This window comes from Corallococcus exiguus (assembly GCF_009909105.1).
Lineage (GTDB): Bacteria > Myxococcota > Myxococcia > Myxococcales > Myxococcaceae > Corallococcus > Corallococcus exiguus.
Window position 1 is genome coordinate 915,688 of sequence record NZ_JAAAPK010000002.1, and the last position, 115,343, is coordinate 1,031,030.

Consider the following 115,343-nt stretch of genomic DNA (forward strand, 5'->3'; position numbering starts at 1 on the left):
GCCCGCGCCCAGCGGCCCGTAGATGTCCAGGATGCGGCGGCCCACCAGCGAACGGCGAGCCACCTGGATCACCGTCTCGTTGAGGCGCGCCCACTCCTCTTCGCGCAGCGGGTTCTCGGCATGTCCAAGGAAGTCAGGCATCGGTGTCTCCGTCACGAGCGGCGGCAGAGGAGGGGAGAGGAGAAGGCAGGAAACAAAAGGGTTCTAACGACCGCCACTGGAGCCACCGCTTCCACCGCCGCGGCGCAGGCTGCCGATGGTGAGCGGATGGCCGTTGGCCGAAGGCGGCGGCGCGGGGACGCCGTAGATGAGGCGTTGCGGCGGAAGGGACGTCAGGGGCTCGTTCGCCAGGCGGCCCACCGAGGGCGGCGCGCGCGTCACCAGGGGCGCGGGTTCGGCGGCGGGCACGGCGGGCTCCGCGGGGACACCCCCCACGGCGCCCTGGAAGTGGCCGGGGACGAAGGGCTTGGCGAAGTGCGCGTCCTGGCCCTTGTCGAGCATGCGGAGCATGTGGGTCGCCTCGGACACGTGCTCCTTCTCCTCCGCCGCCAAGTGGAGGAAGAAGGCCTTGACCTCTGGGAGGGAGGAGTCCTCGGCGAACGCCTCGTACTCGTTGATGGTCTCGAGTTCGCGTGCCAGGACGGCGCGGATGCGCGCGACGTCGGACCGCTCGGTGTCGGACTTTCCGGCCATTGGGGGCGGACCCTCGCAACCTGTGAGGTGAGCGTCAAGTGAAACAGCGGTCGAAGGGTTTCCTGCTGCATGCCGAAGAACGGGGGACATAGAGTTCGCCTCTTCGTGACCGCCCCCGCACCTGTCCCGCAGTCCCAGCCCGACTCTCCGGCCGCCCCTCTTCCGTCCAGCCCTGAACGCAGCGCGGGAGGCCGGGGCGCGACGCTGGTGGCCATTGGCATCCTGGCGTCGCGGTTGATGGGCCTGGTGCGCGAGCGGGTCTTCGCGCACTACCTGGGCAACGCGGAGGCCGCCGCCGTCTTCAAGGCCGCGCTGCGCATCCCCAACTTCCTCCAGAACCTCTTCGGCGAAGGCGTGCTGTCGGGCTCCTTCATCCCCGTCTACGCCCAGCTGCTGGGCAAGAAGGACGCGGACGAGGCCGACCGGGTCGCGGGCGCGGTGTTCGGCCTGCTGGCCATGGCCACCGCTGTGATGGTGGCGCTGGGCATGCTGGCCACGCCGCTGTTCGTGGACCTCATCGCGCCGGGGTTCGACGGCGGCGAGCGCGACCTGGCCGTGCGGCTGGTGCGCATCCTCTTCCCGGGCACGGGCTTCCTGGTGCTGAGCGCGTGGTGCCTGGGCATCCTCAACAGCCACCGGCGCTTCCTCCTGTCCTACCTGGCGCCCGTGGTGTGGAACGTCGTCATCATCGCCACACTGCTGGTGGTGGGCAGCCTGCACGGCACTTCCGGGGGCCGCGCCGCGGAAGAAGCCGTGACGGAGTGGCTGGCCTACGGCGTGGTGCTGGGCAGTTTCCTCCAGTTCGCGGTGCAGGTGCCCACGGTGATGCGCCTGCTGGGCCACTTCCGCCCGGTGGTGTCGCTGGCGAGCGCCTCCGTGCGCCAGGTGCTGAAGAACTTCGGCCCGGTGGTGCTGGGGCGCGGCGTGGTGCAGTTCAGCGCGTGGGTGGACACCGCCTTCGCGTCGCTCATCTCCAACCGCGCGCTGTCCTCGCTCCTCTACGCGCAGACCATCTACCTCATCCCGGTGAGCCTCTTCGGCATGGCGGTGTCCGCCGCGGAGCTGCCGGAGATGGCGCGCGCCACGGCGGAAGGGGATGCCCAGGCGCACTCGAAGCTGCGAAGCCGCATCGACGCGGGCTCGCGGCGCATCGCCTTCTGGGTGGTGCCCTCCGCCGTCGCGCTCTTCTTCCTCGGGGACCTGGTGAGCGGTGCGCTCCTTCAGACGGGCCGCTTCGGTGCCTCGGACTCGCGCTACCTCTGGTACCTGCTGATGGGCGCGGCCGTGGGCCTGGTGGCGTCCACCGTGGGCCGGCTCTACGCCTCCGCCTTCTACGCGCTGAAGGATCCGAAGACACCGCTGCGCTACGCCATCGTGCGCGTGGCCCTGGGGACCGTGAAGGCCTGGTTCCTGGCGCTGTGGCTGCCGGAGCGGCTGGGCCTGCCCCGGGAGCTGGGCGCGGCGTTCCTCACCCTGTCCAGCGGCATCGTCGCCTGGGTGGAGACCACGCTCCTGCGCCGCAAGCTGCGCTCCATCGTAGGGCCCGTGGGCCCGCCTTCGGGGCTGCTTCCCCGGCTGTACGTCGCGGCGGTGGTGGGCGGGCTCGTGGCCCTGGCCGTCAAGCAGGGCCTCACCAGCCTCCTGGGCCCCATGCCCGGGGTGGGGGCGGAGTGGGGCGGGACCCTCCTGGTGCCGCCCCGACTGCACCCGGTGCTGGGCCTGATGGCGACGGCTGTGCCCTTCGGCGTCGTCTACTTCGCGGTGTCCGCCGCGCTGGGCGTCCCAGAGGCGGGCGCCGTCTTCCGCAAGGTGGGTCGGAAGCTGGGTCTCGCCCGGTAGACGCGGTGCGGCGCCCGGTGGGACGGCTGCCCTCCAGGCAGTGTCTGGGGGCTCAAACGGAATGCAGGACAGGCCCCTTTGCGTTGGGATAGGAGGCCGATTGTGAAGGGGATGGCCGCATGCGGCTTCCTCCGGGCATGGCGCACGTGTAGAGTGCGCCGCCTTTTTCCAAAGGCCCCGACTTCAAGGAAGTCCCGGGCTGGAATCGTCAACGGAAGGTCTCGGCAGTGAGCGACGAGAAGAGCGGCGGAAATTCGGGCGGTCCTGGCGGTTTCGGTCCCAAGAAGCCGAAGGCCACGTTTGGCGACGTGATGCTGGGCATCCCTTCGGGGGGCCAGGGCAACGAGCGCGGCGGTGGCCGTGGTGGCCGCGATGAGAAGGGCGGGCCGGGCCGCGGTGATCGCGGTCCTCGCGACGCCCAGTCGCAGCCCCGTCCCCAGGGCGACGCGCCCCGCGGTGGCGGTGAGCGCGGCGGTGGCCGTGGCGGCGAGCGCCGGGGTGGCGGTGGAGGCGGCGAGCGCCGTCCGTCCGGCCCCATGGTGGTCGTGAAGCGGGCCTCGGGCTCCATCGAGACGCGCGCGCTGGAGGGTGAGAAGCCCGCCGAGGCGACCGCGACCGCGGAGCAGACGGGCGCTGACGCGCAGGCCTCCGCGGCCTCGACGCCGGCTCCGGCCCCGCGTCCGGTGACGCCGGCCCCCGCGCCGTCCAGCCCGCTGTACGAAGAGGTCGCTGAGACCGAGTCCTTCGCGGACATGTTCGAGGCGCAGGTCAAGGACGGTGGCGCTCCTGGCCGCCGTGGCGTGCGCATTGGCGAGAAGGTCGGTGGCACCATCTTCCAGCTGGGCGCGGACACCGCGTTCGTGTCGCTGGACGGCTCGGCGAAGTCCGAGGCGATGATCGAGCTGCGCGAGCTCAAGGACGACGAGGGCATCCTGCGCTTCGGCGTCGGTGACCGCCTGGAGGCGCACGTCGTGGAGATGGGTGCCCGGGGCATCCAGCTCAGCCGCGCGCTGGCCAAGGGCAACGCGTCCTTCGCGATGCTCGCGGAGGCCCGCGCCTCCGGCATGCCGGTGGAAGGCCTGGTCCTCAGCGTGAACAAGGGTGGCGTGGAAGTCGCCATCGGCGAGACGCGCGCCTTCTGCCCCATCAGCCAGCTGGACATCCGCTTCGTGGAGAAGCCGGATCAGTTCATCGGCGAGAAGCTCCAGTTCCGCGTGACGGAAGTTCGCGACCGCAACGTCGTGCTGTCGCGCCGTTCGCTGCTGGAGGACGAGCAGCGCCGGCTGGCGACGGAGACGCGCAAGACCCTGGCCGTGGGCAAGACGGTCAAGGGCAAGGTCTCCGGCGTGCGCGACTTCGGCGTGTTCGTGGACCTGGGCGGCGTGGAGGGCATGGTCCCCGTCTCCGAGCTCTCCTACACGCGCGTCGCGCACCCCAGCGACGTGGTGAAGCAGGGCGACGACGTGGAGGTGGAGATCCTCCGCATGGAGGAGGGCCAGCCCAACTCCCCCGACAAGTCCAAGCAGAAGGAGCGCATCACCCTGTCGCTGCGTTCGCGTCAGGAGGATCCGTTCAAGAAGGCGCTGGAGGAGATCAAGGAGGGCGACCGCATGCAGGGCAAGGTCGTCCGGCTCCAGCCCTTCGGCGCGTTCGTGGAGCTGCGCCCGGGCGTGGACGGCCTGGTGCACATCTCCGCGCTGAGCGACCGGCGCATCGCGCACCCGCGCGACGCGGTGAAGGAAGGCGAGGTCATCTGGGTCTCCGTCGAGAAGATCGACCCCAATGACAAGCGCATCGGCCTGCGCCGCATCTCCGAGGAGGAGGCCCAGCGTCCTCCCGAGGAGCGTCCCGCGAAGGAGGCCCAGGCGTCGGCTCCCAAGGAGCCCGCGGCGGCCCGTCCCAAGGTGGGCGCGGTCGTCGTCGGCAAGGTGGATCGGCTGGAGCCGTACGGTGTGTTCCTCGCGTTCCCGGGCGGCAAGGGCCTCATCCCGGCCAGCGAGACCGGCACGGATCGCGGCACGGACATGCGCAAGCACTTCTCCATCGGCCAGGAGCTGAAGGTGGCGATCATCGACATCGACGCCTCCGGGAAGATCCGCCTGTCCATCCCCGGCGCCATCCGCGCGGAGGAGCGCGCCGAGGTGGAGGCCTGGCAGAAGACGCAGCAGCCGCAGGGCGCTGGGAAGAAGGGCTTCGGCACCTTCGCGGATCTGCTCAGCAAGCTGGGCAAGTAGTGACGTCACGCCATCTCGGCGCTCACGCGAAACAATGCGATGGGGCGCCGAGATAGGTGTTGACGGTAGCGAGAGGCTTCGGTACTTACCCTCTCGTTCTCGCCGCGGGGTGGAGCAGCCTGGTAGCTCGTCGGGCTCATAACCCGAAGGTCGCAGGTTCAAATCCTGCCCCCGCAACTTGAAAAGCCCGGGGTCGAAATTAAAGTTTCGACCCCGGGTGTTCAAGGTGATAACAGCAGTACCGCGTCACGGTGACGCGGGGTGGAGCAGCCTGGTAGCTCGTCGGGCTCATAACCCGAAGGTCGCAGGTTCAAATCCTGCCCCCGCAACTCTGAGAGGGCCCCGGTGGAAACACCGGGGCCCTTTCGCTTTTCAGCGTCTGGCTTTGCCGCCCGCGGGCCTGGGCGGGCGCCACGCTTCGACCGGCAGGAGCGGGTGCTCCTCGAAGTGGCTGCGCGCCGTGCGGACGAAGGCGCCCACGTTCGCGGAGGTGCTGCGGCGGCCGGGGTAGATGACGCTCACCGGGACCAGTGGCGGCGCGAACGCTCCGAGGAGCAGCACCAGCCGCCCCGCGAGCACGGGGTCCGCCACCTGGTACGAGAGCGTGCGCGCGATGCCGAGGCCTTGCTCCGCCGCCGCGATGAGCGCGTCCGCGCTGTTGAGGATGAGGCGGGGCTGGATGCGCACCGGCTTCTCCCTTTCGCCGAACCGCCACTCGTTCGTCGCGTCGAGGCCCTCGAAGGCGATGATCTCATGGCGGTTCAGCTCGGCGGGCGAGCGGGGTACCCCGTGCTGCTTCACGTAGTGGGGGCTGGCCACCAGCACGCGGCGGACGGTGCCGACCTTGAGGGCAATGAGGCTGCTGTCCTTCAGCTCCCCCAGGCGGACGGCCGCATCGATGCCTTCGTCCACGAGGTGCTGGTTCCTGTCCGACAGGTGCATGCGGACGGACAGGGCCGGATGCGCCGCGAGCAGCTTCTGGACCACCGGTAGGACGTGAAGCCGTCCGAAGACGATGGGCGCGGAGAGGTGGAGTTCGCCTCGCGGCTCGGCGTTCTCGCCCCGGACGCGCCGGTCGGCCTCATCCAGGTCCTCCAGCAGCCGCTGGCAGCTCTCCAGATAGATCTGCCCACGTTCGGTGAGTCGGACGGAGCGCGTCGTGCGCGTGAGGAGCGCGAGCCCGAGCCGCTCCTCGAGCTGGGCGACAGCGCGGGTCGCCACCGACGGAGAGATGCGGAGGTGGCGGGATGCGCCCGTGAAGCTTCCCTGCCTGGCGACGGCGACGAACGTCCGGAGCGTGAAGAGCTGGTCCATGATTCTTGCGAAGTTGGCAATGAAGTCTTGCGGGTCCGGCTGATTATTTCACCACGTCCCATGGATATACGTGGTGCTTCGAGGGAGAAAGCCATGGGCCGTTTCGCAAGACTCGCCTTCACGCCCGCAGTGAGGGCGCTCCAGGAGCAGAACGGGAGCCGTGCGGCCTACGCACGTATCGAGAGGGCAGGGGACGCACCGGATGTGCTCACGCCCGACGAGGCGGAGTTCCTTGCCCAACGTGACAGCTTCTACATGGCCAGCATGGGCGCGAACGGTTGGCCGTACATCCAGCATCGGGGCGGTCCGCCGGGCTTCATCCGGGTGCTGGACCCGCACACGCTGGGCTTCGCGGACTACCGGGGGAACAAGCAGTACATCTCCGCGGGCAACGTCAGCGAGAACGACCGGGTCGCGCTCATCTTCGTGGACTACCCGAACCGTGCGCGCCTGAAGGTCCTGGCGCACGCGTCCGTCATCACCCGCGAAACGGACCCCGCGACGATGGAGCGCCTGGAAGTCCCCGGGCAAAGCGCGAAGGCCGAACGCGGCTTCGTGCTCCGCGTGGAGGGCTTCGACTGGAATTGTCCCCAGCACATCACGCCCCGGTTCACCGAGGCGGAGCTGGACGAAATGCTGCGTCCGGTGTCGACCGAGCTCCAGACGCTCCGCACGGAGAACCGCTCCCTTCGCGAGGAGCTTGCGCGCTTGAGACGGTCCCCGGTTTGACCCTGGACCTACGGTCGGGTAGGTTACGGTTCGGTAGGTTTGGTCGTGGAGGCGTGAGCCATGAACAGCCAGTCGCCAGCCGTCAGGAAGAACGCGGAGGCCCTGCGGGGTGCCAGCCGCCTCGCGGTGCAGGCCACCCGGGGCGTGATGGGGCTCGTCGAGGAGGTGCACTGCACCATCGCCAGCGGGCCGTCCGTCCTGGGCAGGCCGTTGGAGCGCCCGGCGCGGGCCGTGACGGGGTGGATCTACTCGACACTCCAGGAGGCCACGCGGCACGTGGGGGCGGGGCTCGACGCCGTGCTCGCGCGGCTCTCGCCGTGGCTGGGTGACAGTGCTCCGGGGCCTCAGCGGGAGGCGGTCGTCTCCGCGCTGAACGGTGTGCTGGGGGATGCGCTGGAGGCACAGGGCAACCCGCTCGCGATTCCGATGGCGTTCCGGGTCCACGGGCAGCCGTTGTGCCTGGAGCCCGAGGCCCTGCGCGCCGCCCTCCCGGAGGCAGGGAGCCGGCTGCTCGTGCTGGTCCATGGCTCCTCGATGAACGACCTTCAGTGGAGCCGGCGGGGGCATGACCATGGCGCGGCGCTGGCGCGCGACCTCGGCTACACGCCGGTCTACCTCCACTACAACAGCGGCCTGCACATCTCCCGGAACGGGCGTGCGCTCTCCGCGCTGCTGGAACAGCTCGTGGCCTGCTGGCCCGTGCCGCTCGAATCGCTGACGCTCATGGGGCACAGCATGGGCGGACTGGTGGCGCGGAGCGCGTGCCTCGCGGCGGAGGCCGAGGGCCAGGCCTGGCGGCCCTTGTTGCGCGGGCTCGTCTGCCTTGGGTCTCCCCATCACGGCTCACCGCTGGAGCGCGGTGGGAGCTGGGTGGACGTGCTGCTGGAGATCAGTTCGTACAGCGCGCCGTTCGCTCGCCTGGGACGGATCCGTGGTGCTGGCGTCACCGACCTGCGCTTCGGCAACGTGCTCGATGAGCATTGGGAAGGGCGGGAGCGCTTCGGGTGGGGTGGGGATGCCCGTCGCGGCGTCACGCTGCCGGAGGGCGTGGCCTGCTACGCGATCGCGGCGACCACCGCGAAGGCGTTGGCGGAGCGGCTGCCCGGTGACGGGCTGGTCCCGGTGGACAGCGCGCTCGGGCAGCATGCCCTGCCCGAGCTGACACTGCGATTCCCGGAAGCGAACCAGCGGATCATTCCGGGCGCGAACCACCTGGACCTGCTCGACCACCCGGAGGTCTACGCCACGCTTCGCACGTGGCTCGCTTCCTGAGTGGACCCAACCACCGCCTCACTGTCCCGGCTTCGGGACGTGCTGATCAATCAGGATGGTGTTGCCATCGGGGTCGGTGAGCATGAGGCTCGCGGGCCCGGTGGAGGACGCGTCGGCGGCGGTCGCGAGGGGCAGACCGCGGGCCTGGAGGCTCCGCTGGATCTCGCGGACGTCGTCGAAGTCAGCGAGTGTCTGGGCGTTGCGGTCCCAGCCGGGATTGAACGTCAGGATGTTCTTGTCGAACATGCCCTGGAACAGACCGATGGTGCTGGTCTCGTTCTGAAGGATGAGCCAGTTCTGGGCCGCGTTGCCGCCAATGACTTGGAAGCCGAGCTTCTCGTAGAACGCTCGAGAGATGGCGAGGTCCTTGACGGCGAGGCTGACGGAAAAGTTGCCGAGGCGCATGCGGGCGGTGCCTTTGGGTGGAACGGTGGGCGAGGGACGCGGAGGCGACGCCGCGCAGCCGCCCAGGGTGAGGACAAGCAGCGCGCCGCTGAGGATTCGAAGCATGGGGTCCTCCAGTGACCGATTTGAGTATTACAGCGGCTGGACGTGATCCGCGATGCGACCCGAGGCCAGTAGCTCACGCAGCTCGTCGGCCACGCGGTCGCCTTCGGTCAGCACCTGTTTCCACGCGCGGATCCGGTCGTCGGCCTTCATCTCCGTGAAGTCCGAACGGTCCGGGATGCGTCCACCGGGCAGCCGCGCCAGATGCGCGGGCGATGGCGTGATGATCAACGCGCGGCGGAAGTTGAGCGGACCCGCGCGCCGCCACTTGAGCGACTTGTCGAACCAGCCGGGCACCACGTACGGATAGAAGTGCGGATAGAGCACCAACCCGTCACCCGTGCCGTAGTCGACGTCCAGGTGGTAGTCGACGACGCCGCCGTCCCGGTACGTGCCGCGAGTCGCGCCGGGGATGTCGTGGACGCCCGCGAGCACCATCGGAATGGAGCCCGATGCGATGAGCGCCGGGCGCAGGTTGTCGCGCGTGAGGGGACGATGGACCGACGGCAGGTCCTTGAGTCCGGCGAAGGGGCTGGAGTCCCCGGCGGTGTGGAACACCACGCGCTCCATGTGGAGCCCGAGCGTCCGCCGGCTCACCGCGTTCGCCAGCGCGCCCAGCACGAAGCCCGCGAGCTGCATGCTGGACTGCTCCATCGCCAGCAATCCCTTGCACCGGGTCGTCACGACATGCAGGCGCGCCCACGGGTGCGTGAGGATCTCCTCCATGCCGTCCGGCCCCAGGAGGGAATCCAGGATCGTCGCGCTCCTCTCGCTGACCAGCGAGGGCGAAGGCTTGGGCGGATAGCGCTGCTCCAGGTACGCGTCCGCGAAGCGCCTCAGCGCGGCCACAGGTTCCTTCTGCGCAAGGCACGCCAGCCGCCAGCTCCCGATCGAACTGCCGATGAGGTGCAGCGGCCGGGTGCGCGGCTGCTGGAGGAGTTCGCCGAACAGCACGCGGTCGATTCCCTCCAGCCCCAGCCACTTCGGTCCACCGGAAGCGCCTGGAAGGATGTCCACGTCCTCCGCGCGCAGTCCGCGCTCCCGGAGGATGCGCAGGGCGTCGGGGCCCGCAAGCAAGGTCAGACTCTGGCTCATCGCGGGCGCGGACCCTATCAGCCCGGCGTGTGCGAGTGTTCAGCCCTCGTCGTCCGGACGCTCTGAATCCAGCGGATGGAGTGTCACCACCTGATGCCCATCCTCCGGCTCGGTGCGCGCCTTCTCCAGCTCCTCGGGTGTCTGGGGCGCCCGTTCAGAGAACTCGTCGTTCTCCAGGTGCCGCTGGCGTCGCTCACTGGTCTCGCCGTAGCCCTCCAGCTTCTTGCCCGCCATGGTCGTCCACTCCTGCGAAAGGTGAACCTCAAGGCTTGGGACGCTGCCCCGTGGGCGCAAGCGGTGGTCTGCCCGGGCGGCTGCCTGCTCCAGGAGCGGGGCTTCAGCGGGCGCTCACTCCTCCAGCGTTCCCACGGAAGGGGCCGCGCCGTCGCGCTCGCGCTGGGCCTCCAGGTAGGCGGAGAAGCCCGCCTTGGACTGGATGCGGAACACCGGGAGCCGGGGCAGCACGTCGTCCGCGAAGGCGTATTGCTCGCAGACGAGGCTCGCGCGCAGGGCGCCTTCCGGACCTCCAGTGAAGGGCTCGACCTCGTGCTGGAGGTTGCCCCGGAAGTGGACCAGCAGGCCCGGACGGGGCCGCACCTCGCCCTGGAGCTGGTTGTCTCGCAGCAGCCGCAGCGTGCCTCCCTGCGCGCCTTTTGGAACTCGCAGGTACAGGACGCTCACGTGTTCGGGTGTCGCGTCCGGAACGCCGCTCGGTTCCTGCAATGTCGCGTCGATGTGCCGTCCCACCGGTGTGCCCGCGTCCAGCAGCAGCAGGTTCAGATAGAACGCATTGGGGCGCGGACGTGTGTCGCGGCCACCGAACCAGCGCTGCGTCCACGGCAGGAGCCCGCGCGCGCTGTCGTCGTCGAGGATGCGGCGCAGGTAGACGGACAGGAACGGGAAGCGGGCCTCCAGCGTCGCTCGGCCCTCGCGCGTGAAGATGAACGCGAAGCCGCGGCTCGCGCGGAACGTGCCCATCAACGGACTGCGCGCGACGAAGCGGGAGCCGAGCAGGGCATCCCCCAGGGACTCCAGCTCGGCGCGGGGCAGGGCGTCGCGGTGGGTGACGTACTCGGGCACGGACCGGACGCTAGCGCCTTCCCGGTGCGCGCGAGAGGGGAACCGCCACCGCCCGCCTCCTTCCCGGCCGAGTCCTGAGCTACACGGACGCCTGCTTCGCGCTGAGCTTCGTCTTGCCCAGCATGTGCAACAGCGCCTTCTCCGAGCAGTGCATGCCTTCGCCCGAGTTCGCCGCCAGCTCGTCCACGGACCGGAAGTAGCGGTCCACCACCTGGCCTCGCTCGAACAGGACGAGCACGGACGGGTAGATGTACGACGCCTTCGCCACCGCGGGCGTATTGCCCAACTGCTCGGAGGCCTCGCGCACCGCGGCCACCATGCTCTTCTTGAGCACGGTCTTCTTCACCGGGCCGTCGTCGCCATCCTCCTTCGCGCGATCGCGGGCCCTCGCCAGCGCGCAGGCGCAGATGAGCGTGCCCGCCCAGGTGCGGAAGTCCTTCGCGCTGTAGCCCGGCCCCATCACCTGCTGGATGTATTCGTTGATGTGCCGGCGCCTCACGTCCACCACCGCGCCGTCGTCGAGCACGAACTTGAAGACGTCTCGCCCGGGCACCTTCAACAACTGCCGCAGGAGTGTCGCCACGCGCCGGTCCTTCAACTCGCGGTGCTGCCGCACTCCGGACTTGCCCGGGTAGTCGAACACCACCGTGTCGCCATGCACCTTCACGTGCCGCGCTCGCAGCGTGGCCAGGCCGAAGCTGCCGTGCTCCTCCGCGTAGCGCTCGCTGCCCGGACGGATGAAGCAGGTGCCCAGGATGCGCAGCATCCCCGCGAGCACCCGATCCCGGCCCAGGCCCCGCTTGCGCAAATCCTTGCTCACCTGGCGCCGCATCTTCGGCAGCGCCTGCGCGAAGCCCACGATGCGCTGGTACTTCGCGTCCCGTTGCTTCTGCGTGTGCGCCTCGCTGTAGCGGTACTGCCAGCGGCCCGCCCCGTCCCTGCCCACCGCTTGAAGGCGCGCGGAGGCCTTGGGCGAGATGGCCACGTCCGTCCAGGCGGGCGGCAGCCTCAGTGTGTCAATGCGCTCGCGCTCTGAGTGCGAGACAGCCCGGCCCCGCGCGTCCACGTAGCGGAAGCCTCGCTTCATGGACCCCAGCCGACGGTGGCCGTCCTGCCGCAGCCGCTCCAGCTGGGTCATTCCCTGGTGGCTCGTGGACGGGATGCGCTCGGATTCTGAGATGGTGGCATGGGAGGGCATCGCCTCCCTGTAGTGCGCAGCCCACGCCGGGGCGGCAATCCGGTTGCCCCCTGGCGGGAGGGGGAGCAGCCGGGCAGAAAAGCCCCAGGCGGCATTTTCGGATGGGGATGCAGTCGTTTAGAGTTCGTTGCGACTCCCACCTCTCAATTTATTCCCGAGGCATGACAACCTTCCTCGACGCCCTCCTGGCGTACCCGACCGCGATCTTCACCATCCTCCTGGGTGTGGTGCTGGCGTACTGGCTGTGCGTGATCATCGGCGCGGCCGGCATCGACATGCTGGATGGCGACTCGGCCCTGGAGGGCGGCGCCAAGGCGGTGAGCGGCGCGTTCGAGGGCGGCGCCAAGGCCACCTCCGGGATTCTCGAAGGTGGCGCGAAGGCACTCGGGGGCCATGACGTCGGCCACGCGGGGCACTCGCACCTGCACGACGCGGAGGCCGCCACCGGCCTGCTCGCGGCGCTGGGCTTCGGGGGCATCCCCGTCACCGTGTCGGTGAGCTTGGTGGTGTTCCTCTCCTGGTCGCTGTCGCTGCTCGGCGGACAGGCCACGCACGCGGCGCTCTCCATTCTGCCCTCGTGGCTCGTGAGCACGGGCCTGGGCCTGGTCTGCGCGGTGGTGGCCACGGTGGCGAGCGGGATCGCGGTGCGGCCGCTGCGCCCCATCTTCATCGCCAGGCGCGCCCCGGGCCGCGATGCGTTGATGGGCCGCGTGTGCACCATCTCCAGCGGCAGCGTGACGGCCAGGGATGGCCACGCCACGTTCGAGGATGGGGCCGCGGGCCTCATCCTCAATGTCTTCTGTGACAAGCCCAATGAGCTCAAGCGCGGCCAGCCGGCGTTGATCCTCGGCTACGACGCGGAGCGGGGTGTGTACGAGGTGGAGCCGGTGGACTGGCTCCTTCCCCAGGAAATGGAGCAGCTGCGTGATCCGCTGAAGGCAGCGGCCATCGCGCGAGCCCGCGCCCAGCGATGAACATTGGCGTCCACCGGGCTCCTCCGGACGGGCGCGACAATCGGCACCGGGTGGCTTTCGCGGGGGACCCCGAGTGCTTGGAACTAGGCCCGCCCAACGGACTTCTCAGGATAGGCCATGGATCCCATCACCACTGCGGCAATCATCGGCGTCGCAATCGTCATCTTCTTCGGCATCTTCGCGAGCGTGGCCAAGTTCTACCGCCAGGTGGATCAGGGCAAGGTGCTCATCGTCAACACGCTGAAGACGGAGCCCACGGTCACCTTCACCGGCTCCGTGGTTCTGCCCATCGTGCACCGCGCGGAGGTGATGGACATCTCGCTGAAGACGGTTGAAATCGACCGCCGCGGCAAGGAAGGCCTCATCTGCCAGGACAACATCCGCGCGGACATCAAGGTCACCTTCTTCGTGCGCGTGAACAAGACGCGTGAAGACGTGCTCAAGGTGGCCCAGTCCATCGGCTGCGCGCGCGCCTCTGATCAGGAGACGCTGGAGAACCTCTTCGAGGCCAAGTTCTCCGAGGCCCTCAAGACGGTGGGCAAGTCCTTCAACTTCGAGCAGCTCTACACCAAGCGCGACGAGATCAAGGACAAGGTCGTCGAGACCATTGGCCGCGACTTGAACGGCTACATGCTGGAGGACTGCGCCATCGACTTCCTCGAGCAGACCCCGGTGGAGATGCTCGACAAGGACAACATCCTGGACGCCCAGGGCATCCGGAAGATCACCCAGCTCACCACCGAGCAGAACGTCTTCACCAACGAGCTGCGCCAGTCCGAGCGCATGGCGGTGACCAAGCGCAACGTGGAAGCCGACGAGGCCATCTTCGCCCTCGAGCGTCAGCGCGAGGAGGCGGCCGCCAAGCAGCGCCGCGAGATCGACATCATCCAGGCGCGTGAGACGGCCGAGGCCGACCGCGTGAAGAGCGAGGAGTTCGCCAAGGCGCAGCTGGCCCGCATCAAGGCGGAAGAAGAGATCGCCATCAACGAGGAGAACAAGCAGCGCCAGGTGCAGGTGGCCCAGAAGAACCGCGAGCGCGTGGTGGGCGTGGAGACCGAGCGCGTGGAGAAGGACCGCGCCCTGGAGGCCATCAACCGCGAGCGTGAGACGGAGCTGCAGCGCATCGCGAAGGAGAAGGCGCTGGAGACGGAGAAGAAGGCCATCGCCGACGTCGTCCGCGCCCGCATCGCGGTGGAGAAGACCGTCGCCCAGGAAGAGGAGAACATCAAGGACCTGCGCGTGACGTCGGATGCCAAGCGCACCAAGGACGCCATCATCATCACCGCCCAGGCGCACGCGGAAGAGGCGTCCGTGAAGGACGTCACCGCCGCGGAGGCGAGCGCGAAGATCTCCGTGTTCCTCGCCAAGGAGAAGCTGACCCTGGCCGAGGCCGACCTGGAGGCCGCGGACAAGCAGGCCAAGGCGAAGATGCGGATGGCCGAGGGCATCCAGGCCGAGTCCGCCGCGGCGGGCCTGGCCAGCGTGCGCGTGCGTGAGGCGGACGCGGTCGCCACGGAGAAGCTGGGCATGGCGCAGGTGCGCGTGAAGGAGGCCGAGGCCTCCGTCATCGAGAAGCAGGGCCAGGCGCAGGCGTCCGCGGTGCGCGAGAAGCTGCTCGCCGAGGCCGCTGGCGCGGAGCAGAAGGGCCTGGCGAACGCCCGCGTGCAGGAGGCGGAAGCGAGCGCCATCCACAAGCGCGGCGAGGCCGAGGCGTTCGCCACGCGTGAGAAGCTGCTCGCCGAGGCCGCCGCCATCCAGGAGAAGCTGATGGCCGAGGCCCGGGGCCTGTCGGAGAAGGCCACCGCGATGAAGGCCCTGGACGGCGTGGGCCGCGAGCACGAGGAGTACCGCCTGCGCCTCAACAAGGAGCGCGACGTGGAGCTGGCCGCCATCAACGTGCGCAAGGACATCGCGCAGGCCCAGGCCAGCGTGCTCGGCCAGGCGTTCAGCAACGCGAAGTTCCAGATCGTCGGTGGCGACGGGAAGTTCTTCGAGAACTTCATCAAGGCCGTGTCCTTCGGCAGCTCGGTGGACGGCGCGCTGGACCACGGCGAGGCCCTGAAGAAGACGCTCGGTGGCTACCTCAACGGTGAGAAGGACCTGCCGGCGGACCTGAAGGAGATCCTCTCCAAGCCGGGCCTCAGCAACGACGCGCAGAACCTGGCCGTCGCGGCGCTGCTCAACCGCATGTCGGTGAGCCCCACGGAGTCCACCGCCGCTGGCATCAAGGCGCTGGTGCAGTCGGAAGCCGCGGCCCTCGCGCAGAAGCAGCAGGGCTGAAGCCTCCCGCCAATCGCAATCCCTTCTTCGGTGAACATCCATGGCAACTGACAGCACCAAGACCCCGGGCACCCAGGTGCCCGGGGGCGAGGCGACGCTGGAGGGCGGCAGCTACGAGGTCATCCGTGCGCGCCTCCTCTCCCAGGCGGACGCGCTGGCGACCCAGGCGAACGACCTCAACGGGCGGCGCAAGGCGCTGTTCGGTGGCACGGAACTCACCGTCATTGGCAACGAGCGGGTGCGCACGGAGAACAACTGCGTCCCCCGCGACATCGTCAGCGTCGGGAAGTACCTCCTCTTCGGCTACAACGTCTTCATCGGCCTGAAGAAGGAGACGAACGTCTCGGACGTCTTCTCGCTGCACCGCTTCGAGAAGACGGCCGAGGGCTTCGACCTCTCCGCCGTGCCTTCCACGGAGGCAGGCGGCTTCCTCGCGGACCCCCGGTTCGTGAAGGACTTCGGCGAGCTGTACAAGTACTACAAGGACGCGAAGCTGCTGCAGCTGCGGCGGCGGGACTCGCGCCTGCTCGCGGTGTTCCAGACGGGCCTGTCCGCGCGCGACCTCAAGGTCTTCCGCTTCAACGTGGACGTGGAGGGTCACGCCACCTACGTGGACAACCAGGGTGAGCGCGACCACGTCTACCCGCCGTCACACGACTTCGAGTGGACGGTGGCCACGCGCGAGCAGTACGTGCTGGGCCAGCACCCGCACGTGAATGTGTTGGATCAGGTCTTCGTGGAGACGGTGAAGGGCGACCTCACCGTGAAGGTGGAGGACAACACCACCACCGGCCTGGGCATCTACAGCGAGCCGGTGGACGACCCGGACCAGTCGCTGGACGACGCGGAGTTCGCCTGGACGCAGGTGGGCGGGCTCATCCTCCTGCGCATCCTGCCGTTCCGGGAGAAGGCGTACCGCTACCTCGTCTTCAACTCGCGCACCCAGCACGTGGTGCGCATCGACGCCATTGGCCAGTCCTGCGTGCGGCTGCCGGAGGACCAGGGCATCGTCTTCCCGGGCGGCTACTACCTCCAGACGGGCGACTACAAGGTCTTCGACGGCGCGTCGGACGGGATGGAGTTCCACCAGTCGGTGCGCTCGCCCAACGGTGAGGACGTGCTCTACGTCTTCCACCGCCGGGATGAAGGCGCGTACGTGCTCTTCCCGTACAACCTGGTGCGCAAGGAGGTGCAGACGCCGCTCTTGTCCAACGGCATGAGCCTCTTCGCGGACGGCGGGCTGGTGGTGTTCCGGGCCACGTCGCAGGAGCCCACGCGCGTGCACCCCATGCAGGTGTGGCAGACGCCGTTCGTCTCCGACGAGCACGCGGCGCAGCTGCCCCCCGCGCCGGGCTACCTGGGCAAGGTGGGCAACGCGGAGCTGGTGCGCGGCATCAGCGACGCCCTGACGCTGCCGCGCGTGGCGAAGACGGACAAGCCCACGCGCCGCACCTACGAGGACCTGGTCTCCGCGGCCACGCGCGCCCTGGACGCCTACTACTGGCTCTCCCACGCGGAAGTGGGGCTCCAGGCGCCCATCGAGCTGCTGCGCCGCACCTCCGAGCTCATCATCGATGAGTTCGAGAAGGTCCTCGCGATGCGCAAGCGCGCGGAGGAGTCGCTCGCGCAGGCGCTGCAGACGCAGGAGACGCTGCTGCTCAACGCGCAGCCGGAGGGGCTGACGGACGCCGAGGGCTTCATGCGCGCGCTGGCGGACCTGCGCCGGCACCGCGGACACCTGATTACGTTGAAGGACGTCCGCTACATGGACCTGGGGCGCGTGGACGCCCTGGAGCAGGCGGTGGTGGCCGCGTCCGACGCGGTGAGCACCGCGTGCGTGGACTTCCTCCAGAAGGGCGAAGCGCTCCAGCCCCTGGCCGCGCGGCTGGACGGGCTGCTGGAGCGGCTGGAGCCGCTGACGACGACGGCCGAGCTGGCCCCGCTGGCCGAGGACGTGGATCGCACCAGCCAGGGCCTGGAGGTCCTGGGTGAAGTGGTGGGCGGGCTCCAGGTGGGCGACCCGCTGGCCCGGGCCAAGATCCTCGAGGGCATCTCCGAGCTGTTCAGCCGCTTGAACCGCGTGCGCGCGGGGCTCCAGGCGAAGCGCAAGGAGCTGTCCGGCAAGGAGAAGCGCGCGGAGTTCGGCGCGCAGTTCAAGCTGCTGGGGCAGAGCATCGAGAACGCGCTGTCGCAGGCGGACTCGCCGGAGAAGTGCGACGAGGCGCTCTCCAAGCTCACCGTGCTGCTGGAGGAGCTGGAGGGCCGCTTCGGCGAGTTCGACGAGTTCCTGGGGCAGATCACCCAGAAGCGCGAGGAGCTGCTGGAGGCCTTCGGCGCGCGCAAGCAGGCGCTGGTGGACGAGCGTCAGCGCCGGGCCTCGGGCCTCTTCGGCGCGGCGGAGCGCATCCTCCAGGGCGTGCAGCGCCGGGCGAAGTCGTTCAAGGCGGACGACGAGCTCAACGCCTACTTCGCGTCCGACGCGATGATCCTCAAGCTGCGGCAGCTGGCGGAACAGCTGCTGGCGCTCCAGGACAGCGTGCGCGCGGACGAAGTGCTGTCGCGGGTGAAGTCCGCGAAGCAGGACGCCCTGCGCGCCCTGCGCGACAAGCAGGACCTGTTCGAGGGCGGCGAAGGCCTCATCAAGCTGGGGCCCTACCGCTTCCACGTCAACACGCAGCCGCTGGAGCTGACGCTCGTCCCTCGCGACGGCGCGCTGTACCTCCAGCTCACCGGCTCCGACTACACCCAGAAGCTGGAGGACCCGGAGCTGCTGAAGTACCGCGAGCTCTGGGATCAGCACCTGGTCTCCGAGACGCGCGACGTGTACCGCGCGGAGTACCTGGCCGCGGGCCTGCTGATGGACGCGGAGGAGGGGAAGGGCGGCCTCACGCTCACGGCGCTGTACGAGGCCGGAGCGCAGGGGCAGCTGATGGAGCGCGTGCGCGCGTACGCGGCGGACCGCTTCGACGAGGGCTACGAGCGCGGCGTGCACGACTCGGACGCGACGGCGCTCCTGGAGAAGCTGCTCGCGCTGCACCAGGGCGCGGGCCTGCTGCGCTTCGCCCCGGTGCCTCGCGCCTGGGCCGCGCTGTACTGGGCGTTCGACCCGGACGATGCGCTCCGGGGCGTGTTCCACCGGCGCGCGCGCAGCCTCGCGCGGCTGCGGCAGGCGTTCGACATCGGCTCGGACCTGGTGTCGCTGGGTGACGAGCTGGGCGAGCGCGTGCTCGCGTTCCTCCAGGGCCACGGCCTCGCGGCGTCGCCCGCGGAGGGCCGGCAGGCGGGCCGCTACCTCGTGGAGGAGCTGGCGGTGGACCGCCCGCGCTTCACCACCAGCCGCGAGGCCCTGGCGCTGAAGGATGCCTTCCTCGCGCACCTGGACCGCCACGGTTCGCGCACCGCGTTCGACGACGACCTGCGCGGCCTGGAGAAGAACCTGCCGGAGCGCCTGCGCATCGCTCGCGCCTGGGTGGACGCGTTCCTCGCGAAGCGCGAGGGCGGCCCGGGCGACGCGGCCCACGTCGCGCTGGAGACGGCGGTGGTGCTCCTCACCGAGCGCAAGCTGGACCGCGAGACGGCGGGCGCCATCACCGCCACGGAGGCCACGGGCCTTCTGGGCAGCCACTCGCGCGTGCAGGACCGCAAGCTGTCCCTGCGCCTGGACGAGTTCCTGTCCCGGCTGGGCGAGTTCCGCCAGGTGCGCGTGCCCGCGTACGTGGCCTACCGCGCATACCTGCGCGACCTGCTGGACCGCGAGCGGCGCAAGCTGCGGTTGGAGGAGCTGACGCCCAAGGTGCTCACGAGCTTCGTGCGCAACCGGCTCATCGACGAGGTGTACCTGCCGCTCATCGGCGCGAACCTGGCCAAGCAGCTGGGCGCGGCGGGCGAGGGCAAGCGCACGGACCGCATGGGCATGCTGTTGCTCATGTCTCCGCCGGGCTACGGCAAGACGACGCTGATGGAGTACGTGGCCAGCCGCCTGGGCCTCACCTTCGTGAAGGTGAACGGGCCGGCGCTGGGCCACTCCGTGAAGTCGTTGGATCCGTCGGAGGCGCCCAACGCCACCGCGCGGCAGGAGGTGGAGCGCATCAACCTGTCCTTCGAGATGGGCAACAACGTGATGCTCTACCTCGACGACATCCAGCACACGGACCCGGAGCTGCTCCAGAAGTTCATCTCCCTGTGCGACGGCCAGCGCCGCGTGGAGGGTGTCTGGAATGGCCAGACGCGCACGTATGACCTGCGCGGCAAGAAGTTCTGCGTGGTGATGGCGGGCAACCCGTACACGGAGACCGGCGAGCGCTTCCGCATCCCGGACATGCTCGCCAACCGCGCGGACACCTACAACCTGGGTGACATCCTGGACGGCAAGGAGGACCTGTTCGCGCTCAGCTACCTGGAGAACGCGCTCACCTCCAACCCGGTGCTCGCGCCGCTGGCCACGCGCGACCCGCAGGACGTGCACCGCCTCATCCGGATGGCCAAGGGCGAGGACGTCCCCTCCGGCGAGCTGAAGCACGGCTACGCGGCGGCGGAGCTGCAGGAGATTGTCGCCGTCTTCCAGCGGCTGTTCCGCGTGCAGCAGGTGCTGCTCAAGGTGAACCTCCAGTACATCGCGTCCGCCGCGCAGGACGAGCGCTTCCGCACGGAGCCTCCGTTCAAGTTGCAGGGCAGCTACCGCAACATGGGCAAGATGGCGGAGAAGGTCGTCTCCGCGATGACGGACGACGAGCTTGAGCGCCGCATCGACGACCACTACCAGGGCGAATCCCAGACGCTCACCACCGCGGCGGAGCAGAACCTGCTCAAGCTCCAGGAGATGCGCGGGCGCCTGACGCCGGAGAAGGCGAAGCGCTGGGAGGAGATCAAGCAGGGCTTCGCCCGCGTGAAGCGCATGGGGGGCAAGGAAGACGACCCCGTGGCGCGAGTCACCGGACAGCTGGGCGCCATCGAGGAACAGCTGGGCGCCGTGCGCGACGCCGTGGTGCAGGCCGCCGCGCAGGCGAACGTCCCCAGCGAGGACACGCCCGTGGCCCCGCACCTGGAGGCCCTGCGCGAAGCCGTGCTGGAGGTGGCCCGCGTCAGCCGCGAGGCCGCCCAGAAGCCGCCCGCCCCGGTGCAGGTGTCCCTCCCGGCCGCGCCCCAGCCGGTCCAGGCCCCGCAGGCTCCGGCCACGGACCTGGCCCCGTACCTCAAGCACCTGGCGCAGCTGCTCAAGGCCCTCACGGAGCGCGTGGCCACCCAGGCGGAGGATGCGCCCACGCTGCGCAACGCGCCCATGCCCCAGGCGCCCGCGCCGGACTTCGGCCCGTACATGGCGCAGCTCTCCAAGGCCATCACGGCCCTGGCGGACCGGCCCGTGTCGGTGTCCCTGCCTTCCCAGGCGGAGTCGCTCCAGCGCGCCGCGAACGGCCCGTCTCCGGCGGAGCTGAGCCGGCAGATTGAACTGGTGGAGGGCGCGCTGCTGCCGCTGGAGCGCGCCGCCCGCCGCAACGTGCAAGGCGAAGGCGAGGGCATCAAGGCGCTCCAGGTCTGGCAGGGGGTCACCGAGGCCCTGGAGCTGCTGCGCGGCATGCTGCGGCGCTAATCGGGTTTGCATGTCTGGCATTTGCCTTTAAAGGGGTTGGAGTGGTTCCAACCCCTGGAGGGCAATGCCATGCATCACTTCAAGTCTGTCGTTTCCCTGGGTGCGGTCTTCGCGGTCACGGCGTGTGGCGGAGGAGCGGAAGGGCAGGGCGAACTCTCCACCCAGGAGTCCGCCCTGGTAACGGGGGTCTCCCAGGGCTGCACCTTCACGGTGTCGTCCGCGCCGCGGCAGCCCGGTCCGTTCCCATACATCTTCGACATCACGCTCACACGTGAAGCGAGCGCCTCCTGCCCCTGGAGCGCGGGCAGCGTGGTGGTGGGGTTCTCCAACGGCACGCCGTCCACGGTGTCCCTGGCGGCCAACGATCTGGGCGTGGCCGTGAGCTACACGTACCGGACGGGCGGGCCCTCACCCCAGCAGCTGGGCATCAAGCACGTGGCGCCGGACACGCTGGCCATCAACCGGTCCACGGGGCTGTACTTCAGCGCGGTGGGGCGGTTCATCTACGCCGGAGACCTGTCCATTGAACCGGACGGCATGACGCTGACCGTCAGCGGCACCAAGAACGCCCCGATCGTCGGCGAGACGGGATCCGGTGATGACTACGTGGCCACCTTCCCGGACTTCTTCACCAGCGAGACGACACCGTCCATCGTCGCGTACTGATGGGTGACTTCGCACCCCAGGGTTTGGATGGCAGGCATTGAGGACGAAATGTTTTAAGTGTCTGACGTTTGATTTTATACGGGAGGCGCTGCAACCACCCCAACCCTGGAGTGCACTCCCATGCTGAACATCAAGTCTGTTGTTTCACTTTGCGCCGTCGCGGGCCTCACTGCGTGTGGTGCTGGCGTGGAGGGGGAGGACGGCCTCGCCACCCAGGAGTCCGCGCTGGTGACGGGGACCTCCCAGGGCTGCACGTTCACGGTGTCGTCCGCGGCGCGGACGGGAACCGTTCCTCCCATCTACGACGTCACCGTCACGCGCGCGGCGGATGCCACCTGTGCCTTCGGCGCGGACAGCGTGGTGGTGGGCTCCTCCACCGGCACCGCGCCCACGCTGTCGCTGGCCGCCAACGACCTGGGCGTGGCCGTGAGCTACACGTACAAGACCAGCGTCAGCGGCAGCTCGCCCCAGTCCCTGGGTCTCCGGCACGTGGCTCCGGACACGATGGCCATCGTCCGCTCCACGGGGCTGTCCATCTTCCTGGGCTCGGGCTCCATCTACTCGGGCAGCCTGTCCATCGCGTCCAACGGGACGACGCTCACCGTGTCCGGCACGAAGAGCGGCACCATCTCCGGCCAGACGGGCTCGGGGAACAACTACGTGGCCAGCTACGTGAACTTCTTCACCAGCACCACGTCCCCGTCCGTCTTCACGTTCTGATGCGCTGACGCAGTGACGGACGGGGCGGTGGGGCGCGTGCGCCTACTTCTGGGGCGCGAACTGCTCCGCCCCGTCCACGCTGCCGTCGTCCAGCACCTTCTCCACGGAGTCCACCAGCTGCTGGCCGCCCGTGGCGGTGACGCGCAGCTGGAAGCGGCCCTCGCCCACGCCTGAGTCGGTGACGAAGTAGTTGTAGCTCTCGCGCTTCAGCGCCTTCCAATCACCGTCGCGCTTCCACTCCAGCTTCTGGATGGGCAGCCGGTGGTTGCGCACCTGGATGGCCGTCCACCAGGGGTTGCTGCCGTCCTTGAAGTGGTACTTCACCGGACCCGCCACGTCGCAGGAGACCGGCGTCCAGGTGATGTTCACCCGGCCGTCCTTCGCCTCGGCCACCTTGTCGAAGGCCTCGCGGGACAGGTCCAGGTGGCCCTTATCGCAATCCGGGCACTGATCCACGATGCGCACGCGCACGTTGCCCTTGGGCCCCACGATGTCCACGCACTGGCCGCAGGCGGCGCTGTTGTCGTACTGCTCGCGGTTCATCGCGGCCACCATCAGGTCGCCGCCCGGGTCGTAGCTGCAGTTGCCGCCCCCGTTGGCGTCGTAGAAGGTCGCAATCCCTTTCTGCTCGGAGCCCAGGGCCACGCCTCCGCCCGAGGCAGAGTCGCCGCATGCTCCACAGGCAAGCGAGGTCAGGGCCAACACCAACGCATTTTGCAACGAAGCGGGTCGGTTCATACCGGGCACTATACACGCGTCGCTCCGCGTCAAGGGCAGACAGGACTCTGTGTCTTGGTTCTGTGAGACGGGCTTGTTAGCGTCCGGGCCTCCCCCCTCCCCAAAAAAGGAAAGGAATTCCCATGATGAACAAACTGACGTCCGTGGTGTGCCTTGGGTCCGCTCTTGCCCTCTCCGCGTGTGGCGGTCCGGAGCAGGAGGACGGCGCGGAGCTCGCGCAGCAGAGCGCGCGGTTGACGACGGCGACCTCGCAGGGCTGTGACTACGAAGCGACCACGGTGCAGATCACCACCTCGCCGCCGCAGTACAACGTCGTGCTCACCCGCACGGGTGGCGCCAGCTGCACCCTGACGACGGGCGCGTCGGTGGTGCTCGAGACCGTCCCGCTGAACGCGCCGGGCACCGTGTCCCTCTCCGGCTCCAGCCTGGGGCTCGCGGTGGGCTTCACGATGAAGAACGGCTGGAGCGGCTCGGCGGCCACCATCATGGCCGTGCGCGCCGTGGACCCCACGACGCTCTCCACCACGCGCAATGGGGACATCTACTGCGACTACATGACGGGCAGCATCCTGACCGGCAGCGCCGGCCTGAACAGCACCGGGACCAACCTGAGCGTCTCCGGCACCAAGGCATGCAAGATCAACGGCCGGTCGGGGACCTACTGGTACGGGACCTTCACCGACTTCTTCACCAGCACCACGGCGCCAGTCATCAGCACCATCTGAAGCACCCCTGAAAAAAGCCCTGCCCGCCACCGGTGCATCCCCGGTGGCGGGCAGAGCCCCCCTTGCTGCGCGTTCCCCGGTGTGTCGTGCTGGGTACTGCCCTCAGTGGCCGCTGGCCGACGCGGTCGTCAGCGCGCGGGCCTGGCCGATGAGACGAACGAACTCGGTGCGGTCGGCGTCACCGGCCACGGCGCCCTCCGCCAGCTTCTGCGTGGTGGCCAGGCTCCAGCCCTCGGCGGCGGGCGCGGCGCGGAGGATGTCCGCGGTGGCGGCCACGGCGACGGCGAAGCGGAAGTCACTGGACGCGGCCTCCATGGACGGCTTCAGGTTGGCGCGGGTGAGCGGGAAGGCCTGCTCCTTGGCCTCCGTGCCGTTGGGCGCCTTGGCGCGGATGCGCACGGTGGCCACGTCCTGCGCCTCGCCCGTGAGCTCCACTTCGTAGAGCGCCGTCACGGTGTGGCCCGCGCCAATCTCGCCCGCGTCCACCTTGTCGTCGCGGAAGTCCTTGTCCGCGATGTCGCGGTTCTCGTAGCCCATCAGGCGGTAGCGGCTGACGGCCTTCGGGTTGAACTCGACCTGGAACTTCACGTCCTTCGCGATGACCTCCAGCGTGCCGGTCAGCTGCGTCTCGAAGACCTTGCGCGCCTCCTTCATGCTGTCCACGTAGAAGCTGTTGCCGTTGCCCTTGTCGGCCAGTTGCTCCATCAGCGAGTCGTGGTAGTTGCCCATGCCGAAGCCCACCGTGGTGAGCGTGACGCCCTCGGCCACGTACTTCTCGATGCTGGCCAGCATGGCCTTGGGGGTGAGGTTGGGCCCGATGTTGGCGTCGCCGTCCGTGAGCACCACCACGCGGGACACCACGCCACCCGCGGCCTTCTTCACCGCGTGCTTGTAGGCCGTCTCCATGCCGGAGCCCATGGCCGTGCCGCCGCCCGCGACCAGCGTGTCCAGCGCCGCGTGGATCTTCTTCACGTCCGTGGCGGGCGTGGGGGCCAGCACGTCCCGCGTGGAGCCCGCGTAGGTGACGAGCGCCACGGTGTCGTTCTCATTGAGGTTCTTCACCGCGACCTTGATGGACTCGATGGCCAGCGGCAGCTTGTCCGACGACGCCATGGATCCGCTGGTGTCCACCAGGAACACCAGGTGCGCGGGCTTGCGCTGCGAGCGGGAGACGACCTTGCCCTGCACGCCCACGCGCAGGAACTGGCGGCGCGCGTTGAAGGGCGAGGGCGCGCCCTCCAGGTGCACCGTGAAGGCGCCTTCTTCCGGCGGCGTGTAGCGGTACTTGAAGTAGTTGACGAACTCCTCCACGCGCACCGCGTGGGTGGGCGGCAGCTGGCCCTGCTGCAGGTAGCGCCGGGCCATGGAGTAGGAGGCCGTGTCCACGTCCGCCGCGAAGGTGGACAGGTTGTCCTTCGCCGTCTCCGTGAAGGCGTTGGCCTTGTAGGTCTCGAAGACGTTGCCGCCCTCGGCGACGCCCTTGTCGCCATCCACCGCCTGCATCTTGCCCTTCTCCATGGGCTGCTGGACCGGCGGCGGGGCAACCATCAGGGCACCGGCCGGCGCGCCCATGGCCACGGCGGCGGCCTTGGCGTCCTTCGCCGGCGCCGCGCGCCGCATGGCCGGCTCCGCCGCGGCCAGGGCATCGGAAGACTCACGCTCCTCGGCCATCATCGGCGCGGGCGCGGCGGCGACGTCACCGCGCTTCTTGGCGGCCGGGGTGGAGGGGGGCGGGGACGGGGGTGCGACAAGGGCCGTGGACTCGTCCTTGGGGGCGCTCCGGGTGGTCGCCGTGGCCTGGGGCTTGAGCTCGTTGCGCGCCGACACGCCCTGCGCCGGCTCCATGGAGGAGCACGCGCTCACGAGGCTGGCGCAGAGGAGGGCACCACTGACGAAGGACACGCGGCGCTTCGAGAAGAAAGGGGACATGGGCGGCTCCGGGACGACGGGAGGAAGTCAGCGTGCCCCTGGAAACGGCCGACCTCCGGAATGGGTTTATCCGGTGAATTTTTCCCGGACCCAGGCGTGGGCCGCGCTTGCGTGGGGGGACCCCTTTTGCGACGGTCCCCGGCCATGGAGACGACACGACCGTTCCGGATTCTGGGCATCCAGCAGATCGCCATCGGGGGGCTGGACAAGGGCGCCCTGCGCAAGCTGTGGGTGGACACGCTGGGCCTGACGGCCCACGGCACCTACCGCAGCGAGAAGGAGAACGTGGACGAGGACATCGTCGTGGCGGGCGCGGGCCCCTTCAAGGTGGAGGTGGACTTGATGCAGCCCGTCAATCCCGACGGCCGTCCCAAGGTGCACGACCCGGCGCTCAACCACGTGGGTCTGTGGGTGGACGACCTGGCGGTGGCCGTCAAGTGGCTGGAAGGGCAGGGCATGCGCTTCACGCCCGGCGGCATCCGCAAGGGCGCGGCGGGCTTCGACGTGTGCTTCATCCACCCGAAGGCCAGCGATCAGTTCCCGCTGAGCGGAGAGGGCGTGCTGATTGAGCTGGTGCAGGCCCCGCCGGAGATCATCCGCGCCTTCGAACAGGCCGCAGCCAGCGCGGTGCACTGAGCAGCCACTGTCCGGCGCGCGCGAAGGCCTTCTTCACCGCGCGCTCCACCGGATCCCACGCGACGCACAACACGTACGTGCACGCGATGAGCAGCGCGAGCAGGCCGGAGAACTTCAGCCACCCGCTGGAGTCGCCCCACAGCTTCTGGAACGAGAAGACGCCGAAGACGCGGTAGTACAGCAGCATCTCGTGGAAGAAGTACGCGGACAGCGACGCGGTGCCGAAGACCTCCAGGAAGCGGCGGGCGCGCGAAGGCTTTGCGTCCGGCGCCATCCGTCCCTCCACCCACAGCAACACGAGCAGCACCGCGCAGACCCACATGAGGCGGGTGGCGGAGTTGGACGGGTTGGTGACGAAGAAGCGGTGCGGCGGGTAGATGTCATTGAGCACGCGCGGCATCAGCGTCCCCAGAAGGCCCAGCGCGATGAGGAAGCCCAGGGCCCGCGCCAGGCCCTTGCGGCCCCAGGCCCCCGCGATGCAGCCCGCGAAGGCGCCCAGCCACGCGAAGCCCACCCACGGCACCAGCGGGAAGGGGGCCCAGTTGGACTTGCGCAGGAACGACGCCCAGGGCTCGCCCGCGGAGTCGCTGAAGGGCGCCAGCGCGAACGCCACCATCGCCAGGACGAAGGCGGTGCCCGCGAGCACGCGCGGGCGCGGGGCGAGCAGTGCGGCCATGGGCAGGGTGAGCAGCAGGCACAGTCCCACGCAGTGGAGGATGTCCAGGCGAAGCAGCCACACGGGCTCGGAGCGGATGGGGAACCACACCCAGTTGACGAGCGCGGCGACGGCGAACACCTCCGTGATGCGGCGCAGGTTGCGGCGCACGCGCTCGTTCAGCACGCCCGAGGCGGCGCTGCGCACCATGAGCAGCGCCAGCGCGAACCCGGCGGAGAAGATGAACGCGGGGGCCACCAGCCCGTCCACCTTGAGCAGCCGTCCGGTCCACACGCTCTTGCGCAGCTCGGGGGTGAGCAGCACGAGCGCATGGGTCTGGATCATCACGAGGACGGAGAGGCCGCGCAGCCAGTCGATGGCGCGCACGCGCTCGCGGGAGACGGGGGCGGCGGAGGGCAGGGTACTCACGGGGGGCGCTACCCTACGTCGGTCCCGCGAGCGGTTGCACGCGCCCGCGGGACCGGAAACTCGTTGGACTACCAGCTGACGGCGTCGAGGTAGACCGTGCCCTTCCACGTGCCCGTCGTCTGGAACTCCACGCCCAGCTGGTACAGCGGGGTGGTGGAGCCAGAGGGCAGCTTCACGGTGATGGCGTTCCACGCGCCGGCCTTGAGGCTGGTGACGGCGATCCAGTTGCCCGTCCAGCGCCAGTTCGCGGAGGCGCCTTCCAGGGTGTAGGGCTGGACGCCGGTGATCTTGCTGCCGGTGGGCAGCCACAGCTGGAACGTCACCGTCTTGCCGGACGGCACGGCCGCGTTGGCCACGGCCACGGTGCCCTTTCCGGACGTGCCGTTGAAGGGCACGGCCAGCGAACGGGTGCCCGCATAGGCCTTGGCCGTGGTGGTGCTCACGGCGGACAGCGCGGCGCCGCTGGCGCTCCAGCCCTGCGCGTTGGACTCGAAGCCGTACTTCGATGGGTCGGCCGGGGTGCCCGCGTCGGAGGAACCGGTGCCTCCATCCGTGCCGGCATCCGGACGCGTGCCGCCGTCCACGCCGCCGTCGGTGCCACCATCGGGACGCGTGCCGCCGTCGGGGGTGCCCGCATCGACCGGCGGGGTGCCGGCGTCCACGGTGCCTCCATCGGCGGATCCGCCGCCGCCCGGGGGCGGAAGCGTGGTGCCGGCCGCGGGCAGGCCCAGTCCGCCCGCGTTAAGGAACGTGCCCGCGCGCTGCTTCAGGTACGGCTGGCCGTCGGTGCCCTGGTCGTTCTGGTAGGAACTCTGGCCGCCCGCGCCCGCGCCGTACATCAGGGCGACGACGCCCACGTTGGCGAACTTGCGCCGATGCGCGTCACCGCTCGTGCCGAAGAAGTACTCGGTGCGGTTGTCCTTGTAGCCCTGGCGTGCCCCGCCGCTGTTGTTGATGTTGAGGTGGTTGGAGTTGCCCAGCGGGATCTGCCACAGCATCCAGCGCTTGCCGGAGGTCTGGTTCCAGAGGCGCAGCCACTCCGCGTAGCGGTTGTACGAGCGCGACGTGAGCGACGCCGCATCGCTCATGTCCCACGTGTGATCCGCGCCCTGCGTGAGCCGGTAGAAGTCCGCGTCGCGGTCCAGCGGGTCGCCCACGAGCACGTCGTAGGTGGCGCCGGTGACGTTGGTGCCCAGGCCCAGCGGCTTGAGGAAGTTGATGACCTTGTCCACCTCCGGCTGGAGCGGATCCGTGAGCGAGTTGAACGCGATGTCCTTGCCGCTGGCCCACGCGGAGATGTGCAGGCCCAGCACGACGTTGTTCGCGCCCACGGCCTTGCGCAGCTGGAGGAACGCCAGGCTCCACCCGGCAACGGTGTTGGGCAGGCCCGCGAGCTCCGGCATCCCCGAGGAGGCGATGGCCGCGGGAGCGTTGGGGTTGGAGGCCGTCTGGAACTGGAGGAAGCCGACCGCGTCCGGCTCCACGTGGAGGATGACGGGGCTGCCGAATGCCTTTGCGCGCTGGAGGAGCAGCTTCACGTCCTCGAAGTAGCTGCGCATGGTGGAGGCGTTCTTCAGCTTCGCGAGGGTCTCCTGCTCGCCGCCGCCCGGCTCACCGAAGAGCTGGTAGTAGGTGACGACGGGGACGTAGCCCTGTGCCTTCGACTCCGTGAAGAAGCTGGCCGCCCAGCTGCCGTCACGGGAGCCGTAGCCCCAGTTGTCCGCCCAGCCCTTGGTGAAGTAGCGGTAGCGCGCGTCCCACGGAACGTTGCTGTCGCGCATCCAGTTCTGGCCGGCCTCCTCGAAGAGGCCCACCATCAAGCGATTCTGGAAGGCCGGGGGCACGGGGCCCTGCACACCCGTGGCGGCCTGGGCGGACAGCGCCCCGAGACACGTCAGCGTCAGCAGCGCCGCGAAGGCGCGTCGAATGGTGTTGGTCATGGAGGCGCTAGTACGCCCAGGCGCCCCCAGTCCTTCCGGTGCCGGCCCGCATCACCCCCTGGACGGCCGCTCACCCTCCACGCCACCGGGCGGGCGCCCTTCGACATCGGACATGGACTCCGGAGGAGGGAGAGTCCCCCTGCACGTGCGCCTGCGGTGCTAGCGGGCCCATGTAGGATGTCACGCGTCCTTGCTCCAACCTTTCAGATTGGCCCTTGCACTTGTGCTCGCGTGGGGAGCCGCGGCGCATGCCGAGTCATCACCTGCGGGCCGCGTCAGACGGGAACGGCCCGTCACCGTCGCGATTACCGCGGTGTGGAAACAGGAGATGCGCTCATCCAGCGCGCCTTCGCCGCCCTTTCAAAATGTCTCGAGGAAGGTCTTCATCTCGCGCAGCACCTCGTCATGGTTGGTGAGCCAGACGTAGTGCCGCGCGTGCTCGAGCTTGATGCCCTTCCAGTTCGGCATGCTCATCACGCTCAGCATTTCGGCGTCCCGCTGGAGCGCCCTGGCGCTCAGGGTCCTCAACTTCTCCTGCACGGGAAGGTCCATTTGGGAGAAGCCTGGGAGGTCCTCCGCCCGCCCGGACCGAGGCTGATCCACGTAGAGGAAGAGCACGGCCGCCGTCACGGCCGCGAAGTCCACCTTCGAGAAACCCTTCATCACCCGCTCCTCCGCGTGCGGCCACTTGCGGTCGCGCAGGTAGTGCCCGGTCTTCGGATCGAACTCGTTCGCCTCGTCGATCTCGTGCGCGGGGAATGCTCCTCCGACGTCACGCGCGACCGCGGCGGCGAGCGCGGCGCGTGAGGCCACGTCCTCGGGAGCAGGCTCGCTCGGAGGAGGCATGGGCAGGACCGAAAGGAGCTCCGCCAGCAGGTCGCCGTTGGTCCTCACGTCCAGGTAGACCACCTTCTCCACGCGCTCCGGGTGATGGGTTGCCACCCAGGTGAGCTCTGGCCCGGCGGCGGAGTGGCCCACGAATGACGCCTTCGCGATTCCCAGCCCCTCCAGCACCCGGACGACGTCCTCGCCCAGGGTGGCGGTGTCGTAGCCCTGCTCGGGCCAGCTCGACGAGCCAAACCCCCGGCGGGTGACGGCGTAGACGTGATGGGCCGCGGTGAACTCCGGCGCGAAGGTGTCGAACACGTGGCCCGTGTTGCCCAGGCCCGACAGGAAGACGAGCGCGGGTCCCTGGCCTCCGAAGTCGAGCAGCTCGAGCTCGACCCCCTCGGCCACCTTCACCCGCTTCACCTGATGCAACGCGCTGGAGTCGGCAGAAGCCGGGACCGGGGCGGACTTCGTCGTCACACAGGCGAACAGCGGCAAGCAGAGGAGGAGGAGGAGTTTTCGCATGGACTGACTCAACTACAGGGAATGCGGAGACCACCAGGGAAGCCCATGGGTAACAGCTCGCCGCGCCCCATCTGGACGGGGCGTGGATGAGCCCCCGCCCGGCTTCGATGGGCGCGTCGGAGTGCCGTCGTTGGTTCTCGCCCCTCTTCGTGCTGCACGTCGGTGCGCGGGTCGCGGAAGCCCTGGCGCACGCTCACGAGGCGAAGGACGCGAACGGCAACTCCTTGAACATCGTTCACCGGGCCATCGACCTGGACCACGTCTTCGTCGATTGGAAGGGCAAGGTGCGGGTCTCTGACTTCGGCCTCGCGCTGTCCTCCCTGCGACCGTGACGGAAGCGGGGCAGGTCCTGGTGGATCTGGGACTCCTGAGCCGCCGTCCTTCGTCGGTTCGTGTGGACGACATCACCACGAGATAGCGGAAGGCTGGGCCGTCATGTGCCCCCCAACGTGGATTGAGGGGCACATCCAGTTTGGCTGCTATGCGACCGAGCTTCGGGGCACGGTGTCCTCGATGCGCCGCAGGCATGCGGTTACGTGCCGCGCCATGGCCTCGACGTTCGGCGGTTCGATCATCGTCTGGTGGTTGCCGGGCACGGGCAGCACCTCCAGTCCGTGCCGCACGAGCATCTGCCACGGCTGCTCCGGATGCAGCGGGTGGGGCGGCACGTGCACCTGGGCCTTCAGGTACGTGGCCGCACCCTCGTAGGGCACGGGCGCGTAGCTGAAGAGGGCGCGCATGTGGGCCTTCCACACGTCCAGGAAGATCTCCAGGTCGCGCAGCGAATACGAGTCCGGCACGGTCGCGCCTTCGCGGGCCTGACGCAGCACCTCCTTCATCTGCTCGTGTGGAGGCATCGCGCGCAGACGCTGGGCGAGCGTCGGTGTGTCATCGCCGAACATGGCCGCGAGCAGCGCGGCGTCGTCCTCGAACTGCGTCGGCATCTGACCCGGGCCCGGCGTGTCGAGGAAGACGAGCAGCTCCGGAGGAACGCCCAGCTTCAGCATTCGCTGGGCCATCTCGTAGACGATGGTGCCGCCCATGGAGAGGCCCACGAGGTAGTAGGGCCCCTGGGGCTGCCACTGGAGCATCAAGTTCAGGTGATGTGACGCGAGCGCCTCGATGCTCGTGAGGGGCGGGCACTCGCCATTCACGCCGGGGGCCTGGAAGCCGTAGACGGTGCGGTCAGGGCCGAGCGCCCGCACGAGGTCCTGGTAGCAGAACACCGTGCCTCCCACCGGATGCATGCACCACAAGGGCGGAAGGTCCGAGCGTCCCTGCTGGAGCTGCACGATGCCTTCCGGAGTCGTGGGGCCTGCTTCGGCCACTGGTGCATCTGGCGTGAGCTTCGCCTGGATCCACTGGGCCATCGCCGCGACCGTCGGACTCTGGAAGAGGACCTGGAGCGGGACCTTGAACGGGAAGTGTTCCGACAGCTTGGACACGAGCTGCGCCGCGAGCAGCGAGTGGCCGCCCAGGTCGAAGAAGCTCGCGGTGACGCTGATGACCGTGCGCCCCAGGACCTCCGCCCAGATGTCCGCGATCTGTTGTTCCAGCGGCGTGCGAGGCATCACGCCGGCCTCCTCCGTGTTCGTGGTGTCGGAAGGACGGGGCAGGGCGCGGCGGTCCACCTTGCCGTTCGCGTTGAGCGGCAGTGCGTCCATCAGCACGAACGCGGAAGGAACCATGTGGCTGGGGAGCGAAGCCTGGACGTGAGCTCGCAGGTCGCTGGCCGTCACCGTGTCGCGGGACGTGGCGTAGGCGACCAGCCGCTTGTCGCCGGGCGAGTCCTCGCGCACGAGCACCAACACTTCGCGCACGGATGGGTGCTGGCGCAGCACGGCTTCGATTTCCCCGGGCTCGATGCGGAAGCCGCGCACCTTGACCTGGTGGTCACGGCGTCCCACGAAGTCGAACGCACCGTCGTGGCGCTGACGGACGAGGTCGCCAGTGCGGTAGAGCCGGGCTCCTGGAGTAGAGGCGAAGGGGTGGGGCACGAAGGCAGTGGCCGTGAGGTCGGGCCGCTCCCAGTAGCCCCAGGCGAGGCCGTCACCGCCGACGAACAGCTCACCGACGATGCCCGGCGCCACCGGGTGCAGGTGCGCGTCCAGCACGTAGGCCGTGCTGTTGGAGAGGGGCTTGCCAATGGGCACCGTGCCCGTGACGGACTCCGTGACGAGATGCCACGTGCTGAACGTGGTGTTCTCCGTGGGGCCGTAGACGTGCACCAGCCTGCGAGGCCCACCGTGCTCGCGCAGCCGGTTCACGCAGGCTGGGTCCGAAGCCTCGCCACCGAAGAGGAGCGTGGACAGGCCGTTGAAGGCCGTGGGCTCCATCCGGGCGACGTGGTTGAAGAGGGCCGTGGTGAGGAACAGAGCGGTGATGCGCTCGTCCCGCAGGCCCCGGGCCAGCGTCGCGGGATCGATGATGTCTTCCTTCGAGAACAGGACGAGCGTCGCGCCGTTGAGCAGTGCGCCCCACACCTCGAAGGTCGAGGCGTCGAAAGACACCGTCGCGGCCTGGGCCACGCGGTCGTCCGGACCGAAGGGGATGTAGTCCGGATCCATCACCAGCCGCATCACGGCCTGATGCGGAACGCAGACGCCCTTGGGCCGGCCCGTGGAACCGGATGTGTAGATGACGTACGCGGGCTCCAGGGGATGGAAGCGCGCCGCGTCGTAGGGCGAGCCGGACTGCGCGGGGGCCTCCAACGCATCGATGCGGATGGGTCCCACGCTGTCTGAAGTGAACCGAATCGAGGATGTCGTGCCCGTGATGATCCGATGCACCTTCGCATCGGAGATCATGAGGGCCAGTCGATCCACCGGGTAGTCCGGATCCAACGGCACGTAGGCGCCACCCGCCTTGAGCACGGCGACCAGCGCCACAATGAGGTCGATGGAGCGTGACAGGCACACGCCCACGCGGGGCGCATCCGGTCCGATGCCTTGCTCCTTGAGTGTCCACGCAAGCTGATTGGCGCGGGTGTCCAGCTCCGCGTAGGTGAGCGCCTGGGCTCCATGGCGCACGGCGATGGCCTCCGGGCGGGTGGCCACCTGGGCTTCGAAGGCCTGCACCAGGGAGCTGTCCCTCGGATAGGGCCGACTCGTGTCGTTCCACGCCGTGAGGACCTGCTGGCGCTCCGCCGGGGAGAGCCACGGCAGGTCATCGATGGCGGCATCGGGTTGGTGCAGCGCGCCTTCAAGGATGCGACGGAAGTGGTCCGCCATCCGTTCGAGGGTGCGGGGCTCGAACAGCGAGGTCGCGTACTCGAACGTGCCGCTGAGGCCTTCCGGAGTTTCGGTCAGGGCCAGGGTGAGGTCGAACTTGGAGGTCGGGGTCTGGAACTCCAGCGCCTGGACCTGGAGGCCCGGGAGCTGGGGCGGTGTCCCGGGCGCGTTCTGCAAGGTGAACATCACCTGCACCAGCGGCCCGTGGCTCAGGGCGCGTTCGACGTGCAGTTCCTCGACGAGCTTTTCAAACGGCAGTTCCTGATGCGCGTACGCGCCCAGCGCCCGGTCCCGCACCTGCCGCAGCACTTCACGGAACGACGCACCGTCGCGCAGGTGGGCCCGCAGCGGCAGCGTGTTGACGAAGAAGCCGATGAGGCCTTCCACCTCCTCGCGGGTGCGGTTGGCGATGGGCGTGCCGACGATGAAATCCCTCTGCCCGCTGTAGCGCGACAGCAGCAACTGGAAGCCCGCCATCAACGTCATGAACAGCGTGGCCCCTTCCTGGCGGCCCAGGCCCGTCAGTGCGTTGAGCACGGTGCGCGGGAGGGTGAACTCGTGGGTGGAGCCCGCGAACTGCTGCACCGCCGGACGGGGATGGTCGGTGGGCAGCTCCAGGACGTGCGGCGCGTCCGCCAACTGCTGCTTCCAGAAGTCGAGCTGCCGCTGGAGCACGTCACCCTGGAGCCACTGACGCTGCCACGCCGCGTAGTCCGCGTACTGCACGGACAGGGCCGCCAGGTCCGAGGCCCGGCCCGCGTGATGCGCCTGATATCCGGCGGACAGCTCGCGGTAGAGCACGCCCATCGACCAGCCGTCGGATACGATGTGATGCAGGTTGAGCAGCAGCACATGGTGTTCAGCGTCCTCGCGTATCAGGAGGGCGCGGAACAGCGGGCCCTCCGCGAGGTCGAAGGGTGTCTCCGCGTCCTCTCGCAGCAGGGCTTCCGCCTCGGCGCTGGAAGAGGCTTCGACCCGGCGAAGGGACATGGGCATCCGGGGCAGGATTCGCTGCACGGGGACACCTTCACCCGGGAACACCGTGCGCAGGGATTCGTGCCGGTCCACCAGCGCCTGGAGCGCATGCTCCATCGCGTTCACGTTCAGCGTGCCTTCCAGCCTCAGCACCAGGGGCATGTTGTATGCGGCCCGGTCCGAGTGGAACTGGTTGAGGAACCAGAGCCGCTCCTGCGCGAACGACAGGGGCGGCGGTCCCTCGCGCTGCCAGGTCCGGAGCGCGGGGCCGGACTGGGCCGGGTCCTGCGTGCGGCCTTCCAAAGCGCGCGCCATGCCTTCGATGGTCGGGAACTCGAAGAGGGTCCGCACGGGGACGGGGATGCCCAGCGCCTGTGAGGTCCGGGAGACGATCTGCGTGGCCAGCAGCGAGTGCCCACCCAGGTCGAAGAAGTTCGCATCGACGGGGACGTGAGCGCGCTGGAGCACCGCGCACCAGATGGCGCTCAACGTCTGTTCCAGGGCTGTCAGGGCCCGTGTGCCTTCCGTTGCCGGCGCCTCGCTGTCTGGCTCTGGCAGCGCACGGCGGTCCACCTTCCCATTGGGCGTCATGGGCAGCGCGTCCAGCAGCACGAACGCGGAGGGGACCATGTGGCTGGGGAGCGAAGCCTGCACATGCGCGCGCAGGTCGCTGGCCGTCACCGCGTCGCGGAAGGTGATGTAGGCGACCAGCCGCTTGTCACCGGGCGAGTCCTCGCGCACGAGCACCAGCGCTTCGCGCACGGCAGGGTGCTGGCGCAGGACGGCTTCGATCTCACCGGGCTCGATGCGGAAGCCGCGCACCTTGACCTGATGGTCGCGGCGTCCCACGAAGTTGAAGGCGCCGTCGTGGCGCTGACGGACGAGGTCGCCGGTGCGGTAGAGCCGGGCACCGGGGACGGAGGCGAAGGGGTGGGGGATGAAAGCGGTGGCGGTGAGGTCGGACCGCTCCCAGTAGCCCCACGCGAGGCCGTCACCGCCGACGAACAGCTCGCCGACGATGCCCGGCGCCACCGGGTGCAAGTGCGCGTCCAGCACGTAGGCCGTGCTGTTGGAGACCGGGCGGCCGATGGGCACCGTCACCGCATCGGGTTCGACGTGTGTCGGAGAGAACCACGTGCTGTACGCGGAGTTCTCCGTGGGGCCGTAGGCGTGAACGATGTGCTCCGGCGCGCTGTCGGAGAGGATGGCGCGGATGCAGGCCGGGTCCGCGGCCTCGCCACCGAAGAGGAGCCACCGAAGGCCCTTCAGCAGCGACGGGTCGGTGCGCGCGACGTGGTGGAGCAGCGCAGTGGTCAGGAACAGGACCGTGATGCCTTCTTCGTGGACCCGCCTTGCGAGCACGGTGGGCTCGATGACCTCTTCCTTCGACAGGAGGACCAGCGTCGCGCCGTTGAGCAGTGCGCTCCATAGCTCGAACGTCGAGGCATCGAAGGCGACCGTGGACGTCTGGGCCACGCGATCCTCGGGACGCAGCTGGATGAAGTCCGGATCGAGGACCAGACGGGCAACGCCCCGGTGCGGAATGCATACGCCCTTGGGCCGGCCCGTGGAGCCGGACGTGTAGATGATGTGCGCCAGGTCATCCCCCGTGCACGCATCCGGCGGCGCATGGCGTTCCAGCCCCGCCGGGAGCGCATCCAGCCGCAGGACCGTCCACGGCCCTTCGGGGACCTGACCCTCGAGCGCTGATTCGGTGACGACCGCGACGAGCCGCGCATCCGTGGCCATGAAGGCCAGTCGGTCCGCCGGGTAGTCCGGGTCCAGTGGCACGTAGGCGCCACCCGCCTTGAGGATGGCGACCAGTGACACGACGAGGTCGATGGAGCGCGGCAGGCATACGCCCACACGCGGTGCATCCCGTCCGACGCCTTGTGCCTTGAGCGTCCACGCGATCTGATTGGCGCGAGCGTCCAGCTCCGCGTAGGTGAGCGCAGCCGAACCGTGACGCACGGCGATGGCATCCGGGCGCGCGGCCACCTGCGCGTGGAATGCACGCACGAGCGAGGTGTCGCGCGGGTAGGGCCGCGCGGTGTCGTTCCAGGTGGCAAGGACCTGCTGCCGCTCGGCTTCGGACAGCCAGGGCAGGGCATGGATGGCCGTATCGAGCTGATGCAGCACCCCTTCGAGCAGGCGGTGGAAGTGCCCCGCCATCCGCTCGATGGTGCGGGGCTCGAACAGTGCGCTCGCGTATTCGAGGACGCCCGAGAGCCCGTCGCCGGTCTCCTCCAGCATCAGGCTGAGGTCGAACTTGGACGTCTGAAGCGACAACTCCAACGACTGGACCTGGAGGCCCGGGAGCTGGGGCAACGTGCCAGGGGCGTTCTGCAGGGCGAACATCACCTGCACCAGCGGCCCGTGGCTCAAGGATCGTTCGACGTGCAGCTCCTCGACGAGCTTTTCGAACGGCAGCTCCTGATGCGCATACGCCCCCAGGGCCCGAGCCCGCACCTGACCCAGCACTTCACGGAACGACGCACCGTCGCGCAGGTGGGCCCGCAGCGGCAGCGTGTTGACGAAGAAGCCGATGAGGCCTTCCAGCTCCTCCCGCGTGCGGTTGGCGATGGGGGTGCCGACGATGAAGTCCCGCTGTCCGCTGTATCGCGACAGCAGCACCTGGAAGCCCGCCAGCAGCGTCATGTACAGCGTGGCCCCTTCCTCGCGGGCCATGGCCTCCAGCGACTGACGAAGCTCGGAGGGCAGCGTGAAACGGAATGAGGCGCCGTCGAAGCGCTGCACCGCGGGGCGCGGACGGTCCACGGGCAGCTCCAGGACATGCGGCGCGTCCGCGAGCTGCTGCTTCCAGAAATCGAGCTGTCCCTGGAGCACGTCACCCTGGAGCCACTGGCGCTGCCATGCCGCGTAGTCCGCGTACTGCACGGGCAGCGGTGACCGCCGTGGCGGCTGGCCCTGGAGACGTGAGCGGTACTCGTCGGACAGCTCGCGGTAGAGCACGCCCAACGACCAGCCATCGGACACGATGTGATGCAGGTTGAGCACCAGCACCGAGCACGTGCCTTCGAGCTGGAGCAGGAGCACCCGGAACAAGGGACCCCGCGCGAGGTCGAAGGACCCGTCCGCTTCCTGCCGCAGGCGAGCCTGGACCCGCGAGTCCTCCGGTCCCGGCGCGTCGAGCCGCTGGACCTCCAGCGTCAGGACCGGCGCCTCGGCGATGTGTTGCGTGGGGCGGTCGCCTTCCGGGAACGTGGTGCGAAGGGACTCGTGTCTCAGCACGAGCGCTTCCAGGCTGGTGCGCAGCACGTCGACGTCCAATGGGCCGTCCAGGCGCAGGGCCATGGGCATGTTGTAGACGCCGGGCACGTCGTGCAGTTGGCCCAGGAACCAAAGCCGCTCCTGCGCGAAGGACAGCGGAAGCGGTTCGGATCCGCGAGGCGCCACGGGGATGCGCGAGTCCTCCCGGTGTCCTTGCGCGAGCAGGCCTTCTACGATCCGGACGAACGCCTCCAGACGCGGGGATTCAAAGAGCGCGCGCACGGAGAGCGGCACGCCCAGCGCCTCCCGCACACGGGACACCACCTGCGTGGCCAGCAGCGAGTGCCCGCCCAGGTCGAAGAAGTGCGAGTTCGCTCCCACTTCGCGCCCGCCCAGCACGGCGGCCCAGATGCTGGCGATCCGTGCTTCGAGCGGGGTCCGGGGCGCGATGAAGCCCTCGGTCACGGAAGCTCCGGGGACAGGCAGCGCGCGCCGGTCGATCTTCCCGTTGGGCGTGAGGGGCAACGACTCCATCACCACGAACGCGCCAGGCACCATGTGGCCCGGGAGCCGTGCCTGGAGGAACTCACGGAACACCGCGTCCGTGACGTCCGTGGCCGCGACGTAGGCCACCAGCCTGCGGTCGCCCGGCGTGTCCTCGCGCAGCAGCACAAGTGTCTCTCGCGCTGCGGGGTGCTGCCGCAGGGCCGCTTCCACTTCGCCCAATTCGATGCGGAAGCCGCGCAGCTTCACTTGATGGTCGCGGCGGCCCACGTACTCCAGGACGCCATCCACCCGCTGACGGACCAGGTCTCCGGTGCGGTAGAGCCGGGCGCCGGGCGTGTCACTGAACGGATGGGGGATGAACTTCTCCGCGGTGAGGTCGGGCCGCGCCCAGTACCCGAGCGCCAGTCCGTCGCCGCCCACGAACAACTCGCCCACGACACCGGGAGGAACCAGCTGGAGCCGGGCGTCGAGCACATACGCAGTGCTGTTGGCGAGCGGCCCACCGATGGGCACGGATTCGACGCCCGCGTGCGGCACCCGGTGCCACGTGCTGAAGGACGTGTTCTCCGTGGGGCCGTACCCGTTGAGCAACGCCGTGGGTCCGCCGTGTGAGAGCACCGCGTTGACGCTGGCGACGTCCGCCGCCTCGCCGCCGAAGATCATCCAGGACAGGTGGCTGAAGGCGTCGGGCCGCGAGCGGGCCACGTGGTTGAACAACGCCGTGGCCAGCACCATGTGCGTGACGCGTTCCTCCTGGAGCCTGCGCGCCAGGACGTCCGGGTCGATGATCTCGTCCCGGGCAAACAGGACCAGCGTGGCACCGTTGAGCAGCGCACCCCAGACTTCCAGCGTGGACAGGTCGAACGCGATGGTCGTGGACTGCGCTATCCGGTCGCCGGGCCCCAGCTGCACGTAGTCCGGATTGAGCACCAGCCGCACCACGCCCTGATGCGGGATGCACACGCCCTTGGGCCGGCCCGTGGATCCGGACGTGTAGATGATGTGCGCCAGATCCACCGGCATCACGAACTCGGCCGCCGGTGTTTCCACGGCATCCCACGGCACATCCATGCACACGGGCGTCCACGAACCCGAGGGCAACCCGGACGCCAGCGCCTCGTGCGTGACGATGGCGACCAGCCGCGCATCAGTGGACATGAAAGCGAGCCGCTCGGAAGGATGCTCCGGATCCAGCGGGACGTAGGCGCCGCCCGCCTTGAGGATGGCCACGAGCGACACGATGAGGTCGAGGGATCGAGGCAGGCACACGCCCACCTGCGGTGTACGCCGTCCCACCCCGAGCGTCCGCAGTCGCCGGGCCAACTGCTCCGCGCGCGCATCCAGCTCCGCGTACGTGAGCGTCACGGCCCCATGGCTCACGGCGACGGCGTCGGGCCGCCGCGCGACCTGGAGTGCGAAGGCGTCCACGATGGTCAGCTCCGAAGGGTAGGGACGCGCCGACGCGTTCCAGTCCTGGAGCGCCCGCCGCTGCTCCATATCCGACATGAAGACGGCGTCCCCGGTCCCACGGTCCGGCGCTTCGACGAAGCAACGCAGCACCTGAAGGTAGTGCTCCGTCAGGCGCTCGATGGTGGCCGCATCGAACAGCGCCGTGGCGTACTCGAGCGTGCCCACGAGCCCGTCGCCGGATTCCTCCAGGGCAAGGAACAGGTCGAACTTGGACGTGCGCGTGTCCAGCGTCAGCGGGGTGACGGTGACGTCCGGAAATTCGAGCCGCGACGTGGGCGCGTTCTGGAGCGCGAACAGCACCTGGATGAGGGGCGTCCGGCTCGCCTCGCGTTCGACCTGGAGCGCTTCGACCAGCTTTTCGAAGGGCAGCTGTTGATGGGCATACGCCCCCAGCGCGCGGTCACGCACCTGCGCGAGGACCTGGAGGAACGAAGGCTCACCCTCGAAGCGGGCACGGATGGGCAGCGTATTGACGAAGAAGCCGATGAGCCCCTCCAGCTCCTTCCGCGTGCGGTTCGCGATGGGCGTGCCCACCACGAAGTCCCGCTGCCCGCTGTAGCGCGACAGCAGCACCTGGAACCCGGTGAGCAGGGCCATGAACAACGTGGCTCCCTCACGGCGGGCCAGTGCCTCCAGTTCCCGGTGCAGCCGGGCCGGCACCGTGAAGCGATGGATGTCGCCCGCGAACCCCTGCACCGCGGGACGCGGCCGGTCGGTGGGCAGCTCCAGCACATGGGGCACGTCCGCGAGCTGCCGCTCCCAGAAGCCCAGCTCCCGCTGGAGCACATCGCCCTGGAGCCATTGGCGCTGCCACGCCGCGTAGTCGGGATACTGGAGGGACAGGGGCTCCAGGTCCCGAGCGCGGTACGCCGCGGACAGCTCCTGATACAGCACACCGAAGGACCAGCCGTCGGAGACGATGTGGTGCAGGTTGAGCACCAGCACATGCCGCCGCTCCGCTTCACGGATGAGCAGCGCGCGGAACAGCGGTCCCTGGGCCAGGTCGAAAGGCCGCTCCGCTTCACGCTGCATGCACGCGAGCGTCTCTTCCTCCGAACCGGTCTGCGCTCGCTCCAGCGTCACGGGCAGGTGCGCGGCGACGTGCTGGAGGGCGGCGCCTTCGCCAGGGAAGGTGGTGCGCAGGGCTTCATGCCGGTCCACCACGAATTGAAGCGCTTGCTCCAACGCAGCCGTGTCCAGCGGCCCGTCCAGCCGGAACGCGAACGGCAGCGAATACAGCGCGGAGCCCGGCATCCACTGGTCCAGGAACCACAGCCGCTGCTGCGCGAACGACAGCTGTTCCCGCGCGGCATCCGTGCGCGGAGGGATGGGGGCCTCGGTGTGCTCCACCGTCGGCGCGGCTTCCTCCAGCGCGGCGGCGAAGTCTCGCAGGATGGGGTTCGCGAACAGCAAACGCAGCGGCACGGGACGCTGGAGCACATCGCACAGCCGGCCGATGGCCTGCGTGGCCAGGAGGGATTGGCCACCCAGTTCGAAGAAGTCCGCCGTGGCGCCGACCGCGTCCATGCGCAGCACGTCCGCCCAGACCCGAGCAACGGTCTGTTCCAGCGCGGTCTCCGGCGCGACGAAGTCCTCCTCGGCTCCAGGGCAGTCGCGCGGATCCGGCAGTGCCTTGCGCTCCACCTTGCCGTTGGCGGTGAGAGGCATCGCGTCCAGGACGACGATGGCCGAAGGCAGCATGTGCGCGGGCAGATGGTCCTTCAGGTGCGCCCGCAGCATCGGCGCCGTCAGGGGCTCCGATGCCGTCACGTACGCCACGAGCCGCCGGTCGCCCGGCACGTCCTCGCGCACCATCACCACGGCCTCCTGCACGGAGGCCTGCAGGCGCAGCGCCGCTTCGATTTCTCCCGGCTCGATTCGGAAGCCGCGCACCTTGACCTGGTGGTCCACGCGTCCCACGAAGTCCACGGCGCCGTCCTCGAGCCGCCGCGCGAGATCCCCCGAGCGATACATGCGCGCGCCTGGTTCGGTGCTGAAGGGATCCGGCAGGAACCGTTCGGCGGTGAGCTCCGGACGCTCCCAATAGCCCCACGCGACGCCGCTGCCTCCCGTGTACAGCTCACCCACGGCGCCCGTGGGCAGCTCACGGCCCTCCGGGTCCAGCACGTACATCCGTGTGCCGGAGATGGCATGGCCAATGGGCGCGGGCTCGGAGCCGAGCGGCGCGCACAGGAGCTGGCAGCTCGTGAACGTCGTGTTCTCCGTGGGGCCGTAGCAGTTGAAGATGCGCGTGCGCGGCAGGGCCTCCAGCGCCCGGCGCGCATGGGGCAGCGACATCACCTCACCCCCCGTGTAGAGCTGACGCAGCGTCTCCGTGCCCGGCAGGCCCCGGTCCACCAGCGTGTTGAACAGGCCGGTGGTGAGGAACGCCGTCGTCACGCGCTCTTCGCGCAGGAAGTCTCCCAGCTCGTCCAGCGCGGAGGCTCCACGCGAGAACACCGCCACACGGCCGCCGTTGAGCAGCGGACCCCAGAGCTCGAACGTGGACGCGTCGAAGGCCACCGGTGCCAGTTGCAACAGCACTTCATCCGCGCCCAGGTGGACGTAGTCCGCATCCAGCACCAGCCGCAGCACGCCCCGGTGGGGCACGCACACGCCCTTGGGACGGCCCGTGGATCCGGACGTGAAGACGACATAGGCCAGGTCGTCCTCCACGACGTCGCGCGCGACGGGCCCGTCGCTGAAGGCCGCCACCGCATCCGCGTCCGTGTCCAGTCGGAGCGTGTGCCAGTCCCCCGACGGCAGGTGCGACTCCAGCCCGGAATGCGTGACGATGATCCGCACGCGCGAGTCCGTGGCCATGAAGGCCAGCCGCTCCGAGGGGTACTCCGGATCCAGTGGGACGTACGCTCCGCCCGCCTTGAGGATGCCGACCAGCGTGACGATGAGGTCCACTGAGCGCGGCAGGCATACGCCCACCTGTGGCCGTTCGCGGCCCACGCCCCGTGCCTTCAACCATCCCGCGAGCCGGTTTGCTCGCGCATCCAGCTCCGCGTACGTGAGCTGCTGTCCGTCACAGCGGACGGCGATGGCCTGGGGACGGAGCACGGCCTGGGCCTCGAAGGCCCCAGCGATGTTCCGTGGAGCCAGACCCCGGGGGGAGACGGGGGCGTCGACGGTGTCGGTCATGTCGACGCGCCACCCCCGACAAAGGGGGTGGTGAACTCAGGACCGCCCGGGGGAACGCAGGCGGGTCAAACAGGGGCGGCGCGTGTCTCGGATTAAGAGACCCTGAGGCAGTGCACGCAAAAAATTGGCGACACGTGACACCCTGACGCGGTGCTCTCACTCGTGTCTGCCATTTATTCCGTGATCGCTGTCATTTCACGGAGGGCAGATCAATCCGGGTTCAATTGCATCCACATCCTGGAGCGCGAGCAGACACGTGAGCGCGTCCGGATCCACGGAGTCCATCAGGTACGTGCGGCGCCACAGCAGCGCGGCGAAGCGCTTGGGCAGTTGTGAGTCCGGAGCGACGAGCGCGCGGCGCACGCCGTTGCTGCCCACCGCGGCCTGTGCCTGCGCGGCCTCCAGCTTCGCGACCTCGTCGGGGCAGCCTTCCGGGCAGTTGTAGAGGAACACCGCGTGGCCGTGCTCCAGGTTGTGGATCCACGAACAGCGCGGCTGCTCCGTGTCGAAGCTGCGGCACGACAGCCACGTAGGGCAGTGCAGGCCGGAGTTGGGCGGGTTCTCACCGTTGCCACACGCGGTGCTGCTGCACGAACTTACGTGACTGGCCGACGACGGGTCCGACAGCGGGAACGAATACTGCTCGCAGGCTTCGCCACCGGGGTTGGGCGGATCATCGTTCGTTGAACCGCAGGCGAGGCACAGCGAGAAGAGGAGGGCGGAGAGGGCGCGAGGCATTCACGCCGTCATATCGCAACGGCCCTGAGCGCCTCACCCCGGCGCCACGCCACGCCGCTCCACGTCCCGGTCGCTCAGCCCCCGGAAGCCCAATGCATCCATCAGGCGCAGGAAGTCCGCGGGTGGCATGCTGCCGCCCGTGGCCCGCGAATGGCCGTGCGCGAACGAGCTTCCCATCGGCGGAAGGTCCAGGTCCCGCAGCAGCCCGAGCAGGTCCACCGGCGCGCGGCTTCGCAGCACGAAGTTCACGCGGCCGGGCAGGTAGCCCGTGTTGGCGGCGACGACGATGTGGTCCGGCAACAGATGTACCCAGCGCATGGCCACCAGCGGGTGCACCTGCGCCTCGGAGCTGAACAACAGGAGCGCCAGGTTGCCCGCGAAGCGCGGCGGCGTCTTCGCGCACCGGGCCACCTCGCGTTGCACCTCCAGGCGACAGTCGCGCAGCGCGTCCACGCCGGGCACGCGTCCCTCCGCGATGTCCGTCGCGTTGCCCGCGCGCAAGAGCACCTGCATCGCCAGTGGCGCCGCGAGCCGGCTGGAACGACGGGCAGCGTTGAGCAGCGCCACCGCCTCTGTGATGGACGAACGCTTCGCCCGCCGCAGCGCGTCCTTGAGGAACGGCATCGGCGCGTCCACGCCCAGGTCCGCCACCGTCCCCAGCACCGCCAGCCACTCCAGCGGACCGGGCACGACGAACGACGACGTGAGCACGTACGTGAGCAGGCTCGTGTTCGCAACGGGCGCATGGCCGTAGGCGGTGAGCACCTTCGCGCCGGGTGGGAATGCCTCCGACGCGTGATGATCCACCACCATCGTGGGCACCCCGGGCAAGAGCGGCTCCGCGCGGCTGCCCATGTCCAGCACCACCAACGCCTCCGTGGAGGAGGCTCCCAGTCGCTCCAGGAAGCTTGGGTGGTGGATGTCCTCTCCCTTGCCCGGCAGGCGCGCTGTCGGCCGAGCCCCCAGGGATTGAAGCGCGCGGAGCATCAGCACTCCGGAGGTGAGCCCGTCCACGTCCGTGTGCGGAACCACGAGCACATGCTTGTCCCGGCACGCTTCCAGGAACTCGCGCGCCTGGTCCATCGCCGCCTCTGGCGCCGGCCAGTGCGCATCTTTCGTGTGTCCCAGAAGCATGAATCAAAGCTGTCACTGCCTGTAGCGGCACGGCAGGGCGCGCCCGTCGTGGCTGGTTGCCCTCCGGACGGCCCCCCCGGGTCCAGTCATGCGGCGCGAGCGTGGTGACCTTTGCCCGCAATGTCGCAGCGTCAACCCAAGGGACAGGGCGCGCGGGCTCCGTGACTTCGCGGGTGCGAGGGCAGGGCACTTCCCATAGTGTCCGCGCCCATGACCCGCACTCCCCAGTCCTTGATGCGCGCGGCCCTGGCCGCCCTGTCGATCGCGGCGCCCGCCGCCAGCGCGCAGACGACGCCCGCTCCGGCCGCGAAGGCCACGCCCGCTCCGGCCGCGAAGGCCACGCCCGCGGAGGCGAAGCAGTTCGCCGAGAAGCTCAACGCGGACCTGAAGCAGCTCTGGACCCGTCAGGCCACCGCCGAGTGGATCAAGAGCACGTACATCACCGACGACACGGAGCGGAACGCCGCCTCCGTCAACGAAGAGGTGATGGCCTACGTCAACAACGCCATCAAGGACTCGCGCCGCTTCGACGGGCTGAAGCTGGACGCGGACACCGCGCGCATGCTGCACCTGCTGCGCGTGTCCCAGACGCTGCCCGCCCCAGCCAACGCCGCGCAGCGCTCGGAGCTGGCCTCCACCGCCGCGAAGCTGGAGGGCCTCTACGGCAAGGGCAAGTACTGCGGCAAGGACGGCAAGGGGAAGTGCCGCGACCTGGAGGAGCTGTCCGACGTCATGGCGGAGAGCCGCAACGCGGACGCGCTCCTGGACGCGTGGACCGGCTGGCACGCCATCAGCCGCCCCATGCGCCCGCTCTACACGCAGCTGGTGAACCTCTCCAACTCGGGCGCGAAGGACATCGGCTTCAACGATCTGGGCACGCTGTGGCGGTCGTCCTACGACATGACCCCGGCGGAGTTCGAGAAGGAGGCGCAGCGGCTCTGGGGCCAGGTCAAGCCCATGTACGACGAGCTGCACTGCTACGTGCGCGGCCGGCTCGCGAAGCAGTACGGCGAGGCCTCGGTGCCCGCCGGCAAGCCCATCCCCGCGCACCTGTTGGGCAACATGTGGGCGCAGGAGTGGAACAACATCTACCCGCTGGTGGAGCCGTTCCCCGGTCAGGCCAGCCTGGACGTGGACAGCGCCCTGGTGAAGCAGGGCTACGACGCGGAGAAGATGGTCAAGCTGGGTGAGAAGTTCTTCACCTCGCTGGGCCTCAAGCCGCTGCCGCAGACCTTCTGGGAGCGCTCGCAGTTCACCAAGCCGAAGGACCGCGACGTCGTCTGCCACGCGTCCGCCTGGGACGTGACGTACGACAACGACCTGCGCATCAAGATGTGCATCAAGCCCACCGAGGAGGACCTGGTCACCATCCACCACGAGCTGGGCCACGACTACTACTACACGTACTACTACAAGCTCCCCGTCCTCTTTCAGGCCGGCGCCAACGACGGCTTCCACGAGGCCATTGGCGACGCGCTCACGCTCTCCATCACTCCGGCCTACCTCCAGCAGGCGGGCCTGCTCAACGCGGTGGAGAAGAACGACAAGAACGTCATCAACCTCCAGCTGAAGGACGCGCTGGAGAAGGTGGCCTTCCTGCCCTTCGGCCTGCTGGTGGATCAGTGGCGGTGGGACGTGTTCAGCGGGAAGGTGAAGCCGGCGGACTACAACAAGAGCTGGTGGGCGATGCGCACGAAGTACCAGGGCATCGCCGCGCCGGTGGCCCGCACGGAGCAGGACTTCGACGCCGGCGCCAAGTACCACGTGCCCGCCAACGTGCCGTACACGCGCTACTTCCTCGCGCGGATCCTCCAGTTCCAGTTCCACAAGGCGCTGTGCGAAGCGGCCGGCATCACGGGCCCCCTCAACGAGTGCTCCATCTACGGCAACAAGGCCGCGGGCGCTCGCCTGCAGGCCATGCTGGAGCTGGGCGCGAGCAAGCCGTGGCCGGATGCGTTGTCCGCCATGACGGGCACCCGACAGATGGATGCCACTCCGATGCTGGAGTACTTCGCCCCGCTGCGTCGCTGGCTCCAGGAGCAGAACAAGGGCCAGAAGTGCGGGTGGTGACGTTTGCCTGGTGATGTTTCCAGGGAGTGGACTTCGCCTGGGACGGGCGCTTAGGCTAGCGCCCGTCTTGTAGGGTCGAACTCTGTAGGACCGGACGGCGACTCTTCCTGTCCGCGATGAAAGAAGAACAGCAAATGGCGACTGGTACCGTGAAGTGGTTCAACGACGCGAAGGGCTTCGGCTTCATCACGCAGGACGGCGGGGGCGAGGACGTGTTCTGCCACCACACCGCCATCAACATGGACGGCTTCCGCACCCTGGCCGAGGGCCAGAAGGTGGAGTTCGAAGTCACCAAGGGCCCCAAGGGCCTGCAGGCGCAGAACGTCCGCGCCGCCGCCTGAGCCTGACCGTTTCCTGATTCACCCAAGAAGGTCCGACTCTCACCGGGTCGGGCCTTCTGTATTTTCCGGAGCCCGCATGTCCGCCTCCACGTTCCGCCTGCGCATCCTCCCCCTCGTCGCCGCCCTCGGGTGCGCCACGTCCTCCACCTCCACGGCCCCCACGCCGCCGGCCACCACCACCGCGTCGGCGCCCGTGTCGAAGGCGTCGCTGGCCGCGCTCAAGCAGGAGCTGGTGAAGCAGCACGGTGAAGCGCAGCGCGCCCGCATCGAGCGGGGCGTGGATCAGGTGGCCGCGCTGTGGCGCCCGGAGGACGGGGACCTGGCGGCCTTCGCGCGCGAGCAGTTCCTGCCCACGGGCCCCCAGCTGGACGCGACGTTCACGCGCTTTGAAGGACTGTTCGAACAGTTCGACGGCCACATGAATGAGCTGGGCCGCGAGCTCCAGTGGTTCACGGACCTGGACCTGGGGCCGCTGTTGCCGGTGGAGCCGCTGCTCGCGGCGTATGACCCTTCCTCCAACGTCACGTCGGACCTGTTCCAGGCGAAGCCGGGCTTCGTCGTGCTGCTCAACTTCCCGCTCACCACGCTGACCGAGCGCGTGAAGGAGGGCCCGTCGTGGACGCGGCGCCAGTGGGCGGAGGCGAAGCTCGCGTCGCGCTTCAACCGGCGCGTGCCCGCGGCGGTGGAGCAGAAGGTGTCGCAGGCCATCGCGGACGCGAACCTCTACATCGCCGAGTACAACGTCTGGATGCACCACCTGGTGGACGCGAAGGGCCAGCGCCTCTTCCCCCAGGGGCTTCGTCTCATCAGCCACTGGAACCTGCGCGACGAGCTGAAGGCGGACTACACGGACCCAAAGGGCCTGGCGAAGCAGCGGATGATCGTCCAGGTGATGGAGCGCATCGTCACGCAGACCATCCCCGCCGCCGTCATCGACAACCCGCGCGTGGACTGGGATCCGTTCACCAACAAGGTCTCGGCGGCTCCGTCGGAGTCGGTGGAGGAGAACGCGCCCCAGCGCGCAGTGAAGGCGGACGCCGCGCCGGAACCGGACACGCGCTACGCGCGGCTGCTCGCCACGTTCAATGCATCGCGGAAGGTGGATCCGTACTCGCCGGTGGCCCCCACTCGCATCGCCCGCGCCTTTGAACTGGACCGGGGCCTGCCGGAGGAGCGCGTGCGCGCGCTGCTCACCCAGTTGCTGGAGTCACCGCTGGTGCCGCGCGTGGCGAAGCTGATTGAGACGCGCCTGGGCCGCCCGCTGGAGCCGCAGGACCTGTGGTACCCGGGCTTCCGTCCGGGCTCGAAGGTGCCGGAGGCGCAGCTGGACGCGCTGACGCGCAAGCGCTACCCCACGGCGGACGCCTTCGCGCGCGACATCCCGCGCATCCTCCAGGGCCTGGGCTTCACGCGGGAGAAGGCGGATGTGCTCGCGTCATACATCCGCGTGGACGCGTCCCGAGGCGCGGGCCATGCCCAGCAGGCGCTGCGCCGGGGCGACTTCCCCCGACTGCGCACGCGCGTGGAGAAGGGGGGCATGGACTACAAGGGCTACAACATCGCGGTGCACGAGCTGGGGCACAACGTGGAGCAGGTCTTCAGCCTGTACCAGGTGGACCACACGCTCCTGTCCGGCGTCCCCAACAACGCCTTCACGGAGGCGCTGGCCTTCGTCTTCCAGGCGCGCGACCTGGAGTTGCTGGGTCTGGGCCAGCCGGACGCGGCCAGCGAGCGCGAGCGGGTGCTCAACGACTTCTGGCAGGCGTGGGAGATCGCCGGCGTGGCGTTGGTGGACATGGCCACGTGGCACTGGATGTACGAACACCCGGACGCCACGCCCGCCCAGCTGCGCGACGCGGTGGCCGGCCTGTCGCGCGACGTGTGGAACCGCTACTACGCGCCGGTGCTGGGTCGGAAGGACAGCCCGGTGCTGGGCATCTACAGCCACATGATCAGCTACCCGCTGTACCTGCCGGACTACCCGCTCGGGCACCTCATCGCATTCCAGATTGAGGAGCACCTGAAGCAGCACGGCCCGCTGGGCGCGGAGTTCGAGCGCATGGCCACCTTCGGCTCCGTCACCCCGGACGAATGGATGCGCCACGCCACCGGCGCCCCCGTCAGCGCGGACGCTTTGTTGCGCGCCACTGATGCCGCACTGTGATAGTTCGGCCATTCCCCATTTCTCTCATCTGGAGGATTGACCGTGAATTTCATCTCTCGTGCGCTGGTGTTGGGCTCCCTGTCGGCGATGGTGGGCTGTGTAACGACGAAGGGCGGCACGAAGACGCCGGACACGAACGAGCCGAAGCCTTCGACGGTGTCGCTGGTGGACTACTGCGACGACACGCAGAAGGGCATCTCCAAGGAAGCGGACACGCTGGCCAGCCCCTACGGGATTGATCAGCACCTGGACAAGAACTTCCCGGACCGCAAGGTGTCGTGGCTGATGACCGACAGCGCGTACCAGAAGTTCGTGGTGCAGACGGGCGCGAAGAACTTTGGCCGCTGCAACGACGTGGGCTGCTACCTGTTCGCGGCGCCGTCGGCGTCCATCCACGGCGCGGTGGAGAAGGCGAAGACCGCGGACGGCAAGCATGACCCGGCGGTGCTGGGCCAGGCGCTGGGCCTGCCGGCGAAGAACTTCGAAGGCCCGCTGCGGATGATGACGCTGGACCTGGCGGCGCAGAAGGTCTGCACGCGCCTGCCGGTGGACGCGGATCCGGGCGTGTGGAAGTGCCAGACGCCGGAGGACACCGACTGCTTCAAATTCGGCGGCTACACGTCCGGCGGCGCGCCGGAGGTGATGGTCATCAACGCGCCGGTGGCCGACACGCAGGTGGCGGAGATTCCGTGAGCGACGAGGAGGTGCTCCTCCAGAGCCCCCTCCTGTACCGCATGCTGCGCGGGCGGGACGGGGCGCTGTCCATCGAGGTCGTGGTGGGCGGCATCATGCAGTTCGAGGTGCGCGTGCACCTGAACGCGGAGGAGACGGAGTCCTTCCAGAAGGAGGGACGCGCCTTCGCGGACCGCCTGGCCCAGGCCATCATGGCGAACCCGCCCTTTGGCGGCCGGTCCGTGAAAGTGCCCGTGCAGTGACGCCTTCGCGGGGACCCGCCGCGTGCGGGTCCCCGTCGCAAGGCCACTACGGCGTGGCGGCGGTGTTGCCGGGGATTTCAATCAGCTCCACCTCGAAGGTGAGCACGGCGTTGGGCGGGATGCGCGAGCCCGTGGGCGGGCGCTCTCCGTACGCGGTGCTCGCGGGGCAGGTGAGCTTCGCCTTGCCGCCGACCTTCATCTTCTGCACGCCCTGGGTCCAGCAGGGGATGACGCCGTTGAGCGGGAACTCCACCGGCAGGCCGCGCTTGAAGGAGCTGTCGAACTCGGAGCCGTCCACCAGCGTGCCCTGGTAGTGCACCTTCACGGTGTCGGTGGCGCGGGGCGACTTGCCGGTGCCGGCCTTGAGCTCGCGGTAGATGACACCGGAGGGCAGCCGGGTGGCGCCGGGCTCCTTGGACGCGCGATCCAACGTGGCGACGTTGACCTGGGCCATGCGCGCCTTGGCGAGCGTCTGGAGCTTCGGCGCGTACTCCTTCGGATCCACCGCGGGCGGAGTGCCGGCGACCGCGTCCTGGATGCCGCGCTGGAGCAGCTCCAGCTCCTCGGGGGTGAGGGCGAGCGCCGTCACGCTCTGGCCCAGCGAGAGGCCGAGCGAATAGATGGTCTTCTGATCATCCGTCTTGAGCTCCAGGGGCGCCTGGGCAGGGGCGGCCTTCGCGGCGGCCTCGGGCGCGGCGGCCGGCTTGGAGCTCTTCGTTGGGGCCTGGGCCAGGGCGAGGCCCGGAGCACCGAGCATCAGGACCAGGGCTGCCTTCCACTGCATGCGCATGCTTCCGCCTTTCGGGAGAATGGTGGGGACCATAGCGCCGCTCATGCGCCGCGGGTCGGTCATCCTCGCGCACAGGCCAACGCGAAGAATCCAGCGAGCGGAAAACCACGGTGCACGCAGGCCTGCCTGGCGCTCGGGAAGGCCGCCGTTTTCTTGCGCGCATGACGTCTGACCGTACTGTTCCTTCAGGTCGCTGCACCCCCGCAGCAGCCTGTTGCACCAGCTGGAGGTCATGAGCCAATGAGCGAGAAGCGGAAGGCCAATCGGGCGCCCCTGGACATCTACCTCAACAAGTACATGGGCGGCGTGCCGTACATGACCCGGGCCGCGGACATCAGCCAGGAAGGCGTCAGCCTCTCGCGCCTCATCGAGCCCCAGCACGACGCGCGCCGCGTGGGCCTCCAGTTCCAGCTCCCCGGCTCCGAGGAGATCATCTACGCCGAGGGTGAAGTCGTACGCGAATGGAAGGAACTGGGCCGCAAGGAGCAGTCCGGCGTGCGCTTCACGCTGCTCACCGAGCGGCACCGCAAGATGATCGACGCCTACGTCGACCGTCACACCGAAGGCAACTGACACAAGGCGTTACCCTCCGCGTGCGTCACCGCGATTGCGCGGTGCCACCGGCGGTTCGCGGTACCCCACGCCAGGTTCATCAGGCGGATCCGACTGTCTCCGGGTCGCCTTGACTTCGCGCGAAGCGCCCCCCTTGAATGACCGGAGAGGTTCCCTGTGCGCTCGCCGACTTTTCGCGGCGGCGACAGCGGGAGGAGTGCTCCGTGAGGCGTTCGCTGTGGGGATTGTTGCTGGTCGTGCCGCTGACGGCGCTGGGCCAGGGCAAGGACGCGAAGGTCGCCGCACCCGCCGCTGAATCCGCGCGCGGCGTGGGCACTCCGGGCATCAACTGGGAGGGCCAGGTCTTGCGCGCCACGGGCGCCGGAGCCCCGGACCTCAAGGCCGCCAACCCCGGGCAGGCGCGCCTGGGGGCCGAGCGCGCCGCGAAGCAGGACGCGTTCCGCAACCTGCTGGAGCAGGCCCGGAGCATCCAGGTGAGCGCGGGCCGCACCGTGGGCGACGAGCTGGCGCGCGACGAAGTGAAGGGCCGCGTCGAGGGTGCCATCCGCGGCTACAAGGTCGTGGCCACGCGCTACTTCTCCGACAGTGGCGTGGAGATGGACGTGGAGGTGCCGCTCGCGGTGCTCAGCGCGGCGCTGACGCCCGCTCGGGATCCGGCCATCGTGCTCAACGCCGACGGCGCGGCGAAGTACACGGGGCTCGTGGTGGACGCGCGAGGGCTGGGCGCGAAGCCGGTGCTCGCGCCCCGGTTGGTGGACGCGACGGGCAAGGCGCTCTACGGCGCGACGGTGCTCACGGAAGAGGCGCGCGGCACCGCGGGCGTCGCGGCCTGGTTCAACAGCCTGGACGCGGCCCGGAAGGCCTCGCGCGTGGGCGACAAGCCCCTGGTGGTGAAGGCCGCGCAGCTCCAGGGCTCTGATCTGGTCCTGAGCGCCGACGGCATCCGCGCGCTCACCGATGCGAACACCCACTTCCTGGCCGAGGGCCGGGTCGTCATCGTCACGCAGTGATGTCCGTGAACTCCTTCCGGATGACGGCCGTGCTCGCGATGCTGATGGGCGGCTGCGCGGCGAAGCAGGAGCAACCCGCGACGGTGGCCCGCGCGGAGCAGTTGATGGCGTCCAACGCCGTCAAGCGCGGCGACCTGGTGCTCCGGTGCGAGCCCTCGGACGCGCAGATCCTGATGGATGGCGTGGAGCAGGGGACGTGCAGCGACTTCGCCGGGGTGTCCCGGAGCCTGCGGTTGGGGGACTCGGGCTTCCACCAGGTGGAGGTGAAGAAGCGCGGGTTCTATCCCTACACGACCTACTACCAGCCCAGCGGAGCGCGGGTGACGTTGAAGGTGAAGCTCCGGCCCCTGGCGCCCGAAAGCGGCGGCGTTTCGCCCTGAGGAGGCCGTGCCAGGGCTGGCACCCTGCACCGCGAGGTGGCAGGCGACGCCCCGGGTGCGCTCACGGACCGCAATCAAGGGCCCAAGACGCCGTAGGATGGGCGGGGACAGGAGGCGGTCATCGGACGTCGCAAGAGAGGCAGTGAGCGCGCGGTGAAGGGGGCCCCCCAGCCCATCGCGACCCCGGAGGTGTCCCCGGTGCTGCATGTCGTGCACCCGGAGCCCGTGCCCCCGCCCGGCGACCCCTCGGCGCTGGATGAGGCAGAGGCCCGCCGGGTCGACTTCATCTGGTCCGGCGTGATGGTGGGCTCGCTGGCGCTGGTGTTCGCGCTCCTGTCCGTGTTCGGCGGGGTGGCGGTGCCGGTACTGCTGGCGCTGACGGGCGCGTACGCGTTCAACCCGCTGGTGACGCTCCTGGAGAAGCGCGGCGTGGACCGCACCTGGGGCACGTCCATCCTCTTCTTCGCGGGCACGCTCCTGATGGTGGGCGCGGGCCTGTACCTGGTGCCGGTGTTCCGCGACGAGGCGGCGAAGCTGCCCGGCTTCTTCCAGCGCGCCAGCACCCAGGTGGTGCCGCAGGTGGAGTCGCTCCTGGGCGTGTCGCTGCCGGACCTGGTGAGCCAGCGCACCGCGGAGCTGGGGGAGAAGGCCTCCGAGCTGCTCCAGAGCGCGGGCCCCACGGCGGCGCGGCTGGTGGCGAGCTTCGCCGGCAACACCGCGCGCTTCGCGGCCACGCTGCTGGGCCTGTCGGTGGTGCCGGTGCTGGCGTTCTTCTTCCTCCAGGACTACCCGCGCCTCATGGGTCGCATCCAGGACCTGTTGCCGCGCCGCTCCGTGGCGCTGGCGACCCAGCGCTTCCGCGAGGTGGACGAGGTGCTGTCCGCCTTCGTGCAGGGCCAGCTCACCGTGGGCGCCATCCTGTCGGTGCTCTACGCGGTGGGGCTGTCCGTGGCGCGCATCGACCTGGCCATCGCCATTGGCCTCATCGCCGGCTTCGGCAACATGGTGCCCTACCTGGGCACGGGCATCGGCGTGGTGCTGGCCGTGCTGGGCGTCCTCCTGTCGTGGCAGGGGCCGTGGCAGCTGGCGGTGGTGGCGGCAACCTTCATCATCGGACAGCTGGCCGAGGGCTTCGTCATCACCCCGCGCGTGGTGGGGGAGAAGGTGGGCCTGGCCCCCGTGGCCGTCATCATCGCCGTGCTCGCGTTCGGTGAGCTGTTCGGCTTCGTGGGCATCCTCCTGGCCGTCCCGGCGAGCGCCATCCTCAAGGTCGTCCTGAGCGTCGTCCTCCAGCGCTACCGCCGCACGCAGCTCTACAAGGGGAGCGTGCAGGCGCCGTGACGAAGCTGGAGAAGCTGCACCAGGAGATCATCGCGTGCCGGGCCTGCCCCCGGCTGGTGGAGTGGCGCGAGGAGGTGGCCCGGGTGAAACGGCGCGCCTACCGCGACTGGGACTACTGGGGGAAGCCCGTCCCCGGCTTCGGCGACCCGAAGGCCCGGCTGATCATCGTGGGTCTGGCGCCCGCCGCGCACGGCGCCAACCGCACGGGGCGGATGTTCACCGGAGACCGTTCCGGCGACTTCCTCTACGCGGGCCTGCAGCGCTCGGGCTTCGCGAACCAGGGACACAGCGAGCACCGGGACGACGGCCTGAAGCTGACGGACGCCTTCATCGTCGCCGCCGGCCGGTGCGCGCCGCCGGACAACAAGCCGCTGCCGGAGGAGCTGGCCCGCTGCGCGCCGTTCCTGGACCGGGAGATGGCGCTGTTGCCTGGACGGGTGCTGCTCGCCCTGGGGGCCATCGGGTGGAACGCCGCGCTGGCGTCGGCCGCCCGCACGGGCAGTCCGCTCCCCACGCCCCGTCCCGCCTTCGGCCACGGCGCCGAGTACCGGCTGCCGGACGGCCGGTGGCTCGTGGGCAGCTACCACGTCAGCCAGCAGAACACGCAGACGGGGAGGCTCACCCCCGCCATGTTCGACGCGGTGATGAAACGCGTCCGCGCGTTGTTGGAGACGTGAACGCGGGGAAGATCAGGGCCCGCGCTCATGTTCCTTGACAGGTGTGGGAGCCCGCTGTTATTCCCCGCGCCCATCCGCACGACGGGTCGTTAGCTCAGCGGTAGAGCACTACCTTGACACGGTAGGGGTCAGTGGTTCGATCCCACTACGACCCATCATCAGTAAGAGTTCCATCTCGCGGGCGGCCGGCTTTCTCAAAAGCCTGCCGCCCGCGGTTTTTTCCAGCGCAGAGGTTTATCCGCCATGTCCGAATCCATCACGGTGACGCTCCCCGACGGCAGCCAGAAGCAGACCGCCCGGGGCACGACCATCGCGGACTTCGTGAAGGGCAGCATCGGCGTGGGGCTCGCGAAGGCGGCCCTGTTCGCCCGGGTCAACGGTCAGGACATGGACCTGGCCCGGACGCTCGACGAGGACGCGAAGCTGCAGATCTTCACGTCCAAGAGCCCGGAAGGCCTGGACCTCATCCGTCACGACGCCGCGCACGTGGTGGCCAGCGCCGTGCAGAAGCTGTTCCCCGGCACGCAGGTGACCATCGGTCCGTCGACGGAGGAGGGCTTCTACTACGACTTCTTCCGCGAGAAGCCCTTCACGCCGGAGGAACTGGAGAAGATTGAAGCGGCCGCCAACGCGGAGCTCAAGCAGGACGCGCCCTTCGTCCGCACCGAGATCTCCATGGAGGACGCCATCAAGCTCTTCGAGGAGAAGGGCGAGAAGTTCAAGGTGGAGATCGTCAAGGACATCGCCGCCAAGGGCGCCAAGACGCTCACGCTCTACACCCACGGCGACTGGGTGGACTTCTGCCTGGGGCCCCACGCGCCCAGCACCGGGAAGATCGGCGTCATCAAGATCCTCTCTTCCAGCGGCGCGTACTGGCGCGGCGACCACCGCAACCCCATGCTCCAGCGCGTGTACGGCACCGCCTTCTTCGACAAGAAGGCGCTGGAGGCCTACGTCACGCGCATTGAAGAGGCTCGCAAGCGCGACCACCGCAAGCTGGGCAAGGAGTTGGATCTCTTCCACTTCCACCCGTACTCGCCGGGCGCGGCCTTCTGGACGCCCAAGGGTACCGCGCTCTACCAGACGCTGTCGGACTGGATGCGCTCGCTCACGGCCGGTGACGGCTACTTGGAGATCAAGACGCCCCTGATGTTCAACAAGGGCCTCTGGGAGACGAGCGGCCACTGGGGCAAGTACAAGGAGAACATGTTCCTGGTGCTCGACAGCGAGTCCGGCGAGCACGACTTCTCCCTCAAGCCGATGAACTGCCCGTCGCACCACCTGTTCTACGGCTTCAAGAAGCACAGCTACCGCGACCTGCCCCTGCGCCTGCACACCCAGGACGTGCTCCACCGCAACGAGGCCGCGGGCTCCCTGGGCGGCCTCACCCGCGTCCGCCAGTTCGCGCAAGACGACGCGCACATCTACTGCATGGAGAGCCAGATCACCGACGAGGTGCGGCGCTTCGTGCAGCTGTTGGACCGCGTCTACAAGGCGGTGGGCCTCACCTACGCGGTGAAGCTGTCCACGCGCCCCGAGCAGCGCCTGGGTGACGAATCCCTTTGGGATCGCGCGGAAGGCGGCCTCAAGGCGGCTCTGGAGTCGCTGGGCCTGGAGTACGAGCTGGCCCCCGGTGACGGCGCCTTCTACGGCCCGAAGATCGACTTCGCCGTGTCCGACAGCATTGGCCGCAAGTGGCAGCTGGGCACCATGCAGCTGGACTACCTGGCCCCGGAGCGCTTCGACCTCACCTACGTGGGCGAGGACAACGCCCCGCACCGCCCGGTGGTCCTCCACCGCGCCATCTTCGGCTCCTTCGAGCGCTTCACCGCCATCCTCATCGAGCACTTCGCCGGCGCCTTCCCGGCGTGGCTGGCCCCGGTGCAGGCCATCCTCGTCACCGTGGCGGACCGTCAGATGGACTACGCTCGCAAGGTGCGCGACGACCTGCGCGCCAAGGGCTTCCGCGTGGAGCTGGACGAGCGCGGCATCACGCTCAACGCGAAGATCCGCGAAGCCCAGCTGCAGAAGATCCCCTTCACCCTGGTGGTGGGCGACAACGAGGTGGAGGCCGGCGCCGTGGCCCCCCGTCGCTACGGCGGCGAGGACCTGAAGACCATGAAGTACGCCGACTTCGAGGCGCTCCTCATCAAGGAAGCCACGCTGCCCTGAACGGCAGTGCAGGGGACTTGACTCGCCGTCTGGGCTGGACTACTTGCGCGACTTCCGGGGATTGAGGCACGCCCTCATCCCCCGAGTCGTCGGAGGGTCCTCCCTAGGGAGGCAGGCCGGCGGACGTCAAGCCGGCGGTGGTGGCAGTGGTTTCTGCGTGGGCTGTAGGAAACGCTACCCCCATCGCATCAAAAGAGTGATAGAGGCTTTCGCCCAAAGCGTCCGGGAACCGTGTGTCCCGGACCGCCGTCAGTCACGAAGATTGCCGGCCGACAGGAAGCAGAAGGAAGGTTTGGGATCATGCCCAAGTTGAAGACCCGCAGCGCCGCGAAGAAGCGCTTCCACGTGAAGAAGAGCGGCCAGGTGAAGTTCGGCAAGGCGTTCAGCAAGCACCTGTTCACCTTCTCCAAGACGGCCAAGCAGAAGCGCGGCAACCGTGGCACGGGCCACCTGCGCGACATGGACGCCAAGAAGGTCATCAAGGAGCTGTTCCCCTACGGCGCCTGAGTCGTCCTCGGGTTTGAACCAACCGTGAGTCCTGGCGGAGCGGCGTGAAGCCAGCGCCCCGGGCTCCCTTCCAGAAGTCAGGAGTGTGTCATGCGCGTCAAAAAGGGTTTCAAGGCTCGTCGTCGTCGTAATCGCATTCTCAAGCTTGCGAAGGGCTTCCGCGGCCGTCGCAAGAACTGCTACCGCCGTGCGAACCAGGCCGTCGAGCGCGCCCTGGACTACGCCACCCGCGACCGCGCGGTGCGCAAGCGCAACTTCCGCTCGCTGTGGATCGTCCGCATCAACGCGGCCGCCCGCACCGTGGGCCTGTCCTACTCGAAGCTGATCGCCGGCCTGGCGAAGGCGAAGATCTCCCTGGACCGCAAGGTCCTGTCGGATCTGGCCATCGCGGACCCCGCGGGCTTTGCCGCCATCGCCAACATCGCGAAGGCAGCCTGAGACACGGCCGGCGGTGACGCCGGCTTCCGAAGCTGAAACGGGCTGCCTCCACCAGGGGGCGGCCCTTTTTTTTGCCCGGCGCCAGAGGCGACCGGGGCGTGAATGGAAGGCGGGAAGAGGACCATGCGAGACCGGTTGCAGGCGTTGGCGGACGCGGCGCGCCAGGAGATCTCCGGTGTGTCGGAGCCCTCGCAGGTGGAGGCGTTGCGCATCCGCTACCTGGGCAAGAAGGGCGAGCTGTCCGCGGTACTGGGCGGCATGGGCAAGCTGCCCCCGGACGAGCGGCGCGCGTTGGGTGAGATCGCCAACACCGTCAAGGCGGAGCTGGAGCAGTTGCTGGCGGACGCCACGAAGCGCGCGGAAGACGCCGCGCTGGAGGCCCAGCTGAAGGGCCCCAAGCTGGACGTGACGCTGCCCGGGCGCGCGGTGCTGCCCGGCGGGCGGCATCCGGTGTCGCGCACGATGGAGGACATCGTCCGGACGTTCGCGCGGCTCGGGTTCGAGGTGGCCGTGGGCCCGGAGATCGAGCTCGACTACTTCAACTTCGAGGCGCTGAACCTGCCCAAGGATCACCCCGCGCGGGACATGCAGGACACGTTCTACGTGGACGAGCCCAGCCTGGGCCACGCGAAGAAGGCGGACAGCCCGTCGCTGCTGCGCACGCACACGTCGCCGGTGCAGGTGCGGCACATGCTGGCGCGCAAGCCGCCCATCCGCGCGGTGATGCCGGGCCGTGTGTACCGGCGGGATTCGGACATCACGCACACGCCCATGTTCCACCAGGTGGAAGGCCTGCTCGTGGACAAGGACGTGAGCTTCGCGGAGCTGAAGGGCACGCTGGACGCGTTCGTGAAGGCGTTCTTCGGCTCGGAGACGCGCACGCGCTTCCGCCCGTCGTTCTTCCCCTTCACGGAGCCCTCCGCGGAGGTGGACGTCACCTGTGCGTCGTGCGGTGGCAAGGGCTGCCGCGTGTGCAAGCAGACCGGCTGGCTGGAGGTGCTGGGCAGCGGCATGGTGCACCCGAACGTCTTCACCGCCGCGGGTTACGACCCGAAGGAGGTGACGGGCTACGCGTTCGGCATGGGCGTGGAGCGACTGGCCATGCTGCGCTACGGCATCGACGACCTGCGGATGATGTTCGAAAACGACGCGCGCTTCCTCGCGCAGTTCTGATTCCGGCCCACCAGGAAAGAGGACAACCCTGTGAAGATTTCAGTGAAGTGGCTGGGTGATTACGTCGCGCTGCCGCCGTCCGTGGACGAGCTAGCGCGCAAGCTGACCGCGGCGGGCCTGGAGATTGAGGGCGTGGAGCGCCCCGGCGAAGGCCTGCGCGGCGTGGTGGTGGCGCAGATCCGCGAGTCGGTGCAGCACCCCAACGCGGACAAGCTGTCCGTCACGCAGGTGGACATCGGCGGCTCCGCGCTGTTCCAGGTGGTGTGCGGCGCGAAGAACTTCAAGGTCGGCGACAAGGTGCCGCTGGCCACGGTGGGCGCGAAGCTGCCCAACGGCATGGAGATCAAGCAGGCCGCGCTCCGGGGCGTGGACAGCTTCGGCATGCTCTGCTCCTCGAAGGAGCTGGGCATCACGGAGGATTCGTCCGGCCTGCTCATCCTCCCCGCGGACACGAAGCTGGGCATCCCCATCGCGGAGGCCCTGGGGCTGGATGACTCCGTGCTGGAGGTGAACGTCACCCCGAACCGGCCGGACGCGCTCAGCCACCTGGGCATCGCGCGCGAGGTGGGCGTGGTGACGGGCGCGCAGCTGAAGTTGCCGCAGCCGAAGCCTGCCGAGTCCGGCAAGCCCGTGGCGGAGCTGGTGAAGGTGCGCATCGACGCGAAGGAGCGCTGCTCGCGCTACGCGGCGCGGGTGGTGGAGGGCGTCACCATCCAGCCGTCGCCGCAGTGGATGCAGGACCGGCTGAAGGCGTGCGGCGTGCGCGCCATCAACAACGTGGTGGACGTCACCAACTTCGTGCTCCTGGAGTACGGCCAGCCGCTGCACGCGTTCGACCTGGAGAAGGTGGCGGGCCAGGAGATCGTCGTCCGCACCGCGAAGCCGGGGGAGAAGCTGCGCACGCTGGATGACAAGGAGCGCACGCTGGACGCGGACGACCTGGTCATCGCGGACCGCGACCGGGCGCAGGCGCTGGCGGGCGTGATGGGCGGCGGCGACAGCGAGGTGACGCAGGGCACGAAGCGCATCGTCATCGAGTCCGCGCACTTCCACGGCTCCGGCGTGCGCCGGTCCGCGAAGCGCTACGCGCTGCACACGGAGGCGTCGCACCGCTTCGAGCGCGGGGCGGACCTGGACGCGGTGCTGCCGGCGCTGGACCGGGCCGCGCAGCTCATCGCGGAGCTGTCCGGTGGCACGGTGGTGCCGGGGAGGGTGGACGTGCAGCCCGAGCCCCTGGCGCCGCGCCGGGCGACGCTGCGCTACGCGCGGGTGGAGAAGGTGCTGGGCGTGGCGGTGCCGGAGGCGGAGGTCCGGCGCATCCTGACGGCGCTGGGCTTCAAGTCCGTGGAGGAGTCGCAGGGGCAGACGACGTACGAGGTGCCCCGGGCGCGCGTGGACGTGGAGCGCGAGGAGGACCTGATGGAGGAGGTCGCCCGCGTGTACGGCTACGACAACATCCCGGCGCGCCTGCCGCGAGGGCTGGAGACGCTGGCGCCGGAGCCGCTGTCCATGGAGGCCGAGCGTCGGCTGCGCCACGCGCTGGGCGGCGTGGGGCTGTCCGAGGTGGTGAACTACTCGTTCGTGGCGCCGAAGTCGCTGGAGGTGCTGGGTGGGAAGGAAGCGCCCATCGCGCTGATGAACCCGCTGAGCGTCGAGCAGTCGGTGATGCGCACGAGCCTGCTGCCGGGCCTGCTGGAGAACCTGTCACGCAGCGTGCGCCATCAGGTGGAGTCGGTGGGCCTCTACGAGACGGGCCGGGCGTACTTCCGGGACGCGCAGGGCGGGCAGGGCATGCGCCCGGCGGCTCGCGAGGTGCCGCGCGTGGCGGGCCTGGTGTGGGGCCTGCGCGGCGGTGGCCGGAGCTGGACGCAGAAGGACTCGCGCGTGGACTTCTACGACGCGAAGGGCGCGGTGGAGGCGCTGCTGCACGCGCTGCACGTGGAGGGCGCGGCGTTCACTCCGGCGGAGGCGCCTGCGTACCACCCGCGGAGCTGCGCGCAGGTGTCGTTGAGCGACGGGACGGTGCTGGGCCTGGTGGGCGAGGTGCACCCGCGCGTGACGAAGGCGCTGGGGCTGCCGGAGGGTGTGTTCGTGTTCGAGCTGGACACGGATCCGCTGTACGCGGCGGCGCGGCTGGTGCCGCAGGCGGCGGCGTTGCCGAAGTACCCGGCGGTGCTGCGCGACCTGGCGGTGGTGGTGCCGCTGGAGCTGCGCAACGAGGAGGTGCGCCGGGTGATCCTGGAGGTGGGGGCGCCGCTGGTGGAGGACGCGCTGGTGTTCGACGTCTACACGGGCAAGCCCATCCCCGAGGGGAAGAAGAACCTGGCGTACGCCTTGAGGTACCGCTCGCCCGAGCGGACGCTGACCGACGCGGAGGTCACGGCGGCCCACCAGCGCATCATCACGGAGGTGAACCAGCGGCTGGGGGCGGCACTGCGCGCCTGAATTCCTGAATGAAGTCAGGACGTTGACACGGTTCGGGGAAGGCTGACACCATGCCCCGCGTTCACCGGCCAATCACGGGTGCCAGAGGACTCGCATGACGAAAGCGGACATCATCGAGGGGGTCTACGAGAAGGTCGGCTTCTCCAAGAAGGAGTCGGCGGAGATCGTCGAGCTCGTCTTCGACACCGTGAAGGAGACGTTGGAGCGCGGGGACAAGATCAAGATCTCCGGGTTCGGAAACTTCCAGGTGCGCCAGAAGAAGGCGCGCGTGGGCCGCAACCCGCAGACGGGCAAGGAGATCGAGATCAGCGCCCGCCGGGTGCTGACCTTCCGGCCGAGCCAGGTGTTGAAGAGTGCCCTGAACGGCGAGGCACCCCCGGAGAACCACGCGGAGATCGACGCGCAGGAAGAGGCGGCGGCGGACGCGGCGGAGGCCCGGGGCGAGGACTTCGACGAGGGAATGGAAGAGGGCGACGAGTAGGTTTTTTTCACCGGCGCCCCTCACCTCCTGCTTGACCTGAAACGAGGGCAGGGGCATAAGGGCGCACCGTTTCACGACGGCCGTTTTCGGGGCGTAGCGCAGCCTGGTAGCGCACTTGCTTGGGGTGCAAGTGGTCGCAGGTTCAAATCCTGTCGCCCCGACCAAATAGAGGCCCTGGAGTCCCCGGTGCAAGCCGGTGACTCCAGGGCCTTTGTTTTTCTCGCTATCGCCCAGGCGCGAGTACTGCCTAGTGGCGATTCTCCGCGACCCTACGGCAGCCGGATGAGCGTGTGCTGGCCAGGCCAGGGAAGGGCTTCGAACGGCGGCGCTTGGACTCCATGGAGCGGATCGAGGACGTAGCCGACGTAGCTCATGAAGAAGGGATCCGGTTCGTACACCGGCGCAGCGGCGAGCGCGGCCTTCAGCCCGGTGTCCCTCACTTTGGCGAAAGCCCCTCCTCCTGCCTTCGTGAAGCCGAGCCCTGACTTGCCCGGATCCATGACCCTGTAAGCGCCGAGGAAACGTTTCTCGCTGCCGCCAAAATAAAGCAGAAGAGTATCTCCAATCGCGACCTTCCAGGCCGACTCCGCTCTGGCTGAAGTGCCGTCCGGCATCTTGGTGGATAGTAGGCCGTGCACGGCAGGAAGCGGTGGCTGTCGGCAAGGAACTGGGTGAACTCCGAACCCGCCTTCGTGTTCGTCGCCTTATAAGCCCAGGTCACCATCGCTGCTCCTCCAAGAGGCAAGTCCACGTAGGCTTGTAGCTCTGCCAGTGGGCAGGGCGTGAGGTCATGTTGCTCACGGTCAACTTGGGGGCGACCTCCATCGCCGAATAGGTCTGGCCCCCGGGGCAGGTTGCTCCGCCCTCGCCTCCATCCCCTTTGCTCCTACAGATCCTTCTACCTCTCATGGGGAGTCACCTTGAAAGGCGGAACCTCGTCGGTCAGTGTGCTCAGGAGTTGCGGTGGTTGTTGCCCCTGGGGCTAAAGGATTTCACGCCATCCATGCGGGGCTGATTGCGGCATGACTTCTTGAATCATTGGGGCGACTAATCATGTCGCAGCCCTCCGTCCGGCCGAGTGTCCGTAGCGAGCAACTCGGTCGCATCAACTTGAAGAGTCGCGTTGCACGCTGCCTTAGCGTGGCTTGCAAGAGCTTCGTAGTTGCCCAGTCTGACTTCGCTCGAATGGGAAGTGTGCTCTGCATCTTCGATGCAGGGGTCGATAGGGGGGATGAAGTTTGGCCGGCACCAGTAGGTCGAGTCTAGCTGGGCTCATTCTGCGCACCACCGTCACTGGCTGTCGGACGCTCCCACTTAGCTCCGCGAATGACCGCAGCCGTGCTGCGAACGCTTGGCGCAGGCGTTTTTTGGGGTACATCGCCGCACATTGGATGTGTGAGCGCGCATTGACCAGCAAACGTGCGCAAGTAAGACTCGAGTAGCAGTCGCTGGGGGGAACATGCGAATCGAACAGTTCTTGAACTCAATCAAGACGAGTTCGCCAGGCTGGGAGCCTGGAGATAATCTCGCCACGCTCCAATTGACCGACTCGCAGCTCGGTCAGCTCAACGCCTGGGTCGTCGAGCGCGCTCACAAGGTCAAGAGGCTTCGTGACGAGTTCAGGGTGGCCTGGGGCGCAGCAATGCTCCTGGCCGGAGCCCGCGCGATTCAGCGGCTCTTTCGCGAAAATCCAGACGCCCGGATCGAGTACGCGAACGTTGGCGTCAAGCTCGGTATCGACCGACTAGATTTGCACATGAATGCCGACGCTTGGTCTGCCATCGAGGCTGGATCTCGTCAGGTATGGGGCGTGCGACTGATGCGCTCCCGCGCAGCGGCACGGCGTGTTCTTGAGACCATGTTGCTGCACTCTGGCGCGTTCTGGCCTCTGCTTGAAGTGCTTGCGGAAGAAGTCGAGCGCTCGTGGAGTTGGGAATCTCTGGTGCACGCGGATCAGCAGTCGATCGCCGCCTGGATGGGAAACCACGCCAAGCTCCTGCAGGTGCGTGAAGGCCTGCGTTCGGCCTTTCGCGACGAAGACACGCGTCTCGAACTCGCGGATCATCTGCAGCGCTTTGCGGAGGTGAAGGCATTCCTCGCCCAGTGCACTGCGATCCCGCTTGCCAGCGGTGCGCTCACCGAGGTGCTTGGCGCTCCAAGCGATGAGGCGGCCAGCGTTCTCGCAGCCCGTCTGGCTCCGTCCGCGACCACAGAGCAGGCCCAGTGGCACTGGGACACCAGAAATGGACTAGATCGCCTTCTACTGCGCCTGCCTAAACTGATCACTGTACCTGCTGCCGGACCTAAGCAGCAGCGCCTCTTACTCGGCTTCGCGAACGGAACCATCAAGGTCGCCTATTCGCGCCACGGTGAACGGTATGAGCGTGAGGCTGGCACTTCGTCGCTCCCATTGCCGCGAGCTACTGAGTTTCCGGCAGCGCTCCTTGCCTCCGACGAGCATGGCGAGTTCGAAGTCCCATACATGGAGATCGATGCGCCGGCCGATTTAGTAGCACTCTTCGATGCCGATACTGGGGAGCAACTCTCCTGTGCGTCGGCTGGCACAACGGTTGTCCTGGTCTGCGCGCCACGATGCCGACTTAATGCGCCGGATGGCTTTAAGCGTCGGTCGACCGCCGATCTGGACGCATGGTCGTGCAAGGTTCCATCGCATGCTCAGATATTAACGCTGAACTGTCCTGACGGGTCCGTGGAGGAGTGGTCACTAGACCCCAAAGGAATCCAGCTTCGCATCGTCTTCGAGCCATCCCACATTCCTGGCTTGGCGTTCGGTCGCGCAGCCGCCTACTTGCGCTTCCCTCGCTTCTTTGTCGATGGCGATATTCGCACGTTCAGCTACCGCCTTGTTGGCCCTGCTGGCGAACAGTCCGGCACTCTCCGTAATCGGATTGTTAGGCCCGTGCAGAAATTGGCCATGATCCCCGGCCGCTACAGGCTCGAGGTGTTTGCGGACGGAAGGAGTGGCTTTGCTCACTTTGTAATCGTTCCAGAAGGCACCGCGATCACGTCAAGGTCCGACAATGTAGGCACGCACATTGCGGTATCTGGCGGCGACCTGGTGCTGCTCACGCATACAACCGAGCAGGCGCGTGCGTTGACTCTAAATGATTCGGTTCACGGCAAGATCTCAATCAATGTCTTCTGTCGACGCGCCGGATTGCACGGTGCATACTCCGTCGGTGCCTACCCACTACACGTGGAAGTCCGAAAGGCATCTGATTCCGAGGCGACCGACGAGCGTGCGTTTGAGTTGCTTCTTGGTAGTGGCGGTCTACAGATCGAAGGCCCGCCAGGAGCCGAAGTCCGGATCGTTGCAGGCGAAGCCACTTTCATACGCTATCTCGACTCAACAGGTCATCGCTTCATCCGCTTCTCCGAGTTGCCGCGTCGCGTATTTCAAGTCGGCGACGGAGGGCTCCGTCTTCGTGTTCACGTGGGTAGTTGGCACTCCGATGCGCTTCACTTCTCACGGCGCACGGCTCGCCGCCTGAACGTCATACCGGAGCTGCGAGGGGGCATTTGGTACGCGCATACCAAGCTTCCAGATCCTCCTCCTGTGTATTTCGAATTCGTGAGCGCTTGGGCGCCCTGGATCCCCCCGCAGCGCATTGAGGCGACGGTTGTCGCTCGCGACGAAGGGGGCTTTCAATACGAAGTGCTCGTCCCGGCCTCCGGACACCCGTACCAAGTTACCGCTTTCTCTGGCGCAGAGCGGATCTCCGGCATGGGACTATTCAATTCTCACGCGGGCCGCTCACCGGCACCGCCTAAACTCGATCCGCTTGAGCGCTTGCTCTGGGAGGGGACCGAGCACAAGCGAGAGCTTTGGCGAGACGCGATCGAACGCCGCCTCGCCACGCACCATGAACAGTGGGTTTTCGACACGTTCAAGACGCTCCGCCGCTTTGGTTCGCGCTGGTTCAGGATTGCCGAGCATCTATTGGATGCAATGACGCATCTTCGCCTCGGTGCTCTCGTGGTGCCCACCGAGGAGTCCGACGACGTCGAGGCCGTCTTCCGTGATCTCGATTGGCCATTAGCTCGTGTCCGCTATGCCGACTTTCAGCGCGTCGCGCCATCTGATCCTGTGGTCGCATTAAAGAGGATCGCTGAGTGGAACGCCGGACTGCTTGTGCCCGCGTTCCTAAGGTGGGACCCGAGGGAGCGTTACATGGACGTCGCGCGGCTTCTCGCTCCACTCCACGAGGCTCCGAGGTTGCTCAGCAATGCAGAGATCAATGTGGTGTGCAGTCCAGATGCAGAGGGAGTGAGGAACGTCATCAATGGTGCTGCAAGCGGTCGATTTTTCGGCTTAGTAGAAATTCGGCGGAAATATACTGAGCTGTCAGCCGATTCCGATCTTCGCGGCCTCACTGTACGTGACGACAATGCCGAAGGCGTTCACGCCCGGCTTCGCGCAATCTGGCAGCAGGTGCTCCCGCCTGATGCCCGCGAAATCGAGAACGCGGTCGTTAATGTGACTGAGCGCGTCCACCGCTGGCGCGCAGGTGGACCTGCACTCCCAAGGCTCTGGGACGATGTTCGGGTGCTACAGCGCAGTGCTCCAACTCTTTTCGACTATTGGCTTAACCGCTGGGCCGCGGAGGGAACCGAAAAGTGATCAAACACTACCAGTTTGATGCATACCAAGCATATCACGCACTGCAGGGGCGTTACGCTGATTTCTTGCTTGACGTGTTTGGGGTGCGACCCGGGCCTCTCGCGAACGTCCTTCGCTCGCATTGGAGCAGCGATAGTGGCTTTTCGCTGTTTGCGCCGCTGCTGATTCAGGCCGCATTCCCATTCCGCCCCGGGAAAACGCTTTCCGAGCTTCAAGCCCCCTCACCTAATCAGCGCACACGTGAGCGGCCGCTGCACCCGAAGACGGTCTCTCTGTTGAAGAAGGCCGGCCTCGATTACCCCCTGTTCGAGCACCAGGTCGACACCATTCGTGCTGCTTCCCATGGTGAAACCGTGGTCCTCTCGGCGGGCACGGGCAGCGGCAAGACCGAGGCGTTCGTTATCCCACTCATCGATCGCCTCTTCTGGGATCATGAGGAGGGCCGCGACGATCTCAGTCAGCCGGGCGTGCGCGCTGTGGTCGTCTACCCGCTCAACGCGCTTGTGAACAACCAGGTCGACCGCTTATTGGCAATGCTCGGCGGACAAGATGAAATTCACTTCGCTTACTACACCAGCCGGTTGAAGGACACATGGCGTTCGGCGAAGAACTCGTACGAGCGCCGCGGCAAGCCAGTACCTCCGAAATGCCAGCTCATCGACCGTAGGACGCTGCGTGGAATTGATGGTGGCGATGGTCGGCCGAAGGGGCCGCCGCACGTTCTCGTCACCAACTTCAGCATGCTCGAGTACATGCTGATTCGTCCGAACGACAGGACGATCTTCGAGCCCGATAACCTTTTCTACGGCAAAAATCCTCGCCTCAAGATGATAGTGCTCGACGAGGCGCACGTGTACGCCGGCGCGCAGGCCGCCGAGATCCACATGCTGCTGCGCCGCGCTGCGCAGCGCTTCGGCACCACGCTAGAGATGGTGCAGGGATTCGCGACCTCCGCAACGCTCGCGCAAGGAGAGAATGAAGGACGCGCCGTGCTCGATGAGTATGCGTCCCGCATGTTCGCGAAGAAGAGCGGCGTGAAATCAGTCGAGGGACACCGATATCTGCCGGACGAGGCCCGTCCGCCGCGGCATGTGCCGGAACTTCGAGATCCCGTGACCTTGGGTGACGAACAGCAGTTAATCGCCGCGGATCTTCGCACACTCGAATACGACGGTTCGGGAAATCCATCCACATTGCTTCGCGATACCGCCCTTGCCAACACCGCGTGGAAGGCATGCGAATCGCTTGGATTGGTAACCGAGGCAGAGCGGGCTCAGTTGTCAGTTGCCAGTGTCGACTGCCCAGCGCTCCTCTTGCATCACGTGTTCGCTACGCACCCGAAACTCACAGAGCTGCGCGAGTGGCTCTTCAAAAACAAGGAGCTACCTGACATCGATCAGGTAGCCACCAAGGTGTATGGGCCTGCTGAACCGAGTGAGCAGCGGCGGCGCGCGACCGATGCACTCCTGCGCCTTGGATCGCTCGCACGCCTTGATGCCAAGAGACATCCATTCATCCCGATCCGGATGCATGCGCTTATGCGCGCGCCGACCGGAGTCTGGGTTGATCCTCGCCCACCCGAAGCAGGCGTAGTCGAGGGGTGGCCGTGGGGGCCGGTAACCTCAATCGCACCTTCCGGTGATCCTGCCGAATTCCCGCGCGCGCAGCTCGGTGTCTGCGCTGAGTGTGGTGCACCTTATCTTGTCGCCTATCGCGTCGGCGGGGCCAAGGAGTTGCGAGTCGTGAAGGTGGACAAGGCCGCCCGCGTCGCAGTCCGTCCGAAGGAAGGCAAGGAGGAGGTGCTGTGTGTCGGCGAGAGGCGCATCCCCGTCGAATTGGTGGACCTCGATGTGGCCGACCGTCACGGGCGTTCGCCAATGAAGACGTGCCTGCAGTGCAATACGCCGTCGCCCCGACTTCGCCCGCTGCTGCTCAGTCCACGCGCCGCTCTCGGCGCTGTCGTCGATATGCTTTATCCCCACCTTGGCGAGATGCCACCAAGCAGTGGGGAACAGGAGTTCCGCCCGGGCGGCGGGCGTCGCTTGCTCTCGTTTTCTGATAGCCGCCAGGAAGCGGCCCGCATCGCCGCAGTCGTCGAGAGTACGCACGACACCGGCGTCAACCGCCAGCTCATCGTCAGGACGCTCCATGGCGAAGGCGGTAGGGCGACGGTGAAGGAGCTGGCGCGTGCACTCGGTCAGAGTGAGTCGCTCCGCGAGCGCGCAGACTCACGCGATCTCAAGCAGCCCGAGTCGCTCGAATACCTTGGCCTGCTCTCGATCTATGAGGAGCTTGCGCGGCCACCAAGCCGCGCCAACACGCTTGAGACGCTCGGTATCGTTGAGGTCGTGTACCCCAGCCTGCCTCCGTGCCCGAACGAGGCTCTGCCTTACTTTGGCAGTGATAAAGTATGGAAGGACTTCGTCGCCCAGTTGCTCGACTTTGCGCGTAGCCGTGGCGTGGTTGTTAAACCAAGCCCCGATGAGCCGGAAGCAGAGGAGAAGCTCGGACACTTCCTCCCGAACACGCTCGGCAACAAGCTTGTTTGGAGCACTGCGGAGGAACTGCCCGACGAGGACGAATCCGAAGCTGATGAAGAGGAGTCTGGTCGCGACATCCCTATGTACCCGCGCCGCAAGCCCGAGGCCGGCCGAATGTACGAGTACACAGATCGGGTTCGCGAACGCCTCAAGATGCCCGATTCAAAGGGTATCGATTCCTTGCTCACATTCGCGTGGGACGCGCTGAATCAGCACGCTGTGCAGGGATGCAGGTGGCTCCGACTGAGGCAGGGCAAAATCCAGATCGACCTGTCGCGCCTTGAGCTCCAACTTCATGCGCAACCACCTCTCATCGACGTCGACTCCGGCCGTGTCTACTTCCGCTCTGTAGGCGGTGTGGTCCCGGTCCCCAAATGCCCGCGCACGCTGGTGCCAGTGAACGACAAGTTGCGAGCACTTTGGGCTGCCCGTCATTCAGTACGCCGCATTCTTGAGGATCCGCTCCTCGGTTTGCATAGCGTTGAGCACACTGCGCAGATCGGAGTCGACTCGCTTGAAGGAGAAGAAAACGCCTTTCGGCGCGGTGAGCGAAACTTGCTCGCATCATCGACCACTCTGGAGATGGGCGTCGATATTGGAGGCCTCACATTTGTGATGCTGACCAACGTGCCGCCGAGCCCTGCGAACTACTGGCAGCGAGCCGGTCGAGCCGGTCGCCGGGCAGATGGCTCATCGATGGTGCTTACGCTCGCCCTCAATCGGCCGCATGATCAACTGGTGTTTACCAGCCCACGGCGTTTCCTCCATTCAGAAATGACACCGCCGCAGGTCCGTCTCGATGCGCCGCCACTTCTGCTGAGGCATGTGAACGCATCTCTGCTGGCGGCGTTCTTCGAGGAAGCCGTCGAACGTGACGGCGTCGGCAGCCCAATGCGCGCATTCGGAACGGTCGAAGAGTTCCTGTTCCGCGCTGCCATTGGCGACGGTGGCATGGACAAACAACTCGCAGGCAAGCTTGAGTTGCATAATGAGGATCCGATTTCGCTTGCGTTCGGGCGCTGGCTCGACCAGCTCGATGAAAATTCAAGCGTGGCAATGCAGATCCGTGACCTGACGAAGGGCACGACACTGGCAACGTACACGCTCTCCGAGCTTGCTGCCTCCTGCTCCAAGTCGCTCGAGCGCGCTGTCGCGACTGTTAGTGGGGACTACGATGTGATTAAGGAGCAGTGCGAGCGTGAGCAGCAGAAAGGTGAGTCCGCTCGTGATTCAACACTTCTCGGTGCTCTCGCCCATCAAGAGCGCGTCCTTCTGAAGGAAACGCTGATTGCATGTCTCGCTCGAAACGGTTTTTTGCCGCGCTTCGGTTTCCCTCTTGATGTCGTGCATCTCGACACGAAGTGGAAGTTCAAGAAGAAGATCAGTGGCGATCAGCGCGACGATGAGGATGAGCCGAGGCGACATGAAGAACCGCTAGAACTGCGTATGGAGCGCGCTCTTGACATCGCACTAAGTGAGTATGCGCCTGGATCCGAAATTATTGCCGACAAGAAACTGCACCGCGTTGCGGGAGTGGTTCGAAACTGGCTGGCCGGCGACGAGAGCAGTGTCGTTCAGCATTTCTACATTGAGTGCGAAAAGTGCGGGCATTTCGAAGACCGCAACGCTCCGCCTAGAGAGTGCGAGATCTGTCGTCATCTCACTGTGTTCCAGGAGGAGTTGGATTCAGACACGGATGCGACCGGACGCCGCCGCCGAAAGAAGAAGGCCGCCGAGGAGGAGACTCCGCTTGAGGCAGGGGATTTTCCTCCGAGCCGCGTGCGCCGTTACATGCGGCCGAGTGGTTTCGCGGTCAAAGTCGGTCGCAGGCCGCGACGAGTAGGCTCCGAGATTGATCGGATGCCTTCTCCGCGCATAACTGTTCTCGCATCCAACTCCATAGGCCTCGTGGATATCCTTCCGTCTGGCATCATCGGTGGATTCACCTCCAACTCGACGGTCTTCGTGCGCTCCGAGGGCAGATCCGAGAGGCCAGGCGGGCCCGGATTCGGCTTCGCCATTTGCCAGCGCTGCGGATTCGCCGAACCGGAGGAGTCGTTCGATGGTCAGCTTCCCGAAGCGTTCGTGAAGCACGGTAAGCTCCGAGGGTACACGCACTGTGACGGCCAGAGCACATGGCGGCATGCCGTTCTTGGCACATCGATGCCCGTCGATGCTTTCCGACTACGGCTTACAAAGGAGTTTCGTCCTGCCGTCCAACCTGCTGAGGCGGAAGCGTTCTTCCACACGTTTGCTGCCTACCTGCAAATCATTGTTGCACGGAGACTCCAAGTCGATCCACGCACTCTGCACGCAGCCGTCGCGACGTGGCAGGACGCCAACCCAAGCGGTGGGCGCAATTGGGTCTCAGAGAGAGAGGCGGTCGTTTACGAGCCCAGCGGCTCTGGAATGTTGCGGCATCTCATGGATGATCCAGTTGCGCTTCTTAGTGATTTGGTCGAAATGCTCGACAAGAATGACGAAGCGAAAATCATTCGTTTCGACACACAGTTTCTCGCCGCGCGAGGCATGCTGCGCGTCGATCTTCTCCGAACTCACTTCCTGGATCCCGCGCGCAGGATGTTGCTTAGTGCAGCCAACCCGCTCGAAAAACACAAGGCTGCGGTGTTGCGTGGACGCGGGCCGATGCTCGCTGCAATTGAGCTAGTCGAGGACACCAGCTCGGAACTCGGGCTTCAAGCCGCTGAAGTCGCGGGTGATGCGCTTGAGGCAGGCGGTCTCCTGAGAGCCATTCAGCGACGCGTGCTTTGCTCGGAAAAGCATGCACCGCAGCTGCTGCTCAACAGCCTGCCCGATGCCAGCGGTAAGGACGACGACACTGCGGTAGTCGCCGTGCACTTGAGGCGCCTTATTGAGGGCGGAGTGCACTTACGCGTCGCTGCCGTTGCGGACCGAGGGGCATTACGCGAAGACGTGTGGCAGGTCCTCTCTAACTGTCCTACAGGTGCTGCGGCGATCGGCGGTATACAGACTGCCGGCGGCGATGGTCCTCGCTTCGGATCCGCATGGCTCGATGGCTGCACTCCCGTTGAGGCGAAACCTGAGGCCGCCAAGGAGGCATGGTCCAAGTTCGCCGAGCGCTGGGGGCGGGGCCAACCGGTAACGGTAGAGGATCTTACGCCGAAGTCGCCCAACGCCCGTCCGCTCGTCGAGATCGCAAAGGGTGTGATTAACCCTGACGTTGTCTTCGCGTGGAGGTTGCTCCGGTCGCAACTCGGTGATCTGAACCAGTTAGGGAAGGTGACGAGGCTCGCGTATAGCGATCGGCACCTTGGCAAGAGTGCGATCGCAATGTGGATGCTCGGCGAGGTGATCCAACGCCTTGCCTATGCTCCGAAGGCTGCGGGCAAAATTTGGACGCGCGAGGCAGAGGGCTACGATGGTCAGGCGAAGAACGTCGACGAGCTGTTCAGGTTGAAAAAGGCCCCCGCTAATCTCGGGCCGAAGCAATCCAAGATGCTGGCGGAGTGGTGCTCCGGCGAGGCAGGCAAGAAGGGGCTCGGCCTGCAGTTTGAGCGTCGCTTTGAGCTCGAACACCCGCGCAAGCTGGTGATCGAGTTCGCGCCGGGCGGCAAGCTCAGATCTCTCAAGGTGCTCTTCGACAGCGGCCTCGATTGGGCAGAGTGTAAATCGGTAGTTGGCCCATGGACGCAGGGGCCATTCCAGAGCCGCACGACGCATATGAGCATCTATGTGGATCTGCCGGTCGGCGACGATCTCACTGCGCTCGGAGTCTAAGAGCCAATTGGGGGAGGGGCGAGTGGCACCAGATGATGGTGCCGAGCGCGAAGTGCAGCATCGCGACGTCGGTGTCCTCTCGCTTCTCCAAGTGTCGTAGCTCGGCGTAACAGGTCCTCCGGAGTTCGGCGAACCCGGTCGGGGTGAGTTCGGCCAAACCGGTCCGCACCGGTTCGGCCAAACCGGTCCACTCGGGTGTCCGCCGACAGGCCACGCTGGCTTCCCTTGGAAAGGGAAGTGGCGTGAGTAACCGGAGAGTGGAGATGGACCGGCTGCAGGAATTGGTGCGGTTGCACCGCCTGGGCACGCCCGCGCGGCAAGTGGCCCGGGTGCTGCGCATGGGCGTGGACGTGGAGCGCGGCTACCGGCGCGTGCTGGAGGCGGCGGGGCTGCTGCAGGGCGACGCGCAGGTGCTGCCCGAGCTCGAGGTGCTCAAGGCCGCGGTGCTGGCGGCGCGGCCCGCGGCCCCGCCAGCGCCCCAGCAGACATCCAGCATGGAGGCGCACCGCGCCCAGGTGGAGGCGTGGGTGGCGAAGGGACTGCAGCCGCAGGCCATCTTCACCCGGCTGCGGATGGAGGCAGGGGAGCCGGTAGGCAGCCTCTCGGCGGTCAAACGCCTGGTGGGCAGCGTGCGTCGGGCACAGGGCGTGAGTGAAGAGGACGTCGCCATCCCGGTGGAGACGGCACCGGGCGAGGTGGCGCAGGTGGACTTCGGCGAGGTGGGCCGGCTGTACGACGCGGACGCGGGGGCGCTGCGGCGCACCTGGGTGTTCGTCATGGTGCTCGGCTACAGCCGCCACCTCTTCGCCACGCGGGTGTTCGACCAGCGCGTGGAGACGTGGCTGCGCTGTCACGAGGCCGCCTTCGAGTACTTCGGTGGCGTGCCTCATTGCCTGGTGCCCGACAACCTCAAAGCGGCGGTAGTGCGCGCGGCCTTCGGGGTGGACGGGGAGAGGGCCCTGCAGCGCAGCTACCGCGCGCTGGCGCGCCACTACGGCTTCATCGTCGACCCGGCTCCACCCCGTGCCCCAGAGAAGAAGGGCAAGGTGGAGGCGGGCGTGCGCTACGTGAAGGGCAACTTCTTCGCCGGGAGGGCCGGAGAGGACGCGCGCGAGTGCGAGGCCGCCCTGCAGCGCTGGCTGCGGGACGTGGCGTCGGTGCGCGTGCACGGCACGACGGGGCGTCAGCCGCGCCTCCTCTTCCAGGAGGCCTCGGCGCTGCGTGCGCTGCCGGCAGCCGCGTGGGCGCCCGAGGTGTGGCACGAGGCCTGCGTGCACCGCGATGCCCACGTCATGTACGGCCGACGGTTGTACTCGGTGCCTTGGCGTCTCATCGGCCAGCGCGTCTGGCTATGCGTCACGGCCCACGACGTGCGCGTGTACGCCCAGGACGAGCGCGTGGCTACCCACCCCCTACGCGGCGAGGGCCACCGCAGTACCGTGGAAACGCACCTGCCCGAGGCGCGCGCGGCCCTGCGCCACCGCAGCCGCAGCCACTGGGAGACACGGGCGGCCCGGCTGGGCCCTCACACCGAGGCGTACGTGCGCGCCGTCTTCGACGCGGATGACGTCCTCAGCCAGCTGCGCTGCGTGCAGGCCATGGTGGTGCACCTGGAAGGCTTCCCGCGCGAGCGAGCCGAGGCCGCATGCCGCCGGGCGCTGCACTTCGGCAACCTGCGCTACCAGGGCCTCAAGGACATCCTGCGCCGCGGTCTGGACTTGCAGCCGTTGCCCCAGGACGGGCACCTGGCCATCGCCACGCCCGCCGCCACTGCTACGCCGCCGGCTCCCCGCTACGCGCGCGACGTGCGCACGCTGCTGCGTTAGCGCCCCCCTGCCTGTCCCCGCCGTCCCACCCCGCTCAAGGAGTATCCCCCCCCGCATGAGTACCTATGACGAACTCGTCCCCGTGCTGAAGAAGCTGCGCCTGTCCGGGCTGCTGCAGTCCCTCGAGGTGCGCTGCCGCGAGGCGGCCGACGCCAACTTGTCGCTGACGGAATTCCTCTACCGACTGCTGGCCGACGAGGTGGAGCGGCGCGACGGCAAGCAGTTGGACGTGCGCATGCGCCGTGCCGCCTTCGAACGGCCCAGCACATTGGAGGACTTCGACTTCTCCTTCAACACCTCCGTCCCGCGCACCAAGGTGCTGGAACTGGGCACCTGCACCTCTGTCGAGCGGCACGAGAACGTGCTGGTAGTGGGGCCGGCGGGCGTCGGCAAGAGTCACCTCGCCCAGGCGCTGGGCCAGCGAGCCTGTCGCGCCGGCCACGCCGTCCTCTACGTGAGCGCCCACGACATGCTCACGCAGTTGCGCGCCTCACGCGCCGACAACAACTACGAGCGACGCCTCCTGCGCTTCACCGCGCCAGCCCTGCTCATCGTCGACGACCTCGGACTGCGGCCCCTCACGGGTGAGGAGGGCATCGACTTGTACGAGATTGTCCGCCGTCGCTACGAACGCGCGGCCACTTGCATCACCTCCAATCGCGCCCTGGAGGAGTGGCCGCCGCTGTTTGGTGACGCACTGCTGGCCAGAGCCGCCATGGACCGGCTGCTGCACCACTCCCACGTCCTCACCATCGAGGGTGACAGCTACCGCAACCCGCCACTCGCCAAGCGCACCCGCGCACCGCGCGCGGCCCAGGTCGAGACTCCCGCACGCTGACACCTGGCGGAGCCCCTGCCGGACCGGTTTGGCCGAACCCGCGCGGTCCACGCCGTCACGCTTCCCGGGCTCCTCACGTCCGGACCTCATTGGCCGGACCGAATAGCGACCTGATTAGCCGAGCCTTGAGAGTGTTGTACCAGGCGACGAAACGCGCTACCCGCGCGTGCGCATCCTGCGTCGACGCGAAGGCTCGCTGGGGGAAGCAGGGGCGGTATTTCAGCGTCCGGAAAAGGGCTTCGGAGAAAGCGTTATCGTCCGAGACGCGGGGCCGGCTGAAGGACGGGGCCACGCCCAGCCATTGCAGCGTGGCCAGCATCGTGGCGCCCTTCATGGGGCCGCCGTTGTCCGAGTGCTGCACCAGGCCCTCGGGGCAGCCTGCCTCGCGCCAGCTGTCGCGGATGAGGGCTGCGGCATGCGTGGAGGACTCCTCCTCAGGGACGTGCCAGCCCATGATGCGGCGGCTGAAGACGTCCACCACGAGGTACAGGTAGAGGAAGCAGCCCTTCACCGGGCCCTTCACCATCTGCGACTTGAATGCATCTGTGTACGGCACTGCGTCCTGCCTGCTCTCGCCCCCATGGCGTGGTCAGCCCGGCCGCTCAGCCGAGGCGACAACTTCCCTGACACCGGGGGATGACGCGGTGGTCCTTGCACGCTCTGTTCCGGTCCTGCTTTGGCCACAGAGGAGCCAAAGCCCCCCCACTGCCGCCCGTTCAACTCATAGCGCCTCATGTCGACGGGCATCCCCGCAGGAGCAACAGCTGGCGGCCCTACTTCCATCGGATAGGGCCTAGCCGGACCTAGGCTTGATCTGATGGAATCACTGTTCTCTGAGCCGGGCGTGCATGACGCGCGTCTCCGCTAAGGGGGGGACGTGGATCTGGACCGTGCGACCGATTGAAAGCGAAGTGTCCGCAGCGCGTGCTCTGGCCAGAAAACACCTCGCAGGCTTCGACCAGAGTAGCCCGGTCTCCTACGAAACGCTTTGTCATCGGCTTAGCTCCTGTCGGCCACTGCGGGAGTTGATGCAGTCGCCTGACCTTATACGTGCGCTTCAGTCACTAGCTCTGGAGAACGGGGCCCGCACGGACAGCCAAGTACGCAATGCGACGGCCCTCCTCCGGCGGGTCATCGCGAAGGTATCCGCGCATCCCGAGGTGCGCAGGGCTCAACCTGAAAAGGCCAATGCAGCTATCCTCACGGTTGCAGCTGCAACGCAGAAAGTAGTCCCTGCGCCACCAAAGACCGAAACACCCGCAGTGCGGCCTTCAGTGGCGCTGGTCGTTTCATCCCCTAGCGGAGGCGCAGCTCCCGCAGTGCCCATTCCTGTTCCACAGCCTGTGGAGGTGCGTCCGGCCGCTGCGATCGCCGTGTCGCACTCCACACCGGTGGCGGCAATCGCCTCTGCGGTCCCAAGACACCAGCAGCAGCGGTTGGAGGCGCTCAGGGCTGCAGCCCGTCCAGGCTGGGACCGTGTGGCCCAGGCCTGGGACGTTCTGTGCAGGCAACAGGCGTCCTGGATGAATTTACCCTTCTCCGTGGCGCTTCAGGAGGAACGCAATGCCTCCGCCAAATCGCTCTTGGTGACGCTCCAGAGGCTCGTGGAATCAGATCTTGAGCCCGAAGTCCTTCGGGCCCGCGAGGCGAACGTTGCGCGTATCATTCGCGTGCTTGACTTGAAAGTGTCGGATGCCATCCCGGGAGACCTCGTCGAGGCGTTTAATTCCCGATCAGATCTAAATGAGATTACCTCAGTGGCACAGACGCTGGAACGTATCGAGCGAGCGGGACTTCCGAGCTGGGTCTGGCCGCGGTCTCTCCAGACTCCCACGCATAATTCTCGTGCTCGGGTGCTTATTGCCCTGGTTTCTGAGCCAGATGTCTGCAGTGAGATGTTGCAGTGCGTGGCTTGGCTGGAGACTCGGGACGAAGAGATCAGGCGTCATGTCCGCGGAGTTCCTGAGCCCAAGGACGCCACGGGCCCGTGGCTGGAACGTCTTCAGGCGGCTGTGGAAATGCGCCTGCGTACTGCGGAGGTCGAGGCACGATGGCTTCCTCGGCTTGAGGCACTTCGGAATCGCCTGAGCGAGGAAGTGCTCAAGGAGCTGCGCGCTAACATCGGTATGTCCCAGGCATGGGTCCGGATTGAGCTGGCAGAGGCACATTCTCAGCGGGCGGACGCGCTCAAGTCCCGGTTGCACGCGAAGGCTGCGGAGGATTTGATGTCTGCCTTGGCCACGATACCGGTCGAGGCAGAGGTAATCCTTTCGGATATAGAACGTGCAGTCAGAAGCCCTTTGGCAGATTTGATCCCAGACTTGGCGAGTCTGGAGAAGGTTCGTAAGCTTCATTCATACCCTTCGCTCAGCATCGAGGAGAAGACGCCTTCCCCCGCACTCCGGGTCAAGGTGAGGGACCTGCGCCATCCGCTCTCTCGTAAGGTGGGACTGACCGCGACCACCTATGCCGCTGATCTGGTATGGCAACCTCCCGTGCTTGGTGAACCGTATGGCCGGGTGAGCCTGCCCGTGCGGGTGGTTCTCGAAAGCCCTGCCCCAGCGCAACTTGAGGTCGGGTTGCAGGTAGAGCTGACGGGTGACCTCCGTGACACGCCGACTGCTTGGCTGGAAGCGGTCTCCCGGCAGGAGTTTCGCATCCCCCAGGGCGCGGAAACGCATGATCTGGAAGTAGTGATTCCCATCTTGCGATCACGGGTCGAGCAGCTTTCCTCTGCGCGCCGAAGTGTTTCTGTGAAACTCCATATGAGCTCGCCTGATCTGATTTGGCCCTTTGGTCATGATGGCAAGGAGCTCAATTGGCAGGAACTGCAGCTTAATCAGGTGCCTTTTGAGTCTCCGTTTCACGACAACATTCCTGTCGAAGTGATGGAGTCGCGCCCATTGGGCGTGGAGGGCTGCTTTCAGGATCTACAGCGGGAAGTCCAAGGCGGGAACCGTTCCTTCTATATCTGTGGTCCGAGGCGATATGGGAAGACGACCCTGCTCAAGGGGTTGCTGGAGCGGGCGCAGACCTTTCAGGATGTTGTGGTGCTCCCCCTTGTTGTTGCCACGGAATATCCGGACATCGCCTCCATCTGGAAAGCGGTGGCGGAGCAAATCTCCGTGCGCTTCAACAGGCCTGTGAAGATGGAGTTGGAGGACGGTATCCTGCCTACGGCAGAGGCCTTCCATCAGGTGCGTGAAGAGGCGGCTCGGAAAGGAGAGGGAAAACTGCCAATCCGAGCCATCTACATCGTCATTGACGAAGCGCAGGCACTCTTCTCCCTGGCCGCCGTGCGAAGCGGCCACTCGTACCTACTTGGGGAGCGGCTAAAGGCTCGGCTGGAGCACTCCTGGGGCATAGCAGGGGAGGGACGAGCAGCTATCAAGCTCGGACTGGTCGGCCAACTTCATATGCGTAAGTTGATGGGCGCCAACCTGCTTGCTTCCATCCCCGCTGCTTTCGAAGCCTCGTCGCTCAAAGAGGAGGATTTGCTCCCCCTGCTTCGTTCATTCGCTGCGGGAGGATTGCAAAGTTCGTCAGAAGCCCGGGCGCGCCTTGCCGCGCTCGCTGGTAACCTTTTTATTCTCAATAGGTTGCTTCAGGCGGTGCAAAGTATTTGTTTTGGGGAAAAGCGCACTTGGTTTGTCGAGCAGGATGTTGACAGGGCTGCTGAGCAGATCGTTAGGAACTATCAGGAGGGTGCCGCGGATGTGTGGACTTACGTTCGCGACGTGCTTAACGAAAGTGACAACCTTAATGATTGGAGGCCCAGCGAAACTTATCCCGTAGCACTGGCTTGGGCAAAGGCCCTCTCCACGGGAGACGAATCAGTGCGGGATCGCGCGCTTTCCACGCTGCGGCAGTGGGCGGGCGACATTGAAATCTCACCGGACCGGGTGGATGAGTGCGTCCAAATCCTACGCGATGCACAGGTGCTCCGTGAGGATGGAACTGTCCAGCTTCCCATGCTTGAGCGCTTCCTGCAGTTGCGTGCTGCCCGGCCCCAACCGCTCAGCGAGCCTCGAGAGCGCGAGGCCCTTAGCCGGCTGGGCCTTCCGAGAATTGAGCGCCCCAGCGAGGTGCCTACTGAGGCCGCGAAGATCTTCGAAGGAAGCCAAGCTCGGGTCTATCCCGCGACAGAAGGTGGCCGCGAGGTCGCGGTCCGTTGCGTGAAGCTCGACAACGAGAAGGCCCATCAGCGCTTTCAGAGTGAAGTGAGACTGCTCCAGCGAATCTCGAGTCTCTCTCAGCAGGAGAACCACCAAGTGCTCCGAGCGCTCCCGCACATGATGCGGGTGGGTATTGACGCGCAGGACTCCCATTTAGGAGTCGTTGTCTATGAGTGGATTCGTGGTGAGTCGCTCATGCCGGGCTCTCTCTCGGAGCTGGCCGCGCTCAAGACCGGTTCGTGCCTCGTGGCCGTCCTTCGAACACTTGAAAAGCTGCAGGTGGTTCACCGGGACATCAAGCCTGAGAACGTCCTTGTTCGGGTGGATGACCGAAAGCCAGTGCTCATCGATTTCGGATTGGCGCGAGCGGTGGCGGAATTGCAGCGTGGGGGGCCCACATTCGTGGGTTCACCGGATTTCGTACCGCCGGAAGTCGTCGCGGGGCAGAACTGGACGTCGCGTGCTGATCTCTATTCGCTTGGTAAGACGCTTAAGGTGTGCTTGGCGCCATCCGCCACGGCATCACGCCTGCGGGAGTTCGTGGAGGGAATGACTGCACAGCGTCCCGAAACGCGGCCCTCGCTCGAACAAGCCGCTCAGTTCTTCCTGGCTGAGGAGGGAAGGGCTCAAGAAGATGCTCGACGGAGCGTGATGCTGAGGGAGGTTCAGTCTCTCGGTGCGAGTCTTTTAGGGAAGTACCAGCGCTTGCTGGAGCGTGCGCAGGGGGACATCTGGGCGTGCCGGCATGGACTCATTGGCCGAGCTGAGTCCAAGCTCGCCTGTATTGCGGAATTTCTAGAGAACATCTTTGAGGCCTATGTGTCGGAGCAACACCCGCTGCTGCGTAATCAATTCTCTGGAGAGACAGTCACGCTGAATGTCGTTGGTAAATATCCCCATCGGGCGCAGCTTCCGGACGCTGTGCGCCCCTTTGTGTGTGTGCAGGCGCAGGCCGTCGGTGTCCTGCGCAATGCTAGTGCGCACGGGGCCCGATTCGATGAGATTCTCAGAAACGCTTATCGCTGTCTGAACAGGCCGAGTAGCTTCGGCATGAGGGGAGGTGACCCGGCCTTGCTGCGTATGGCGGTAGAGCATGTAGTCGGACTCTTGGAGCGGGCATTGGGCGTTCGAGGGCTGCAGGAGTTGCTGCGATTCTGGCTGGCGCCAGCCCCTGCGAGCGCCTGAACGCGAACAGGACCGTGCGCTGCGCTCGTCGGTTTACGACTGGGTCATCAAGCCCAGGACTCAAGTTCGAGGCGGCCTGGAACGACGGGGCGCAGTGCCCTTTGGCATGCTTCCGGAGCGTGGCGACTGCATTGGGCCTCGTTACGCGAATATCCATTTCAAGCCCTTGAACGCGGTCCGATCGCGTCGGGCCTCGGGATGCCGGTTCCTTCGTTCCGCTGGAGCGGATGGGGGCTCAAGAGCGCGGCGCGCTGTTCGCCGGAGCGGGAACGAAGTCCATTCCCGCAGGAATCATGAACCTCCCCCCCCGTATACTGGAGCTTCCGGGACAGCGGTGAGTCCTCGTTAAGGTCATGTTGCGGAGAGTGCGTGTTTGGCGCGAGCATGCGGTCCGCTGCTCGCCCCCAGGCGGGCGGTCCTCACCCTCAAGGAGTGTTCAGCACATGCGAATCCCCCGGACTTCCGGCCGTAGGACGCTGCTTGGAACGCTGCTGTGTACCCTCTCCCTCGTGGCCTGTGGTCCGGCCCCCGAGGCCGAGCCCACCGACAGCGCTCCCGTGGGCACGGAGAAGCAGCCCGTCGTCTACGGGACCGACAACCGCACGGACGTGTACGCGCACGCGAACGCCACGCTGCGCGCCCGCGCTCAGCAGTCCACCGTCGCGCTGATGAACCCTTCGGACTTCAACGCGACCAACCCCAACAACGTCACCTTCAACGGGTCCACGCTGCGCTCCGCGTACAACCTCTGCACCTCCGAGCGCTTCCTGGACGACCTGACCCCGGCCTTCTGCTCCGGCACGCTCATCGACGATGACCTGGTGCTCACGGCGGGCCACTGCATCACCAGCGCGTCGGCCTGCACCAGCACGCGCTTCGTCTTCAACTTCTACCGCACCGCCGCCGGCGCCATGCAGACGGTGACGACCGCGGACATCTTCTCCTGCCAGGCGATTGTCGCGCGCCAGCAGGCCACGGTGGGCGGTCGCAACCTGGACTTCGCCATCGTCCGGCTGGACCGGGCGGCCACCCCGCGCTTCACGCCCGCCCCCATTCGCGCGGGCAACGCCGCGCTGCCCGTGGGCACCAACGTGACGGTCATCGGCTCGGGCAGCGGCATCCCCTTCAAGATCGACTCGGGCGGCTCGGTGCGTGACGCGCGCGCGGGCACGCTGGACTACTTCGTGGGCACCACGGACACGTTCGGCGGCAACTCGGGCTCGGGCGTGTACGAGAACAACGGCTACACGGTGGCCGGCATCCTGGTGCGCGGCGAGACCGACTACAAGGCCAACGGGAGCTGCAGCGTCGTCAACACCTGCACGGAGACGGGCTGCCGCGGCGAGGACATCACCTACGTTCGGCCGGCCATCGACGAGTACTGCGGCGTGGCGACCAGCACGCGCCTGTGTGCGGGCTACCCGCCGCCCGCGACGCCGGTGACGTTCACCTTCACCGCCACCAACACCAACAGCGCCAACCAGAACACCGTCAACCACAACGTCACCCTGGCCGCCGGGCAGACCCTCAAGTTCGGCACCTGCACGGTGCCGGGCGCCACCGGCACGGGTGACACGTACCTGCGCCTGTACAACGGAACCTCCCTGGTGGTCTCGAACGACGACGCCTGCGGCACGCTGTCCTACGCCAGCTTCAAGGCTACGACGGCGGGCACCTACCAGATCCGCGCCGGCTGCTACTCCAGCGGGAGCTGCAGCGGCACGGTGGCGTACACCGTCCAGTAGTCCCTGAAGGACCCAAGCGGGCGGTGGCGTCCGTCACCGCCCGCACCGGTCTCCTTCACTCCGGCAGCACGAGGGCGATCCTCGCCCCGCCAGCCATCCTGGCGGGGGCCGGAGCGTGACGAGCGCTCAGCAGCAGTTGGATGGCTTCTGGGCGATGACGGCGATCAGCACGGCGATGTTGAGCACGAGCTGCGCCAGCACGACGGCCAGGTACGCGCCACCGGTCGTGAACAGGCCGACGACCATCAGGATGAGCGACGCGCAGTTGAGGGCGATGGTGAACCAGCTGCCCGTCAGCGCCGCCCCGAAGATCTTGCCGAGGGTCCCTCCGAGGTAGAGCGCCTTGATGATCCGGATGACGGTGGAGCCATCGATGGCTCCCTGCTGCGCCGCGGCCCCCAGCGTCCGGAGCAGCGACGTGCTCTCCGTGATGAGCGGCCTGGCGGCCTTGACCACCTGGGTCGCCGAGTAGCCCAGCCCTACCACCGCCAGCAGCAGGCACACGCAGGTCGAGGCCACGGAGATGACCCAGCCGATGCACTCGGTGTCGACCGTCAGCTCCATCCGGTCGCACTCCACCGGGCCCTGCGCGGTGTGGTGATAGAAGACGTAGTGCTTGCCCTCGACCTTTCCGGCGATGCTTCCCACCGGCAGGCCCCCGGGCCCGTTGCCGCGTGACAACCCCAGGTGGAGGTTGTTGCGGAAGAGTGAGCGCAGCCGGTCCTTCATCGCGCCCGGCACGGAGGCCAGCACCTGCTCGTAGGAAGCGATGAGTGCGTCCACCTGCTCGCCCGAGAGCGGGCTCTGCGCGGGGAGGGCCACCTCCTCCGTGGCCCACCGGACGGAGGGCTGGAGGCCCGCGGAGGGGCGAGGCACCGCCACCAGCGTGGTCGTGGACGGCGCCCCGGGCGGCGGCGTGGAGTCGGAGGGCGGCGTGGCGACGAGCGAGGGCGTCGCCGTGTTGAGCAACGACGGCGGATTGCCGGTCACCTGGTTGGCCAGGCCGAGCGCGTTCCAGGCGTAGTACGCCACGCAGCCGTCCGCGTCGGAGGGGTCGCTCGACATGTAGTGCTGGAGTTCGTTCTGGGGGAGTTCGCGCGACCACAGGCCCACCGCCTGCAGGTGCCCCTGGAAGTCGTGGACCGCCCCACCCGCGACACTGGCATCGGGGTCCGCGCCGAACACCCAGACAGGGCTGGCCACCGAAGGCAGCGTGGTGCCGATGGCCGCAACGGAGTTGCCATCCAGGAAGATCCGCACCGTGGCGCTCCCGTCGTAGGTCATCGCCAGGTGGTGCCACCCACCCGCGGGCAGCGCGGCTCCCTGCTCCCAGCTCGCACCGCTCGATCCCGACAGGGACTTGAGGCAGACGTCGAACGCGCCATTGTCCCACCGCAGGCCCAGGGCGATGCCATCCCGGGTGTCGCGGTCCCGGCACGCGAACAGCGTACGGTCGCTCAGCTGGAAGTCGGAGGGGGCATCCGCGTTGAACCACGCCTGCACGCTGAAGGGCCCGCCGTTGGCCACCACGGTGAGGTTGTCTCGCGGTGAAGGCTGGACCGCCGCGTTGACGACCCGGAGGGCGGGGGCGAGCATCGTCACGTGCGCGCCGCCCTGGAAGATCGCGGCCGGGCGGTTGTGTCCGGAGACGTCCCCGGTGGACCCGTCGCTGAAGCTGTAGCAGGCGGTGAGTGACGGGCCCGGCGGAGGCACGTCCCACACCGGCTGGCACTCCTCGCCGGTGAACGCGGTGGACCAGAACGCGACGTTGCAGAACTGCGCGTCGGTGGTGCCCCCCAGGGTGAAGACGCTTTCGGTGATGATGACTCCCGTGGCACTCCCCTCGATGACGGGCGTGCCGTTCGCGTAGAGCGTGTAGTTGCCGGCGCCAGTGCCGGTCCACTGCCAGACGTACAGGATGTACTGCCACTGCTCCGGCAGCAGTTCGACCTCCGCGCACCGCGGCGCATTGAGGCCCGGCATGTCGAGCGTCAGCTGCATGCCGTGAAGCCCGATGGACCAGTCCGTCCCCATCGACAGCAGCAATCCGTCGTAGGCAGGGGTCCGAGGACGAACCCAGAAACCGATGGAGTAGGACGAGGTGCCAGAGTTGTTGATGGGGGTGGACGTGCCCAGTTGGATGCGCTGGCCGTAGCGAACGTCGGCGGCACCGTACTGATACATGGGTCTCATGATGGGGGGCTCCAGGGGTGGGGAAGGACCGCCGCCGCGAAGAGCAAGGAGCGCGCCAGCGCGCGGCGCCTGACCTCTCCTCTGGGGGGCGCGGTGCGATCCCGCCGCTTGCGTCCCGGCATGACGCAGCCGAGTCAGTCTGGGACGCACGGCACGCCATGCCCAAGCGTCCCGACGCCAGGGCCCGTAAGGTAGACAGACCCGGCATGAGCACGTGTTGTATGGGGTTGGGTGGTCCGCGACATCCCAGCCAGCAAGCGCCGAGCGTGGAGAATTCCTGTCTATAATCAGCGGGCCTTGCTGCCGGCGCGGGCGGACAGCCCCCGCGGCCACTTCACGAGGAGACGCCACATGAATCGGGTGGAATTGAAGAAAGGGATGGAGGGATGGATGTCGGAGAACGGCAATTGCTTCATCCCGGATGGCTGGGATGGGCAGGTGATTTTCGCGACAGCCGCCCCGTTGAACAGCGTCGTGTACCGGAAGCAGGGATTGAACGACACCTTGTTCAGCAGCAAGACCTACGTCCCCTACGTCTCCACGACGTTCATCAAGGACTGCCTGCACACCGCCGAAGAAATCATGCATCAGTCGCTGTTCGACCCGAAGGAAGGAGCGACGCGCAGCAAGAGCGTGGAGAATGGCTCCGCCTTCGGGAACAGCAAGCTGGAAAACGTTCTCGTCGCCCAATCCCTGCTCAAGGGCAGGGGAAGCAATGACAATGCGGCGCCGCTCGCGGGCCAGGCCTATGTCATCGTCAACATGAAGTGGGACACGGAGGGGACCTCCCCCTACCACGCCGCCGGGGTGGTCGCGGTGGATGGCGGTGACCGCATCACGCTGGAGGTGTTCGCGAGCACCCGCACTTCGTATGCGCGGAAGGAGGCGGGCTGCTATCGCATGTACAAGACGTCGGGCGTCGAGGGACACACCTTCCACGGCGCATGGGGTTCCCAGGAGGAGTATTTCTCCGACAGCGCGGTCACCTTCGCCCTCTGCGCGAAGTGATGGAGCCTCCGGCGCCGGGGCTCGTGAGTCATCCAGCTGTTCCCGGAGCTCACCCCCATTGCAGGAGGAGGGCCCCGTTGCCTTCCAGCTCCACCCGCGTCCGGGGTGCCAGCCGGCGTCCCTCGCGGCCCAGGACTTCGCACAACCATTCGGCGTCCCGTCGCGAGGCCCGGTGGGGTCGGAGCTGGCGCAGCTGCATGGGGAGCATGCGCAGGCTGGCGAGCCGGCCGTTCGCCGGGTCCACTGACGCCAGGTACATCAAGGCCAGGTCCGGTCGGTATTCCTCGTGGCCAAGGATGCCTTCGTAGTCGTTCAGGAAGTCGCCGCAGCCATGGAGGATGAGGCGGCCGTGGTGGACCTCGATGCCGCGAGGGTGGTGCGAGGAGTGGCCATGGACGACGTCCACGCCAGCCTCGTCGATGAGTGCATGGGCGAAGTCCCGCTGCGCCCGTGGCACCGTGTAGCCCCAGTTTTCGCCCCAGTGGATGGAGGCGATGACGACGTCGCCTTCGCGCTTGAGGTCCGCCACCCGTTTGCCCAGGTGCCTCGCCGTGGTGGGGGACAGGTCGGGCAGCAGGTCCACGCCCGGTCTGTCCTTCCTCGCCGCCCATGATGGCGGAATGCCGCTGCTGACATCTCCGCACGAAAACACCACGACTCGCCGCCCGGTCCCTACAGCCAGGAGCGCGGGCTGCTGGGCCTCCTCCAGGTCCTCACCCATCCCTGAGGTGGCGATTCCCAGACGGCGGAGGGTGGACAGTGTTTGCGCCAGCCCCGGGTATCCCCAGTCCAGCACGTGGTTGTTCGCCATCGCGCAGCAACTGATTCGGGCCGCCGTGAGGCATTCGGCATTCTCCGGGTGCATGCGGTAGTGGATGCCCTTGTCGGGCCACCACTGCTCACTCGTGGTGATGCTCGTCTCCAGGTTGATGATCCGCACGTCGGGCGCGGCGTGCTCCAACGCTGCGAGCGCGTCCCCCCAGATTTCACCGAAGCCGACGGGCTTGCGGATGGGGCCGTTGCGCTCCTCGGCGAGCGCGACGTAGTCCCGGGCATCGTGCAGGTAGGACTCATGGATGCCGGGTGGAGCAGGGTGGGGTAGCACCTGATCAATGCCTCTGCCTGTCATCACGTCGCCGCAGAGGAAGAGGGAAACCAACCTCTTGTCTTGCTGGCCAGGAGTCATCATCGACGAAGAGCAGGGTGCCCCGAGTGCCTCAGTAGGTGGCCGACTTCTTGGTGGTCACGGCATGGGCGGACGAGATGCGCTTCTCCACCTCTTTCGCGTCGTGGCCACGCGGGCACTTCGGTGCTCGCTCGTCGTGCTCCTGGATGGTCATGAATGCGGTGAAGGGCTCCTGGCACTTGCGGCAGAAGAACTCGTAGATGGGCATGGCGTGCTCCCCCTTTGAAGGAAGATGCGGTCCACCATCGGCAGGTGGCAGGTCACGAGGTGCCATCCAGCCGTAGGCGCGCCAGGTCGGGCCCGCCGCCTGGAACATTTTACAGGATATGGAAGTGGAAACTCCGAGTCGTCGAGTGCCGACAATTCCCCCGGGCCGGCGGGTGAGATGCAACCAATCCGTCGTGTAGGATTCATGCCCTCAAGCACCTTCAACTGGAGGCAGGCCCTTGATCAGCTCCCTCATCCGCCAGGTCGTCACCACGATCCAGGCCGCGGTCACGAAGCCTCCGGTTCCTCCGGCTCCGCCCACGCCTCCTCCCTCCGCCGCGCCGTATTTCCAGGACGGTGTGGACGCGGCGAAGGCCAGCCCCGTGAACCTCAGCGGCTACGGGAACACTCCGTCGGCCGCGGCTGCCGCGAGCGTGGATTCGCCACTGACGAAGGCGAGCAAGGGGGAGAAGGTCGGCCCTGAGTTCATCCACCTGGACGCTGGATGGACTCCGCAGGGCCAGGGCTACGACGCCGGGCGCGGTGAAGTGCTCACGACCTATTACAACGACGACCACCGGGTGCTCCTGTCGGTGCAGGACAAGGACTCGGGGAAGGAGACGCATCAGGCCGTGCTCGGTGGACCGCCTCCCGCGGGTCCTCCCAGCCATGGTGGCGGCGTCTCCACGGATGGCGACAACGTCTATGTCTCCGACACGGATCACATCTACGTCTACACGCGCGAGGAGATCGAGGCCGCCCAGAACGAGTGCCGCGAGGCCATGCCCTCCCAGGTCATGGATGTCCCCAAGCCTGAAGGCCTCACGGATCCGGCCACGGGCATCGGCCTGGTCTCCGCCGGCAGCTTCATGACCGTGAAGGACGGCTACGCGTACATCGGTGGCTACAGCAAGGACGGCGATGGCAAGGCGGGTGCCGTCTGGCGGTACGAGATCGACGAGAAGACCGGCGCCCTCATCGAGGACTCTCGCGAGGGCCCCATCCGCGCTCCGGACCGCGCGCAGGGAATGACCGTCGTCGATGGCGGCATCATCTTCACCACGGGCGACAAGAAGCTCATCTACCAGCCGTTCACGTCCACCGAGGACACCTTCTCGGCGGACATCGACAAGCGGGTGGACATCGGCAACGGGCTCATCGACCCCTACGCCCAGGGCGTGAACATCATCGATGGTGAGATCTGGGTCACCTACGAGAGCGGCTCGGACAAGTACCGCGACAAGGTCGACGAGCCCCGCGAACACATCCAGCGCATCCCGCTGGAGGATTTGGACCTCGCGGCGGGATGCCTCACGGCGGAGCAGCTCGAAGGCTGAGGCCCTACACGGACGCGGTCGCCTCCATGTCGGCGAGCGTGAAGTCGTCCATCGTCAGCGTGCCCACCTGGTCGATGGACAGGCCCACGCTGAGGGCCTTCGCCGCGGAGGGCGTGGCGGGCGTGGTCCACTCGGCGAAGGTGTAGCTGCTTTTCGGGGGCAACAGTGGCCCCTGGGACCAGTAGGTCCAGGCTCCCGCGCTGGTGCGGTAGTACGCCTTGAACCGCACCTGCGTGGTGGCCTTGTACCAGGCGGTGATCCGGTAGTGATGTCCCGTGGTCGGCGTGGGCGTGCAGCTGCTGTCGTCCTGACGGGTGATGAGCTTCCGGTCTCCGTCGGTGATCTGCGTGATGCGCACCTGCTGCGCCCAGCTGCCTCCGTGAGCGTCCGACGTCCGGTTCCACGTGAAGGTGTTGTTCCCGAAGCCGCCGCGCTGCCAGCAGTCCGGGGTCCCGTCGCCGTTGCTGTCCGCTTCGAGCGACGGATTCTTCAAGAGCTGCGCGGGGGGCCAGCTCACCGGGGGCTTGAGCACTCCGCCGATGATTGCGTCCATCGTGGCCACGGTGGTGCCTCGCGAGGCGCGGGTGGCCAGCCAGTCGATGAACGCCGTCAGGTTGGCGGGTGAGATGGAATAGGTCTGCGGTGGGTCGCAGGGCCCGCAGATGTGGTGGAAGACGATGGGCACCCAGCCGCCGCCTGAGTCCTCGGCGTGCAGCACGTAGTTCTTCAGGTCCGTGAGCGTGGTGGTCGCCTGCACGGAGCCGTTGGTCCGGATGGCGTACGGGTCCGCGGGAGGCACGGGCTCGGCGGCCGGGCTGCTTCCAGTGGAGGAGGTCCTCAGTCCGCCGCTCTCCCTCGCGGAGTTGTAGTTGCAGTCGATGACGATCTGCCGCGTGGTCGCGTCCTTGTCTCCGAAGGGATAGGCGAAGGACGTGACGCGGAAGCCATCGTTCAGCAGGGCGACCCGGTCGTTGCAGATCTCCTTGCGCTGGTTGTCCGCTGAAAGCTCCGTGAGGTGCGGATGGGTCAGCGTGTGGCCGCCAATCTCATGGCCCTTGTCCCGGAGCGTTCGCACCTGGGCGAGCGTGAGGCGGCCGGACTGCCCCAGCCTGCTGCTGTTGATGAAGAACGTCCCCCGCATGCCACGGGCCTCCATGGCGGAGGCCGCGATGAGCTGGGAGGCCAGGCAGTCGTCGAAGTTCAGCGAGACGACCACCTGGCCGGGCAGGAGGGCGGTGGCTCGGGTCGTGGGTTCCATGGTGGGTGCTCCCCCTTGTGCACGAGGACTTCACCCACAACCTGTGCATGCGCCTGCAGCTCGGCGCCATCGGCGGACGGGCCGAACGCCCGGCCCCTGCGCGTGCTGGATGCTCAGGGCATCAGGACCATGCGTAATCCCTGCTGTCCTTCGGGCGGGAAGTGGGCGGTATATCGGTGTTCACGCATCCAGCCGGGATTGCGCCAAACCTTGTTGAACTCCGTTTCGTAGTTGAAGAACAACTCCACCCGCTCCTCTGTCGCTCGACCATGCTGGATGACCCGGGCAATGGCTTCGCGGTTCGGATGCTTGTGGCGGCTGCCATTGGTGGAGACGAGGAATCGGGTGCATGAGAGCTTCTGCAGGAGCTTTACGTGGATGTTCTTCCGGCTGCCATGGTGGGGAATCTTGAACGCGTGAAGAGCAAGCCGCTGCGTTGGCGCCGCATGACGCTGCAATGCCGCAAGGAGGTCTTGAGGGTAGGCGTCCGCGCCCAATAGGAGTCGGCAACCCTGATATTCGGCGAGGACGGAGATGCTGCTCGCATTCGGCTTCGACGAGTCGCCCTCGAAGGGCACTTCCAGCAGTGCTTCGAAGGAGGGATCGCCCAACCGGTCATCCTCGGCGGAGCGCTGCCGAGCGGTGGCCCTGCCGGGAACGAGTCCTGCCTCGATCACCGCTTCTTCCCACTCTGGCATGAGCTGCTCCAGGCGCTTCGCGGATGGGGTCAGGACCGTGAGCGTCAGGCCCTGGAAGGCATGGACGGGAAGCGGGCCCGTATCGGGGACCACCACGGCGCCAGACGCGAATCGCCGGTTCCACGGAAGGCGCTGCTCGACCAGCAACTCAGTGAGCCTTTCGCCCGCGACACCGCCCAGCTTGTCATCAGCGCGGGAGACACTCTCCAGGTGCTGCCATCCGTTGAACCAGACCTCTCCAAACGTCACCCCAAGCGATTCACGTGCCTCCAGCAGGTCGATGGCTCCCGCGATGTGATCCTCGTCGATGTGGGTCACGATGAAGAGCTCGAAATGACGGTTCGCCCGAGGAAGGGTCTCGATCCGCGCCTTCAAGTGCTCGAATGTCTCTGGACGGCCCGCGTCGATGAGGATCCGGTGGGGCGTTTCCGGCGCGCCATACTCGAGCAGTAGACAGTCGCCGTCTTGAGCGGGAAGCATCTCCAAGGCAAGCATCCGAACCTCCAGGGCCTGGGTTGCCAACGCCCCCATCTAACCATGATCTCCACCGCGAGCGGTGTGCACGCGCGTGACGCAGGCCTACTCCTTGGGGCGGGGTCGGACGCGACTCTCATTGCGTCACGGTGGGCCCGGTCGGTGGCGGCAGGGTGACGCAGTCACAAGCCTCTTCGCCTATGTTTCCAGGCCTGTCCGAAGGGTGGCACGGGCCTGGGGTGAAGGATGCGCACGCTGTACCGGGAGTTGGTCGATAGGTATTCGAGTGAGGTCACTCGCCAAGCGCTGGCGACCCTGGCGGTCCTCTCCGCGGGACAGGGGATCGACATACGCGATCTGGTCCGTGGCAACTTCGATGCACGAAGACTGAGTCGTTTCGCTCAAGGGGACCGGGTCCCATGTGGATTCCATGAGCAGGACGAGCAGCGCTTGCGCGAAGCGCTCGGTAAGCAGCAGCTCCCTGTCCGTACACTCGCGGCGGCTTGGACCTTCTTCAACAGGTGGCGGCTTGAGATCGTCCAGCCGGTGCTGGCCCCCGGCATCCTGGCCTTCTGCGTGGACTTGCTGACCCATCCGGACGTCCAGGCGGCTTCGGTCCATGTCCGCGCGGGGCCGGAGCGGCTTCGGCGCCTGCCCCGATGGCCTCTTCGTGTCATGTCGCCCGGCGGTGCATCCGGAAGACGACTCTCCGAGTTGCTGGCGCACCTGCCCGACGTCGCGAGTGTTCTCGGGCGAAGGCAGAAGGAAGGCGATCTGCTGATCGTGCCAGCGAACGTGAGCATGGTTCCTGGTTCCGGAGGAACGCCGGTCGGCGGCCTGCCCCGAGCATCCCTGGCAATCGCCATCCAGCCAGAAGAGACTGAAACGGAAGACGCGATGGTCTTCGCGCTCAGTCTGAGATTCGCCCTTGATGCGGATGCAGTGGTGGTCGTCCGTGCTTCTGAAAAGCAGCGGAACGAGTTCCTGCATGGGCTGCTCCTTGAATTGATTCAAGGACGACCATTCGATTTGGCGGTTGCGACGTCTGGACTGCAGGCGCTTGCTGCACCGCCGCTTTTCCTCTCCTCTCAACGGTTTTTGCGGGAAGCCCACCTCGAACCTTTGTCTGTTGGGACTATTGATATTTTGGCGGTTATGGCGGAGTTGCTGGGCGATTTGAGGAAATATCCAGGCCCTGTCGCCATTCCTGCCGGCCTGGGTAATTGGTTGGGAATTGATGCTCGGGAGCTTGATGGGCCCACCTTGGCGAGCCACATACCGATACGGTTCATCTACGAGGGCTTCGTCTCAAGCTCTACTGAATTTCATGGCTGGTTGCTGGAACTCCGGCATCTATTGAATCAGCAGGTACGCGACGCCAGTGCCTCTCCGCTCGCAGGCACAAAGCCCCGCGCGAACCTGCTGGACTCCCTGGGAACGCCGACAGGTCCAGGCGCTGCTCGCGCTTCGCGTCACCTCCACGCCAACATCTTCGCGGGCCCCTCTGGCAGCGATGCGCATCCGGTCTTTGGACCCTTGGATGCCGGGCGAGCCTATCGGGTAGAGGTGCACATCGGGCCTCGCTTGCGCTCAGGGCAGGCCCTGCGCAAGCGCTTCCCCGCAGAAAAGTTGCCCCGTCAGAAGGCGGCACACACCTTGATGGTCGTGTTCGCGGACATCTCCGGAGGGGAACCCCTTCCTGAGCCCCAGGTCACTTCGTTGGTTCTTCCGAAGAAGGGGGCCAGTTCGCGCGCGGTGTTCAACTTCACTCCACGCTTGGAGGGGCGCTTCGCCGCTCGGATCGCGATCCTGCATGACAACCGCGTTCTCCAGACCATGAACCTGCGAGCTCCCGTGGGTTCGGAGCAGCCAGAGTCATCGCGCCTGGATGGCGTTCGCCTGGAACCGGAACTGGCCCCCGCGTGGACATTGGAAGAACTCGAGACGCGGAGTTCATTCGACGCCACGCTGGTCTTGAACCACGACGAGGCCGGGACCCCGCGCGCCATGGCGGTCGCCGATGGCGAGGTCCGATGGGTTTCATTGAACGGGTTGGAAAAGGCCCTTCAAGGGATTCGCGGGCAGATCGATCAAGTCACCGACAAGGAACAGTGCCCAACGGGTCTTGAGGACCCTGCCATGGTCCGATTGCTGAGGGTGCTGGCCAAGCAAGGAAGTGATCTCTGGATGGAGGTCATGGACCAGGAGGGAGTGCCGGAGGCGCTGCGGAAGGGGACCCGGATCCAGGTCATCGAGGCGCGCGAGGGAACCTTCCTCCCGGTGGAGCTGTTCTACGACCGGGAATCACCGACGGATGACGCGACGATCTGTCCCCACGCACGCCAGGCGCTTCAAGAAGGTCAATGCCCTGGAGTCTGCCCACAGGGCAGGAGCGCCGAAAGGGTGGTCTGTCCTCTCGGCTTCTGGGGCATGACCCGGGTCATCGAGCGTCAGCGGCGAGGAACGGCCAGCCCCGCGCTCGGGGATGTCGGCCTCCAGCTCAGTCCGACGCAACAGCAGAACCAGATCGCGCTGACACCCGGGGCGCTCTTTGGCTACAGCAGGAAGGTTGACAATGGAGAGCCTGGGAGCTCCGCGAAGGTGCTGAGCGCCCTCATGGAATCGTTCCCAGAGAGCGACACCGCTGATGGCTGGGCGGCTTGGGAGCAGAAGGTTCAATCACTGGGGCCCTCCCTCCTGGTCCTGCTCGTCCACACCGATAAAGATCCAGAATCGGGGCTCCCGGTCATCGAAATCGCCAACGAATACCTGCGGCGCGCGAAGCTCAAGGCTTCACATGTCCGCAGTGACAAGGTGCCCGCGACCATCGTCCTCTTCCTGGGGTGCGATACCGCGATGCCTCCCGCTCAATACCAGAGCTTCGTAGGGCGGTTCCGCCAACTGGGGGCGGCTGTCGTGCTCAGCACCATCGCGAGCATCCGGGGGCGGCATGCTTGTCCAACGGCGGCCAACGTCATCCGTCACCTCTCCGAGGCCACCGAAGGCGTCCCACGGAACTGGGGGGATGTCTTCGTGCGGATCAAACGAGAACTTCTCGCGAAGGGCGATGCCCTGGTTCTCTGCTTCGCGGCTTATGGAGACGTGGACTGGCAGTTGGTCCATCCCCGGGAGGTGGGGACATGACGCCCCAGGAAATGAAGGCGGTCGCTCGGGACATGGAATACGACGCGGAGATGGCGTCCACCGCCGCGGGGCGGAAGGCCCAGAAGGTGCTTCAGGATGCGCGCGACCAGGAGTTGAGCGGCAACCTGGAATCAGCTTTGTCCCTGCGAAGGGAAGCGCTGAGCTACTTTTCGGATGACGATGATGGCGCGGCGGCATCATCGGCACGGCACGATCTGGCCCATTCACTCACCCTGGGTGCGGCGCTGACGGACTGGAGCGCCATCAATTCCGCAATCGGGCTGCTTCGAAGGGCCCTGTCGTCTCCGTCCCGTCAGGCCAGTTTCATGCGCCGGGCGCAAAGCGAGAACTCCCTGGCGGTATGCCTGCGGACGCTGGCACGCCTGCTTCCGGACGAAGACGCAATACCAATCCTCAAGGAGATCGAGCAACTCTACCGGAGCGTCATTTCGCACACGGCTCGCTGCGGCCGTGTGGGGTCGAGGCTGCTGGCGGAGGCGCACCTCAATCTGGGCAACCTCCTCTCGGAGGCGGGATCGACCAACAAGGCTGTTCTCGAGTACGAGCACGCCATCTCCGGGGCCTACAAGGCCATGCGTGACAAGAACGGCCCGATGCAGCATGTCATCGCGAGGGCGCGGTTGGGGACGGCCGAAGCACTTGTCGCGCGGGGACGAAAGAACGATCTGCCGGCGGCGGAGACACATGCCCGAGAGGCCGTGAAGGAGCCCGAGCCCGGACGAGAAGACATCGGTTGGATCCTGTTGGCGGAGATCTCCATGTCTGGGACGGCACCGGAGCGGCTCGCCCTGGCGAGGGAGCATCTTCGGAAGGTGCGACCGACGCGACTGGAAAGTGCCCCATGGCGCATCCGCCACGCCAAGGCGTTGCGGCGCGCGGGCGCCCCGGATGAGGCCCTGGGCGTCTTGAAGGATTGGATAGACAGGTCCATCGAGGCGCGGGCCCAGACGATCGCGGATTTCGCCGCGGACGTGGCCGCCATGGAATACAAGTCCGCGGCTGCACTGGGCGCGCGCATTCTCGCCCAGGACAAGGCGGATGGCGTGGGAGCATTCCTCCATTTGGAGAATGCAAGCGGGATGCGGTTCGCCGAGAACCTCAGCGCCTATGCATGGCGGCCGAGGGACCCATTGGCGACGAAGCTGTCGCACGAACTGAAGCTCCACACCCACCGTGCCGCCGTCTACGACGGGTGCGCACGCTCTCTGGAGCGAATGGCGCTGACCGCCCAAAGGGAGATCCTTCGCGACACCTTGAAGAGGTCCCGCGAGCTCCCGCACGAGGAACAAAGCGGCTTTCCTGACAAGGAACATTGGGTCCGGACACTTTCGGCCGCACTGGCCGCTCAGGTGCCCTTGCATTACCTCCAGGCGGAGGTCGAGGCCCACGGAGAGAGAAGCATCCGGTTGAAGTCCGCGCTCCTGCGCCACGACCCCCACTACGCTCAGGTCCATCGTGTCCTGGCGCGCGAAGTGGAACGCGAAGACCTCGAAGCCATCCTGCGCTCGGCGCCAGAACAGGTGTTGATACGTTTCAGTCTGGAGCTGGGAGATCTGCTCGCGGTCGCTGTGCGGATGGACGAAGAACAGCTGGTCGCGAGGAGTGTCTCGCTCCAGGTGAAACCGGAGTTGCGCCGGCTCCTTCGGGCGGTTTCCCGGGGACGCAAGAAGGTTGAGTTCGACCGGGTCAGCCAATTGCTGGCCCAGCTTGACCTGGGGCCCATCCTGCCTGCCGGGCGGCGTCGCAGGGCGGTGTTGCTGCCGTCTCATTCCGCGGCCGCGCTACCGCTCGCGGCGCTGGGACCCGAAGGCAATCGGTTGATGGACCGTTTTGACTCGCTGGTATGGCTCGCGGGTCTCCTTCCGCTGCGGATTCGCCCGGCGGCCTGTCCGCCGAGGTCCGGACATGGGGTGTTCGATCCGCGCAGCACGGGTTTCAGTGATATCGCATTGTCCCAATCCCTGGCGGGTGAACGCCGGTTCGTAGGGCACGAGGCCCAAGCCAATGCGCTGGTGCAAACCGTCGCGCAGGCTGAGACCATTTGCATCTACACGCATGGGAAGCATGAGACCGGGGAGATGCCGTCGCTTCAGCTGTGGAACGAAGAGTGGCTGGACACGTCGGTGCTGATGGGCCACGTCGTGGGCTTGGAACGAATGGAGATCTGGGCCTGCCAGACCGGAACGAACCGGGCGACGGACTCGCTGACTCCTCCTGCCGACGAAGCCTTCGGGTTGGATTTCCTCTTCCTCCTGGCGGGAGCGCGAACCTGTGTCGGGACGCTTTGGCCCGTTCCGGACCTGGTGACGGCTGCCATCGTCAGGAGGTACCGGAACGGCCTTGCTGAAGGCCGAGACCCTGCGGTCGCACTACTGGAGGCACAGCGCTGGTGGTCCAGGGACGGGGTGGAGCTCCTCGTCGAACAGCTGCGGCACAAGCCTCAAGCGCAGGCCATCAAGGACTTCGCCGGACTGCTGGGGCTGGACCTGGGACCCGAGGGGATTGATTCTACTTTCGACCTGTTGGGAACGACCACATCGGTGGATTCAGGGGGAGAGGGGATTCGCAGGGTCTTCGGATGTCCCGTTTCATGGGCAGCAATCCGCTTCGTAGGCCTTCCGGAGTGGAAGCCCGAGGAACCCTGGTCGGACCATTCCGAACGGCCGCTGACCGACTCGGAGCAGGCTGTGATCACGAGCTGCTTGTCGCTGGAGCCCATCGTCCGCCCGGACTCCTATCGCGAGCAGCAGGAGCCCATGCTCGCGCAAGCGGCGATGCTGAACCTGGGTGACGTTCCCTCCGGGGAGCAAGCCATCCGGGTCTCGCGGCTGTTGCGAGACAGCCTCCAGGGGGCGTTCAGGAACAACGTGCTGCAGGCGCTGGCGTGGCTCCATGAAGTGCTTGCCGCTCCTGGGGTGGGTACCGCGGACCGGATTCGGTTGTCCGTGGAGGCCGCCCACCTCTGGTTGGAGGTCGCCATCCAGGAGCTGCGGTTGCCCCCCATTCCTCATCAAGTGGCACTTGCTCGGGCCGAACTCCTGCTGGCGGATGTCCAGCGGCTGGGTGGCGAAACGAACGCGGACGGATTGGCGGCGTCGGCTCGTTTGCGGCTCTTGCGCACCGCCTATACCGCGGAGCGGGTGGACGAGGCCTTCCGCGATGCCTTGGCGCTCCTCATGCCCGCACTCGATGGCCTTCATCCCGTTTCCTTCGAGGCGCTTCGTGTGGTGACGGTCGCGGTCGAGTTGCTGCCACGAGGCGAAGGGATTCCGGCGTCCTGGCGCGACGAGGTGCTCCGGCATGCACAGGCCATTGGCTCGTGGAAGGAGTGTCCCCGAGAGATGGTTCCCGCCTGGCACCGGTTGCGAGTCGCACTGCATCCCTGGGAGCCCGGCACGAAGGCCGCGGAAGTCGCACGACTTCCGTTGACGCCACGCGAGCGGGTGGAGGTGACGCTTCATGCCCTGCGAAACGAAGCGTCTCGGTCCAACCCAAGCTCGGTTCCTTCGGCCGTGCTTCTCACCCAGGCACTGGGCGGAATGGAGGCCAGCTTGTGGGGAACTTCCGGCGACAAGCGTCATGCCCTCGTCGTCACAGTTGGCACCTTGGGCGTTGCCTATCGAATGTTGTTGAAGTTCTACCTGTCCTCACACGAGGTGAACCGTCCTGGCAGCGAGGTGCACCTGCTGGCGTGCCTCCACTCCGCAAGTGATCTGAGACTGGCCTTCCTGGGGCGCATGGCATGGCTCTCCACCGGGCCCTCGGAACAGTGGACACGAACCATGCGGCGCCTGCACGAATACATCCGGCGTCGGCAGGCATTGAGTGCGGCCTTGTCCAATGCGGTGCTGTTGGCGAATCCGGCGTCCATCCAGAAGCGGGTTCGGCCCCATCCCCTGGACCCGCATTCGTTGACGAGGCAGGCCATGAAGACGAGCCCTCGGGGTTCCTCGGGTTTGACGGCCTGGTGCCTGGAGTTGCTCATCAGCCAGTGGCAGGAGCAGGTGCGCCCCGCATGCACCGCCGCGTTCGAGGCGATTCGCACCCTGTCGCTTCTGGAGGAAGGCGCGAATCGGATGTGGGACGAAATCCTCGAAAGCGACGCCACCCGGCGCTTGTTGTCCGGAGCCCAGGCGTTCCGGGGGCTCCCAGCTGCGCTGGATCCTGGTTTGGACCTTGAATCGAACGAGCGGCGGCTGGGCTCCCTCGAGAAGGGATTCGGCCTGCTGGGGCTGACCCTGACCCCCGACGATACCCTTTTGATCATCGCGTGGTGGAACGACGGAGGAGGGCCGCGAGGACGAACACTCCGGCTCCCCGCTGAGGCAGTGCGAGCGGCTCTGGGCGATCTGCTGGGGACTTCGAGCGAAGACACGACTTCGAGGCGAGGAGTTTCTGGAGGTCGCCGCGATGCATGGCGGAGGCTTGAAGACGCGCTGGCCCCAGCGCTGGCGGCCCTTCTGGACGAAGCCCAGTCTGGACAGCGATTGCGTTGGCGCGTGTTCGCACCGGGAGCCCTGCGTGCGCTTCCCTTGTTGGGAATCCGCCTGGGGCGTGGCGAGCTGCTTGCCGAGCAGGTGGAGGGACTTTTCCATGTTCCCTCGGAGGGGTTCGGTCGTCTCGGCGCTCCTCAGCCTTCAGGAGAAGACTTCACGGCGTGCCTGTTGGCTCCAGCGGGAACGACAACGTGTTTCGGTGAAGCCGCATTGACGACCTTGCATGGGGGGAAGCCGCCGGAGCAGTTCATTCAGGCCCCACGCAATCCAGCGTCCAGTGCCTTTGAGTTGGATGCCTTGCAGGCGCACGCCTCAAGAATCAGTGCGCTGCGCATCTACGGCGTCGGGCGCCCCGAGTCCATCAATGACGCGACGGCGATGTTCCGACTGGCGGAAGGGCGTTCCCTGGTGGAAGGAAATCTGGTCGATCTGCTGATGCCTCACTGCCGGGTCGTGGAGTTGTGGGCCTCCACGGCGGGAAGGGCCGACCGCGAGCGTCTTCTGTTTGACCACGAGGACCGGATTCCAGGCCTCGCGGCGAGCTTCCTGGCCGCGGGGGCGGCGGCAGTCATCGATCTGGCATGGCCAGTCCACGATGTGATCAAGGCGCTGGTCTGCGAGCAGTATGGCTGGTGGAGTCAGCGATCAGGCCACGGGTCGGAAATGCTCGCGCAAGCACTGGAGGCGGTTGCCGGGATGCTGCGAGTGCTGCGGTCGCGGGCCGGATTGAAAACGGCCCACGACGTCCTGGTGGCGCTGGATGACCTCCGTCGGACGCAGGTCCAAGAAGTCTTGAAGCGCCCTGTCGCCATCACTCCGTTCGCGGGACATTCCAACGTACCGGAGATCGCCGATTCATCAGGCGCGGAGTTGCTTGATGAATTGGGACAGGGCGTTCATCTAGGGGCGTTCCGCTGGTGGGGCGCTTGAGGGCGTAGGCCCCTGGGTCGCTATTCGAGCTTCGACGTGGCGTCGACGGTCAGCTCCAGCGTCGTGAGCTCCGGATCCGCGAGGATGTCCGCTTCGTTGAAGCGCACGGGACGGAAGTGCTTGCTGGAGAAGAGGTCCGTCTGGTCCGCGAAGTGCGGGGACGCCGGGTCGCTGGACTCCGCGTAGGAGAGGACCGCGTTCGCCTTGGGTCCCTCTGGCGTGAACTCCATCACCATGAGGAAGCTGGTCCCGAAGTCGACCAGGTAGCCTTCCGGCGTGAGCCCCGTGCCTGGGGAGAGCAGCGGGCCCTGCGGCTGGGACTGCGGCAGCAGCGTCGCGTTCGCGCCGGAATAGCCGACGACGTTGGTGACGCCCTCGAAGGCCGCGCCACCGTGCAGCGGCACCTTGCGGTCTTCCTTCCACGCGAACTGCACGTCGCCCAGCTTCGTTCCCACCGCGATGCCCGCCTTGCCCAGGAGCGCCACGGCCTCCGCCAGCTTCTGGTTCACCGGATCCACGCCGGACTCCGGCGCGGGGACCAATCCCGACGGCGTCACCGCCGCCCGGGCCGGATCGAAGGGCTGCGTGAAGAGGGCGCCCTTGTCCACGAGGTCGGAGCGGTTGAAGCCGTTCAGGAACTCACGCCAGACGATGGCTCCCGAGCGGTCCAGGTCCAGCCGGCCATCCCACGCCGCAATCAGCTGGCATGCCTCGGCGATGTCCACCGGAGCGCCCTCGACGACGATGGGCTCCGCGCCCTGGCAGCGCTGCACCACGGCCGTGCGCAGTTGCTCCGCCACCCAGGTGCGGTTGCTCAGGATGGCCTGCTCGGCCTCCTCGCGCGTGAAGCGTCCGTCGCTCCCGGCCGCCGCGGTGTCACCCTGTTCGGTGATCAGCGTGAGGTTCATGTGCGAGCGCGTGCTCATGCGGCCGCGCGTCCCGAAGATTTCGTAGAGGAAGGGCAGGTCGAGCAGGGGAGAGGCGGGGTTGGTGAACGTCGCCGGATCATTCGCGTTCATCACGAAGTCCGTGCGGCGGAGCTGCGGCATGACGGTGGTCGGCACCAGGCCTTGCGACTCGCTGTCCAGGCCCACCCATTCGTCGCGGGACGTGCTGCCGTCCAGCAGGACCAGCCCCAGTGACGCGAACACCGGCGCGTCCGGGGTGGACTCGAGCGAGTCGCGATACGCCGCGACGGTGGCGGGGCTCAAATAGGGGACCCGCGACGCGTCCACGTAGCGCGTATCACCGTCCGCGCTCGTCATGAGCGTGTTCACCCAGGGCGCTCCGCGCACGGTGCGCTCCACGTCCGCGGCTTCGCCGATGTCTCGGGCCGTGTTCAGGCGCACCCAGTGCTCCGCGAAGCGCGGGTTGTCCTCGGTCGCGTCGCGCGTCGTGTACGCGGTCTCGTCCGTCCAATCCGCGCCGGGGCCGGCGAGGATGGGGCCGTAGTGGCTGCGCCAGAACGTGCGCGTCTCCTGCGTCATGCCGCCGTCGGTCCCTCGCACGTTGACGGTGACGGTCCGCGACGTCATGCGGCGCGTCGCTCCGTCATAGACGTACGCCGTGGGGTCGCCCGGCACGAGCTTGAGCCGGTAAAGCGTCAGGTGGCTCGACGCCGTCACCGTGTGTGTCCACGCGATGTCGCGGTTGAAGCCGATGTTGATCGCCGGAACGCCCAGCAGGGACACGCCGTACACATCCAGCTTGCCGGGGATCGTCTGGTGGCTCTCGTGGAAGCGGAGGCTGCCCTCCCAGGGGAAGTGCGGGTTGGCCACGAGCATGCCCCTACCGCTGGCCGTCTTCTCGCGGCCCAGCGCCCAGCCGTTGCTGCCCAGCTCATCCTTGCGCGGCGACAGCGCGAGCGGCCTCGACTGGAGCCGCTCGCCTCCCGTCTCCGCGCTCGGAGGCTGCGCGTTGCCCACGTAGCCGAGCAGCGGGATCAACGTGTCGAACAGCGACAGGTCCAGGTGGTACGCCATCAGGTCGTACGCGCTGATGGGCTTCACCCACGCGGCGCCCCGGCAGGGCTCGGGACGCTGAGCGGCCGGCACATCCGCGAGGTACTGGTTGTAGCCAGCGGCATAGCCCTGCACGAGGTCGCGCAGTTCCTGCGACTGCTCCGCGAAGCTCGCCTCGGCGCGGGTCCGCAGCGCGAGCCCCAGGTAGGTGAAGTCGCTTTCGAGGAAGGCGTCCTGCGGGCCCCGGCCCAGGTAGCGAGCGCGCTCGCCACGGACCTTGAGGAACTGATCCGCGAGGATGCAGACCGCGTCCTGCGCCTGCGCGTAGCCGATGCCAGCGCCCAGGCTGCGATAGCCGTCGGCCTGGATGTGGGGGACACCGTACGACGTGCGGTGGAGGGTGGCCTTGAGCGGTAGGGGCGCCGGCGGGTCGTCGTTCCGGCAGCCACTGAACGCCGTCAGGGTCAGCAACAGGGGGAGGGAGATTTGGGATGTACGCATGGGTCGTCAGCCTCGCAAACAGGGCTGACAAGGATATCCGCCCTAAGCCAAGTATCCGTGACCACGAGGGTAGTAGCGGTCGCGTGGGACCGGTGGCATAGGCTGCGCCCCAACAAGGAGCTGACCATGTCGTACATGCTGGTGGTGATGCAGGTTGAGGGCGGGATGCCCCAGACGGCGGAAAAGAAGCGTGTCTCGGCGGACCGGATGGAGCGGATGCGGGGCTTCGGGGCGTCGCTCCAGGCGCGCGGCATCCTCCAGGCGGCGGATTCCCTGCGTACGGACGCGGAGGGTACCCGGGTGGAGCGGCGCGACGGGAAGCTCAGCTTCAGCGACGGGCCGTTCACCGAGTCCAAGGAGATCATCGGTGGCTTCTTCCTCGTCGACGTGAAGACGCGCGAGGAGGCGCTGGAGCTGGCCACGCAGTGCCCCGCGGCGGAGTGGTCCACCGTCGAGGTGCGCCAGTGCGGTCCCTGCTACGACCCGTGAGCGGCGCGCCTGCGCACGCCGTCGCCTACGGCGGCGTGACGCGGTTGCGGCACAGCTGCAGGTAGCGCCGGATGAGCTGGAGCCGCGCCCGGTCGAAGGCCTCGCCGTCGTCGGGGACCGCCCAGGCGTGCGGGATGAGCTTCCGGGCCACGGCACGCGCATACGCCGGGTCGCCCGCGTCACTCACCAGCTTCAGCCATTCGTAGTCCTGCATGCCCTGCCGGATGAGCTTCATGCGCAGCGAGGGCAGCGGGATTTCGGTGGTGCCACCGATGATGGAGGGCAGCCCCGGATAGAAGAGCGTGCCGTCTCCATTGCCATTGAAGCGGAACTGCGTCGTCCACGCGGTGAAGAGCAGGCCCACCGTCTGGTAGTACAGCTCGCCGTTTGCTCCGTTGATGAAATCCAGCCACTGCATGCCGCGCGCCTTGGCCGCCGAGCGGTCCACCATGTACGAGGGCCAACCCTGGCCGGGGATGTTCTCCGGTGGGGGCGGATCTCCCGGGGCGCAGCCGTGGCTCGCGCAGCTCTGGTACAGCCACAGCTCACGGTTGGGCTGGGTGAGGAAGTCGTCGTATTTCGGGCGCTGGTCCCCCACGTAGGGTGGCTGGGTTCCGTCGATGAAGTTCACCAGCACGGTGATGATGTCGATTTCCTCCAGCAGCCCGTGAGCCTCCAGCTCGGTGACGGTGCTGGTCAGCAGCGTGCGCAGCTTCGGGGCCGCCGTGCGGGTGAGCTCCGCCCGGGCCGCCACCGCCTCCCAGGTGGAGCCATAGGGCGGCTCATCCCCCACGTAATCGAACGAGCGCGACAGCCAGCCGCGCGTGTCCGCCTCCGTCTGGAACTCCGTCAGCGACGCGCCATTGGCTGGCCCCAGGTACTGCAAGGCCGTCATGCGCGCCCCGGGCAGGCGGTTGGGGGCGGAGCCGTCAAGGAACGGGCCCCAGCGCTCACTGAATGTGTCGTAGTCCGGCAGGTCCCACGTGGGCAGGTTCACCTCCCGGGGAAAGCCGCTCGCCAGCGTGATGCGGTGCTCCAGCGCCATCCGGTGGAAGAGCTTCAAGAGGCGCACCTGGGTGTCCACGGGGCACACCGGATCCCCCGTGAAGGCACGGCACACGTGGGGAGGCCAGAGCAGGAAGGCGCTGCGCAGCGAGGAGGTGCTCGGCAGGACGGCATCCACCACCTGGAGGCGCACCTCCACCCGTGACGTGAAGCCGTCCCCCTTCACCGTCACCGCGCCACGGTAGGTGCCCGGACGCGCGTGGGGCGGCACGTGCACGTCCACCCAGACGGCGCGGGATTCGCCCGCGGGCACGTCGAAGGGAAAGGCCAGACGCTTCTCGCCCACCACCTCGTCCACGTCCGGCACCAGGCCATCCGGCCACCGCCCGGGCGTCGTCCCCGGGGGCGTGGGTTTCGTGATGTCCAGGAGCGCTTCCCGGTAGAGCAGCAGGTCCCCGCCATTGATGCGCGAGCGGGGCCCGCGCAGCTCCGGCAGGGCGGCGCTCACGCCCCGCAGCCCCGACCGGCCTCCGTGGAGCACCACCTGGAAGGACACGAACTCGTTGCGCGCGGCGGTCAGCGACACGGAACGCTGGACGCGGGGAGGCGTTTCCGGGCGCACCTTCACCATCGCGCTTTCGCCCCAGATGGCCGGACGCGATGGATGCGCCCAGGCGACCTGTTTTCCCATCAATAACAAACAGGCCAGTCCCAGCTTGATGGATTGCATGGCATCCCAGGTTGGAACGTGAGAGGGATCATGGCAATCCACCCCCCGGCGCCAGTGCCCGTGGGGCATCCGATGCTGGCGGACAGGGCGGGCCGCGGGTCGCCCTTGCCGAGAGAGCGCACTGGAGACTGCGTGAGAGTGCGTCGATCGCCCTGTGCTCGACCCATCTCCCTCGCTCTTCGCCGTGTCTCCGCTCGGCGCTGCGAATCTGATCCACGACGCATCTCGACGCCCGGATGCTCCCTCCCGAGTCGAGTAGGGCTCACGGGCTGGAGGACTGTTGGCCCAGGCGCTTGCGCAGCAGATGGAAGGCCCACAGGCCGGCGAGGACGCCGGCCGCGCCCAGTCCCAGCAGCACGGGGGTGCGCCGCTCCAGGAAGCTGGCGCCCAGGTAGACGGTGCCCACCGCGTAGGGGAGCTCCGCCAGGGCGAGGACGGCCAGATAGCGGCGCAGGCCATAGCGCGCGAGGCCGAGCACGTAGCCCGGGACTTCGGATGGGACGGCGAGCTGGAAGAGGAGCACCACACCGAAGGGCGTGCGCCGGGAGATGCGCTCCTCGTAACGGGCGAGCAGGCTGGCGGAGGTGAGCCGGCGGATGACGGGCCTGCCCCATGCGCGGGCGATGCCGTAGGCGCAAGCGCCGCCCAGCATCCAGCCCAACCAGAGCAGGAGCGCGCAGACCGCCTTGCCCCAGGCCTGGAGCGCCACCGGCAGCAGCAGCGCGCTGGAGAAGAAGGCCAGCATCGCCGACAGGGCGGAGAGCAGGACGAAGAGCACCGCGCCCCAGACGGGATGCGTGGAGATGACGGGCGCGGCCGCGTCGACGGCCCGGCGCAGCAGGGACTGGAACGCCTCCGAGGACGCGAGCAGCGCGAGGCCGGCGAGCATCATCACCAGCAGGAGCGCCCGGCCCCACATGGCAGGAAGCCCGTGGTGCTCTTTCTGTGGCTTTGGGGATGCGTTCATGGGCTCCAGGTCCTTCAGGAAGCGCGCAGTGCGTCCAGGATGGACAGGCGCGCGGCGCGCAGCGCGGGCAAGAGCCCGCCCAGGAGCCCCATCCCCGTGCCGAACAGCAGCGCGCCCAGCAGGATGGCGGGGGTGGGGGAGAAGCCGAAGCTCACCGCCGCGAACGTCTGGAAGTTGAGCGTGCGGATGTGGATCCACCGCGTGGCCAGCGCCCCCAGCGCGCCCAGCACGCCTCCGGCCGCGCCCAGCAGGGCGGACTCCACCACCACGCTGGCCAGCACGCTGCGCCGCCGGAAGCCCACCGCGCGCAGCATCCCCAGCTCCGCGACGCGCGTCGCCACCTGGGCGTACATGGTGATCATCGCCCCCAGCACCGCGCCCACGCTGAAGACGACGGACACGAAGAGGCCCAGCACGCGGATGAAGGCGGCCAGCCCGCTGGCCTGGTCCGCCCAGTACGCCGGCTCCGGCCTGGCCTCCAGCGTGAAGCGCGGGTTGGCCTCCACGCGCTTCACGAAGGCATCCACCTCCGCGGGCGAGCGCAGCCGCACCACCGCGGAGCTGTAGTCCTCGCGCCCGAAGGCCGTGCCCAGGCGCATGGCGTCCGCCCACACCTCGGACTCGAAGGCCCCTCCCCGGGCGGTGAAGACGCCCACCACCGGCCAGCGCTGCCGGGCGAATCGCAGCTCCCCGTCCAGCGTGGCCTCCGGCGAGGTGCCAACGAGCGAGCGGCCCAGCACCACCTCGTTGGTGCCCGGCCGTGGCCTGCGCCCGGAGACGAGTTGGACCTCCGGCCGCGCCGCGAAGCTCTCCGCGCTGATGCCGCGCGCCGACGTGTTCATCGCCTGCGTGCGGCCGCTGGGCAGCGTCAGCAGCACCACCCGCTCCCCGGCCACCAGCGGCTGGCCGTCCGGCCCGGACGCCACCTGGGGATCCGTGGTGAGGATGCGCACCGCGTCCCGCTCCACGCCGCTGACCAGCTCGCTGGTGGCCCCCTTGCGCAGCACGACGACGTTGGACGCGTCCCCACCGGAGGCGAGCGCGGACTCGATGCCGTTGGCCAGCATCAGCACCGCGGAGAAGACAAAGACGACGAGCCCCAGCCCTACCACCGTGAGGCCGGTGGACAGCCGGCGCGCCCACAGGCTGCGGGTATTGTAGAAGAGCGGCACCATCGCTCAGGCCACCTTCCTCAGGCCTTCCGCCACCGGCAGCCGCACCGCGCGCAGGGCCGGCCCCACGCCCGCCAGCAGGGACACCGCCACCGCCGCGAGCGCGGAGACCCAGAGCGTGTGCCCCCGCGTGAGGTGGTCCGGCATCGGGCCGAACCGCGAGGCGATGAGCTTCGCGAAGATTCCCACCAGCACCGGCGCGGCCGTCACGCCCAGCGCCGCGGAGCACAGGCCGATGAAGGAGGACTCGGCCAGCACCAGCGCCACCACCGTGCGCGGGCGGAAGCCCAGGGCGCGCAGGGTGGCGATGTCCCGGGTGCGCTCGCGCACGCCCATGGCCAGCGTGTTGCCGATGACGAGCAGGATGATGAGCAGGATGACGGTGGACACCACCCGCACCGCGGTGACGATGGCCGAGGACATGGCCACGAAGCCCAGCTGGAAGGCCTTCTCGCTCTCCGTCTTCGTCGGGTAGGGGCTGTTGCCGAACAGGTGGTCGATGGCCGCCGCCACCTCGGCCGAGCGCGCCGGGTCGTCCACGCGCACCGCGTAGATGCCGACCTTGTCCTTCAGGGCCTCGGTCAGCCGGTCGCTCTCGTTGAGGCAGCGGTAGCCGAACACCAGCGCGGTGGTGTCCACCCCGGGGCGCGCGCCGCGGTAGATGCCGTGCACGTTGAACGTCCAGTCGCCGGGGTAGAGCTGCCCCTTGAGCGTCACCCGGTCCCCTGGCTTCCACCCGAAGCGCTGGGCCAGCCGCTCCCCCACGAGCGCGCCGCACGGGTCACCGCGGAAGGCGGCGAGCTGCGGGGGCGGGACGATGAACTCCGGGAAGACGTCCAGGAAGGTGTGGGTGTCGACGGCGAAGTTGGCGAAGAAGTCCTTCTGCGTGTCGCCCAGCGTGCCGCCGAACCACTCCTGGTGCGTGACGGCGGTGACGCCCGGCAGCGCGGCGATGCGCGCGTAATAGGACAGCGGCAGCGGCTGGGTGAAGGACACCTTGTTGCGGACGATGAGCCGGTCCACCTGCGCGGCCCGCGCGTTGTAATAGAACATGTCGACGACGGTGCTCAGGAAGATGAAGGCCGTCACGCCCACCGCGCCCGCGAGGACGGTGAGCGTCATCCGCAGCGGGTTTCGCATCAGGTCGCGGCCCGCGAGTCCCACGTAGTTCACTGGAGCACCCCCTTGTCCAGGTGGTGCACGCGGCCCGCGCGCTCGGCGGCGTGCGGGTCGTGCGTCACCATCACGAGCGTCTTGTGCAGGTCCCGGTGGAGCACGCCGAAGAGCTCCAGCACGGCCTCCGCCGACTTGCGGTCCAGGTCCCCCGTGGGCTCGTCCGCGATGATGAGGTCCGGGTCGGAGACGATGGCGCGGGCAATGGCCACGCGCTGCTGCTCGCCGCCGGACATCTGCGGCGGGCGGTGGCCCACGCGGTGGCCCAGCCCCACCAGCTCCAGCGCGGCGGCCACGTGCCGGCGCCGCTCCCCGCGCGTCAGCGGCGTGAGCAGCAGGGGCAGCTCCACGTTCTCCGCCGCCGTGAGCACGGGGATGAGGTTGTAGAGCTGGAACACGAAGCCCACGTGGGCGGCGCGCCAGTCGCTGAGCTCCCGGTCGTCCAGCTCCGCCAGGTCGTGGCCGGCCACCTCGACAATGCCGGTGGTGGGCTGGTCCAACCCGGAGATGAGGTTGAGCAGCGTGGACTTGCCGGAGCCGGACGGGCCCATGAAGGCCTCGAAGGCGCCAGTGCCGATGGTCAGGTCCACCGCGGCCAGCACGGGCACCTCCACCGTGCCGCGCCGGTACGTCTTGGACACGCCCCTCAGGCGCACCATGGGGTCCGGAGCCGCGGGCCGCGCGTCCTGGATCATCCGCCTTTCGCCTCCACCTTCACGCGCTGGCCGTCGTGAAGGCGCTTCGGGCCCGGGGCCACCACCACCTGCGTGCCCGCGCCCGGCCCCTGCGTCAATGACAGCTCATCCCCCACGCGCTCGCCCACGCGCACCGGCTGGCGCGTGAGCCGTCCGTCCTTCACCACCCATACGGCGGCGCCCATCGCGTCGCGCACCACAGCGCTGGCGGGCACGCGCGGGGGCTGTCCATGCGCGGCCAGTTCCCCCGGAGGCAGTGGCTGGCGGAGGAAGGAAACCTTGGCGCCCATGTCCGGCAGCGCGCCCTGGGGGACGGACTGGAAGCGCACCAGCACCGTGGCGGTGGCCTTGGAGCGGTCGATGGCGGGGCGCACCGTGGCCACCTGGCCGGGGAAGGCGCGCTCCGGCAGGGCGTCCAGGAAGATGAGGGCGGGCTGGCCGATGCGGATGCGCGAGAGCTGCTCCTCGCTGACCTCGGCCTCGACCTCCAGGGCGTGCAGGTCCACCAGCTCCACGATGCCGCCCAGGTTGGTGCCGGTGAGGGCGGCTGGAGCGAGCACCGCGCCCTCGTTCGCGAGCTTCTTCGACACGGTGCCGTCGAACGGCGCGCGCACCACGGTGTGCGAGAGCTGGAGGCGGGCCGCCTCGCTCGCGCGGCGGGCGACGGCGAGCTGCGCCCGGGCCAGGTTGAGGGCCTCCTGCGTGGCGAGGCCCGCCGTCTCCACGTCGAGGAGCTGGGCCCGGGGGATGACGCCCTGCCTGGCGAGGTTGCGCGTGCGCTGCGTGGTGCGCTGCGCGTTGAGGGCCTGGGCCTCGGACGCGGCGAGCTGGGCCTCGGAGGCACGCACTGTGGCATTGGCGCGGTCCAGGACCACGCGGGCATCCCGGTCATCCAGCCGGGCAAGCACCTGGCCCCGCCTCACGGCCTCGCCTTCCTCCACGGCGACCTCCACGAGCTGGCCCGCGACGAGCGGCGCGATGACCGAGCGGCGCCGCGAGTCGACGTAGCCGGAGGCGGACAGCTCCGTCTGCTGCTCGCCGGGGAGCGGCTCGCGCACCTCGGCCACGCGCACGGTGGGCGCGCGGCGCGACACGGCGGCCGCCACCAGGACGAGCACCGCCACCAGGAGCCCCGCGGGGATGAGCCAGCGCAGCCTGCGCCGGCGCTTCATGGGGGCGGCGGAGCGGTCGATGCGCAGGGCGCTCAACGCGGTCTGGGATTGTGCGTCGGCCATGGCACCTCCCGGCCAGGACCCCGGGCCCTCGAGGATGAGGGTAGGGAGGCGGAGGGCGGGGTGCCACGAGCGGGGCGCCGCTCGCCGCCGCGCCCCGGCTACTCCACGCGCTCCACCCGGACGGCCGTGACCTTGTAGTCGGGCGTATGGGTATACGGGTCCTGATGCGGGCCGATGACGGCGTTGATGAGGGTCTCCGCGGTGTGGAAGGTGGTGAAGAGCTCGCCGGGCCGCAGCCCTTCCGCGCGGTGCATGGGCAGCACCGCCTGGCCATGCCGGCTGCGCACCCGCACGCGCGCGCCATCCTCCAGCCCCAGCCGCTGCGCGTCCGCCGGGGCCATGTCCAGCCAGTCGCCGGGTTGGAGCCGCACGTTCGGCGTGCGGGACGTCATGGTCCCCGCGTTGAAGGCATACAGCCGCCGGCCTGTCATCAGCACGAAGGGGTAGTCCTCCGAGCGCGCCTCCGGCGACGGGGTGTAGCCGATGCGGCGCAGCGCCGCCCGCGGGCCCAGGGCGAAGCCGTGGGTGTGCAGCACGCGGGTGCCCGGATGCGCCTCGTCGGGGCAGGGCCACTGGAGACCGCCGTGCTCCAGGCGCGCATACGCCAGGCCGGCGCCCATGGGCCACACGCGCCGCACCTCGTCCCAGATTCCTTCCGGGGAGGTGAAGGCGAAGCCTTCCGGGTGTCCCAGCGCGCGCGCCGCGCGGCAGAGGATCTCCCAGTCCGGCAAGGACTCGCCCGCGGGAGGCAGCGACGCGCGCACCCGCTGCACGCGCCGCTCGCCGTTCATGAACGTGCCGTCCTTCTCGAACGAGGTGCACGCGGGCAGGAAGACGTGGCCCAGGGCCTTCGCCGTCTCGTTGAGGAACAGGTCCTGCACCACCAGCAGCTCCAGCCGCTCCAGCGCCTGGCGCGTGGTGTGCGCCCCCGGGTTGGTGAGCAGCACGTCATAGCCGAAGGCCCACAGCGCCTTGAGCCGCCCGCCGCGCGCCGCCTCCATCATTTGCATCAGGTCCAGCCCCGGCGTGGAGGGCAGGGGAGCGCCCCAGGCGGCCTCGAAGCGGGTGCGGTGCTCCTCCAGGGGGACGTAGCCGGTGAGCTGCCCCGGCTCGCAGCCCATGTGCGCCGCGCCCTGCACGTTGTTCTGCCCGCGCAGCGGGTTGACGCCCATGCCCGGCCCGCCGAGGTTGCCCGTCAGGAGCGCCAGGTTCACCAGCGCCATGACGGTCTCGGTGCCCTGCACGTGCTCCGTCATGCCCAGCCCGTGCACCATCATGGACGGGCCGTGCGTGGCGTAGAGGCGCGCGGCCTTCCGGAGCTCCTCCGCGTCCACCTCGCACAGCCGCGCGGCGCGCTCGGGCGTCCAGTCGCGGATGAAGGCCTGGAAGTCCTCCACGGCGTCCACGCGCTCGCGCAGGAAGTCCGGAGCGCACAGGCCCTCGGCCACGATGACCTGCGCCAGCGCGTTGAGCAGCGGCACATCCGTGCCGGGCCGGGGCCGCAGGTGCACGTCCGCGTGGCGCGCCAGCTCCGTGCGCCGCGAGTCGATGACGATGAGCTTCGCGCCCCGGAGCGCCGCCTGCTTGATGCGGGCGCCGACGACGGGGTGGCACTCGGTGGCGTTGCTGCCCGCCACCAGCAGGGTGCGCGCGTGCTCCACGTCCTCGAAGGAGTTGGTGGAGGCGCCCGTGCCCAGCATCCGCTTCAGCCCGGCGGCGCTGGGCGCGTGGCACACGCGGGCGCAGCAGTCCACGTTGTTCGTCCCCAGCACCACGCGGGCCAGCTTCTGCGCCAGGTAGTTCTCTTCGTTGGTGGCGCGAGCGGAGCCCAGCATGCCCACCGTGTCCGGGCCGTGCGCGTCCCGCAGGCGGCGCAGGCGCTCCGCGATGAAGCCCAGCGCCTCGTCCCAGGAGGCCCGCCTCCAGCCGCCCGCCTCGCGCAGGAGCGGCACGGTGACGCGGTCCGGCGCCGTCACGAAGTCGAAGGCGTAGCGCCCCTTGGAGCACAGGTGGCCCCGGTTGGACGGGCCCTCGCGTGAGGGCCGCACGGTGACGATGCGGCCCTCACGCGTGCCCACGTCCATCTCACAGCCCACGCCGCAGTAGGAGCAGGTGGTCCGCGTCCACGCCTCCGGCGAGCCCCGGTCCAGCAGGGTGCGGTCCTCCAGCGCGCCGGTGGGGCAGCTGTCCACGCACGCCCCGCAGGAGACGCACGAACTCTCCCGCAGGCTGGGCCCGTCCGGGAGGATGCGCGTCGCGGCGCCCCGGTCCCACACCCGCCAGACGAACTGTCCCTGCACGTCGTCGCAGATGCGCACGCAGCGGTAGCAGTGGATGCACTGGGACATGTCCACGTGGATGTACGGGTGCGAGTCATCCAGCGACTCCGGCCGGTGCGTGCCGAGCGCCTCGTCCGCAAGGCCGTACTCGCGCAGCGCGCGGTGGAAGGGCTTGTCCGGATGGCGCGCCACCGCTTCGGCCGGGTACTCGGAGGCCAGCAGCCGCAGCAGCACCCGGCGCCGCGCCTCCACCTGGGGACTGCGCGTGCGCACCATCATGCCCTCCGCCAGTGGAGTGGTGCAGGCGGCCACCGGACGCTCGCAACCCTCCACCTCCACGATGCACGTGCGGCACGCGCCCACCGGCGTCAGGCGTGTGTCGTCGCACAGCGCGGGGATGGAGATGCCCAGGGACTCCAGCGCCTCCAACACGGTGCCGGGCGCGCACTCGCGAGCCTGCCCGTCGATGATCACCCGAAGCATGCCTCCACCTCCTCCCGGTAGTGGCGCAGCACGCTCCGGGCGAACTCCCCCAGCCCGGTGCCGTGTCCACACAGGCTGGTGAGGCGCAGCGCCTCGGCGACCTCCTCCCAGTCCGCCGCGCCAGCACGGGGAACGGCGCCGGCATCCAGCACGCGCGCGAAGAGCCGCTCGACGTGCCGCGCTCCCAGACGGCAGGGCGTGCACCTTCCGCATGACTCGTACGCGCCGAAGGAGAAGACGTGGTGCACCAGCGCGGCGATGGACGTGTGCGCGTCGAAGGCCACCACGCCGCCGTGCCCCACGGAAGCGCCCACGGCCTGGAGCTCCTCGAAGCCCAGCGGCGTGTCCAGCAGGTGCGGAGGGAGGATGCCCGCCAGCGGCCCCCCAATGAGGACGCCCTTCAGCGGCCCGGTGCGCAGCCCGCCTCCCAGCTCCTCCACCACGGTGCGCACCGGCGTGCCCAGCTCCACTTCGTAGAGCCCCGGGCGGTGGAAGAGCGAGTTGAGCGACAGCACCTTCGTGCCCCGGCTGCCCGGGATTCCCAGCGCCGCGTAGGCCTCGCCGCCGTGGCGTGCAAGCCACGGGAGGTTGGCGAGCGTCTCCACGTTCTGCACCAGCGTGGGCTGGCCGAACAGGCCCGCCTGGGCGGGGTAGGGGGGCCGCGCGCGCACGAAGGGTCGGCGTCCCTCCAGGGCGTTGAGCAGCGCCGTCTCCTCGCCGCACAGGTAGCTGCCGCGCCCCACCTCGATGGAGACCTCGCAGGAGAACGCGCTGCCCAGGATGTGTGGACCCAGCACGCCCTCACGGTGGGCCTCGTGCAGGGCCACGTGCAGCACGCACGCCGCGAGCGGATACTCCTTGCGCACGTAGATGACGCCCCGGCGTGCGCCCACCGCGTAGGCCGCCAGCAACAGGCCCTCCAGCACGGCGTGGGGGTCGTCCTCCATCAGGAAGCGGTCGATATAGGCCCCGGCGTCACCCTCGTCCGCGTTGGCCACGACGACCTTCTCCGCGCCAGGCGCGGCGGCCACCGCGCGCAGCTTGCGTCCGGTGGGGAAGCCCGCGCCTCCCCGGCCGCGCAGCCCGGACCGCTCCACCTGCGCGATGAGGGCCTCGGGGGGCGAGGACAACGCCTGCTCCAGGGCCGCGTAGGCGCCCTGGCGGGTGGCCTCTGTCACGGCGCGGGCTCCACCGCTGGCGACGCGCCCCAGCGTGATGGCCTGGGGGGCCCGGACGTGCACTTCAGGGCGAGCGTCCTCACCCGTGACGGAGGGCGCCCGGTAGCACTGGCCCAGGCAGTAGACGCGGGTCTCGCCCGAAGTGGCCTGCTGCCAGCGCGCGGCATCCAGGTGGCGCGCGACGAAGCAGGCGGTGCCCTGACAGGCATGCGTCCCCAGGGGGCCAGGCCCGAGGTGGTAGAAGGATTCGATTTCGGGTGTGTGCTGCCCTGGCTTCATGCGCCGCCTCCTCCCGCAACATGCGCACGCCGCGTGATTCGGACTTCGCGCCCGCGCTGCTTCCACCTTGCGACATCCCGCCTGACTCCAGGGCGATTCGCACGGCGGTGTCCCCCGACCATCCTCCGGGGCCATGGCCACGACACCGCACGATGCCCCGGAGGCGGGTCAGCCGTACCTGCCCACGCCCCAGGCGGAGGCGCAGGCCTTCGCGTGGGACGACCTGCTGACGCCCACCCGCCAGGGACTCCGGGAGCTCTTCTCCTGGCTGGAGGCGGCCTGCGAGGGCAGCGCGGAAGCGGCCAGCACCGAACATCTCTCCACCAGCCTCCTCGTCTCCGGCGCCCGGGGCTCCGGTAAGACGACCCTCCTGCTCAGCGCCGTGCAGGCGCTGCGGGATTGGAAGTCCTTCGTGCGCGGGGCGCCCGGTCCGGAGGTGGCCGCGCTGTCGCGGACGCTCGAACGGCTGGAGCGGCGCATCCTCTGGCTGGAGCCGCTCGACCTGGAGCCTGTCCCGACACAGGCGAACCTGCTGGCCACGCTGCTGGTCCGCGTGCGGGCCGCGTTGGATCAACCCCGCCGCGGGAAGGGCGCGCGCGGCGATTCCTCCCGGTGGGCGTCCTCCATCCTGGAGGAGGGCGCGGAGGAGACGTGGGGGAAGTTGGATCACCTCATCCGCGACGCGTCGTTCATGTGGGAGGACATCCCGTCCACCACCGATGCCCGCGTGCGCGCGGAGCAGCAGATCCGCGCGTCGGAGATCTACGCCAACTTCCAGCCGCGCTTCGCCGATGCCATGGAGGACGTGGCGCGCACGCTGTCCATGCCGCGCTTCGGCGCGTCCGGCGGCGACCAGGTGCTGCTGGTGCTGCCCATCGACAACGTGGACCGCAGCATCGAGCACCTCTACAACATCGTGAAGCTCACTCGCATGGTGGCCAGCCGCCACCTCTGGTTCGTCCTGGCCGCCGGACACCAGGAGTTCCAGCGCTTCATGGAGCGCTCCTTC

Annotated in this window: 71 protein-coding genes, 4 tRNA genes and 2 pseudogenes (2 of these 77 only partly in view); 44 read left to right on the top strand and 33 right to left on the bottom strand. The window is 67.7% G+C overall.

Going from position 1 to position 115,343, the window contains the following annotated elements; genetic code table 11:
• Both encA and GTZ93_RS10205 read right to left on the bottom strand, forming a co-directional pair.
• On the bottom strand, positions 1-141 hold the start of the coding sequence (gene encA / locus GTZ93_RS10200) for an encapsulin nanocompartment shell protein EncA (protein WP_120576723.1). It extends 732 nt beyond the left edge of the window; the window shows 141 of its 873 coding nt (coding positions 1-141); it begins with the start codon at positions 139-141; its stop codon lies beyond the left edge, outside the window.
• A gap of 63 nt (positions 142-204) precedes the next feature.
• Positions 205-693, bottom strand: coding sequence for a ferritin family protein (locus GTZ93_RS10205; protein ID WP_120576724.1), 489 nt, complete (start codon positions 691-693; stop codon positions 205-207).
• Positions 694-798: 105 nt separating this feature from the next.
• On the opposite strand from GTZ93_RS10205, the gene murJ reads away from it, so the two are divergent.
• The 4 genes from murJ (at position 799) to GTZ93_RS10225 (ending at position 5,095) form a co-directional block, all read left to right on the top strand.
• Complete coding sequence (murJ, locus tag GTZ93_RS10210; protein WP_139921049.1) at positions 799-2,532, top strand: murein biosynthesis integral membrane protein MurJ; 1,734 nt, start codon at positions 799-801, stop codon at positions 2,530-2,532.
• 227 nt (positions 2,533-2,759) lie between these two features.
• Positions 2,760-4,766, top strand: coding sequence for a S1 RNA-binding domain-containing protein (locus GTZ93_RS10215; protein WP_121755125.1), 2,007 nt, complete (start codon positions 2,760-2,762; stop codon positions 4,764-4,766).
• 103 nt (positions 4,767-4,869) lie between these two features.
• Positions 4,870-4,943: transfer RNA gene (locus GTZ93_RS10220), tRNA-Met, on the top strand.
• Between the two features lie 78 nt (positions 4,944-5,021).
• Positions 5,022-5,095, top strand: a tRNA-Met gene (locus GTZ93_RS10225).
• A gap of 43 nt (positions 5,096-5,138) precedes the next feature.
• On the opposite strand, the gene GTZ93_RS10230 is transcribed toward GTZ93_RS10225, so the two are convergent.
• On the bottom strand, positions 5,139-6,080 hold the full coding sequence (locus GTZ93_RS10230) for a LysR family transcriptional regulator (RefSeq protein ID WP_139921039.1): 942 nt from the start codon (positions 6,078-6,080) through the stop codon (positions 5,139-5,141).
• A 93-nt stretch (positions 6,081-6,173) separates the two neighbouring features.
• Between GTZ93_RS10230 and GTZ93_RS10235 the strand changes: the two genes are divergently transcribed.
• Both GTZ93_RS10235 and GTZ93_RS10240 read left to right on the top strand, forming a co-directional pair.
• A complete protein-coding gene (locus GTZ93_RS10235) occupies positions 6,174-6,809 on the top strand; it encodes a pyridoxamine 5'-phosphate oxidase family protein (RefSeq protein ID WP_139921038.1) in 636 nt (211 codons plus the stop codon).
• 60 nt (positions 6,810-6,869) lie between these two features.
• Positions 6,870-8,081: an alpha/beta hydrolase gene (locus GTZ93_RS10240; RefSeq protein ID WP_161662757.1), complete on the top strand. Its 1,212-nt coding sequence runs from the start codon at positions 6,870-6,872 to the stop codon at positions 8,079-8,081.
• A gap of 18 nt (positions 8,082-8,099) precedes the next feature.
• Here GTZ93_RS10240 and GTZ93_RS10245 read toward each other — a convergent pair whose 3' ends face one another.
• From GTZ93_RS10245 to GTZ93_RS10265, 5 genes are all read right to left on the bottom strand, one after another.
• On the bottom strand, positions 8,100-8,591 hold the full coding sequence (locus tag GTZ93_RS10245) for a VOC family protein (protein WP_257979322.1): 492 nt from the start codon (positions 8,589-8,591) through the stop codon (positions 8,100-8,102).
• 27 nt (positions 8,592-8,618) lie between these two features.
• Entirely contained in the window at positions 8,619-9,683 is a 1,065-nt protein-coding gene (locus GTZ93_RS10250; RefSeq protein WP_139919930.1) for a patatin-like phospholipase family protein, read from the bottom strand.
• Between the two features lie 39 nt (positions 9,684-9,722).
• Positions 9,723-9,917, bottom strand: coding sequence for a hypothetical protein (locus GTZ93_RS10255; protein ID WP_120598435.1), 195 nt, complete (start codon positions 9,915-9,917; stop codon positions 9,723-9,725).
• A gap of 114 nt (positions 9,918-10,031) precedes the next feature.
• On the bottom strand, positions 10,032-10,763 hold the full coding sequence (locus GTZ93_RS10260) for a 2OG-Fe(II) oxygenase (protein ID WP_139919929.1): 732 nt from the start codon (positions 10,761-10,763) through the stop codon (positions 10,032-10,034).
• A 79-nt stretch (positions 10,764-10,842) separates the two neighbouring features.
• Entirely contained in the window at positions 10,843-11,961 is a 1,119-nt protein-coding gene (locus GTZ93_RS10265; protein WP_257979321.1) for a DNA topoisomerase IB, read from the bottom strand.
• A 161-nt stretch (positions 11,962-12,122) separates the two neighbouring features.
• Between GTZ93_RS10265 and GTZ93_RS10270 the strand changes: the two genes are divergently transcribed.
• From GTZ93_RS10270 to GTZ93_RS10290, 5 genes are all read left to right on the top strand, one after another.
• The gene (locus GTZ93_RS10270) at positions 12,123-12,935 is read left to right on the top strand and encodes a hypothetical protein (RefSeq protein ID WP_139919928.1); all 813 of its coding nucleotides are present in this window, start codon (positions 12,123-12,125) and stop codon (positions 12,933-12,935) included.
• A gap of 117 nt (positions 12,936-13,052) precedes the next feature.
• Entirely contained in the window at positions 13,053-15,215 is a 2,163-nt protein-coding gene (locus GTZ93_RS10275; protein ID WP_139919927.1) for a hypothetical protein, read from the top strand.
• Positions 15,216-15,255: 40 nt separating this feature from the next.
• Positions 15,256-20,802: a DNA repair ATPase gene (locus tag GTZ93_RS10280; protein ID WP_139919926.1), complete on the top strand. Its 5,547-nt coding sequence runs from the start codon at positions 15,256-15,258 to the stop codon at positions 20,800-20,802.
• Between the two features lie 69 nt (positions 20,803-20,871).
• Positions 20,872-21,468 (top strand): hypothetical protein, encoded by a 597-nt coding sequence (locus tag GTZ93_RS10285; protein WP_139919925.1) that lies wholly within the window; start codon positions 20,872-20,874, stop codon positions 21,466-21,468.
• A 120-nt stretch (positions 21,469-21,588) separates the two neighbouring features.
• Entirely contained in the window at positions 21,589-22,188 is a 600-nt protein-coding gene (locus GTZ93_RS10290; protein WP_139919924.1) for a hypothetical protein, read from the top strand.
• Between the two features lie 42 nt (positions 22,189-22,230).
• Here GTZ93_RS10290 and GTZ93_RS10295 read toward each other — a convergent pair whose 3' ends face one another.
• A complete protein-coding gene (locus GTZ93_RS10295; RefSeq protein WP_139919923.1) occupies positions 22,231-22,833 on the bottom strand; it encodes an expansin EXLX1 family cellulose-binding protein in 603 nt (200 codons plus the stop codon).
• A 215-nt stretch (positions 22,834-23,048) separates the two neighbouring features.
• Here GTZ93_RS10295 and GTZ93_RS10300 point away from each other — a divergent pair, with 215 nt between their 5' ends.
• Positions 23,049-23,651 carry a hypothetical protein gene (locus GTZ93_RS10300; RefSeq protein ID WP_139919922.1) on the top strand — a complete coding sequence of 201 codons (603 nt, stop codon included), beginning with the start codon at positions 23,049-23,051 and terminating at the stop codon, positions 23,649-23,651.
• Positions 23,652-23,753: 102 nt separating this feature from the next.
• On the opposite strand, the gene GTZ93_RS10305 is transcribed toward GTZ93_RS10300, so the two are convergent.
• Positions 23,754-25,580: a vWA domain-containing protein gene (locus tag GTZ93_RS10305; protein ID WP_161662758.1), complete on the bottom strand. Its 1,827-nt coding sequence runs from the start codon at positions 25,578-25,580 to the stop codon at positions 23,754-23,756.
• A gap of 144 nt (positions 25,581-25,724) precedes the next feature.
• Between GTZ93_RS10305 and GTZ93_RS10310 the strand changes: the two genes are divergently transcribed.
• Positions 25,725-26,216, top strand: a complete 492-nt coding sequence (locus tag GTZ93_RS10310; protein ID WP_139915759.1) for a VOC family protein — start codon at positions 25,725-25,727, stop codon at positions 26,214-26,216.
• On the opposite strand, the gene GTZ93_RS10315 is transcribed toward GTZ93_RS10310, so the two are convergent.
• The 3 genes from GTZ93_RS10315 to GTZ93_RS10325 all read right to left on the bottom strand — a co-directional run bounded on the left by GTZ93_RS10315 (position 26,173) and on the right by GTZ93_RS10325 (position 30,593).
• The gene (locus GTZ93_RS10315; RefSeq protein WP_139915760.1) at positions 26,173-27,300 is read right to left on the bottom strand and encodes a heparan-alpha-glucosaminide N-acetyltransferase domain-containing protein; all 1,128 of its coding nucleotides are present in this window, start codon (positions 27,298-27,300) and stop codon (positions 26,173-26,175) included. The two genes, GTZ93_RS10310 and GTZ93_RS10315, sit on opposite strands and share 44 nt — an antisense overlap.
• 68 nt (positions 27,301-27,368) lie before the next feature.
• Positions 27,369-29,240, bottom strand: a complete 1,872-nt coding sequence (locus tag GTZ93_RS10320; RefSeq protein WP_139915761.1) for a hypothetical protein — start codon at positions 29,238-29,240, stop codon at positions 27,369-27,371.
• Between the two features lie 360 nt (positions 29,241-29,600).
• Entirely contained in the window at positions 29,601-30,593 is a 993-nt protein-coding gene (locus GTZ93_RS10325; RefSeq protein WP_167547957.1) for an alpha/beta fold hydrolase, read from the bottom strand.
• A gap of 119 nt (positions 30,594-30,712) precedes the next feature.
• Between GTZ93_RS10325 and GTZ93_RS10330 the strand changes: the two are divergent.
• A pseudogene (locus GTZ93_RS10330) lies at positions 30,713-30,916 on the top strand (protein kinase); the annotation flags it as partial.
• Between the two features lie 156 nt (positions 30,917-31,072).
• On the opposite strand, the gene GTZ93_RS10335 reads toward GTZ93_RS10330, so the two are convergent.
• The 3 genes from GTZ93_RS10335 to GTZ93_RS10345 form a co-directional block, all read right to left on the bottom strand.
• Complete coding sequence (locus GTZ93_RS10335; RefSeq protein ID WP_139915763.1) at positions 31,073-43,156, bottom strand: non-ribosomal peptide synthetase; 12,084 nt, start codon at positions 43,154-43,156, stop codon at positions 31,073-31,075.
• Positions 43,157-43,351: 195 nt separating this feature from the next.
• The gene (locus tag GTZ93_RS10340; RefSeq protein ID WP_257978982.1) at positions 43,352-43,894 is read right to left on the bottom strand and encodes a DUF3105 domain-containing protein; all 543 of its coding nucleotides are present in this window, start codon (positions 43,892-43,894) and stop codon (positions 43,352-43,354) included.
• 33 nt (positions 43,895-43,927) lie between these two features.
• A complete protein-coding gene (locus GTZ93_RS10345) occupies positions 43,928-45,028 on the bottom strand; it encodes a DHH family phosphoesterase (RefSeq protein WP_139915764.1) in 1,101 nt (366 codons plus the stop codon).
• 210 nt (positions 45,029-45,238) lie between these two features.
• On the opposite strand from GTZ93_RS10345, the gene GTZ93_RS10350 reads away from it, so the two are divergent.
• The 5 genes from GTZ93_RS10350 (at position 45,239) to GTZ93_RS10370 (ending at position 50,538) form a co-directional block, all read left to right on the top strand.
• Positions 45,239-47,098: a M2 family metallopeptidase gene (locus GTZ93_RS10350; protein WP_139915765.1), complete on the top strand. Its 1,860-nt coding sequence runs from the start codon at positions 45,239-45,241 to the stop codon at positions 47,096-47,098.
• Between the two features lie 134 nt (positions 47,099-47,232).
• Positions 47,233-47,439, top strand: coding sequence for a cold-shock protein (locus tag GTZ93_RS10355; RefSeq protein ID WP_120575411.1), 207 nt, complete (start codon positions 47,233-47,235; stop codon positions 47,437-47,439).
• A 76-nt stretch (positions 47,440-47,515) separates the two neighbouring features.
• On the top strand, positions 47,516-49,603 hold the full coding sequence (locus GTZ93_RS10360; protein ID WP_139915766.1) for a gluzincin family metallopeptidase: 2,088 nt from the start codon (positions 47,516-47,518) through the stop codon (positions 49,601-49,603).
• A 42-nt stretch (positions 49,604-49,645) separates the two neighbouring features.
• The gene (locus GTZ93_RS10365) at positions 49,646-50,296 is read left to right on the top strand and encodes a hypothetical protein (protein ID WP_139915767.1); all 651 of its coding nucleotides are present in this window, start codon (positions 49,646-49,648) and stop codon (positions 50,294-50,296) included.
• Entirely contained in the window at positions 50,293-50,538 is a 246-nt protein-coding gene (locus GTZ93_RS10370; protein WP_139915768.1) for a hypothetical protein, read from the top strand. Before GTZ93_RS10365 ends, GTZ93_RS10370 begins: the two co-directional genes overlap by 4 nt.
• A gap of 46 nt (positions 50,539-50,584) precedes the next feature.
• Here GTZ93_RS10370 and GTZ93_RS10375 read toward each other — a convergent pair whose 3' ends face one another.
• Positions 50,585-51,328 (bottom strand): FKBP-type peptidyl-prolyl cis-trans isomerase, encoded by a 744-nt coding sequence (locus tag GTZ93_RS10375; protein ID WP_139915769.1) that lies wholly within the window; start codon positions 51,326-51,328, stop codon positions 50,585-50,587.
• A gap of 240 nt (positions 51,329-51,568) precedes the next feature.
• Between GTZ93_RS10375 and GTZ93_RS10380 the strand changes: the two genes are divergently transcribed.
• From GTZ93_RS10380 to GTZ93_RS10440, 13 genes are all read left to right on the top strand, one after another.
• The gene (locus tag GTZ93_RS10380; protein ID WP_120566093.1) at positions 51,569-51,901 is read left to right on the top strand and encodes a PilZ domain-containing protein; all 333 of its coding nucleotides are present in this window, start codon (positions 51,569-51,571) and stop codon (positions 51,899-51,901) included.
• Between the two features lie 203 nt (positions 51,902-52,104).
• Positions 52,105-52,911: an LPP20 family lipoprotein gene (locus GTZ93_RS10385; protein WP_121778709.1), complete on the top strand. Its 807-nt coding sequence runs from the start codon at positions 52,105-52,107 to the stop codon at positions 52,909-52,911.
• Positions 52,911-53,291, top strand: coding sequence for a hypothetical protein (locus GTZ93_RS10390; protein WP_139915770.1), 381 nt, complete (start codon positions 52,911-52,913; stop codon positions 53,289-53,291). The genes GTZ93_RS10385 and GTZ93_RS10390 overlap by 1 nt, the downstream gene beginning before the upstream one ends.
• A 198-nt stretch (positions 53,292-53,489) precedes the next feature.
• On the top strand, positions 53,490-54,632 hold the full coding sequence (locus GTZ93_RS10395; protein ID WP_390624861.1) for an AI-2E family transporter: 1,143 nt from the start codon (positions 53,490-53,492) through the stop codon (positions 54,630-54,632).
• Positions 54,629-55,309: a uracil-DNA glycosylase gene (locus GTZ93_RS10400; RefSeq protein WP_120596295.1), complete on the top strand. Its 681-nt coding sequence runs from the start codon at positions 54,629-54,631 to the stop codon at positions 55,307-55,309. Before GTZ93_RS10395 ends, GTZ93_RS10400 begins: the two co-directional genes overlap by 4 nt.
• 83 nt (positions 55,310-55,392) lie before the next feature.
• Positions 55,393-55,464: transfer RNA gene (locus GTZ93_RS10405), tRNA-Val, on the top strand.
• Positions 55,465-55,552: 88 nt separating this feature from the next.
• Positions 55,553-57,481, top strand: coding sequence for a threonine--tRNA ligase (gene thrS, locus GTZ93_RS10410; protein ID WP_139915771.1), 1,929 nt, complete (start codon positions 55,553-55,555; stop codon positions 57,479-57,481).
• 300 nt (positions 57,482-57,781) lie between these two features.
• The gene (rpmI, locus tag GTZ93_RS10415) at positions 57,782-57,988 is read left to right on the top strand and encodes a 50S ribosomal protein L35 (protein ID WP_120566087.1); all 207 of its coding nucleotides are present in this window, start codon (positions 57,782-57,784) and stop codon (positions 57,986-57,988) included.
• A gap of 90 nt (positions 57,989-58,078) precedes the next feature.
• Complete coding sequence (rplT, locus tag GTZ93_RS10420; RefSeq protein ID WP_014397247.1) at positions 58,079-58,426, top strand: 50S ribosomal protein L20; 348 nt, start codon at positions 58,079-58,081, stop codon at positions 58,424-58,426.
• Positions 58,427-58,549: 123 nt separating this feature from the next.
• A complete protein-coding gene (gene pheS / locus GTZ93_RS10425; protein WP_120575401.1) occupies positions 58,550-59,599 on the top strand; it encodes a phenylalanine--tRNA ligase subunit alpha in 1,050 nt (349 codons plus the stop codon).
• A 30-nt stretch (positions 59,600-59,629) separates the two neighbouring features.
• Positions 59,630-62,044, top strand: a complete 2,415-nt coding sequence (gene pheT / locus GTZ93_RS10430; protein ID WP_139915772.1) for a phenylalanine--tRNA ligase subunit beta — start codon at positions 59,630-59,632, stop codon at positions 62,042-62,044.
• Positions 62,045-62,138: 94 nt separating this feature from the next.
• On the top strand, positions 62,139-62,525 hold the full coding sequence (locus tag GTZ93_RS10435) for an integration host factor subunit alpha (protein WP_014397244.1): 387 nt from the start codon (positions 62,139-62,141) through the stop codon (positions 62,523-62,525).
• 87 nt (positions 62,526-62,612) lie between these two features.
• A tRNA-Pro gene (locus GTZ93_RS10440) sits at positions 62,613-62,689 on the top strand.
• 105 nt (positions 62,690-62,794) lie between these two features.
• Here the strand turns inward: GTZ93_RS10440 and GTZ93_RS10445 are convergent.
• Positions 62,795-63,139 (bottom strand): hypothetical protein, encoded by a 345-nt coding sequence (locus GTZ93_RS10445; RefSeq protein ID WP_139915773.1) that lies wholly within the window; start codon positions 63,137-63,139, stop codon positions 62,795-62,797.
• A gap of 845 nt (positions 63,140-63,984) precedes the next feature.
• Between GTZ93_RS10445 and GTZ93_RS10450 the strand changes: the two genes are divergently transcribed.
• From GTZ93_RS10450 to istB, 4 genes are all read left to right on the top strand, one after another.
• Complete coding sequence (locus GTZ93_RS10450) at positions 63,985-67,167, top strand: DUF1631 domain-containing protein (protein ID WP_139915774.1); 3,183 nt, start codon at positions 63,985-63,987, stop codon at positions 67,165-67,167.
• On the top strand, positions 67,164-73,466 hold the full coding sequence (locus GTZ93_RS10455; protein ID WP_139915775.1) for a DEAD/DEAH box helicase: 6,303 nt from the start codon (positions 67,164-67,166) through the stop codon (positions 73,464-73,466). The genes GTZ93_RS10450 and GTZ93_RS10455 overlap by 4 nt, the downstream gene beginning before the upstream one ends.
• A gap of 242 nt (positions 73,467-73,708) precedes the next feature.
• Positions 73,709-75,292: an IS21 family transposase gene (istA, locus tag GTZ93_RS10460; protein WP_257978983.1), complete on the top strand. Its 1,584-nt coding sequence runs from the start codon at positions 73,709-73,711 to the stop codon at positions 75,290-75,292.
• Between the two features lie 55 nt (positions 75,293-75,347).
• Positions 75,348-76,130 (top strand): IS21-like element helper ATPase IstB, encoded by a 783-nt coding sequence (istB, locus tag GTZ93_RS10465; RefSeq protein WP_139915699.1) that lies wholly within the window; start codon positions 75,348-75,350, stop codon positions 76,128-76,130.
• 130 nt (positions 76,131-76,260) lie between these two features.
• Here the strand turns inward: istB and GTZ93_RS10470 are convergent.
• A pseudogene (locus tag GTZ93_RS10470) lies at positions 76,261-76,653 on the bottom strand (transposase); the annotation flags it as partial.
• 1,000 nt (positions 76,654-77,653) lie between these two features.
• On the opposite strand from GTZ93_RS10470, the gene GTZ93_RS10475 reads away from it, so the two are divergent.
• Complete coding sequence (locus GTZ93_RS10475; protein WP_161662759.1) at positions 77,654-81,490, top strand: protein kinase domain-containing protein; 3,837 nt, start codon at positions 77,654-77,656, stop codon at positions 81,488-81,490.
• A 443-nt stretch (positions 81,491-81,933) separates the two neighbouring features.
• Positions 81,934-83,235, top strand: coding sequence for a serine protease (locus tag GTZ93_RS10480; protein WP_139915697.1), 1,302 nt, complete (start codon positions 81,934-81,936; stop codon positions 83,233-83,235).
• Positions 83,236-83,361: 126 nt separating this feature from the next.
• Here GTZ93_RS10480 and GTZ93_RS10485 read toward each other — a convergent pair whose 3' ends face one another.
• Complete coding sequence (locus tag GTZ93_RS10485) at positions 83,362-85,428, bottom strand: LamG domain-containing protein (protein ID WP_257978970.1); 2,067 nt, start codon at positions 85,426-85,428, stop codon at positions 83,362-83,364.
• A 351-nt stretch (positions 85,429-85,779) separates the two neighbouring features.
• Between GTZ93_RS10485 and GTZ93_RS10490 the strand changes: the two genes are divergently transcribed.
• Positions 85,780-86,436, top strand: a complete 657-nt coding sequence (locus GTZ93_RS10490; protein ID WP_126933211.1) for a hypothetical protein — start codon at positions 85,780-85,782, stop codon at positions 86,434-86,436.
• A gap of 49 nt (positions 86,437-86,485) precedes the next feature.
• Here the strand turns inward: GTZ93_RS10490 and GTZ93_RS10495 are convergent, their stop codons facing one another.
• Positions 86,486-87,595 carry a CapA family protein gene (locus GTZ93_RS10495; protein ID WP_261778196.1) on the bottom strand — a complete coding sequence of 370 codons (1,110 nt, stop codon included), beginning with the start codon at positions 87,593-87,595 and terminating at the stop codon, positions 86,486-86,488.
• Positions 87,596-87,653: 58 nt separating this feature from the next.
• Positions 87,654-87,830, bottom strand: coding sequence for an FmdB family zinc ribbon protein (locus GTZ93_RS10500; RefSeq protein ID WP_120575395.1), 177 nt, complete (start codon positions 87,828-87,830; stop codon positions 87,654-87,656).
• Positions 87,831-88,068: 238 nt separating this feature from the next.
• Between GTZ93_RS10500 and GTZ93_RS10505 the strand changes: the two genes are divergently transcribed.
• On the top strand, positions 88,069-89,166 hold the full coding sequence (locus GTZ93_RS10505) for a hypothetical protein (protein WP_139915696.1): 1,098 nt from the start codon (positions 88,069-88,071) through the stop codon (positions 89,164-89,166).
• A gap of 4 nt (positions 89,167-89,170) precedes the next feature.
• Here GTZ93_RS10505 and GTZ93_RS10510 read toward each other — a convergent pair whose 3' ends face one another.
• Positions 89,171-90,424: a polysaccharide deacetylase family protein gene (locus GTZ93_RS10510; RefSeq protein WP_139915695.1), complete on the bottom strand. Its 1,254-nt coding sequence runs from the start codon at positions 90,422-90,424 to the stop codon at positions 89,171-89,173.
• Positions 90,425-90,537: 113 nt separating this feature from the next.
• A complete protein-coding gene (locus GTZ93_RS10515) occupies positions 90,538-91,617 on the bottom strand; it encodes a ComEC/Rec2 family competence protein (protein ID WP_139915694.1) in 1,080 nt (359 codons plus the stop codon).
• 225 nt (positions 91,618-91,842) lie between these two features.
• Between GTZ93_RS10515 and GTZ93_RS10520 the strand changes: the two genes are divergently transcribed.
• Both GTZ93_RS10520 and GTZ93_RS10525 read left to right on the top strand, forming a co-directional pair.
• Positions 91,843-94,740 carry a hypothetical protein gene (locus GTZ93_RS10520; protein WP_139915693.1) on the top strand — a complete coding sequence of 966 codons (2,898 nt, stop codon included), beginning with the start codon at positions 91,843-91,845 and terminating at the stop codon, positions 94,738-94,740.
• A complete protein-coding gene (locus GTZ93_RS10525) occupies positions 94,737-100,187 on the top strand; it encodes a CHAT domain-containing protein (protein WP_161662760.1) in 5,451 nt (1,816 codons plus the stop codon). Before GTZ93_RS10520 ends, GTZ93_RS10525 begins: the two co-directional genes overlap by 4 nt.
• A 20-nt stretch (positions 100,188-100,207) precedes the next feature.
• Here GTZ93_RS10525 and GTZ93_RS10530 read toward each other — a convergent pair whose 3' ends face one another.
• Positions 100,208-102,649, bottom strand: a complete 2,442-nt coding sequence (locus GTZ93_RS10530) for a penicillin acylase family protein (RefSeq protein ID WP_139915691.1) — start codon at positions 102,647-102,649, stop codon at positions 100,208-100,210.
• A 126-nt stretch (positions 102,650-102,775) separates the two neighbouring features.
• On the opposite strand from GTZ93_RS10530, the gene GTZ93_RS10535 reads away from it, so the two are divergent.
• Positions 102,776-103,138 (top strand): YciI family protein, encoded by a 363-nt coding sequence (locus GTZ93_RS10535; protein WP_139915690.1) that lies wholly within the window; start codon positions 102,776-102,778, stop codon positions 103,136-103,138.
• 25 nt (positions 103,139-103,163) lie between these two features.
• Here the strand turns inward: GTZ93_RS10535 and GTZ93_RS10540 are convergent, their stop codons facing one another.
• The 8 genes from GTZ93_RS10540 to GTZ93_RS10575 all read right to left on the bottom strand — a co-directional run bounded on the left by GTZ93_RS10540 (position 103,164) and on the right by GTZ93_RS10575 (position 114,334).
• Entirely contained in the window at positions 103,164-104,873 is a 1,710-nt protein-coding gene (locus GTZ93_RS10540; RefSeq protein ID WP_139915689.1) for a DUF4091 domain-containing protein, read from the bottom strand.
• A gap of 262 nt (positions 104,874-105,135) precedes the next feature.
• Entirely contained in the window at positions 105,136-105,840 is a 705-nt protein-coding gene (locus GTZ93_RS10545; protein ID WP_257978969.1) for a TVP38/TMEM64 family protein, read from the bottom strand.
• A gap of 14 nt (positions 105,841-105,854) precedes the next feature.
• Positions 105,855-107,015 carry an ABC transporter permease gene (locus GTZ93_RS10550; RefSeq protein WP_139915688.1) on the bottom strand — a complete coding sequence of 387 codons (1,161 nt, stop codon included), beginning with the start codon at positions 107,013-107,015 and terminating at the stop codon, positions 105,855-105,857.
• A gap of 3 nt (positions 107,016-107,018) precedes the next feature.
• Positions 107,019-108,185 carry an ABC transporter permease gene (locus tag GTZ93_RS10555; RefSeq protein ID WP_139915687.1) on the bottom strand — a complete coding sequence of 389 codons (1,167 nt, stop codon included), beginning with the start codon at positions 108,183-108,185 and terminating at the stop codon, positions 107,019-107,021.
• On the bottom strand, positions 108,182-108,880 hold the full coding sequence (locus GTZ93_RS10560; RefSeq protein ID WP_139915686.1) for an ABC transporter ATP-binding protein: 699 nt from the start codon (positions 108,878-108,880) through the stop codon (positions 108,182-108,184). The genes GTZ93_RS10555 and GTZ93_RS10560 overlap by 4 nt, the downstream gene beginning before the upstream one ends.
• Positions 108,877-110,115, bottom strand: a complete 1,239-nt coding sequence (locus tag GTZ93_RS10565) for an efflux RND transporter periplasmic adaptor subunit (RefSeq protein ID WP_139915685.1) — start codon at positions 110,113-110,115, stop codon at positions 108,877-108,879. The genes GTZ93_RS10560 and GTZ93_RS10565 overlap by 4 nt, the downstream gene beginning before the upstream one ends.
• Before the next feature lie 98 nt (positions 110,116-110,213).
• On the bottom strand, positions 110,214-112,877 hold the full coding sequence (gene fdhF, locus GTZ93_RS10570) for a formate dehydrogenase subunit alpha (RefSeq protein WP_139915684.1): 2,664 nt from the start codon (positions 112,875-112,877) through the stop codon (positions 110,214-110,216).
• Positions 112,865-114,334, bottom strand: a complete 1,470-nt coding sequence (locus tag GTZ93_RS10575) for a complex I 51 kDa subunit family protein (RefSeq protein WP_139915683.1) — start codon at positions 114,332-114,334, stop codon at positions 112,865-112,867. The genes fdhF and GTZ93_RS10575 overlap by 13 nt, the downstream gene beginning before the upstream one ends.
• A gap of 133 nt (positions 114,335-114,467) precedes the next feature.
• On the opposite strand from GTZ93_RS10575, the gene GTZ93_RS10580 reads away from it, so the two are divergent.
• On the top strand, positions 114,468-115,343 hold the start of the coding sequence (locus GTZ93_RS10580) for a P-loop NTPase family protein (protein ID WP_139915682.1). The gene runs 1,764 nt beyond the window's last position; the window shows 876 of its 2,640 coding nt (coding positions 1-876); the start codon lies at positions 114,468-114,470; the stop codon falls past the right edge of the window.

Coding starts and splice junctions, on each gene's coding strand:
- GTZ93_RS10445 (WP_139915773.1), bottom strand. CDS start 63,139: ATGCCGGACGGCACTTCAGCCAGAGCGGAGTCGGCCTGGAAGGTCGCG.
- GTZ93_RS10485 (WP_257978970.1), bottom strand. CDS start 85,428: ATGAGACCCATGTATCAGTACGGTGCCGCCGACGTTCGCTACGGCCAG.
- GTZ93_RS10375 (WP_139915769.1), bottom strand. CDS start 51,328: ATGCGCATGCAGTGGAAGGCAGCCCTGGTCCTGATGCTCGGTGCTCCG.
- GTZ93_RS10560 (WP_139915686.1), bottom strand. CDS start 108,880: ATGATCCAGGACGCGCGGCCCGCGGCTCCGGACCCCATGGTGCGCCTG.
- GTZ93_RS10575 (WP_139915683.1), bottom strand. CDS start 114,334: ATGAAGCCAGGGCAGCACACACCCGAAATCGAATCCTTCTACCACCTC.
- GTZ93_RS10285 (WP_139919925.1), top strand. CDS start 20,872: ATGCATCACTTCAAGTCTGTCGTTTCCCTGGGTGCGGTCTTCGCGGTC.
- GTZ93_RS10335 (WP_139915763.1), bottom strand. CDS start 43,156: ATGACCGACACCGTCGACGCCCCCGTCTCCCCCCGGGGTCTGGCTCCA.
- GTZ93_RS10235 (WP_139921038.1), top strand. CDS start 6,174: ATGGGCCGTTTCGCAAGACTCGCCTTCACGCCCGCAGTGAGGGCGCTC.
- GTZ93_RS10490 (WP_126933211.1), top strand. CDS start 85,780: ATGAATCGGGTGGAATTGAAGAAAGGGATGGAGGGATGGATGTCGGAG.
- GTZ93_RS10240 (WP_161662757.1), top strand. CDS start 6,870: ATGAACAGCCAGTCGCCAGCCGTCAGGAAGAACGCGGAGGCCCTGCGG.
- GTZ93_RS10450 (WP_139915774.1), top strand. CDS start 63,985: ATGCGAATCGAACAGTTCTTGAACTCAATCAAGACGAGTTCGCCAGGC.
- GTZ93_RS10520 (WP_139915693.1), top strand. CDS start 91,843: ATGCGCACGCTGTACCGGGAGTTGGTCGATAGGTATTCGAGTGAGGTC.
- GTZ93_RS10545 (WP_257978969.1), bottom strand. CDS start 105,840: ATGAACGCATCCCCAAAGCCACAGAAAGAGCACCACGGGCTTCCTGCC.
- GTZ93_RS10290 (WP_139919924.1), top strand. CDS start 21,589: ATGCTGAACATCAAGTCTGTTGTTTCACTTTGCGCCGTCGCGGGCCTC.
- GTZ93_RS10565 (WP_139915685.1), bottom strand. CDS start 110,115: ATGGCCGACGCACAATCCCAGACCGCGTTGAGCGCCCTGCGCATCGAC.
- GTZ93_RS10205 (WP_120576724.1), bottom strand. CDS start 693: ATGGCCGGAAAGTCCGACACCGAGCGGTCCGACGTCGCGCGCATCCGC.
- GTZ93_RS10500 (WP_120575395.1), bottom strand. CDS start 87,830: ATGCCCATCTACGAGTTCTTCTGCCGCAAGTGCCAGGAGCCCTTCACC.
- GTZ93_RS10515 (WP_139915694.1), bottom strand. CDS start 91,617: ATGCTTGCCTTGGAGATGCTTCCCGCTCAAGACGGCGACTGTCTACTG.
- rpmI (WP_120566087.1), top strand. CDS start 57,782: ATGCCCAAGTTGAAGACCCGCAGCGCCGCGAAGAAGCGCTTCCACGTG.
- GTZ93_RS10480 (WP_139915697.1), top strand. CDS start 81,934: ATGCGAATCCCCCGGACTTCCGGCCGTAGGACGCTGCTTGGAACGCTG.
- GTZ93_RS10300 (WP_139919922.1), top strand. CDS start 23,049: ATGATGAACAAACTGACGTCCGTGGTGTGCCTTGGGTCCGCTCTTGCC.
- GTZ93_RS10250 (WP_139919930.1), bottom strand. CDS start 9,683: ATGAGCCAGAGTCTGACCTTGCTTGCGGGCCCCGACGCCCTGCGCATC.
- GTZ93_RS10275 (WP_139919927.1), top strand. CDS start 13,053: ATGGATCCCATCACCACTGCGGCAATCATCGGCGTCGCAATCGTCATC.
- rplT (WP_014397247.1), top strand. CDS start 58,079: ATGCGCGTCAAAAAGGGTTTCAAGGCTCGTCGTCGTCGTAATCGCATT.
- GTZ93_RS10535 (WP_139915690.1), top strand. CDS start 102,776: ATGTCGTACATGCTGGTGGTGATGCAGGTTGAGGGCGGGATGCCCCAG.
- GTZ93_RS10310 (WP_139915759.1), top strand. CDS start 25,725: ATGGAGACGACACGACCGTTCCGGATTCTGGGCATCCAGCAGATCGCC.
- istB (WP_139915699.1), top strand. CDS start 75,348: ATGAGTACCTATGACGAACTCGTCCCCGTGCTGAAGAAGCTGCGCCTG.
- GTZ93_RS10340 (WP_257978982.1), bottom strand. CDS start 43,894: ATGCCTCGCGCCCTCTCCGCCCTCCTCTTCTCGCTGTGCCTCGCCTGC.
- GTZ93_RS10360 (WP_139915766.1), top strand. CDS start 47,516: ATGTCCGCCTCCACGTTCCGCCTGCGCATCCTCCCCCTCGTCGCCGCC.
- GTZ93_RS10540 (WP_139915689.1), bottom strand. CDS start 104,873: ATGCAATCCATCAAGCTGGGACTGGCCTGTTTGTTATTGATGGGAAAA.
- pheS (WP_120575401.1), top strand. CDS start 58,550: ATGCGAGACCGGTTGCAGGCGTTGGCGGACGCGGCGCGCCAGGAGATC.
- GTZ93_RS10475 (WP_161662759.1), top strand. CDS start 77,654: ATGAATTTACCCTTCTCCGTGGCGCTTCAGGAGGAACGCAATGCCTCC.
- GTZ93_RS10230 (WP_139921039.1), bottom strand. CDS start 6,080: ATGGACCAGCTCTTCACGCTCCGGACGTTCGTCGCCGTCGCCAGGCAG.
- GTZ93_RS10380 (WP_120566093.1), top strand. CDS start 51,569: ATGAGCGAGAAGCGGAAGGCCAATCGGGCGCCCCTGGACATCTACCTC.
- GTZ93_RS10305 (WP_161662758.1), bottom strand. CDS start 25,580: ATGTCCCCTTTCTTCTCGAAGCGCCGCGTGTCCTTCGTCAGTGGTGCC.
- GTZ93_RS10265 (WP_257979321.1), bottom strand. CDS start 11,961: ATGCCCTCCCATGCCACCATCTCAGAATCCGAGCGCATCCCGTCCACG.
- GTZ93_RS10320 (WP_139915761.1), bottom strand. CDS start 29,240: ATGACCAACACCATTCGACGCGCCTTCGCGGCGCTGCTGACGCTGACG.
- GTZ93_RS10325 (WP_167547957.1), bottom strand. CDS start 30,593: ATGCGAAAACTCCTCCTCCTCCTCTGCTTGCCGCTGTTCGCCTGTGTG.
- thrS (WP_139915771.1), top strand. CDS start 55,553: ATGTCCGAATCCATCACGGTGACGCTCCCCGACGGCAGCCAGAAGCAG.
- GTZ93_RS10350 (WP_139915765.1), top strand. CDS start 45,239: ATGACCCGCACTCCCCAGTCCTTGATGCGCGCGGCCCTGGCCGCCCTG.
- GTZ93_RS10550 (WP_139915688.1), bottom strand. CDS start 107,015: ATGGTGCCGCTCTTCTACAATACCCGCAGCCTGTGGGCGCGCCGGCTG.
- fdhF (WP_139915684.1), bottom strand. CDS start 112,877: ATGCTTCGGGTGATCATCGACGGGCAGGCTCGCGAGTGCGCGCCCGGC.
- GTZ93_RS10435 (WP_014397244.1), top strand. CDS start 62,139: ATGACGAAAGCGGACATCATCGAGGGGGTCTACGAGAAGGTCGGCTTC.
- GTZ93_RS10390 (WP_139915770.1), top strand. CDS start 52,911: ATGTCCGTGAACTCCTTCCGGATGACGGCCGTGCTCGCGATGCTGATG.
- GTZ93_RS10245 (WP_257979322.1), bottom strand. CDS start 8,591: ATGCTTCGAATCCTCAGCGGCGCGCTGCTTGTCCTCACCCTGGGCGGC.
- GTZ93_RS10280 (WP_139919926.1), top strand. CDS start 15,256: ATGGCAACTGACAGCACCAAGACCCCGGGCACCCAGGTGCCCGGGGGC.
- GTZ93_RS10255 (WP_120598435.1), bottom strand. CDS start 9,917: ATGGCGGGCAAGAAGCTGGAGGGCTACGGCGAGACCAGTGAGCGACGC.
- GTZ93_RS10510 (WP_139915695.1), bottom strand. CDS start 90,424: ATGGAACCCACGACCCGAGCCACCGCCCTCCTGCCCGGCCAGGTGGTC.
- GTZ93_RS10355 (WP_120575411.1), top strand. CDS start 47,233: ATGGCGACTGGTACCGTGAAGTGGTTCAACGACGCGAAGGGCTTCGGC.
- GTZ93_RS10525 (WP_161662760.1), top strand. CDS start 94,737: ATGACGCCCCAGGAAATGAAGGCGGTCGCTCGGGACATGGAATACGAC.
- GTZ93_RS10270 (WP_139919928.1), top strand. CDS start 12,123: ATGACAACCTTCCTCGACGCCCTCCTGGCGTACCCGACCGCGATCTTC.
- GTZ93_RS10530 (WP_139915691.1), bottom strand. CDS start 102,649: ATGCGTACATCCCAAATCTCCCTCCCCCTGTTGCTGACCCTGACGGCG.
- GTZ93_RS10345 (WP_139915764.1), bottom strand. CDS start 45,028: ATGCTTCTGGGACACACGAAAGATGCGCACTGGCCGGCGCCAGAGGCG.